We start from the raw sequence: 115,343 nt of genomic DNA, 5'->3' as shown, positions 1-115,343 counted from the left end.
CAAGAGCAAAACCATTTACAGCAGCAATTACTGGTTTTTTAAAATTCGCTATAAAATCGAATACTTCTTGATGACCACGAGCGGCTAAATTTTTTCCTTCTTCTACAGTATAATTGGCAAATTCTGAAATATCTGCTCCCGCTACGAACGCTTTTTCTCCGCTTCCGGTGATGATGATTACTTTTGTTTTTTCATCACTTTCTAATTCTACAAAAGCATCGTGAATTTCACCTAAGGTCTCACGATTTAATGCATTTAGCTTTTTAGGACGGTTAATCGTAACCGTAGTCATAAAATTTTCTGTTTCAACTAAAATATTTTGATAACTCATAATTCTATTTTTTTGGGAATTTAACAATAAATGTAGTGCCTTTTCCTTCTTCTGAAGTAAAATTTATACTTCCTTGAAAAGCCTCGATAATCGTTTTTATAATACCTAAGCCTAGGCCCATTCCGCTAGATTTAGTGGTAAACTTAGGCTCAAATATTTGTTCTTTATTTTCTTCTGAAATTCCATGACCGTTATCGTTCACCAAGATAACTACATTTTGTTCTTCGGTTTTTACTGCGACTTCAATTAAAGGCTGCTCTGTTTCTTCTAAAGCTTGAATGGCATTTTTTACCAAATTGGTAACTACCCTAATTAACTGCGTACGGTCAAATTTTGCCAGAATTTCTTCAGCTTCAGTTTCAAAATAAATATAATCTTCGTTGAAAATATCTAAACCGAGTTTTACAATTTTTGGCACGTTAAGTTCTTCATTTTGTTGTGCTGGCATTTTTGCAAAATTTGAAAATGCTGAAGCAATAGAACTCATCGTATCTATTTGCTGAATTAAGGTTGAACTATATTCTCTTAATTTTTCTTTACTATCTGGATCTTGAGGATCAAATCTTCGCTCAAAGCTTTGTACACTTAAACGCATTGGCGTTAATGGGTTTTTAATCTCGTGAGCTACCTGCTTAGCCATTTCTCGCCAAGCTTGTTCACGTTCGCTTCTCGCTAGTTTCACCGCACTTTCTTCTAATTCATCAATCATAGAATTGTAAGCTTTTACCAGCGATCTAATTTCTTCTGAGGCATCTTTTAATTTAATTTTTTTATTTTTTTTGTCTAATCGAGTAGCGAGAATTTTTTCACTCACCGCTTTTAAGGAAGAAGTAATGTATTTAGATAAAAAATAAGAAAGCAAGATGGCCGCAATAATCATTACAATATAAACCTGAGCCAAAATAGAAAGAAAACTTTTTAGCTGCGTATCTACAAAACCATCGTCTTCAATTTTTGGTAGATTTAAGATTGCTAAAGGTTTAAAATACTGATCGGTGATATAACTGTAAGAAGATTGATAATCTCCTTTTACACCGCCAGAATGATGTTGCACAAAACGATTGCTTTGAGATTCTTCTAAACCTTTTAAAGCCTTAGCAGACATTTTTGTACTCAAACTGTCTCTGAAAAAAGTAGCTTTAGAAGATTTTAATAACTTCCCCTTTAAATTATAAATATTAATTTCTGTACCGTGAATGTTTTGAAGCTCGTAGATTTTGTCTTTAAAAATCCAAGGGATATTTTTTGTGTTTACCTCGTAAGTAGTATGTTTTATTTCATAATTGATACTTGCCCGAATAGAAGCTTCCTTTCGCTTTAACTTATCTTTCTGGTAAGCTATTGCTTCATCTTTATATTGAATTATAGTAACCCCAGCAATGAGAATAGAAGCGCCCAATACCAAAAAGATCATACTAAAGAAGATACGAGTGCGTAAAGAGCGTTTAAAAATTTTCATAGTTATTTTAAAAATAAATCTATCTTATTAATACGCTACCAACTACAAGATTAACGCCAATTTATTTTTTAGGCTCGCGAGTTCTGTAACGTTTATAGATTTTAAAGCCTAACATGAGTATTATTGCCAAAACAAAAATTCCCAATACGCCAAAAATCCAATTGATAGAATTCTTTAAAATTACTAAAAATACTACCGAAAACAGAATTATAGTTGCTCCTTCATTCCATAAACGCATCTGGTTGGATGTCCATTTTACCACATCCTGTTGAAGTTGCTTAAATATATGGTGAGTTTTTAAATGATAAGCAAAAAGTAGAACCACAAATGTTAGTTTTACGTGCATCCAACCTTGCTGCAACCAAACTGGTTGAATAATTAGAAGCAATACCGCAAAAATGGTTGCTAAAATGGCAGACGGCCAAGTAATAATAAGCCAAAGACGTTTGGCCATAATTTTTAATTGTTCTCCCAAAATTTCTTTATCAGGCGAAGGCTTCGCAAAAGCTTCTATCTGGTAAACAAATAAACGCGGAATGTAAAACAAACCCGCAAACCAAGTCACCACGAAAATAAGATGAAGTGATTTTATATAATTATAATATTCAGCCATAATAAGAGCTAAAGTAATTAATATTTAATAGATGTTGTTTGCATTTCACTAGGTTTTAAATGAAGTCGAACTTCCCGATTCAGGAAAAACCCAGTAACGATAGTTGAAATCACATCTGCTAACGGAAAGGAAATCCAAACGCCTAATTCACCAAAATAATTAGGCAATATGAGTATTAACGGAATAAAGAAAAAGCCCTGCCTAGTTAATGTAAGTAGAAGTGCGGGTACAGCTTTCCCTATCGCCTGAAAATATGCTGAACCTATTAATTGTAATGCAATAATTGGAATAGCTGCAAAAACCCATCGCATAGCACTTGGAGTTTCTTTTAAAATGTATTCATCTTTAGTAAATACCGATACAATTTCTTTCGGAAAAATCATAATCACCGTAAAAACTACCAAGGCTAAAACACTTGCATACATTATTGCTTTATTAATGCTTTCTCTTACTCGTTTAGGATTTTGAGCTCCATAGTTGTAGCCTGCAATTGGCAAAAACCCTTGCGTAACTCCCAATACAGGAAATAAAGCAAACATGAGCATTCTCCCTATAATGGCATAAATCGCTACCGAGGATTCACCGCCAAGTTTAAAGAGAATATTATTCATTAATAAATAAGTAATACTTACCACGGCTTGACGCGCAAGAGTAACAAAGCCTAAAGCACCTATTTCTTTTAAGATTTTTTTATTTAAGCCAAAATGATGGAATGTAATTTTTAATTCAGAATTTTTAGAAAGAAAAAACCAAAGTACATAAAGAAAACATACCGCATAAGAACCTGTTGTAGCCCAAGCTGCGCCTGCCATTCCTAAATCAAAAACATTTATTAAAAAATAATCTGCAATTAAATTTCCTACGGAAGGAATTATCATCGCAATCATCGCAAACTTTGGCTTGCCTTCTGCTCTAATTACATTATTTCCCATCATATTGAGCGCCAAAATAGGAACCCCGTACAATACGATTTTGTAATAAATTTTTGCAGGTTCAAAAATATCTCCTTTTCCACCAAAAGCCGGAATCAGATCGTTAACAAATAACAATCCTGCCACCACAAAACTGGTGGTTAGCAAGATGGTTAAGGTGATTTGGTTTCCAAAAGTTTTTAGCGCTTTCTTTTGATCGTTAGCGCCTAAAGCACGAGAAATCATAGAAGAGCCTCCAATACCTATTGCCATCCCTAAAGCTGCAATAAAGAAGGAAATAGGTAAAACTACATTAATTGCAGCTATCGCTATAGAGCCAATCCAGTTTCCTACAAAAATAGTATCTACTAGAATGTTTAACGACATCACTAGAATACCAATAGAAGCGGGAGCAGACTGTTTGATTAACAATTTGCTAATGGGTTCTTTGCCTAGGGCGGAAGAATCTACTTTTGGCATTAAGCTTTTTGAGTTTCAGGTTGTGTAGCCCACTCGTCTATCCAACGGCTTAAGGTTTTCACCCAATCTTCGCGATCGTTTAAACAAGGAATGAGTGTAAATTCTTCGCCTCCATTTTCTTCAAATATCTCTTTTCCTTCCATGCCTAATTCTTCCAAAGTTTCTAAACAATCAGAAACAAAAGCAGGAGAAACAATGGCCATTTTTTTCATTCCGTTTAGTCCAAATTTTTCGATGGTTCTATCAGTATAAGGTTGTAACCATGGATCGAAACCTAATCTAGATTGAAACGAAGTACTAAAAGTTCCTTCTTTTAACTGTAGCGCTTCTGCTACTTGCTTGGTGGTTTCTTTACATTGATGGCGATAACAAAACTGATGTGCAGGTGAAGCGGTTTGACAACAGCTACCATCTATTTGGCAGTGAGATTTAGTAATATCACTTTTCTTTATATGCCGCTCTGGTACGCCATGATAACTAAACAATAAATGCTCGTAATCTACGCCTTCTAGTTTCTCTGCAATACTTCTAGAAAGTACATTAATATAATCTGGATGATTATAAAATGGAGGAAGCGTGGTGAATTTTACCTGCGGAAAAAATTCTTTTTGTAATTCTTCTGCTAATACCAAGATCGTTTCCGTAGTTGCCATTGCAAATTGCGGGTAAAGTGGCATTAATAAAATTTCATCTACACCTTTATCGACCAATTCTTGCAATCCTTGTTTAATGGAAGGTTCGCCATAACGCATCGCTAAAGCAATGGGTACACCAGTATAATTATCTACTTTTTCTTGCAAACGCTCTGAAAGTACAATTAATGGTGAACCCTCATCCCACCAAATGCGTTGATAAGCAGCAGCAGATTTTTTAGGTCTTGTATTAAGTACAATACCTTTAACGATAAAAGCTCTTAATAAATAAGGAACGTCTATTACGCGTTCATCCATTAAAAACTCGTCAAGGTAATTTTTTACGTCTTTAGGATTGGTACTTTTAGGAGAGCCTAAATTTACCATTAAAACTCCTTTGCTCATATTTTTTCTTTTTCAGTTACAAAAATACAACTATATCTTCAGCGTAAAGCTGATAAACTATTATAGTTTTCTATATTTCTATTTAATTTTATGAATTAGAAATAGGTAAAGCCATAATGTACTTTTTTGGGGTTGTCCCAAACTTCTTTTTAAATGCGGCAATAAAATGGCTTGCCGTACTGTAACCCACACGCAGTCCTACTTCATTCACATTATGTTGTCCAGTTTCTAGCAACTTTCTAGCATAATCCATTTTGTAGTCAAAAAGAAAACCAAAAACAGTTTCACCATAAATTTCTTTAAAACCTTCTTTTAGTTTTTTTAAACTTAAACCTATTTCATCAGAAAGCTCTTGCAAAGAAGGCGGTTCTGCCATACGGTTAATCACAATTTCTTTGGCTTTTCTAATTTTTCGTACGTTCTCTTCATCTACCAAAAATGGACATTGTTCTATATCTGCTTCTTCAGGACGGTTAAAGTATAAGCCTATTAACTCGTAAGCTTTTCCTTTTAAATAAATTTTCTTGACAGAAGGGTGCAAATTAAAATTTAAAATCTGACTTAAAACAACAGCCATTGAAGGACTTACATTTAATTCTTGATAATACTTTTTACCCATATTTTCTTCGGTAAGAAAATGAATATAATCTGCTTCTTCAGAAAACAAAGAGTGTAATTTTTGAATAGAGACCAATACACTTACCATCCAAGATTTTGGAGCAACTTCTAAATGCAAAGGCAAATCTTTAATTGGGTTATACAACAATAAAGCTTTCTCATCTCCTAAATCTAATGCGTAGTTTCCTTCATTAAATTTAAATTTTGCATTGCCTTTTAAACAAAAATGAAATTGAATAAAATCACGATGGGTTTCTTCTGTTAAAACTTTAAAAGAATCTGTATTATTTTGATAGGTTAGAATCTTAAAACTATCTTCTATAGTAACCTTACGAAAAGTACTTTTAGCGTTATTTTTATCTATATCTCCCATCTCTTTTAACTCTCTTTTTATTTAGACTCGTTCTAAAATAAGCGTTTTCAAACTTCTGTCATTGCTACAAAAGTATGTCAAACTCAACAAATATAGACCTTTATACTCAAAAATAACTTCTATCGACAATAAAAGTACTTCTGTCGTTGTTTTTGCAATTCTTTAACGATTAAATTTGCAAACGAATCACGGCTTTTTTCATTAATGCTTACTAGACATATCAATAAACATACTACTTTTTACGCAATTGGTTTAAGCTACCAAAAAGCAGATGCAGAAATTAGAGGTCATTTTAGTTTAGATGAAGATCAAAAACATGCTCTTATTCAAGACGCTAAAAAAGAAGGGATTACCGGAATTTTAGTTACCTCTACCTGTAACAGAACCGAAATTTATGGTTTTGCACAGCATCCTTTTCAGCTTATTAAACTACTTTGCCAGCATACACGTGGCACAGTAGAAGAATTTGAAAAAGTAGCTTACGTATACAAATCACAAGAAGCAATCGCTCATATTTTTAAAGTGGGCACTGGGTTGGATAGTCAGATTTTAGGAGACTTTGAGATTATAAGTCAGTTAAAATATGCCTTTACCATTTCTAAAAATTCAGGAATGACAACGCCTCTTTTAGAACGATTGTTAAATTCTGTAATTCAAGCGAGTAAACGCATTAAGAATGAAACGGAAATTTCTTCTGGCGCCACTTCGGTTTCTTTTGCCTCGGTTCAATATATTTTAAATGAAGTTGAAAACGTTTCAGAAAAAAATATCTTACTTTTTGGAACGGGAAAAATAGGCAGAAATACCTGTGAAAACTTAATTAAGCATACTCAAAATGATCACATCACGCTTATTAACCGTACCAAAGATAAAGCTGAAAAGGTAGCGGGGAAATTCAATTTAATCGTTAAAGATCATGCAGAACTTCAGGCAGAAATTAGAAATACAGATATTTTAATTGTTGCTACAGGAGCACAAAATCCAACGATTTCTAAAGAATTAATTTACTGCAAGAAAGAGTTATTAATTTTAGACCTTTCTATTCCTAAAAATGTTGCCGCCGATGTAGCCAATTTAGAGAATGTAACTCTTGTTCATTTAGATGATCTTTCTAAAATGACAGATCAAACCTTAGAGAATCGTAAAAAACACATTCCACAAGCAAAAAAAATTATAGAAGAAGTAAAAGCAGATTTTAATGCTTGGTTAGAAACCAGAAAATTTGCTCCTACCATAAAAGCTTTAAAGCTTAAACTTGGCGAAATGAAAGATGCTGAGTTAGACTTTCAGCGAAAAAAAATAAACGATTTTAATAATGAACATGCAGAAATTGTAAGCAATCGCATTATTCAAAAAATCATGAATCAATTTGCCAGCCATTTAAAAAATGGTTCCGATTCTACCGATGAAAGCCTCGAGCTTATCAAAAAAGTTTTTCAGTTAGACGAAGTTTCCAAATAAGATGAATAAAACAATACGAATAGGTACCCGCGATAGTGAACTGGCATTATGGCAAGCCAATACCGTAAAATCTAAATTAGAGGCTTTAGGCTATAAAACCGAATTGCTCCCCGTAAAGTCTACTGGAGATTTAAATTTAGATCAACCACTTTACGAAATGGGAATCACTGGGATTTTTACCAAAACTTTAGATGTGGCTATGGTAAAAAATCAAATTGATATTGCCGTACATTCTATGAAAGATGTGCCTACTAAATTGCCTCGAGGGATAGTTCAGGGAGCTGTTTTGCCAAGAGCAAATGTAAAAGATATTCTTATTCATAAAGGTTTAGATTTTCTTGCTACAGAAGGAACTATTGCTACCGGAAGCTTACGTAGAAAAGCCCAATGGCTTAATCGCTACCCTACCCACCAAGTAGAAAATTTGCGCGGTAATGTAAACACACGACTTCAAAAATTACAAGATAACAATTGGAACGGAGCAATTTTTGCCGCTGCCGGTTTAGAGCGTATTAATTTAAAGCCTGAAAACTTTATTAATCTTGACTGGATGATCCCTGCTCCCGCTCAAGGCGCAATGCTTATTGTAGCTAAAGAAAATGATGCATTTTGTAAAGAGGCAGTTGCGCTGTTAAATGACACACCAACCGAAATTTGTGTAGAGATTGAACGAGAATTTCTTAGCGTGCTAGAAGGTGGTTGTACCGCCCCTATTGGAGCTTTAGCAACCATCACAAATGATACTGTTGAATTTACAGGTGCTCTATTTAGCTTAGACGGAAAAATAAAACTGAAAGAAAAAGTTTCTTTTCCCTTAAATAATTACAAAAATCAGGGAGAAAAAGCAGCAAATTCTATACTTTCAAATGGTGGAAAAGAATTGATGATCGACATCAAGTCTAAATTAAATGCTTAATGCTAAAAAAAATTACCCGATCTAATATCATTGTCTGGTTTTTAGACCTGTTTTTAATTGCTTTTTTAGTTATTGATTTCGGGTTTCAGAGTTTTAAAGACTTTAGAACATATAAGCTAATTGCACTCCCAGTATTACTGCTTTCCCTTATTGCTTTTAATATTCATAAATACAAGAATTTTAAAAGTTCACTTAAAATAAAAAAAACAGCTAAGGTGAATTTAATTTTACTTTTACTGTTAGTCGCATTAGAAGTCTTTTCTATTGTTAGTCATTACGAAGGCTCTCTTCTAGATACATTTTTTAAAGAAAGATATGTTATAGAATATGGCTTACTTTTCTATTTCTTCATTAGATTAAGCTTCTTAATGCGCCGTATTTATAGTATTTACTTTAATCCGGCAATTTTATTTGTAGGAAGTTTTGCGCTTATTGCCTTGGCAGGAACATTTTTACTTATGCTGCCCGCTGCTACAACTCACGGAATTAATTTTACAGATGCTTTATTTACAGCGACTAGCGCTACAGCAGTTACTGGACTTATTGTCTTAGATACCGCTAAAGATTTTACCCCATTTGGGCAGACCATTATTATGGTGCTTTTTCAAATTGGAGGTTTAGGCATGTTAACATTTACTTCTTTCTTTGCTTATTTTTTTAAGAGCGGTGCTTCTTTTAAAGAAAGCTTGTATATGAAAGATATTCTAGGTCAAGGAAACCTTAATAGTATTATGCAGGTAGCTATGAGTATTGTGTTGTTCTCATTAGTATTAGAAGCTGCAGGAGCTTTGTTTATCTACTCATCACTTCAGGGAATTGATAGCTTTAAAGATAGGGGGTTTTTTGCTGTTTTTCATGCCATTTCAGCCTATTGTAACGCAGGTTTTTCGCTTTCTTCTGCAGGACTTTTTGAAGAATCATTACGTTATAATTATTACATGCAATGGGTGGTGATGGCCTTAATTGTTTTTGGAGGATTGGGTTATAATATTGCGTCAAATTTTATTCAATATGTAAAGCAATTTATCTATAATTTATTCAATAGAAATCGTAAAAAATTTATCTCTCGAGTAATTACCCTCAATACAAAAATTGTAATTTATACTACGCTTATTTTAATTGTTGCAGGAACAGCTTTTTTCCTCTTTTCAGAACAAAACACCTTTTTAAGCGAACATAAAACTGTATTCGGAAAATTTACTACGGCTATGTTTTCTTCGGTAACTTCTAGGACGGCTGGTTTCAACACGGTTGATATGAGAAATTTCACCGTTCCCGGTATTTTATTTATGATCTTTTTAATGTGGATCGGGGCTTCACCCGCATCTACTGGAGGTGGTATTAAAACAACAACTTTTGCTATTGCAACCATGAATATTTTTTCTATTGCAAGAGACAAATCGAATATAGAAATTGGCACACGAAGAATAGCTAAAGAATCGGTATTAAGAGCTTTCGCCATTATGTCTATTTCATTAGCATCTATAGGTTTAGGTATTTTGCTATTACTTATTTTTAATCCTGAATTCACACTTTTAGAAATTGCGTTTGAAGTGTTTTCGGCATTTAGCACCGTAGGATTATCACTGGGTATCACTTCAGAATTAAGCGATCCTAGTAAATATGTAGTCGTTTTTCTGATGTTTTTTGGAAGAATAGGTCTAATAAACTTAATGATAGGTATTCTTAAAAATGTAAATACAAAAGAATATACTTACCCTAAAGAAAATATTTTAATTAACTAAAAGTTAGCAACGATGAAGGTAGTAGTGATTGGTTTAGGAAATTTTGGAATGTCACTGGCAATACATTTAGCAGATTCTGGTAATGAAGTAATCGTTGCAGACAGAGATATCGAAAAAATAGAACTTATTAAAGATAAGGTTTCTCATGCGGTAGCCATAGACGCTACTAACGAAAACGCTTACCATTCGCTACCTTTAAAAAGCACAGATTTGGCCATTGTTGCTATTGGTGAAAAAGATGGTGCTGCTCTAATGAGCACTGCAATTATTAAAAAAATCACAGAAGCACGCATAGTGGCAAGGTCTTCTTCTCCTATACAAGATACAATTCTAGAAGCAATGGGAGTAGATCAAATTATTCACCCAGAACAAGAGTTTGCAGAACGATTAACTAAAAAAATAAATTTAAAAGGAAGTATAGATAATTTTGAAATTGATGATGATTATTTAGTTTCTGAAGTCTCAGTTTGTGATGAATTGGTCAATAAAGATTTAATCGAATCTAACTTTAGAAGTAAATACAACCTCAACATCATTACCATTTTACGCAAAAAAGAATACAGTAATATTATTGGCAGAAAATCGAGCAAGAAAGAAGTAATTGGTATGCCCAAACCAGAAACCGTATTTCAAAGTAACGATGTATTAGTGGTTTTTGGTAAAAACAGTGACATTCAAAAATACTTAGAGAGAGATGCGAACCGTTCTGATAACTAAAAAACTAACCCAAAGTCAAGCATCACTATTATTTAATGCAGACATTGCTTGGGTAAATTATAGTGCAATTGAAGTTAAATTCAATAAAAAAACAGAACTTCCTAAGTATATTGAAAATGCCATTATTACCAGTAAAAATGCTTGGTTGGCAATAAAAGAAAAAACAACTATTAATCAGGCTTTTGTAGTAGGCAGTAAAACTGAAAATATAGTAGAAGAGGCAAATATTTCTATTATAGAAAAAGCCAATAACGCAAAAGAATTAGCAGATCAAATTATAAAAAAACATGCCGAGAAATCATTTACTTTTCTCTGCGGAAATAAACGAAGAGATGAATTACCAATACTACTTCAACAACATCAAATTCAATTTAATGAAATTGAAGTGTATCAGACTAAACTAAACCCAAAAGAATTTCAACAAGAATTTGATGGAGTTTTGTTTTTTAGTCCAAGTGCGGTAAAAAGTTTTTTTAAATTGAATAAAAGCAGAAATGAAATCGCTTTTTGTATTGGCAATACAACCGCACAAGAAGCAAAAAAATATACCTCAACGATTAGAGTTGCCAACCAACCAACTATTGAAAACGTGATCGTTCAGGTAGTAAAAGAATTTAAAATTAACAAATAAGATAAAGCTGAATACTAATCAGCTGTTTCATAAAAGATAAACTAAAGATGATTAAAAACGATTTATTTTTAAAAGCTTTAAAAGGAGAAACGGTAGAACGCCCACCAGTTTGGATGATGCGTCAAGCGGGTCGTTACTTACCAGACTTTATGAAGCTCAAAGAAAAATACGATTTCTTTACACGATGCAGAACTCCTGAGTTGGCAACGGAAATTACCGTGATGCCTATTCATCAAGTAGGGACAGATGCTGCCATTTTATTTAGTGACATCTTGGTGGTTCCGCAAGCGATGGGAGTTGAGATTGAAATGAAATCCGGCGTTGGCCCTTGGTTACCTACTCCAATAAGAACACCTAAACAAGTTAGTGAAGTTATTGTACCTAATGTTTATGAAGAATTAGGTTACGTTTACGAAGCTATTAAAATGACCAAGCAAGAACTTAATGATGAAGTTCCGTTAATTGGTTTTGCCGGCTCTCCGTGGACTATTCTTTGTTATTTAGTACAGGGGCAAGGTTCTAAAAATTTTGATAAAGCCAAAGAGTTTTGTTTCACACAACCTATGGCTGCACATACATTATTACAAAAAATTACAGACACAACCATTGCTTATTTAAAAGGAAAAGTAGAAGCAGGGGTAGATGCGCTTCAAATTTTTGATTCTTGGGGAGGAATGCTTTCTCCAACAGATTATCAAGAATTTTCTTGGAAGTATATTCAACAAATCATCGATACTTTAAAAGATGAAGTTCCTGTCATTGCCTTTGGTAAAGGTTGTTGGTTTGCACTAAAAGAAATGAGCGAATCTGGCGCTTCTGCACTTGGTGTAGATTGGACGTGTTCACCTAGAAATGCCCGTTACTTAAGTGGCGGAGAGATTACCTTACAAGGTAATTTTGACCCTTCACGCTTATTTTCGCCGCCAAAAGAAATTAAAACAATGGTGCACAAAATGATAGACGATTTTGGTAAAGACCGTTACATTGTAAACCTTGGGCACGGTATTTTACCTAACATTCCTGTAGAAAATGCCAAAGCTTTTGTAGATGCGGTAAAAGAATACCAGCCAAAATAAATGGCAATCTGGGCTAGAATAAAACAACTAGATTTGAAGCAAAGCTTCATTTTAGGTAAAACCTTTTTATTTAAGCCTGGTTTACTTCTTCCTACCTATCGAGCGACCAAAAACACCGTTGAAATTTGCAATCAGTTATTTGGCAAAGCGCATCATCAAGACAATAAAACCAATGCTTTTCGGCATGCGCTATGGAATTTTTTAATTGCAGAAGCTTCCCTTCCGCAGTGTAAAGAGAAAAACAAGGCAATAGCGTGGGCGAAAGAAATTACAGATTTACACGAAAAACTTTCGCCTAATCCAAAACTGCCACGTGCGATGGATTTACATAACAATAAAATAGGAAGAAAACTTTTTGAGCAAGGAGTCACTTCTACAAAAATTATTGAAAAGCTTGAAGCGATGATGAATGAAGCTCAACAAATTAATTCTACTAAAGAAGTGATAGAAGGAAAATTAGTTTTTATAGAAAAATGTCTAAATAAATAATTATGCTAAGTAAAGGAATTAAAGACGAAGAGAAAGAACAAGTAGATAAAGCGTTAAATCAATTATTAACTTGGAGTTATATTCCTGAAGAATGGCAAAAACAAGATCGTGAAAAATTTAGTTTACATCTTAAACAACAATTAGACTACACACTTAATGAACTTCTTGCGGCAGAAAACGACGATTTTAAAAAGCATTTAAATAAAAAGAAGTTTGATTTTGATTTATATGAAAAATTAGCAGATCTCTTTCAGCAAATCATAGATTTAGAAACGCCAGCACATCAAGCATTGCTCGCAGAAAAAATCATCTTTATTTACGAAACTGCGCAAGAAGAGAGCAAAACATTTTCTTTTGATTTGGTTCAAAAAATTAGCGCTACACAAAAATACCTTAGTAACTCATGAAAGAACAATTTTATCAATATATAGAAACGCTTCAAGACACGATTACTCAGAAATTACAAGAGATTGACGGCAAAGCTAAATTTCATGAAGACCTTTGGGAACGTGAAGAAGGTGGCGGCGGAAGAACACGTGTGATTGAAAATGGAAATATTTTTGAAAAAGGAGGTGTAAATATTTCGGCAGTTCACGGACCGCTAGCTCCTGCGATGCAAAAATATTTTAACGTAGGTGATGTTCACTTTTTTGCCTGTGGTTTAAGTTTAGTTATTCATCCCAAAAGCCCAATGGTGCCAACCGTTCACGCTAATTGGCGTTACTTTGAAATGTACGATAAAGAAGGAAATGTAATAGATCAGTGGTTTGGCGGCGGGCAAGACCTTACTCCCTATTATTTATTTGAAGAAGATGCTAAACATTTTCATCAAGTTTCTAAAAGCGCTTGTGACCAACACGACACAAGTTTTTATGCTGAATATAAAAAGAAATGCGACGACTATTTCTGGAACTCTCATAGACATGAAGCTCGTGGTATTGGTGGTTTATTTTTTGATTACTTAAAAGCAAATGAAGAAAAAACTATTGAAGACTGGTATAATTTTGTAACCGAAGTAGGAGATAGTTTTTTAGAAGCTTATATTCCTATTGTTGAAAAAAGAAAAGAACTTACTTATAATCAAACGCATAAAGATTGGCAAGAAGTGCGAAGAGGTCGTTATGTAGAATTTAACTTGGTACACGATAAAGGAACTTTATTTGGTCTTAAAACCAACGGAAGAATAGAAAGTATTTTAATGAGTTTGCCACCACACGTGCAATGGGTGTACAACCAAACACCAGAAGCTGGCAGTGAAGAAGAAAAGCTGCTAAATGTATTAAAAAAGCCGGTGAAGTGGGTTTAATTTTTTTAGCTGTTTGCCTTCAGCTATAAGCTTTAAAAGTTTATCTATGAGAAATTATAAGAATTATTTGATTTGGGAAAAAGCACATCAATTCACTCTAAATATTTATCAAATAACCAGCGAATTTCCCAAATAAGAGCTTTATAACCTAGTTAGTCAAATGAGGAGATCAGCTAGTTCAATACCTACAAATATTGCAGAAGGCTGCGGAAGAAATTCAGATAAAGATTTTTTAAGGTTTCTTTATTTTGCTTTCGGATCTGCAAATGAAATAGAATATCAAATTATACTTAGTATCGATCTTAAATTCATTAAACAAGAAAAAGGAAAAAATATTCTTCAAGATATTGAAGAGATTAAAAAGATGCTAAATTCATTAATAAAGAAAATAACCAGCTAATTGCGAGAAGCTAACAGCTAAATTTTTTAAATAAATTATGTTCCCACTACAAAGAAATAGAAGATTACGTACCAACGAATCGATTAGAAGTTTAGTAAGAGAAACAAACGTAAGTCCACAAGATTTTATGTGCCCTATGTTTGTAACCGAAGGAAAAGGAATAAAAACAGAAGTACCTTCTATGCCGGGAGTTTACCGTCAATCTTTAGATGGTACTGTACAAGAAGTAAAAGAATTATGGTCTTTAGGCGTAAAAGCGGTTAATCTTTATGCCAAAGTAAGTGAAGATTTAAAAGACAATACAGGGAAAGAAGCTTGGAACAAAGATGGCTTAATGCAACAAACCATTAAAGCTATTAAAGATGCTGTCCCAGAAATGATTGTAATGCCAGATGTTGCCTTAGATCCTTATTCTATTTATGGTCATGACGGCATTATTGAAAATGGACAAATTGCTAACGACCCTACAAATGATGCTTTAACTAAAATGAGTATTAGCCACGCTGAAGCTGGAGCAGATTTTATTGCGCCTAGCGATATGATGGATGGTAGAATTTTATCCATAAGAAATGGCTTAGAAGAAAACGGATTTTCTAACGTGGGTATCATGAGTTACAGCGCCAAATACGCCTCTGCATTTTACGGCCCGTTTCGTGATGCCTTAGATTCTGCTCCAAAAGACAGTACTGTAAAAGTGCCAAAAGATAAAAAAACATATCAGATGGATTTTGCCAACCGTACCGAAGCCATTAAAGAAGCCATTCACGATGTAGAAGAAGGTGCAGATATTGTAATGGTTAAACCAGGATTATGTTATCTAGATGTAGTAAGAGAAGTTAAAAATGCAGTTAACGTACCAGTAGCAGTCTACCAAGTTTCTGGTGAATATGCGATGATTAAAGCAGCATCAGAAAAAGGTTGGATAGATCACGATGCTGTCTTATTAGAACAATTAACAGCCATTAAAAGAGCTGGAGCTAGCATTATTTCAACTTATTTTGCAAAACACGCTGCCAAATTATTAAATGATTAACTTTGGCACATCATTAGCTAAGTAGTTTGAGATGAAATTTTTAAATTGAAAAATTCAATTAAATATATATTAGTACTTGTTACTTGTTGTTTTGTATGGCTTCCCGCTTGGGCTGCCATACAAAATGATTTTAACCAAGCGGAACTGACAGAAGTTTCAAAAAACAAGTACGAACTCAAAAACTCACATTTTCAACAAAATGTTTTTATTGAAGATGATGTTAATTTCGTCATTGATACGGAAGATCTCTCTGACTCAGAAAATTTTTCTTTTTCAGGAAACTTAAATCATATAAGTTTTCAAGCGCGAGAAAACTCGCTATTCAATTCTTCTAGAAATCTCACCAATAAAGAAGACCGTAGAAAAAAAGTTCTCCAACACATTTACCCTTTCCATTTTTTCTTCTGAAAAAAGTATCCTACCCTAAAATTTATTCAGCTTAAATATAACAAGCTGATAATCAAATTTATTATTTAATCGCATCTAGCAGTATTGTTAGTGCAAAATATTATTTATTATGGATACATCTTCTATCATCATAGGGGTTTTCTTTTTAGTACTTTTTATGGCTCCCCTTATATTTATCATCTTAAAACAAAAAAAATTTCAGCATAAATATCAGCAAAAGCTAAAAGAGGTTGCAAAAACTAATAGCTTAAACCTTACTAGCACAGAAATTAATTACTGGTCTTTCTTAGGCTTTGATCAGGTAAAAAAAGTTTTGCTGCTTGGTGACACCTATCATCCTGAACATATAGAACAACTTTCGCTTTCAGAAATTCATCACAGTCAGCTTATTGCGCCAGGTAAAAAAACCTCTGAAATAAAAGAAATAAAGGTTAAACTATCTGGACATTTTGGAGTCAAAGAAATTGTATTTTATAAAGACGAAGACAATATTTCTGCAGATGCTGCAGTTTATTTAAATACGGCTAAAAAATGGTTAGGCACAATTCAAAAAGCTTAACCTAGAAAGACTCCCCGATTACCCCACTCGGGGATGTCTTTCTTATAAATTTTAGTTTCTTTTTAAGAAGAGCTTCTGCAATTAATTTATACCTTGTCGCTATAACCACTTCAAGATGACATTACTAATTGTTTACGCCTTACTTTCTATTTGTATTTCTTTTCTATGTTCTGTATTAGAAGCTACGCTTTTAAGTGTAACACCAACTTATATAAGAATTAAAAAGAAAGAAGGTAAATCTTTTGCTACCACTTTAGAAAAATTTAAAAAAGATGTAGATCAACCATTAATTGCTATTTTAACTTTAAATACTGTTGCCCATACAGTAGGTGCAATTTTAGTTGGAGTTCAAGCAGAAAAAACTTTTGGTAGCGGTAATAATTCTGTAGGTATTGTTTCTACAATTATGACCCTTCTTATTTTAATTGTTTCAGAAATTATACCTAAAACAATTGGCGCCAATTATTGGAAATCGTTAGGTAATTTCACTTCAAAAGCATTAACCGCTATTCTTTTTCCTTTAAGATACTTAGGTGTTTTATGGATTTTAATGTTGTTTACTCGACTCATCGGTAAATCTACGCATGGCAATCATATGAGTAAAGAAGAGTTTATGGCATTAACAGATGCTGCTGAAAAAGAAGGAGTTTTTGAGAAAAGTGAATCTAAGTTTATTAAAAATCTAATGCTCTATAAATCTATTTTAGCCAAAGATGTAATGACACCTTTCTCTGTGGTTATCTCTGCAGATGAAAAAATGGCTATTGAAGATTTCCACAAGCAACATAAAAAATTAAAATTTTCTAGAATACCAATCTACAAAAATCGTCCTAACAACATCACCGGTTTTATTTTAAGAGATGATTTTTTAGAAGAAATTATAAATAGTAATGGTAATCAACCTTTATCATCTATTAAACGTGAATTATTGATAACCCAAGCACAAACTCCTATTCAACATTTATTTGATATCCTTATAGAAAAAAGAGCTCATATTGCCGTGGTTACCGATGAATTTGGAAATACCGTAGGAGTGATTACCATGGAAGATGTGATTGAAACTTTGCTCGGGCTTGAAATTATGGATGAAAACGACAACATTGCAGATATGCAGCATCTAGCACGGCAAAACTGGGAAAAACGCTCTAAAAACCTCGGAATCATTTCTCACCCTAAAGAAAACAAAAAAGAAAAAGTTTCAGAAGATTCAAATGAAAAAAGCGATAATTAAAACTCCACTAGGCATTGCTAAAATTGAAGGAAATGAACATGGAGTTTCTAAAGTTTATATCGCTAACGATACTGATTTTATTACTACAGAAATCCCTACTGAATTAAAAAAAGCTACCCTTCAATTACAAGAATATTTTAAAGGAATACGAAAAGAATTTACTTTTAAAACAAATTTAAAGGGAACTGAATTTCAACAAAAAGTTTGGAAAGCATTAGTAGAAATTCCTCACGGAAAAACCGTTTCATACCTCGAGATTTCTAAAAAAATAGGTGACGTAAAAGCGATTCGGGCAGTGGCTGCGGCTAATGGTAAAAATCCATTATGGATTGTAGTTCCTTGTCATCGGGTAATTGGAAGCGATGGTTCACTAACTGGTTATGCTGGCGGACTTTGGCGGAAAAAATGGTTATTAGATCATGAAAGCCCCTCACCACAACAATCTCTTTTTTGAAAACTAGAGTTTAATATATTGAAATCTTCCATTATCGATCGAAATGCTTATTTTAGAAGAACTAAAAGATTTCGATGAAAATTATAAAAAGAATTAGTATTGGCCTACTCACAATTTTAATCATTGCAGTTGGTTTATTGTTTGCTTTTGATAAAGCATACTTATTAAAAGGCATACGCATTACTTATTTAAAAGGGCATAAAACCGCCTATATTGACGATTATCCAAATTTTGATAACAGAACTATCGCTGCTGAAACGCCAAAAACTTGGCCGTTACATGTTAATTATAACGCTGTAGAAGCAACTCCAAAACTTCAGCAAACAAATAAAGAATTAGGTACAATTGCTTTTCTTATTATCAAAAATGATAGCATTTGGTATGAAGATTATGCCGAAAATTATTCGGAAGATTCTAAAACCAATTCTTTTTCAATGGCAAAAAGTATTACATCTGCACTTTTAGGAAAAGCCATTAGAGATGGTTATATTAAAAATTTAGAACAATCGGTTTCAGATTTTTATCCGCAATTTGACACTCGCTTAACCGTTGGCGATCTTTCTTCTATGGCAAGCGGACTTAATTGGAAAGAAGATTATTACAATCCGCTAGGGATGACAGCACGATCTTATTTAGATAGTGATATTCGAGAATTAATACTTAATTTAAAAGTAAGTGAAAAACCGGGGCAAGCATTTAAATACCTTAGTGGAAACATTGAGTTATTAGGTATGGTAATTGAAAAAGCTACCAGTAAAAACCTATCTCAATACCTTTCAGAAAGTTTTTGGAAACCTTTGGGAATGCATAAAAATGCACTTTGGCAATTAGATAGTGAAGAAAGTGGTATGGAAAAAGCCTTTTGTTGTATTGCCAGCAATGCCAGAGATTTTGCTAAAATTGGTCAGCTTTATGCCCACCAAGGAAATTTTAAAGGTAAACAATTACTAGACTCTAGTTTTGTACAAAAATCTATAGAACCTAGATTTGAAGAAGCGCCGTTTTACGGTTACGGTTTTTGGTTGAGCAATTTTATGGATAAGAAAATTTTTGCGATGCGCGGTATTTTGGGACAATATGTGATTAGCATTCCTGAAGATGATTTAATTATCGTTAGATTAGGTCACCAACGTGGTAAGAAATTAGAAGCTAAAAATTTTACAGAAGATTTTTATATGTATATCGAAGAGAGTTATAATATGCTGAAAGAAAACTTATGAGTTATTTTAAAGAACTGCCTTCAAAAATGAACTTGGCTTTTAAGCGCTTTCCTATAACTTTATTATGGGCAGTTGCTGGGAGCCTTTTGATTATAGCGCTTATTCAATTAGAGGTTAACATATTTAGGTCTGCATATAAAGAAATGCTTATACTTTCATTAGGCGTAAGCTGGTTAATTGCCAGTCAATTTTTAAAAGAAAGTATTTACAACAAAAAAACAGGGTGGACCATCAAGCTTGTAATTATATTATTGTTAATCACTTACTATTTTACACTTCCCTCCTACGATAATGCAAACGTCATCACTTTTACAAGATGGTTTATCTTGCTTTTGGCCGGACATATTTTTATATTTTTTGCCCCATTTATTTTTTATTGGAATATAGTTGATTACTGGAATTACTTGCAAAGAATTATTATTGCTATTGCGAGAAGTATTCTATTTACAACAATAATTTATTTGGGATTATCGTTAGCTTTATTGGCTGTTGAAAATCTTTTTTCAATTGATATTGAATGGAAAGTTTATACTGAATTATTTGTTTTTTGTATTGGTATTATCAATACGTTTATCTACTTATCAGACTTTCCTAAAGATATTCATCACACTAAAGAACTGCACTATTCTAAAGCGCTAGATGTTCTTATTAAATATATTTTGATTCCTATTATCATTTTGTATTTGGTTATTGTCTATGCATATTCTTTAAAAATATTATTCATCTGGGAACTCCCGAAAGGATGGGTTTCATATTTAATTAGTATTCTCTCTATTGTTGGTTTTATAATTCATATAATTATTGAACCCATTCGCAAGCAACATAAAAACCTAATAATTAATAAGTTCTATCCGGTATTATATTTTTCATTATTTCCTTTATTCATCTTATTATTTATAGCCATTTTTACCAGAATTGAAGCGTATAATTTTACTGAAAACAGGTATTTTCTTTTATTATTAGCCATCTGGGTGCTTGGGGTAAGCTTATTTGCACTTATTAGCAAAGAAAAAAAATTATCCGTTTTACCTATAAGCCTATTTTTACTTTGCTTGTTTAGTATTTTTGGTCCATGGAGCGCTTTTCAGGTTTCACTAAATGCACAAGCAAATGAGGTTTCAACCTTAATACAAAAAACCAAAAATGGAAAACAGCAATTATCTGTAGAAGAAGTAAGTAGATTCACTAGCATTGCAAGCTATCTTAAACAAAGAGAAAAACTTCATTTGATTGATAAAAATATTGGTTTTGAAACTAGTTACATTAATAATTCATTTGATGCAGGTAATTATTTATTAGATTCTATTTATGGAAGAGGAAATTATAAAAAAGGTAGTCATAGTAGTTATTACCATAATAACTTTTATTATCATAATTACGATAAAGGCAGTGAAATTAATATAAGTGGGTATGATAAATTTCTAGATATTTCTTCAAAAACGTATACAAAATCAAAGAGTAAATCTAAATATGAGCTAAATATCAATCACCATGATATTATACTTAGATTCGAAGGGAATGAACTTTTCAAGAAAAATATTGGTGATGATATTAAAAAGAAACTTAAAAAATATCAATCGTTAAACAACATCCCAAAAGATAACTTTAAATATGAAATCACGAACGATATTGGGAAATTTAAGGTAATTATCATCAGTCTTGGAGGTACAAATAAAAACAATAAAGTAAAAATAGAAAATATTAGCGTTTACGTGATTATTGCCTATAAAAAAATCTAAAATTTCAGAACCATGCTTAAAAAACTGAAAATAGAAAATATCCTTTTTTTAGATATTGAAACGATACCAGAATTCGAAAGTTTTGAAGAATTAAGCAATGAAAAAAAACTGCTTTGGGAAGATAAAACACAATACCAGCGCAAAGATGAATTTACAGCAAAAGAATTTTATGATCGTGCAGGCATATGGGCAGAATTTGGAAAGATTGTTTGCATCTCTGTAGGTTATTTTACTTTTAAAAATGAGGAAAGAACGTTTAGAATCACTTCTTTTCAGGGCGAAGAGCAGCAACTTTTAAAAGAATTTAAAAAACTGCTTAATAACTATTTCAACAAATCCAATCACCTGCTTTGTGCGCACAATGGCAAAGAGTTCGATTTTCCTTTTATTGCTCGCCGTATGCTCATTCACGAGATTGAGTTACCAATAAAACTCAATCTTTTTGGTAAAAAACCTTGGGAAGTTCCTCATTTAGATACCTTAGAATTATGGAAATTTGGCGATTATAAACATTATACTTCATTAAAACTCTTAACCCATATATTAGGTATTCCTTCTCCAAAAGAAGACATTGATGGTGCCCAAGTTAGAGACGTTTATTACAACGAAAAAAGCCTGAGCAGAATTGTAGCTTATTGTGAAAGAGACGTAGTGGCCATAGCTCAAATTATATTAAAATTTAGACAAGAAAATTTATTGAATGAAGATGAAATCGTTTCTGTAAATTAAAACATTTATGTTTATTCTTTGAATTAACAAATAAGAACTTTTTTGCATTCACCGATAGACTTCAATGAAAACCTATATTATTACTTATGGATTTAACACCGCTTCTTCAACTAAAAAATCTATCGCTTGGTTTCAACACAGAAACTGGGTTTAGAGATACGTTATATCAACTAAATTTTCAACTTCAAAAAAATGAAATTTTAGGAATTGTTGGAGAATCAGGATCTGGAAAATCGCTTACCTCACTTGCTGTATTAGGTTTGCTACCCACAACAGCAAAAATTACGGAAGGAGAAATTTTATACAATCAAAAAGACCTTTCCAAACTTTCTGCAAATGAGTTTCGAAATATTAGAGGTAAAGAAATTTCAATGATTTTTCAAGAACCAATGAGTTCGTTAAATCCTTCGATGAAATGCGGACCTCAAGTCACCGAAATATTATTACAACATACGCAGCTTTCTAAAAATGGAGCTAAAGCGGAAACCCTTCGTCTATTTGAAAAAGTAAAACTTCCTCGTCCAGAAAGTATTTATAATGTTTATCCGCATCAGATAAGTGGCGGACAAAAACAGCGAGTGATGATCGCCATGGCAATTGCTTGCAAACCCAAAATTCTTATCGCAGACGAGCCTACTACGGCTCTTGATGTTACCGTGCAAAAAGAAATTCTCTTATTGTTAAAGTCACTTCAGCAAGAAAATGAAATGAGTATAATTTTTATCTCTCACGATTTGGCGTTAGTTTCAGAAATTTCAGACCGTGTGGTAGTAATGTATCGAGGAAAAATTGTAGAACAAAATACCGCTGAAAAATTATTTCTTCATCCTCAAGAAACCTATACTAAAGCGCTTTTAGCCTCTAAACCATCTACTACAGAGCGTTTAAAGAAACTACCTACGGTTAAAAACTTTTTAGAAAACAGCATTTCTACAGAAACCGAAACTAAAGAAGAACGAGAAGCGCGTCATCAAAAAATTTACGCACAAGAGCCTTTATTAGAAGTGATTAATGTAGAGAAAGAATTTTTGAGTAATCCAAGTTTATTTCAACAGAAAAGCTCGGTAAAAGCAGTAAACAATGTGAGTTTTAAAATTTATGAAGGAGAAACTTTAGGTTTGGTAGGTGAATCTGGTTGCGGAAAATCGACTTTAGGGAATGTGATTTTGCAACTTGACAAAGCAAGCAGCGGAAAGGTTTATTATCGAGGAAATGACATTACGAAAATTTCTAAAACAGCATTACGAAAGCTGCGGAAAGAAATTCAGTTAATCTTTCAAGATCCGTTTTCATCTTTAAATCCTAGAATTCCTGTAGGCAAAGCCATTATGGAACCTATGGAAGTGCATAACCTTCATAAAAACAGCAAAGAGCGAAAACAAAAAACATTAGAATTGTTGAATCGTGTTGGTTTAGATGAAAGTCATTTTTACCGTTATCCGCACGAATTTAGTGGCGGCCAACGCCAACGTATTGGTATTGCCAGAACTATTGCGGTAGAACCTAAATTAATTGTTTGTGACGAATCTGTTTCGGCTTTAGACATTTCTGTTCAAGCACAAGTACTAAATTTATTAAATGAACTGAAAGAAAATTTTGGCTTTACCTATGTTTTTATTTCACACGATTTGGCGGTAGTTAAATATATGTCAGATCAATTATTAGTGATGAATCAAGGTGAAATTGTAGAAAGTGGCGATGCCGATCAAATTTATGCGCATCCTAAAAAAGAATATACTCAAAAATTAATTGACGCCATCCCCAAAGGGATTTAAATTGTGAAGATTAATAGTTTTAAAATTTGTTCAAACCAATATATATATATATATTAGCGTTATTAACTTATAAATATAAATTTATGAAATTTAACCATTTATTTATTTTTATTGCAATATCATTTTTATTTTTCTCTTGCAGTGAAGAAGAAATTTCAACCAATGAAAACTTGGAATCTAACTCAATTAAAACTGAACAATTAAACCTTTCTAATTTAAGTCTTAATCTTTCGAAAATGTCCATTAAATTTGATGGAATTTTACTAGAAAATTTTGCTTCAGTAGAAAATAACGATAGAATTAGGGCTATCAATTCATTTTTTGAAGAATTGGAATCAATTAAAGAAACTTATAATGGTGATACCGTAAATGCTAACATTGGTGTACTTAATAATACACTTGTAGTATCCTCAGTCGGTATATATCAAGATAAAAAATTAGTTTACGATTTTTCAAATCCAGAATATACACCACATATAGGAGGGCCAGCTCCCCCAGCTCTAATAGCTAGTTGTCCTAAAGGAAGTAGTGAATTAGATACTTGTGTAAAATCAAGTTGCGTCGCTGAAGCGGCAAATGAGTTTTTGAGTGAAAATGTACAATCAAATGGCGATTGTGCTGGAATTTTCGTGGTAAGAGGATTTCTTAGCGCTAGTGTTTGCGGAACAACTGATTGTTAGTTTTAAATTTTTTCAATAATTAAAAAGGATTGAAATATTTCAATCCTTTTTTTATTCCTAATAAGATTATTTTCGATTTGTTTATAACCAATTTGAAGATCTAAACTTCTCGATAAATTAAACACCCGTTCTTGCGGACCATTTATCGTGGTTTTGAGTCGAATGGTGGGCAAAATTTAGCTTTTAATAGATTGTAATCATTTAAAATTAATACCTCATAAATTTTCTATGTGATTAAATTTTGTTATAATGATTACTTATGAAACAAAAGATCACCTTAGACGACGTATTATCTAATGCTCCAGATTTAATTTTGTATGCGGCACCTATTATGATAGGTTTAGCATTACTCGAATTTTATTTTAGTTGGAGACAAAAAAAAGAACTTTATGAAAAGAAAGATTTTTTTGCTTCTTTAAGTATCGGATTGGTTTCGGTATTTCAAAATTTATTAATTAAATCTCTTCTCTTTGGTTCTGTAATTTGGTTTTATAATATTGTCCCATGGAGTATTCCTGTAAATTGGTGGACTTCTATTTTATGCTTTATTGCCTTAGATTTTTGTAGGTATTGGGCGCACCGTTATGGTCACGAAACTAGTTTGTTTTGGGCAACTCACGTAACTCACCATAACTCTGAAAAATACAATTTATCTACTTCGTTTAGACTTTCTTGGACACAGCAAATTAAAGTGATATTCTTTTTACCAATTAGCTTATTGGGCTTTCATCCGGTAATATTTTTTATTTGTCACCAGATTGCGGTATTGTATCAATTCTGGATTCATACCGAATACATCAGAAAAATGCCTAAATGGTTTAGTTATATATTTGTTACCCCTTCTCATCACCGTGTTCACCACGGAAAAAATGCGCATTACCTTGATAAAAATTATGGTTCTACATTTATTTTTTGGGATCGAATGTTTGGGACATTTCAACCGGAAGACGAACAGGCGATTTACGGAATTTTAGACCAACCGAAACATTACAATCCTGTGAAGTTGGTTTTTCACGTGTGGGGAGATATTTTTAAAAGTATGCGGAAATCGAAAAATCCAATTAAGGCGATTAAATTATTATTTCAGCCGCCCGATGCTTTATATGGAGAAAAAAAAAGTTGATTAGGTTGCTGTTAAGCATAAAAAAATTAAAAATTATCGCTTCACCAAAGTAAATTTATTTAACACTGTTGAATCTTCGATTTCAGATTCTTCTACAGAGTTGTAAGCTGAATAATATTCTGAAAAAAATTCAGAATGGCGCATTTAAGAACGTTTATTTTAATTTAAAATTTTAGTTGAAAATGCGTTAGCGATAGGAGTGGCATCCTTTTTTTGCTTTGATAAGTGGCAAAAAAAGATATAACGAATAGCGCGATCCCGATTTTTCTATCGGGCAACGCCATTAATATTTTATAAAACCATCTCTGGGATTTCACCCTCTATAATTAATTTGCCTTCGGTAGCTTTCTCTATTTCTTCTACACTTACACCAGGAGCGCGCTCAAGAAGTTTAAATCCGTTTTGGGTAACTTCTATAACGGCAAGGTTAGTTACAATTTTAGTCACACAACCAACGCCTGTTAAAGGTAAACTGCATTTTTTTAGCAACTTAGAATCTCCCGCTTTATTGGTGTGCATCATCGCAACGATAATATTTTCTGCCGAAGCCACCAGATCCATGGCGCCGCCCATTCCTTTTACCATTTTACCGGGTATCTTCCAATTGGCGATATCTCCGTTTTCAGCTACTTCCATCGCACCGAGTATGGTAAGATCTACGTGTTTGCCACGAATCATCCCAAAACTGGTTGCTGAATCAAAAAAACTAGCGCCTGGTAAAGCGGTAATGGTTTGCTTACCAGCGTTAATTAAATCGGCATCTTCTTCGCCTTCAAAAGGGAAAGGTCCCATTCCTAAAATACCGTTTTCACTCTGAAATTCTACAGCAATATCGTCGCGCACAAAGTTGGCTACTAGGGTAGGAATCCCGATGCCCAAATTTACATAAAAGCCGTCTTTTACTTCTTTGGCAATACGTTGTGCTATTCCGTTTTTATCTAACATAGTTTTAATTTGAAAATTTAAAATGTGTTAATTTTATAATTAATTTAATTTACTAGAAGAAACAATTTTAGATATTATTTTGATGATCACTTCTATTTCTTCAAGTAAGTAATTAGATGGATTAGGATAAAATTTTGAGGCTTTACAAAGCTTCAACCAGTATAAAGTCTCGTCTGCTTCTTTTGCTGAAATTTTAACTTTATGAACAAAATCTCTTTTGCTTTCAGCATTTTGAGCCTCCCAAATATTTGCTCCTATCGAAGTTCCACTTCTAAAAAGCTGTGAAGAAAGTTCGTGTTTGTGAGCTTTTCTTAAATCTTCGGTAAACTCCATTATCGCTAAAGAAAAATGAAAAGTTTTCTGAACAATTATATTTTGTCGATCGTTTCTCATTTTCAAATTAGCTAAATATCAAATTAACTACTTAGCTCTTCACTGTTCGTTGTTCTATTCTTTTCTCGTAAGATTTTCCTTGAAAAATTCGCTGTACAAAAATTCCAGGAACATGAATTTGGTTAGGATCTAGCGCTCCTGCAGGCACAAGTTCTTCTACCTCTACAACGGTAATTTTTGCGGCTCCACACATACAAGGATTGAAGTTTCTGGCGGTACCTTTAAAAATTAAATTTCCGGCTTCGTCACCTTTCCAAGCTTTGATGAATGCGAAATCTGCTTTATAAGCTTCTTCTAACACATACATTTTACCATCAAACTCGCGGGTTTCTTTGCCCATAGCGACTTCGGTACCGTAACCTGCAGGGGTGTAAATTGCGGGAAAGCCCTGTTGTGCTGCTTGGCATTTAGCGGCTAATGTACCTTGCGGAGTAAGCTCTACTTCTAATTCTTCGCTTAGCATTTGACGCTCAAACTCTGCATTTTCGCCTACATAAGAAGAGATCATTTTTTTGATTTGTTTTTTCTGAAGTAAAAGTCCGAGTCCAAAATCATCTACACCAGCATTATTAGAAATACAGGTAATGTTTCTTATGTTTTTTTGAACCAAAGCTTTGATAGCGTTTTCTGGGATTCCGCATAGTCCGAAACCACCTAGCATAAACGTCATTCCATCTTCAACTCCTTTTAAGGCTTCTTGAATTGTATTAACCGTTTTATTAATCATTCGATAAATATTTTGTTTAAAAATAGGAAATTTACAAGATTACTACAATAAAAGAACCCATTATCAATAATTTAATAATGGGTTCTTTTAACGGAAGTATAACTTTAATTTAGAAATCTAAATTATTGCTGAGTTCTTCTTCTTCTTTTTCTTCTTCAGTTTGATTTTCACTTTCTTCATCAGTACCATTACAATCTACGTTGATTGATAAGTTTTCAGGACGTTCAAATTCACCTTTAGAAATATCTAAATCTTTGTCGGCATAAACATCTTTCATGTATAAGCCCCAAATGGGTAATGCCATCGTAGCTCCTTGCCCATAACGAATACCTGGAAAATGAACCGAGCGATCTTCTGCCCCTACCCAAACTCCGGTAACTAAGTTAGGGACAATACCCATAAACCAACCGTCACTTTGATTTTGTGTGGTACCTGTTTTACCAGCAATTGCATTTTTAAATTCATAAGGATGCCCTGTAACTACATCTTTATAATAAGCTGGGGACCAAGTGGTTCTTAATCTAGTACCTGAACCGCCTTGTGTTACTCCTTCCATTAAGTTTAAGGTTACGTATGCAGCCTCTTCGCTCATTACATCACGACTTTCTGGAACGTGCTGGTAAAGGATAGTTCCATTTTTATCTTCAATACGAGTAACAATTACAGGCTTTACATAAACACCTTTATTGGCAAAAGTGCTATAGGCAGAAACCATTTCAAAAACACTTAAATCTACAGATCCTAAGGCGATGGCTGCTACTGGAGGTATATTCTCTGTATCTACTCCTAATTTGGCTAATAAATCGATTACAGGCTCTGGCCCTACTTTATCCATTAAACGTGCGCTAATCGTATTTAAAGAGTTAGCTAATGCACTCTTAAGGGTAACCATACCACCGTATTTATTATTAGAGTTTTTAGGAGACCAATCTTTAGTTACACCGTGTTTTCCTGCAGGAATAGTATGAACAGTATTAGGCAATTGGTAACAAGGAGATAGATGCAATTGATCGATAGCAGTAGCATATAAAAATGGCTTAAAGGTGGAGCCTATTTGTCTTCTTGCTTGTTTTACGTGCTCGTATTTAAAATGTTTAAAGTTTATACCCCCCACCCAAGCTTTTACTTCTCCGGTTTGTGGTGTCATAGACATCATTCCTGCATTAAGGAAAGACTTATAATATAGAATAGAATCTCTTGGCGTCATTAAGGTGTCTATATCATTTTCACTTTTCCAAGAGAAAATTCTCATATCTGTTTTCTTATTAAACGAGGCAATTATTTTATCTTCATCTATGTGCTTCGCCTTCATTTGATGCCAACGATCGCTATTTTTCATAGCTCGTTTAATAATCTTATCGATATCTTCTTTTCCGATATCTCGAAATGGCATCCCGTCATTATTCTTATTTTTTTCATCAAACTTTGCCTGTAGGTTTTTCATATGTCGCTCTACCGCTGATTCTGCATATTTTTGCATACGAGAATCTATACTGGTGTACACTTTTAAACCGTCTTGATAAATATTGTAAGTATCACCGTCTGGGGCTGGGTCCTCTTTAGCCCAATCTTTTAAAAAGTCTCTAAGGTACATTCTAAAATAAGTAGCCAAACCAGACTGGTGACTTTCTGGGTGGTAATCTATTTTTAATGGTAATTGTTGTAAAGAATCTTTTTCTTGTTGCGAAATATAATTAGCCTTAGCCATTTGCAATAAGACTACATTTCTTCTATTAGTTACCCCTTTTGGGTTTCTTCTAGGATTGTATAAAGATGAGTTTTTAAACATTCCTGCTAAAACTGCCGCTTCCTCAATTTTTAATTTTTCTGGCTCTTTACCAAAGTAAATTCTAGAAGCAGATCTTACACCTACTGCATTATTATTAAAATCATAGACATTAAAATACATCGCTAGAATCTCTTCTTTTGTATAACTTCTTTCTAGCCTTACCGCAATAATCCATTCTTTCATTTTCTGGCTTATTCTCGCTATAATATTTTGAGAACCTTCACCATGAAACAATTGTTTGGCTAGCTGTTGAGATAAAGTACTTGCCCCCCCTCTCGATCCTAAATAAGCTACCGCTCTAAGAGTTCCGAAGGCATCAATACCTGAATGATCGTAATACCTAACATCTTCTGTTGCTACTAATGCATTGATAAGATTGTCTGGTAAGTCTTCATATTTAATAGGTGTTCTATTTTCATTGTAGTACTTACCCAATGTTTTTCCGTCGGAAGAAAATACCTCAGTGGCTAAATTTGTTTCTGGATTTTCTAACTGGTCTATCGCTGGCATTTTTCCAAAAACGCCCCATCCTGCTAGTAAAAATAATAAAATAAGAATTGAAATTCCTCCTAGGAATAATCCCCAAAACCAAAGAATATATTTTGTGTATGAAGTTTTCTTGGGTTGCTTTGCTGCTTTCTTTTTTGTCACGCTATTTTTAATTAAAATTATGGTCTTTCAATTCTAAAACCAACATCGGTTATTCCTTCTAAATTTGAAATACCGTCTACTTTTCCGTTTTTTCTCATGGCTTGCCTAATGGTAAACTGATAGGTGCCTTTTTCTGGAAACTGAACTCCAGATTTATACCAAAGTTTACTTTCTTTTATTTCTCCAAAACCAAGTCCCATCCAATCTCCATTGGGATAAGCCATTTCATATTCTAAAGTATCTGAAATCACTTTTCCGTTAGGGAAATTCATTTCTGTAATTAGAAAAATATTATTGTAATTGTACTTACTGTTATTTCTTAAATTTATAAATAAGTTATAAGTATTAATAGTATCAATATCTTTCACATTAAAACTTACTATATCATCTTTGCGCCACCCTTTTTCTGGTAGTGATTTGTATTGGTCATACTCTCTTTTAGAATCGCAAGACGCTAAACAAAAAATGAATAGCAAAGAATATACCAGAGTCTTATGCATTATTATTAGGCTTTTTACCTCTTGGTTTGTTATTTCTTTTTTTTCGTTTTCTCTTTTTATTTGCTTGCTGAGCTTTCTTAGGTTGATCAAATCTAGTAAGGCTATCTTGCCCTACTACATCACCAAAGTCTGTACTTTCTGTTTTTTGTAATTCTACAGAAAATTCTTCTAAGCTTGCCACTGGTTTTTTCGCTTTTGCTGCTTGAATTATTTGGTGCACTTGTGCAGTGGTAAGTTCATGCCAATTCATCCATTCTCCTTCATAGGCATACCAAAGACTACCTTTAAAAATATCTATTTTCTGACAAACCGCGGTGCCTTTTTGAGTTTGAAGCTTTATATCTTGTCTAGGAAATTCTTTTAGTGCATCTAAATATGCGTCTAATTCATAGTTTAAACAGCATTTAAGTTTACCACATTGCCCAGCAAGCTTTTGAGGGTTTAGAGATAATTGCTGATATCTAGCCGCAGAAGTGGTCACCGATCTAAAATCTGTTAGCCAAGTAGAACAACACAATTCTCGACCACAAGAACCAATGCCACCCAATCTTGCGGCTTCTTGACGGAAACCAATTTGGCGCATTTCTATTCTTGTTTTAAACTCTCTAGCAAATTCTTTGATTAATTGTCTAAAATCTACGCGATCTTCCGCTGTATAATAAAAAGTAGCTTTAGATCCATCTCCCTGAAATTCGATATCACTAATTTTCATTTTTAAATTAAGCTTTATCGCAATTTGACGGGCAGCAACCTTCATAGGCTCTTCTCGTTCTCGACAAGATTGCCAAACATCAATGTCTTTTTGACTGGCTTTTCTGTAAATTTTCTTTACTTCTTCACTATCTTTTTTTACCTTTTTTTTCTTCATTTGAACTTTTACAAGTTCACCGGTTAACGTAACCACCCCTACATCATGACCTGGGGAAGCTTCTGTGGCTACCACATCACCCATGCTTAGTGTTAAGTCTTCAGCATTCTTAAAAAAATGTTTTCTGCCATTTTTAAACCTTACCTCTACACAGCCATAAGGCTCCACCCCGCCAGGTAACGACATATTTGATAACCAATCAAAAACACTTAATTTGTTGCAGCTATCAGTGCCACAATTACCATTACTCTTACATCCTTTTGGCTGACCGTCTTTCCCGGTCGAGCAACTTCCACACGCCATAAAATTATATATATTGAAATACTAGAAGCTTTTTTACTTCTGTATTGATAAATTACTATTTATATTTAAAGGGTAAATATACCAATTTATTGTGAGGAGACAGAAAAATGATGTATAGAGAAAAATTATTGATACTTCTTAGCTATTTAAATTATAAATGTATAAATTGATTTTGAGTATCTTATTTTTCTAAATTAACTTGAAAAATTTTATAGTTAGAAAAGATCACATAAAAAAATAGAGTAACTTTTTTCAAGTTACTCTACAAAATAAAGAGTTTGATTTTTATGAACTTTTAAATTTTAAAACTTCAGACCTTCCTTTTTTAAAAATTTTATTACTATTTTTCTTACCTCTTCTTAAGGCTTTTTGTTCTTCGTAAGGTAAAGCATTCACTTCTTTACATTCATCTGAACAACAACTATCCATTTTTTCGGCACATTCTTCACACTGAATAAACAATAAGTGACATGCCTCATTTGCACAATTTACATGTGTATCACAAGGCTTACCACATTGATGACATTGAGCAATGACATCTTCTGAAATTTTTTCGGCACGACGGTGATCGAATACAAAATTCTTTCCAATAAATTTATTTTCTAATTCATTTTCTCTTACTTGTCTCGTGTACTCAATAATACCTCCTTCAAGCTGAAAAACATTTTTAAACCCTTTATGTTTATAGTAAGCACTCGCTTTTTCACAACGTATTCCGCCAGTACAATACATCACAAGGTTTTTATCTTCTTTATGTTCTTTAATGTCTTCTTCTATAAGATCTAAAGAATCTCTAAACGTATCTACGTCTGGAGTCATCGCACCCTGAAAATGACCAATTTCACTTTCATAATGGTTACGCATATCTACCAAAATGGTATTAGGATCGCTAATTAGGTCATTAAACTTTTCTGCATTTACGTGCTCTCCTTTTTTGGTTACATCAAAGGTGTTATCATTAAGACCGTCGGCTAATATTTTAGACCTTACTTTCACTTTCAGTTTCAAAAACGATTTTAAATCTTGCTCGATGGCAATATTTAAACGAATGTCTTTTAGAAAATAAATTCCGTCTAAAAATTCTTTAAAAGCATTAAATTTTTTTGCCGGAACAGAAAGTTGGGCATTAATACCTTCATTGGCTACATAAATTCTACCTAAGACCTCTAATTTATCCCAAGCGACAAATAAATGGTTTCTAAAAAGTTCTGGATTACCGATTTTGGCATATTGGTAGAAAGAGATGGTGAGTCTATCTTCACCTGCTTCTTCTAATAAAGCTTCTCTTTCTTTTGCACTTAGCTTATTGTACAGTTGCATGCTATACTAATTATTAAGTTAAACTGCAAAGGTAAAATTTTATCTATAAAAAATGCCCGAAATATTATTCTTTCGAGCATTTTTTTGAATGGCTAATTCGTTGTTAATTTTATTAAATTTAGATTTTAATAACCCTACAACGCTAGCCACCATCAACCTTGCAATTACAGATGTAACACACTGTAAATGCGCAGCTAATGAAATTCATAATAAATCTTTTTTTGAGAAATCTCATAGAATATTCTCTTCTTTTTTTAATAGATGTAAAAAATAAAAAAGGTTGCGTGACCAATTGAAATCACAAAAACTTATAGTACTTTAGCAGTTCTTCAAAAAAATGAAAGCCTTTTAATCAAGAATATGAGTAAAGAAAACGAAAAAGAAGCAAAATTAAAGGCGTTAAAGTTAACGCTAGATAAATTAGATAAAACCTACGGAAAAGGTACAGTCATGAAAATGAGTGACCAAGCGGTACAAGATGTAGATGCAATTCCATCTGGATCTTTAGGGTTAGATTTGGCTCTTGGTGTAGGTGGTTACCCTAGAGGTAGAGTGATTGAAATTTACGGTCCAGAATCTTCTGGTAAAACCACTTTGACTTTACACGCAATTGCTGAAGCTCAAAAAGCTGGAGGTATTGCTGCTTTTATAGATGCAGAACATGCTTTTGACCGTTCTTATGCAGAAAAACTTGGTATAGATATAGAGAATTTAATTATTTCTCAACCAGATCACGGTGAGCAAGCTTTAGAAATTGCAGACAACTTAATTAGATCTGGTGCAATAGATATTATTGTAATAGATTCTGTAGCGGCCTTAACACCAAAAAGTGAGATTGAAGGTGAAATGGGAGACTCTAAAATGGGACTCCATGCTCGTTTAATGTCTCAGGCTTTAAGAAAACTTACGGCCTCTATTAGCAAAACCAATTGTACAGTAATCTTCATTAACCAGTTACGTGAAAAAATTGGAGTAATGTTTGGTAACCCAGAAACCACTACTGGTGGTAATGCACTTAAATTTTACGCTTCTGTACGATTAGATATTAGAAGATCTACTCAAATTAAGAATAGTAATAGTGATGTAATGGGTAACAAAACCCGTGTTAAAGTGGTTAAAAATAAAGTTGCCCCTCCATTTAAAACTGCCGAATTTGATATTATGTACGGCGAAGGAGTTTCTAAAGTAGGAGAAATTATAGATATAGGTGTAGACTATGAAATCGTAAAGAAAAGCGGTTCTTGGTTTAGTTACGAAGACACTAAATTAGGTCAGGGTCGTGATGCTGTAAAAACATTACTTAAAGACAACCCAGAATTAATGGAAGAGCTTGAAATTAAAATTACAGAAGCTATAAAGATTGCTAAATCTTAAAAAAGTTTATTATTTATAAAATTTAAAATCCTGCTTTCAGCAGGATTTTTTTGTTTACAACGCAACCCTTCACTATACTTTGCATCTCTTAATTAAGAAACAAGTTTATCATTAAAAGAATATGAAGAAGGTCAATAAAGTAATATTATATGTATTTTTAATATTAACTGCAGCAAGCTGTAGTATGGATGATAATAGTAATTTATATACAGCACAAGAATTAGTATCAATAGATAGCGTTAATCTACCAGATACATTGAATTTCAGAGAAATTCATGATTTCGAAATTACCTATAAACGTCCAACTGATTGTCATTTTTTCGATGGTTTTAGCAACGAAAAGAATGAAAATGAGAGAATTATTTGGGTTGTAAATAGAGTTTATTATGATAATAACACCAACTGCCAAGAGCTAGAAAATGAATTAATTACTAAGAAACTTTCTTTTGAAGTGATCAGAAGAGATTACTACATATTTAAGTTTTGGCAAGGAGTAGATGAAGAAGGAGAAAATATATATTTAACAAAAGAAGTACCTGTAAAGGTAGAATAACAAATTATATATTGAGTATTGAACAACTCATAGCAAAATGCAAAAAGCAAGATTTAAAATCGCAAGAGCAGCTATACAAGTTATATGCGAATAAGCTCTTTGCGGTAAGCCTGAAGTATTCCCGAAATTATCAAGAAGCTGAAGACAACTTACAGGATGCTTTTTTAACCATTTTCAATAAAATTTTTCAATATAAAAATAAAGGTTCTTTTGAAGGTTGGATGAAACGTATTGTGGTAAATACAGCATTGCAACGCTATCGAAAACAAGATGTATTTCAGATTATAGATGAAGAATCTTTAAAACAACCCGAAATAGAAATAGACGAAGAGCAAATTTCTTTAACGTTTCTGCTCAAAATTATACAAGAATTACCAGATCGCTATAGAATGGTTTTTAATCTCTATGTATTAGATGGTTTTTCTCATAAAGAAATTGCTGCCATGATGAATATTTCTGTAGGAACTTCAAAATCTAATCTGGCACGAGCTAGGCAGATTTTGAAAATAAAAGTTGAAGAGCAATCAACCCATAATAGCGCAAGCTCGGCACCATGAAAGAAAAAAAAGATATAGATAGACTATTTCAAGAGAGTTTTAAAGAATTTGAAGCGACTCCCAAAGATCATGTTTGGGAAAATATAGCTAACAAATTGCAACATAAAAAAAAGAGAAAAATAATACCACTATGGTATAAACTTACGGGTGTTGCAGCAATTTTAATTGCAGGACTTTTTATTGGAAATTTCTTGATAAATACTCCACAACAAAAAGTTGTGCATACAGATTCCAAAAAAATTACTGAACCCAAAACAGATGAAAAAGATAAAACTTTTAACAAAGAAAAAACTATTCATCAGACATCTACAGAAACATTAACCGTTATTTCTATAGATAATTCTAGTGATACCGTTACAAAACTTGATCGTAAAAATTCAAAAAATCATACTAATGATTCTAAGGTAAACATCAATTCAAATCTTGTTTTAAATAATACTTCTTCTATTGAAAATAATTACTCTGTTAAAAATCAGAAGCTTTCTTCGACCTCAACCCAAAAAATTAATTCTTCCGCTAATTCTGAAGAGGAAAAGAACCATGCTGACTTCAATAGCGGTCAAAATAATTCAACAAAAACTTTAGTTCATCAAGAAAATTTAAGCTCTGAAGAGCAATCGCTTAAAAGCAACTTAACCCACAATTTAGATGAACATAATAAGGAGAATAAATTTATAGAAAACACTAATCCACTTAATAAAGAAAGAATCATTATTCATGAAAAACCTATTAATGAAAATACATCAATTGTAGAAGAAAATAGCGCCGATAAAACAAAGAATTTAGTCGAAGTTGCCAAAGAATTAAACAAAGAAGGTGATAATGAGAAAGAAAAAGATAACGTACAACAATTATCTAAGTGGCTTATAAAAGCTAACATTTCTCCTATTTACTACGGCAGTCTAAATGGCAGCAATAATTTAGATAAAACTTTAGCTGGCAATAATACTAAGGGTGAGGTGACCATGGCTTATGGAATTAATTTTGCTTATGCTATTTCAGAAAAAATAAAAGTAAGATCTGGAATTAGTAAAGTAAACATGAGTTACAATATTAATGATATAGCTTATTCTACCAATGTAAACGCTACACGATTAGAAGGAATAACTTCAAGCCCTAATTATAGTAGCATTGAGGTTTTAAGTATTAAAAACCAATCTAAACCAGCAACTTCTGTAGATACACAAGAATTTAGCAGCGCACCCATAGCTCCTGATACAAAAGGGGTGATTAATCAACAACTGGGTTATTTAGAAATTCCTGTAGAAGTTGAGTATGCATTATTAAATAAACGTTTTGGAATAAATTTAATTGGCGGGGCAAGTACATTACTCTTAAACGATAATAGTATTTCTATCAACTCTAATAACGGTCAATTATCTTTAGGAGAAGCAAATAATTTAAACAAGGTTAGTTTTACAACTAACTTAGGTTTAGGCTTTGGCTATAATTTAAGTGAAAAATTTGAAGTTAATTTAGAGCCTACTTTTAAATATCAGCTCAATACCTATAATAACACTATTAACGATTTTAAACCCTACTATTTTGGGGTTTATACCGGATTCAGTTTTAAATTTTAATTAAGTTCGTTTTTAAGCAATGATAAACAAAGGGAGTCAAGTGGTTTTGGCTCCTTTTCTTTTTTAATTGTTACTAATTAATTCTTTATAAATCTTTTCTCTTACTTGTTCCCGTAAATCTCTTTTATCTTTTTGTTCTAAGTTTTCAGTTGAAAAAAAAAGTAAAATTTTAGCTCTCATTCTTCCCAAAGATCCACTCATAAACGTATATGAAAAACGTTTTTTATTATCGTAAAACACCAAAGGAACAATGGGTATTTGGTGATCTATAGCCAACCTAAAAGCGCCATCTTTAAAAGTATCTAGTAAAATAGATTCATCATCAGGAACGCCTCCTTCTGGAAAAATACAAATACTAATACCCTGATTTAATCTTCGCTGGGCTTGCTGAAAAACTTCATTTCTACTTTTTACGTTTCTACGATCTACCAAAATACAAGTGCGTTTATAGAAAAAACCAAAAAGAGGAATTTTAACCAACTCTTTCTTTCCTACAAACACAAACGGATTTTTTACAATACTCAACATCAACATAATATCAGTCATCGAAGTATGATTGGCTACAAACATATAACTCTTGCCTTTTTCTGGAGATTGAAGTTTTTTAACGATAGGATAAAAACCCATGCCGTACAAAATAATATTTGCCCAAATTTTAGCTAAAAAGAAAAATTGCGGATAGTACTTTTCTTTTGCCGTAAATAACAATAAAAAAGGAAACATAACTAGAATGGGCACCGTAAGCAGTACGTAAAACCAAATACGCCACAAGACGATTAGAATTTTTCTAAAAATGTTCATAGATTTTCAAAAGTACTAAAATGTATGCATTGAAAATGATAAAACATTTACCTTTACAAAAAAAATATTTACAATGTCTAGAATACTAACCGGAGTACAAAGTACAGGAACTCCTCATTTAGGAAATTTACTAGGAGCAATTATTCCTGCCATCGAAATGGCAAACGATAGCAACAACGATTCTTTTTTATTTATTGCAAATTTGCATACACTTACACAAATAAAAGATGCTCCCACTTTACGAGAAAACACCTATTCTGTGGCGGCAGCCTGGCTTGCTTTTGGATTAGATATTGAAAAAACGGTTTTTTACAGACAAAGTGACATTCCAGAAACTACAGAGCTTTCTTGGTATTTAAGTTGTTTTTTTCCGTATCAGCGTTTAACCTTAGCCCATTCATTTAAAGATAAAGCAGATCGTTTAGCCGATGTAAACTCAGGTTTGTTTACCTACCCCATGTTAATGGCTGCAGATATACTTTTATACGATGCCGAATATATTCCTGTAGGGAAAGATCAGCTCCAACATATAGAAATGACACGGGATGTTGCGACAAGGTTTCACGCACAAATGGGAGAAACTTTTGTTTTACCAGAAGCTAAAATTCAAGAAGAGAGCAAATACATACCAGGAATTGATGGTAAAAAAATGAGCAAATCCGCAGATAATTATATCAATTTATTTTTACCTGATAAAAAACTTAGAAAACAAGTAATGGCTATTCAAACCGATAGTACACCGCTTGAAGAACCTAAAGATCCTGACACGTGTAATGTTTTCAACCTTTATAAAATTATCGCTACCGAAACACAAACCGCAGGGATGCGTAAAAACTACTTAGGCGGGAATTACGGCTACGGTCACGCCAAACAAGCTTTATATGAGCTTTTAGTTGAAAAATACAGCAAAGAAAGAGAAGCTTACCATTATTATATGAATAACTTAGAAGAAGTAGACGCCGCTTTAGAAAAAGGAGCTGAAAAAGCCAGAAAAGTAGCAAAAGAAGTTCTTGGTCGTGTAAGAACGAAGTTAGGATATTAAAATATATAAAAAAGTGCAGCACCTTCAAAAAACGTGCTGCACTTTTTTATATACTTAAATCACTTCAAACATTTTACCGGGCAATGGCCTCACCAATCCGTTTAATTCTAAACTAAGTAAATAGGTGGTGATTTCAAATGTTGGCATTTGGCAAGCTAAGGCAAGTACATCTAATTCTGTTTTACCTAATTTTTTTAATTCATTTAAGACTTTTTCTTCTTCCCCAGAAAGATCAACAAAAAGTTGGGTTTGCTTAGGCTTATTTTCTTCAATTTCCCAACCTAAATAATAAACTAAATCTGCTGCAGAAGTGATTAATTGTGCTTTTTGAGTTTTTATTAATTCATTACAACCTTTACTAAAACTATCGGTGGTTCTACCAGGAACGGCAAAAACCTCTCGGTTATAAGAATGCGCAATATCTGCAGTTACTAAAGAACCTCCTTTTTCTGCGCTTTCAATCACGATTGTAGCTTCACTTATTCCGGCAATAACACGGTTTCGCTTTAAAAAATTTTTTCTATCAAACGTTTTATCACTCCAAAAATCTGAAATAAATCCACCATTTTTCAACACTTCATTTTTATATTTTTGATGTGACTTCGGATAAATTTGATTTAACCCATGTGCTAAGCATGCTACAGTTTGTAAATTATTTGCTAATGCAGCTTTATGCGCACAAATATCAATTCCGTAGGCGAAACCAGAAACAATAACCGGATTTAAAGGTGCTAATTCTGAGATAAGCTGTTCGCAAAAAGCAATACCATGATTTGTAGCTTTTCGTGTACCCACAATACTTATAATTTTTTTGTGCTGCAGGTCGATATTTCCTTTTTCGAAAAGTAGTATGGGCGCATCTATACAATGCTTTAAATGCTCAGGATAAGTAGACTCTTCAAAATAAGTAACCTTTATACCATTTTCTTGTATAAAATTTATTTCTTGTAAAACCTCTCGTTCATAAGCAGAAAAATCTAAGAGTTTAGCTACTTTATGACCAACGCCATCAATAGCAAGAATACGATCTTTTTTTGCTTTAAAAATGGCTTCAGCAGAGCCAAAATGATGTACTAATTTTTTTGCAGTAATATCCCCTACATAAGGAATACGTTGCAAAGCCAATAAATAAATTAACTCTGATTCACTCATTTTAATAAAATATAGTACTAAAAATAGTTAAAAAGATTTGTTAATAAAATTCAGTCACGCTATTTTATAAAATGTGAAAATATACTAACTTTGAATTTATGAGAGTAGAGCAATATTTACAAGAATTATTATATCGTTACGAATGTGTAGTCATACCTGAGTTTGGTGCCTTTTTAGCACAACGTAAATCTGCACAAATTCATGAATCTACACAGGCTTTTTATCCTCCTAAAAAAGTAATCTCTTTTAATAAGCAACTAGCTGAAAATGATGGGATTTTAACCAACTACATCGCTAAAACAGAAGGTATTTCTTATAGTGAGGCAAGTGAAAAAATGATGCTTTTTGTTCAAAATTTACAAGCTACTCTTAAATCTCATAAAGAAGTAGTTTTAAAAGAAATAGGTACTTTTACCTTAGAAGAAGAGAAAGTAATCTTTCAGCCTTTTTACCATAATAATTATTTAGCTGAATCTTTTGGACTTTCAACATTTACAGTTAATACCATTGAAAGAGAAAACGAAGTTATTCCAGAAGAAAATTTAACTTTAGAAACTGCTACTGTTTCTGAAAAAGTTTTAGCTTCAGAAAAAACTCAAACGTCTAAAACACCAATTTGGCGTTATGCGGCAGTAGGAGCTATTGCTATAGGCTTGTCTGGTTTCTTAGGAGCTAATTATTACAGTAATGACATTAAAGCTCATAATATTGCTGAGCAACAAAAAGCTGAAAAGCAAATTGAATCACAAATTCAAGAAGCTACTTTTGTAATTAGCAATCCGTTGCCTGAGGTTACTTTTGAAGTAACTAGAGAAAATGGAAGCTATCATATTGTTGCTGGTGCGTTTAGAGAAAAAGAAAATGCCGCCAAAAAAGTAAATCAGTTAAGAAACAAAGGTTTTCATGCTCGTGAAATTGGGGCTAATAAATATGGCTTACATCAAGTAATTTACAGTAGTTACGAAAAAAGAACTGATGCACTAAAAGCTTTAAGAAATATTAAAACAACTGAAAATCAGGAGGCTTGGTTATTGGTACAAGACCTTTAATAGATTTTACGATTATAAAAACATTTAAAATTGGTGCTTTTCTTAAGCATCAATTTTTGTTTTAAATCAAAAGATTACCTTTGCAAGAAAAAAATGCAGCCAAAACATCCTAGCGAATCTCGCACTATTTTAACAGACCTTGTTTTACCGAGTGAAACCAATCCACTAAACAACCTTTTTGGTGGTGAATTACTCGCTCGTATGGATCGTGCTGCTAGTATTGCTGCCCGAAGACATAGCCGCAGAATTGTAGTTACGGCTTCTGTAAATCATGTGGCCTTTAAAAAAATGATTCCTTTAGGCAGTGTAGTAACGGTAGAAGCTAAACTTTCTCGTGCTTTTAAAAGTTCTATGGAAGTTGTGATTGATGTTTGGATTGAAGACCGAGAAAGCGGTATGCGCTCTAAAGCAAACGATGCTATTTATACTTTTGTTGCCGTAGATGATGCTGGTAACCCTGTGCCTGTTCCTGCTATTGAGCCCGAAACAGAAGTTGAAAAAGAGCGTTTTGATGCAGCTTTACGTAGAAAACAATTAAGTTTAGTGCTAGCAGGAAAAATGAAGCCTAGCGAAGCTACAGAACTTAAAGCTATATTTGAAGACTAAAAAGCCATTGCTTATAGCCAATACTCCCAAAGTTTCTTTTCGAGAAATTAATAAAATTGCAATCCCAGCGATTATTGCAGGCATTGCCGAACCGCTAATTTCTCTTACTGATATTGCCGTAATTGGTAATGTAAAAGAACATTCTATAGAATCTTTAGCCGCCGCAGGAATCGTAGGTTCATTTCTTTCTGCTATTATTTGGATTGTAGCACAAACCAAAACAGCTATTTCTGCAATTGTTTCTCAGCATTTAGGAGCCAAGCGAATTCATGCGGTAAAAACTTTAATTCCACAGGCAATTGTTTTTAATCTTTTTCTGAGTTTACTCATTTATGCAATCACCGCATATTTTGCTGAAAGCATTTTTAGCGCTTATAATGCTGATGGTTTAATTTTAAAATATACAGAAGACTATTATACGATTAGAGCTTTGGGCTATCCGCTAACGCTTGTCACATTTGCTATCTTCGGAGTTTTTAGAGGTCTACAAAATACACTTTGGGCAATGAAGTGTAGTTTGGCCGGAGCTATCGTGAATATTAGTTTAGATTACGTATTGGTCTATGGTGTTGAAGGACTAATCCCTGCGCTTCATCTAAAAGGTGCGGCATATGCTAGTCTTGCAGCACAAGCGACGATGTTAATAATGGCTTTTTATTTCTTTTTCAAAAAAACGCCTTTTCACTTAAAATTGAGTTTTAATATTAATCCGCAGATGAAACCGCTAATCGTTATGGCGGCCAACCTTTTTATAAGAACAGCAGCATTAAACTTCGCCATTTATTTAGCTAATGCTTATGCCACAGACTACGGAAAAAATTATATCGCAGCACAAAGTATTTTGATGAATATTTGGCTATTCTTTTCATTTTTTATTGACGGTTATGCCAATGCAGGAAATGCAATTGGTGGTCGGTTATTGGGATCTAAAGATTATGTTAGTTTATGGAATTTAAGTAAAGACATCTGCAAATATGCCGTATTTATTGCCTTGATTTTAATGGGAATTTGCGGACTGTTTTACGACGAAATTGGGCTACTATTTAACAAAGAAACTACGGTACTTACTTTGTTTTCTTCTGTATTTTGGGTGGTTTTATTAATGCAGCCCATAAATGCCATTGCTTTTATGTTTGATGGTATTTTTAAAGGTTTAGGGGAAGCAAAATACTTACGGAATGTCTTATTAGCCGCCACCTTCTTAGGTTTTACACCAACACTACTACTTGCAGATTACTTCGGTTTAAAACTTTATGCAATTTGGCTAGGTTTCTTTGTTTGGATGTTAATTAGAAGCTCTACGCTGGTTATTAAATTTAGAAGAAAATATTTAAAGGAAACTTTATAAGTAATAATTTAATTAGTATTCTTATTGATCTCTAAAATATTACATAGGGTTTCTAGGGAAAATCTCAAAATGACTGGTGTTTCCTTCAAAAACCTCCAATTTACTGGGACGGTGATGTATTGCTTCTTTTAAAGCTTTTTCATAATTTTCGAAGTTCTTTATTTTCTTTCGGCGTTCTTTAGATAATTTCCAACAGTCTTCTTCAGCATCATACCAAAGCTGAAAATGCTTTTGTTTTATTAAACGATGATTCTTTTTTAGCAAATAATAAATTATTTTTCCATCGCTGTAATTTCCATCAGGGTAACTCATAGGGAGTAATGAGAAAAACACATAATACAATGAAAAATATAAAAACTGATACGTAAATATAGTTTCTTCTAAATATTCATTAGCTATTAAATAAATAGCTAAGTAAGAAGAAATAATATTCCCTAATAAACCACCACTATAGATAAATAAATTTCTCCAACGGCTTTCATCATCTATGTTTTCAAAATAGCAAAAACCATAATAGAAATAGTACTTTCTAATTTCAAAAAATTTAGTAGTTACCAGCTTTTTACCAGAACCAATAATAATTTTTACATTTTTTGCTCCTAACAATTTAGAAATGATCACATGGCCAAACTCATGGAAAAGAGAAACCAAGGGCAGAATTATAAAGAAAGCCAAAAAGAGCTTTGGAATATCTAAAAAATCAATCATAAGCGACTAGGTTAAAACTTCAAAACTAAGTGAAGAAAGTAAAATTTTTCTATTATTAACTTCATTTAGTATTCTTGTTAACAAAGATTTATAGCTCCAAAATTTAATCTTCAGTTATTATATAAAATTCAAGATCACCTTATTTTATTCATTTTATAAATACTAACGAGCTTAAATATAAAACTAAAGTTTTTTCATTTTAAACCTCATAAATTAAAACCAGTTTAACACCTGTGTACTTATAATTACTTTAAAAATGTTGTAATTTTAAGTTATGAAGAGAAAAGAAGTTAGCAACGGATTTATTTTTAAAACCTACGAAGCACCCCATCAAACTCCTTTTGATAAGCTTTTTGAAATTTTTAAAGAGCTAATCACTTATACTTCGGGAGATTTTGATGAAGCTATAGATTGGCTACGCCAGTTAGACAAAGAATACGAACTTACTACGCCAGATTACACCATAGACGATTTTATTGAAGACCTGAAAGCAAAAGGCTACATTCAAGAACGTGTAAAACCTGATGGCAAAGGCGAAATGGAAATTACTTCGAAAACCGAAAAAGCGATTAGACAGCGCGCGCTTAACCAAATTTTCGGAAAAATGCGTAAAGGGAATTCAGGAAACCACAAAACTAAACATAGCGGTAGCAGCGATGAGAATACAGGTGAATTTAGAAACTATCAATATGGCGATGGTTTAGAACGAATATCGATGACTGAAAGTTTAAAAAACGCTCAAATCAATCATGGTATGGGCGATTTCAGCTTGTCAGAAAACGATTTGGTGGTAGAAGACAGTCAGTTTAAATCTCAAATGAGCACGGTGTTAATGATTGATATTAGCCACAGTATGATTCTGTATGGTGAAGATAGAATTACACCCGCCAAAAGAGTAGCCATGGCGCTTTCAGAATTAATTTTAACGCGCTATCCAAAAGATACGCTCGATATTATTGTGTTTGGAAATGATGCTTGGCCCATCCAAATTAAAGATTTACCTTATTTACAGGTAGGTCCATTTCATACCAATACTGTTGCAGGAATGCAATTAGCGATGGATATTTTACGTCGAAAAAGAAATGCCAACAAGCAAATTTTTATGATTACCGATGGTAAGCCCAGTTGCCTGAGAATGCCCGATGGGACTTATTATAAAAACTCGATGGGACTCGATCCGTACATTACCAGCAAATGCTATAATATGGCGGCTCAAGCAAGAAAATTAAATATCCCCATTACCACATTTATGATTACCTCAGATCCTTATTTACAGCAATTTGTAGATAAATTTACAGAGTCTAATCAAGGAAAAGCATATTACACTGGTTTGGGTGGTTTAGGTGAAATGATTTTTAAAGATTACGAATCGAATAGAAAGAAGAAGATAAGGTAAATACTAAAAATTAGGCTTTTAAAATATTCTAATTTTTATACGACGGCTGTCACCTCGAGCGTAGTCGAGAGTTTTTTTTAAAATAAATCATTGTTTATGAAAACCTATTATGTTTACATACTTGAATGCTCTGACGTTTTATTTTATATAGGAGTTACAAACAATATCACTAGAAGGTTAGAAGAACATAGCAAAGGTTTAAACCCCGACTGTTTCACATTTAAACGAAGACCTTTAGAATTAGTTTTTCAACAAGATTTTAATGATATACAGCAAGCTATATATTTTGAAACGAAAATTAAAAAATGGAGTGCACATAAAAAGAAGGCTTTAGTTAAAGGTGATTTTGATACGTTAAAAGTCTTATCTGAATGCAAAATTAAAACTCACTCAAAATATAACACAAAAGATTAAGGTCTCGACTCCGCTCGACCTGACAAAAATTGTCACCTTGTGCAACGAAAAAAATGAAAATAAAAAATACTATGAATTTAACTAAAATAAAAACTTTTGGCGAACTCAAAAAAGCAGGCTACGAGAGTAAAAGCATTAAAGAAGAGTTACGTCAAAATCTGATTGAAAAAATAAAAAATAACCAAACGGTTTTTGAAGGCGTTCACGGTTATGAAGATACCGTAATTCCAGAACTAGAACGTGCTATTCTTTCTAAACATAACATCAATTTACTCGGTTTACGCGGACAAGCAAAAACGCGCTTAGCACGTTTAATGGTGAAGCTTTTAGATGAATATATTCCCATAGTGGAAGGCTCAGAAATTAACGACGATCCTTTCAACCCTATTTCAAGATATGCGCAAGAAACCTTAAAAGAAAAAGGAGAAAAAACTCCTATTTCTTGGTTGCATCGCGACGAGCGTTTTTCAGAAAAATTAGCAACACCAGATGTTACGGTAGCCGATCTAATTGGTGACGTAGATCCTATTAAAGCCGCAAATTTAAAACTGAGTTATGCCGATGATCGTGTGATTCACTTTGGGATGATTCCGCGAGCCAACCGTTGTATATTCGTAATTAACGAGTTACCAGATTTACAGGCGAGAATACAAGTGGCGCTTTTTAATATCTTACAAGAAGGTGATATTCAGATTCGAGGTTTTAAACTAAGAATGGCGCTAGACCTTCAGTTTATATTTACGGCAAATCCTGAAGACTACACCAACCGTGGTAGTATTGTTACTCCGCTAAAAGATAGAATTGGTTCTCAAATTCTAACCCACTACCCTAAAACAGTAGAAATTGCCAAAACCATTACCGAGCAAGAAGCCAATTTAGAAAGCAACCAAAAAGAACACGTAAAAGTTCCCGATTTAGCGCGCGAAATTTTAGAGCAAATTAGTTTTGAAGCGCGAGAAAGCGAATATGTAGACGAAAAAAGCGGAATTAGTGCTCGAATGAGCATCACCGCTTTTCAAAATTTATTAAGCACCGCAGAACGTCGTGCGCTAAAAAATGGAGATAAAGAAACGACCCTTCGCTTGGGTGATTTTATGGGCGTAATTCCGTCTATCACGGGAAAGGTGGAGTTGGTTTACGAGGGTGAACAAGAAGGTGCTGCTTTTGTTGCCCAACACCTCATTGAAAATTCAATAAAAACCATTTTCCCAGAATTATTTCCAAAAATTGAAAAGCTCGAAAAACAAGATGCCGAAAACCCCTATGATGAAATTACACATTGGTTTTTTGAATCTAGCGGAATAGAATTACCTGACGATTTAAGTGAAAGCGAATATCAAAAAGCGTTAAAAGACATTCAACCTATTCAAGAGCTAATCAATAAATATCAACCAGAAATCCCCGAAAAAGATCGTTATTTCTTAACTGAATTTATATTGTGGGGATTAACCTCCTATAATAAATTAAGCAAGCATCGATTCTCAAAAGGAATACAGTTTCAAGATTTATATGGAAACTATATCAACAATTTATAAGGAGTTTAATCTAGATATACGAGAACTTAAATTAAATTCAGCTTCTCTTGAAATTAAATATAAAAGCCTGAAGAAAACTACTTCAGGCTTTATACTATCTGGTTTTTAGCCAACCAGTAATGCTCAATCGTTTGGAGTGTTGTACGCGTTGCACTTCGTGTTCCAATTCTTGACTCTCAAAAATCACCATTCTACCAGGAAGCGGATATAAATCTACAGCCTGCTCATTGGCATTTTCATTTACATAAATTGTTAACTCACCTCCATTTTCCTCTAGCCAAGTATCATCATTTAAATAACAAACTATAGATAATTTTCTGCGTCCATCATTTTGAAAGGTGTCTAAGTGGCGCTTATAGAAGGTACCTTCTGGGTAAACTGCATAGTGGAATTCTTTATGTAAAATTCCCATAAAACAAGTACGGTTCAAATAATCGATTAAATTATTTAAACGATTAAAAAACACCTCTTCGGCTTTGCCAGCATCTGCTTCATTCAACCATAAAATAAAATCGCCACGAACTTCTTTTTCAATTAATTCGTTGGTTTTATTACCTATTGCTGATTTTTTAAACTGATCTTCTTCATATTTCATCAGCAACGCATTTCGCAATACTTCTACCTCTTCCGCAGTAAAAAAATTATCGATAACACTATATTTTCGCTGCAATAAATCATCAATAATACTTTCGTATAATGGGTTTTCTACAAACTCTAGCTGATCAAAAATTTTGTTCATTTCAATAGTTAAAAGCCTTGCAAATATAGATTCTTATTGGAAGCGAAATACAAAATAATTCATTCCCGCCTTAGAAACTTTTATTCCTTAACTTTGCAGCCTATTTTAAAACTCAATTGAAGTGGATATTTTACAATTTTTAAGCGGTAACGGGTTGTTTCTCTTGCTAGCAATCGTATTAGTCGTAGTGGTTTTAATCAATAAATTTAGAAACCGATGAGCAATATTCGAATTACCAAGCAATTTAATTTTGAAACCGGTCACGCGCTTTACGGCTATGACGGCAAATGTAAAAATGTACACGGTCACAGTTATAAACTTAGCGTAACCGTTATCGGTGAACCTATCGACGACAACCAAAACGTAAAGTTTGGAATGGTCATCGATTTTGGCGACCTCAAAAAAATTGTGAAAGAAGAAATCGTAGACAAGTACGATCATGCTACCGTTTTTAATAAAAACACACCACATTTAGAGTTAGCCAACGAATTAAAAAAGCGTGATCACAATGTCATTTTAGTAGATTACCAACCTACATCAGAAATGATGGTGATTGATTTTGCTGAAAAAATTAAAAATAGATTACCAAAAAACATTCAACTATTTTCTTTAAAACTTCAAGAAACCGAGACCAGTTTTGCCGAGTGGTTTGCTAGTGATAATTAGGGCGTTTCCCTATCGGGTCGGGCTTTCATTACTCGCTTTTTATTTTTTTATTCGGGTAAAAAATAAAAGAGCTTAAACACGCCCTTCAATCCCTAACGCAAAACCATTTTTATAGAAATAAGTATATTTGATTTTATAATTCATCTTATGCAACTTCCCATCGGAAAAAAAGTTTACTTCTCTAGCGATAATCACTTAGGAGCGCCAACGCCAGAACTCAGCAAACCTCGAGAACTAAAGTTTATAGCTTGGTTAGAAGAAGTAAAACAAGATGCTGCGGCTATATTCTTGCTGGGAGATTTGTTCGATTTTTGGTTTGAATACAAACACGTTGTCCCAAAAGGTTTTGTTCGTGTTTTAGGGAAATTAGCAGAAATTAGAGACAGTGGCATTCCCATTTATTTTTTTGTTGGTAATCACGATCTTTGGATGGATGATTATTTTGAAAAAGAGCTGAATATCCCAGTTTATCATAAACCACAAGAATTCACTTTTAATAAAAAGAAATTTTTAATAGGTCACGGCGATGGTTTAGGTCCTGGTGACAAAGGTTATAAACGCATGAAAAAAGTGTTTACCAATCCGTTTTCAAAATGGCTTTACCGTTGGTTGCATCCAGATATTGGTGTGGCTTTAGCACAACACCTTTCGGTAAAAAACAAACTAATTTCTGGTGATGATGATGCTAAATTTTTAGGCGAAGAAAACGAATGGTTAGCGCAATATGCCAAACGAAAATTAGAAACCACGCATTACGATTTCTTTATTTTTGGACACCGGCATTTACCCATGAATATTAAAGTTGGTGAAAACTCTACCTATTTTAATTTAGGCGATTGGATAAATTATTATACCTATGGAGTTTTTGATGGTGAAAATTTTGAGGTAAAAAAGTTTAAAAATTAATTTTAATTAGCACAAAGTTCTAAATATTGCTGAAGCTCTAACTTAAAAATGGTAGCACCCAACAGCTCGTTAATAAAGTCTAATTCGTCTAGACTCACCGCCAAATCAATTTTTTCTGAAGGCGTTTTTAGTAGTAAACTCTTACAATTTCTAGACTGATGACAGTTTTCACAGCATTGTTGAGCTTCTACATTTAGAACTTTTTTTTGAAAACTTTTAATTTCTTCTAAAGTTAAAAGAAACCCTGTTTCTCTAAAAATGACTTGAATTTTCCCTTTTTTACCTTTCCAATGAAATGAAATTCCGAATTCATTTTTAAATAAAATACTTATGTCTTCTCCCATAATTAAAATCTGTTATTCAAAGATATTAATTATTTAGATTAATTCTAAACAAAAACAAGCTTTCTTTCTTTGTTCATTTGCAATAGGGATAGCAACGGAAATCCTTTTTCATTTGTCGCTTCGAGGCTTTCGACTCCGCTCAAGACTAGCTTAGTCGAGAAATATTGACAAATAAAAAAGATTGAAGTGAATAGCCCGACCTGAGCTTTTTTTAGCGAAGGGATTGCCCATATTAATTACCTAATATCTCTTAGTTTTAGTTGAAGAGAAACATTACCATTCCATTCGTTTTCATCGATAGAATAAACAGCATCGAAAGGTTTTTTATGCTGAATTAAAGGGAATTTATCGCCTAAGTTAAAGCCTATACCGCCTATAACATGTGGTTTTGGCAATTGCTGTACGCTACATTTTAAATGTGCTTGAGTTTGCCCTACTGCTTTTCCGTAGCCTGTATCGGTTAGGTTTTTTGTTAAAAAAATAGGACTCATATTTCCGGGACCGTAAGGAGCAAATTGTTTTAAAATTCTATAAAACTTGGGAGAGATTTCGTTTAAATTAAGTTCAAGATCGACATTAATTTCTGGCGTTAACAACTGTTTATCGATACTTTGACTTACTACTTCTTCAAATTTATTTTTAAATCCTTCATATTGTTCTTCAAGCAAGGTTAATCCGGCTGCATATTTATGTCCGCCAAACTGCTCGATATGATCTTGACAGGCTTCGAGTGCGTTGTAAACATCAAAACCTTTTACAGATCTTGCTGATGCTGCTAGTTTATCTCCGCTTTTGGTAAATACTAAGGTTGGTCGGTAATAGGTTTCGGTAAGTCTAGAAGCCACAATCCCAATTACGCCTTTATGCCAATGTTCGCCATAAACGACGGTCGTGAAGCGTTCTTGCTCTTTTAATTCTTCTATGAGTTGTAGTGCTTCTTCGGTAATGGTTCTATCGGCATCTTTACGTTCTGCATTGTAATTTTCTATTTCTCCTGCATATTTTTCAGCCAACTTTTCATCTTCTTCAACTAATAATTGCACGGCGTGTAGACCGTGTTTCATTCTTCCCGCAGCGTTGATTCTTGGAGCGATGATAAAAACCACATCGGTAATGGTAAGCGTTTCTTTTTTAACTTGATTTAAAATAGCTTTAAAACCAATGCGAGGTAAGGTGTTAATAATGTGCAAACCGTGATAAGCCAGTACTCGATTTTCACCTGTAATAGGAACAATATCTGCACCTATGGCCGTAGCGACTAAATCTAAATACGGTAATAATGTTTTTATGGTATTGCCTTGTTTTTCTTCTAAAGCTTGTATTAATTTAAAACCAACTCCGCAGCCACAGAGCTCTTTATAAGGATAATTGCAATCTTCCTGTTTTGGATCTAAAACAGCAATGGCATCTGGAATTTTTGCTCCTGGACGGTGATGATCGCAAATCACAAAATCTACTCCTTTTTCTTTAGCGTAAGCTACTTTTTCAACGGCTTTAATTCCGCAGTCTAAAGCGATAATTAATGAAATATCATTATCGGCGGCAAAGTCAATTCCTTGGTAAGAAACGCCATAACCTTCTGCATAGCGATCTGGAATATAGGTGGCAATTTGTGGTGTTCTTGTTTTTAGGTATGAGCTCATTAATGCCACACTCGTGGTTCCGTCTACATCATAATCGCCATAAACCATTATATTTTCTCCTTCTGCTAAAGCTTCTTCAATTCTTACTACGGCTTTCTCCATATCTTTCATCAGAAATGGATCATGCAAGTCTTCTAAACTGGGACGAAAAAACTTTTTAGCGGCTTCAAAAGTTTCTATACCTCGCTGAACTAACAAGGTAGCAATAGCTTTTTCTACACCTAAAGCTTGCTGAAGTTGTGCTACTTTTTCTTGATTTGGTAATGGTTTTAAAGTCCAGCGCATGGTTTTTTCTACAAATATAATGGGGTTTTTAAAGAGATAACTTAATCTTCGTTTAAAATCTCTTTTACTTTTTCTCGTAATTGAGGCACCACTTCTTCTTCAAACCACGGGTTCTTCATTCGCCAAAAACGATTTACAGGAGAAGGATGCGGCAACGGAAAATAAGTAGGTAGGTAATCTTGATATTCGCTAACGACTTCGGTTAGTTTTTTATCTTTAGAAAGATAATACTTATTTGCATAAGCCCCTATCAAAACAAACAACTTTGCATTTTTAAATTTTTCGATGACGGTTTTGTGCCATAATGGAGCACATTCTTTTCGGGGTGGTAAATCACCTGTTTTTGCTTTACCTGGATAACAAAAACCCATAGGGAAAACCGCAAAATTATCTTCATTATAAAAGGTTGTAGAATCGACATCTAACCATTCTCTTAATTTTTTTCCGCTCTGGTCATTCCACGCAATGCCAGATTCGTGCACCACTCTACCTGGTGCCTGACTTATTAATATAATTTTTGATCTTTCGTTTCCGCTAATAATAGGACGAGCTCCTAAAGGTAAATGTGGTTCACAAAAAGTGCAATCTCTAACTTCTTTTAGTAATTTTTTCAAAAAATAAATTTAATTATTAAGATAAGGAATTTTCTTGAAATTATATAGCAGAGTACGCTGGTAATAGTTGCTTTTATGTAATTTCGTGAGATAAATTATTTAAATATGAAGCAAGAGCTCGATATAAAATATAGAAATACATTACAAAACCTTATTATACTCTTAGTAGGTATTTTATTACTCGTGATTGGGTTTATTGCTTATTATTGGACGGAAGAGTTCTCTTACTTTTACCTCATCGTTCTTGCAAACATTCTAGTTCTATATGTATTAATTACGAGTCAGGTTAAGAAAGACCAAGTAGTTTACGATGCTGTTTTTATAAAATATAAACTGAATTCTACTCCAACCAAACGATTAAAAGTTGAAGAAATTAAAGGAGTTAAAAAAGAAGAAAACAATTTAATTATTCAACTTATCCAAGAGCGTGAATCTCAAATTGAGTTAGAAAACTATAGTGAAAATGCGATTGAAGAATTTAAAGATTTAATACAACAAATGGCCAACTACAATTCTAAAAAACTTAATTCTTAAAATTCAAAAAACAGTCCTCACTATCTTTTCTTGATAGTTTTTAAAAATTTTGAATGATTTTATGTAACAAATTTAAGTTACAATAGTCTATTATAATAGAGCAAGTTGCTTAAAACTAATTCATTAATCAAAAATCATTCATCATGAAAAAAACAATCATCACCGTAGCCTTAGCGTTCATCAGCTGTGTTACATTCGCAAACAACACTTATGAAGTTAATCCTGAAAAAACTACTTCTGAAGTTAGTTGGGAACAAAGTGCAGACCTTAGTTCTTTTTGTAAAGCTATTATGAAAGGCAACTTAGAAATGGTAAAACAATTAATTGAGTTTGGAGAAGATGTGAACGAAAAATCTCTAGGAAAAACTCCTGCCATGTATGCGGCACGTTACAACAAAGTTGATATTTTAAGACTTTTGATAGCCCACGGAGCAGATTTATCTACAAAGTCTGACGGAGAAAAATATACGGCAAAGAAATTTGCTGAACTTTCTAAAGCTACAGAAACGCTAGCTTTCCTAAATTCTGTAGAAAAATAAATTTTCTACTATAAAATTTAAAAAGTGGTTTACCTTTTATAAGGCAAACCACTTTTTTCTTTTAGTTTCTACCCTCTACAATGACCACAATTTCTCCTTTAGGAGCTTTTTGTTCGTAATGTTGTAAAACTTCAGTAACACTTCCGCGAACAGTTTCTTCATGAAGTTTGGTGATTTCTCGTGATACTGAAACTTTACGTTCAGCACCAAAATATTCTACAAAATGACCGAGAGTTTTTAGCAGTTTATGAGGAGACTCATAAAAAATCATGGTTCGAGTTTCTTCTGCTAAAATTTTTAATCGTGTTTGTCTTCCTTTTTTTGGCGGTAAAAAACCCTCAAATATAAATTTATCGTTGGGTAAACCGCTATTTACCAAAGCTGGGACAAAAGCAGTCGCGCCCGGTAAGCAATCGACTTCAATCTTATTTTCTACACAAGCTCTGGTCAATAAAAAACCAGGGTCAGAAATGGCCGGCGTTCCTGCATCGCTTATCAAAGCTGCGGTCTCTCCGTTTTGTATGCGCTTCAAAATTAAATCGACTGTTTTATGCTCGTTATGCATATGGTGACTATGCATGGGCGTGTTCACTTCAAAATGCTTGAGCAACTTTCCGCTATTGCGAGTATCTTCAGCAAGAATAAAGTCTACTTCTTTTAAAACTTTTACCGCTCTAAAAGTCATATCTTCTAAATTACCGATAGGTGTGGGAACTAAAAAAAGTTTAGCCATTAGTCGTATTTATTTTCGATGGCTTGTAAAAAGCGAGCTTCGTAAACTTCTTTATTTTCCCAATTGTTATAATCGGGTTTAATTTGTTGCTGAATAAACTGCTGTGCTTCTTCAAAATTTCCAATAGTATTTAATTGAGAAAGTACACGATTATAATCTGTTGCATTTCCATCAAAAAGATGTTTGATGTAAGCCAACCTATCGTTTAGACCAATATTGATGCCTTTTTTAAGTCGGTCATTTAATGATTTTCGTTCACCACCAAAATTCTTTTTGGTAGAATTTTCTTTAGGTTCAAATGCTGGGGTTTCATAGCTATCAAATAAATTTTGAAAGCCTAACGCTTCTTTTTCCTGCGGAAGATCTTCTGGTTTTGCCTCAGCTTGGGGTTGACTTGTATTTTTTTCTGAAGCTTGTTTAAGTTTTTCTTCTATTTCTTTTTTAGCTGCTAATCGCTCTTCATCTGGCGTTGGCTTAGAAGAATCTTTTTTTTGTACTGGTTCAAATTGCGGTAAATCGTCATAATGAACACCAAAATTTTGTTCAGACTTATTATTTTCAACTGGTTTTTCTTCTGGTGTTGGATTAATTTCTTTCATCACCTCATCGAGTTCATCTGCTTCTGGAAGCATTTGTGCCACCATATCTTTAATCATTTCGGTATGAGGTTCTGTAATGGTTTCTTTGTTATATTGCAAACCATCTGGACGTGCACTATCTTTAATGGCTTGTATTTTATCCATAGGCATTTCTGCCAAGATACTTTTTAGAATATCGGTATTCAACTCGATAATTCCTTCAGTATTGTGTTCTAATCCGTTTGGTGAGATGACTTCTTCCGAAGAAAGGCTTTCTTCAACAACCTTATTTTTTTCTTCTTGAGTTTCTGCTATTTTATCTTTTACATTTTGTAAACCAATGCTTGATTGTGCCCCATCAAAATGTTTTTCTGCGAAAGACAACACTGTTAGTTTCTCAAATAACACAGCGGTAATCGCTTTAAGCTCATGAATATCTTCTTTATTTTTCAGCTGTAATATTCTATGCGCTATGCTAATTAATTCGGCATGTAGGGACTTCTTCATAACTTTATGATTAACTTTTTTTATGCGGATGTATTTTTAGTAAATTTACCTTGCTTAAATGTAAACAGGATATTTCTGTTTTTAATGCTGAAAATTACAAAATGTTTCTTGAAAATACCGTAAATCACGAAGAGCAATTTGGATGGATTGAAGTAATTTGTGGAAGTATGTTCTCTGGAAAAACCGAAGAGCTGATTCGCCGATTAAAACGAGCCCAATTTGCCAAACAAAAAGTTGAAATTTTTAAACCTGCGTTAGATAAACGCTACGATGAAGAAATGGTAGTTTCCCACGATGAGAATGAAATCAGGTCTTCTCCCGTTCCTGCCGCTGCAAACATTAGAATACTAGCTGACGATTGTGATGTGGTTGGTATTGACGAGGCTCAGTTTTTTGATGAAGAAATTGTAAGTGTTTGTAACGATTTAGCCAATAAAGGGATTCGGGTTATTGTAGCTGGTTTAGATATGGATTTTAAGGGCAACCCCTTTGGGCCCATGCCAAACTTAATGGCTACCGCAGAGTATGTAACCAAGGTTCACGCGGTTTGTACAAGAACTGGTAATTTAGCGCAATATAGTTTCAGAAAATCGGCAAGTAAAGATCTTGTTTTACTTGGAGAAACCGAAGAGTATGAACCATTGAGTCGAGCTGCTTATTACAAAGCTATGTTGAATGAAAAAGTAAAAAAAATACAAGTTGATGGGATTGAAGAAATTACCAACAACAAAGAATAACTATGTCACAAACTTCAGAAACAGTTCTTGAGATTAATTTATCTGCCTTAGAACACAATTACAAATATTTACGTTCTCAAATAGCTCCAACTACCAAAATGTTAGGCGTGGTAAAAGCCTTTGCTTACGGAAGTGATGCCGTAGCAATTGCCAAACGTTTAGAAAAATTAGGGATTAATTATTTTGCAGTCGCTTACACTCAAGAAGGTGTTAGTTTAAGAAAAGGAGGCATCGAGAAGCCTATTTTAGTATTGCACCCACAATCTACTAATTTTGAAGAAGTCATCGAACATAATTTGTTCCCTAACATTTATAGTAAATATACACTTGGTGCTTTTATAAAAACCGCAGAAAAACTTCAGCTTAAAAAATATCCTATTCATTTAAAAATAAATACGGGATTAAATCGCTTAGGTTTTGATCCTGAAGAAGCGAATTGGATTACTGATAGAATAGCACAAACAGAAAGCGTAAAAATAGAAGGTATTTTCTCTCATTTAGCCGCTAGTGAAGATAAAGCCGAACGTGATTTTACAAAATATCAAATTGAAAACTACAAAAGCGCTTTAGATCAAATTTTACCAAAACTTGATTACAAACCTATTCGCCATCTATGTAACACTTCAGGAATTTTAAATTACCCAGAAGCGCATTACGATATGGTAAGAACTGGTATTGGGCTTTACGGTTTCGGAAATTCTGCAGAAGAAGATCAAAAACTTCAACCCGTTGCCACTTTAAAAACGATCATTTCTCAAATTCATCATATAAAAAAAGGTGAAAGTGTAGGTTATAACCGAGGTTTTAAAGCTGAAAAAGACACAAAAACAGCAACGCTTCCACTCGGTCATGCAGATGGTATCAATCGTATTTATGGCAAACAAAAAACTAAAGTTTTAATTAATGGACAACTAGCATCAATTATTGGGAATGTTTGTATGGATATGTTAATGATAGATATTAGCGAAATTGATTGCGAAGAAGGAGATGAAGTTATTCTCTTCGGAAAAGAAAAAAGCGCTGAAGAATTTGCGCATAATGCTGGTACCATTTCTTACGAACTTATTACATCGATTTCTCAGCGTGTTAAACGAAAAATAATAAATTAGAAATAAATCTATTTTTTGATTAATATAGTAGAATATTAATCAACTATTAAAAAAATTATGAGCTTTTTTTCTGATTTTAAAAAATTCTTAATGAAGGGTGACATTGTTGCTCTTGCGACAGCCGTTGTTATTGGTGCTGCTTTTAAAACAATTGTAGACTCTGTAGTAAAAGATGTCATTACACCCATTATTGGTTTACTAACTGGTGGAATAGATTTTACTAAAAAATTTATTGCTTTAGATGGTAACACTTATGAGTCTTTAGAAGTTGCTCGTGAAGCTAAAGCTGCTGTTATTACTTATGGTAATCTTATTCAAGCCTTCATTAACTTTATTATTGTAGGTTTATTTATATTTTTATTTTTAAAAGCTTACGAGAAAACGAAGCAAAAAGAAGATCCTAAACCTGTTGCTGCGCCTAAAGGGCCTACCCAAGAAGAGTTATTGGCAGAAATTAGAGACGAATTAAAGCGACAAAATACAGCCTCATAAACATACGTAGTAACCGCTACACTATTCATTTTTAAATCTAAACTCCGCTCGAAAGGCGGAGTCTTTTTTAGTTTTCAATCTATTAATACTAGGTTCTTCAATATTTTTTTGCCTAATATTACTTCCCGAAATAAGAGTCAAAAAAAGTCACTTTAGTATAATAAGTTAAATTAAAAATATGAATAAATTAATGTTTTTTTTGCTTACAAGCATTGTATTATGCTCATGCGATAGCGCTGAACATACACAAGTAATTCCAACAAAAAATAAGGCTATTGCTATTTATAATCAAGCCTATCAAGAAAACTTCGAAAAAGATAAAATCGAAGATATTATAGTAGAGGCACATAACGCTTATGTTTTAATAGATCCATTTCAAGAAAATGTAGCAGCTTCCATTTCTGCCCTTAAAGCCAACGGAAACGAAATTGGTGCCTATATAAGTATTGGTACTGGAGAAAATTATCGAGAAGATTTTTCTGCTTTGCAGCCTTACTTGGTAAATACTTCTTGGGGCGAATGGCCAGATGAATATTTTGTGAATTCAACCACTTCAGGCATTGTAGATATTATGAAATTACGCATAGATAAAATTGCCAATTGGGGTTGCGATTGGGTCGAATTTGACAATATGGATTGGTTTTATGATGATGATTTAAGAGCTACTTACGGCTTTGAAGTTACAGAAGCTTATTATCAAGAACTGTGTAATTACGTTCATCAAAAAGGAATGAAATGTATGGCAAAAAATACGGTCGAAAATGCTAATAATTTTGATGGTGTTTTGTATGAATCGTATAAAAATGAAAAAAACTGGTGGGATCAATCTGGGGCTCAAAACTTCTTAGATCATGGCAAATTAGTTATTATTAATCATTATAATGAAACTCATTGCCAACAAGTCTATGCAGAATATAAAGGAATATATAATGATAACCTATCATTTATATGTGAAGATGCCGCTTTGCAAAAATATGTTCATTTTAATGAGTAAACTAAAAAAAAAACTCACTTTTATGATTCCGCTTATCTAAAAAAAGCTCTGCTCTTTAGTGATTTTTAGCGATTACCCTAATAATTAAATCAAAAAAAGTTGTTTTACCGTGGTAGTTAAAACTGAATATAGCTATGGTCTTTTTATGTTTTTTAAGCAACTATTTTAAAACCGAATAATATCTTTGTAGTTAGTCAGAAAGACTTTAAAAAATATAAATTTTAGATCTCAGTACAAATGAAAGTAGCTGTTGTTGGAGCCACCGGAATGGTTGGCCAAGTGATGCTAAAAGTCTTAGCAGAAAGAAATTTTCCTTTAACCGAATTAATTCCTGTAGCCTCAGAAAAATCTGTAGGAAAAGAAATTGAGTTCAACGGAAAGAAATTTAAAGTCGTAAGCTTAGAAACCGCAGTACAACGAAAACCTGAGATCGCATTGTTTTCTGCCGGTGGAAATACTTCGTTAGAATGGGCGCCAAAATTTGCGGAAGCAGGAACTACCGTGATTGATAATTCTTCAGCTTGGCGAATGGATCCTACTAAAAAATTAGTAGTCCCAGAAATAAATGCTAGCAGCTTAACTAAAGAAGATAAAATTATTGCAAACCCTAACTGCTCTACAATTCAGTTGGTTTTGGCTTTAAAACCGCTTCACGATAAATTCAAAATAAAAAGAGCTATTGTCTCTACTTATCAATCTATTACCGGGACTGGAGTGAAAGCAGTACAGCAATTAGAAAATGAATATAAAGGTGAAAAAGGAGAAATGGCTTACCCTTATCCTATTCATAAAAACGCAATTCCGCACTGTGATGTTTTCTTAGAAAATGATTATACCAAAGAAGAAATGAAGCTAACGCACGAAACTAAGAAAATCTTAGATGATGATGCAGTTTTAGTTTCAGCAACTGCAGTTAGAATTCCTGTTGTTGGTGGCCATAGCGAATCTGTTAATATTGAATTTGAAAACGATTTTGATATTGCTGAAGTGAAAGCAACTTTAAAAGATTATCCTGGGATTACTCTACAAGATAATCCTGCTGTAAATACCTACCCAATGCCAATTTACGCTGAAGGAAAAAATGATGTGTTTGTAGGTAGAATACGTAAAGATCATTCGCACCCGCGTGCCATTAATATGTGGATTGTTGCTGATAATTTAAGAAAAGGAGCAGCTACCAATGCTGTGCAAATCGCAGAATATTTAATTACTCAAAATGTATAATTTAAATAGGGTAGCTAAATAAAAGCTATTCATTTTAATATTGTATGATAACATAATATAATTTACCTTCTCTAAGTTTTAAGAATTTTAACACTTAGGGGAGGTTTTCTTTTATAGTTTTGCATCATGCGATTATCTACTCATGTAAAACATATCCTTTCTTGGGTGTTTCTTGTTACTTTTATACTTATAAAAGTTTCAGGCTTACATGGTATTACCCATACTAATGATAAAGACGATGCTAAAGATTGCGTTTGGTGTCATTTAGCGGGTACAGATCAAAATACACCTTTAATTGCTGCAGATACAATTTTTGATTTTCAAGAAATTCTTGTTCAAGAAACCACTTTAGTAATTAATAATTACAAATCTATATCGACAGAAAAAACTCCTTTCTGTCTTATTTTCAACAAACCACCCCCTTTTTACAAGGCCTCATAAATTTAGACTGAAAAAATAAGCTTTACTTTAGCTTCAATTTTCGGTTATGGTAAATTTCTCTTTAAAGCTTTAAATACAATTAACTATCAAACTGCATAAGTTTTGAGTTTAATTGCATTTCACAATTATCGTTCATCATTCAATATATTATTATTCTGAATGTGTTAGAAAATTACCACCTCACTAATCTTTATAAAATTAAATTCAAAATGAAAACTGTACTATCAGTGATCATCACTTTGGTGGTAGGTTTATCCCTACAAGCCCAAAACTGCGATTATACACTTACTGGAAAATTAATAGACGAACATAATGGCGAGCCGCTAATAGATGCTGTCATTCAAGTGATCGATACTGAAATTGAAGTCTATGCTGATTTTGATGGAAATTTTAAAATTGAAAAATTATGTATAGGAAAAATTGAGTTGAAGGTTACTCACCCCGAGTGTCAAGATTTAATTTACCCTATACTTATTGAAGGTGATACTTTTGAAACTATTAAACTTGAACACCATTGGAAAGAATTAGAAAAGATATTATTACAAGGAAGTTCCGTAGAAAGAAGTAACCTTAATCGAGAAATTGTTAATAAAGATTACATTACACAAGAATATACAGGATCACTCTCTACGAGTATAGAAAAGCTACCTGGAGTAAACGCTATGGAGGTAGGCGCTGGTATTTCTAAACCTATTATTAGAGGCTTAGGTCTTAACCGAGTTGCAGTAAGCGAAAACGGAATTAATCAAGCCGGACAACAATGGGGAGCAGATCACGGCTTAGAATTAGATGCGCTTGCCGTAGAAAACTTAGAAGTAATTAAAGGCGTTGCAGCTATTGAATATGGAAGCGATGCTATTGGCGGAGTTTTAAAAATAGACAATAATAAAGCTCCAATCGATGATGGAATTTCAGGTAGTGCTTCTTCCATCGCAAAATCTGTAAACCAAACTATAGGAGGCTCTTTTAACCTTAATTATAAGGCTAAACGGTTTTTTGTAAAAACTAGAGTTACAGGATTATCCTATGCAGATTATAAATTACCGGCAGATACCATTAATTACCTCAATTTTAAACTTCCAGTATTTGATGAGGAGTTGAAAAACACCGCAGGTAAAGAATTAGACTGGAATATACAAACTGGTTATTTAGGTGATAATTTTAAAAGCACCTTAAGTATGAGTAATGTGTATCAAAAATCTGGTTTTTTTCCTGGAGCACACGGTATTCCTTCTATCGAACGCGTTCAGCCTGATGGGGATCGCAGAAATATTGGCTACCCTTATCAGCGAGTAAATCATTTTAAACTCATAAATAACAATACATTTTCTATAAATAAAGAAGCTAAATTGATTGTAAATTTGGGGTATCAAAAAAATCACCGACAGGAGTGGAGTTTATTTCATACTCACTACGGCAACCAACCACCCCCAGAAAATAACCCTAATTTAGAGTTAGATTTTAATTTAGAAACCTACGATGCTAAAGTAAAATGGGAACAGAAATTTTCTGAACAACACACTACTAACTTAGGAATAGAAGGGAGATGGCAAGACAATAGCATTTCCGGATTCAATTTTTTACTTCCCAAATACGATGCGCAAAATTATGCTGCCTTTTTAACCCACGAGTATAAAGTATCTAACTCTACCTTATGGAGTCTAGGAGTTCGTTATGATTTTGGAAAAGTACATTTAAACGAATACTACGATAATTATTTGTATGATTATATTATCCAAAATGGAGAATCTCAAGAACGCGCCAGTTCTTATGCAGAAAGAAGTCCTAATTTAGATCGAAATTTTGGTAATTTCAATGTGATGTTAGGAGGATTATTTTCTTGGAATAAATTTTCTTTAAACGCTAATATTGGTACAAACTTTAGACTACCAACACCTATAGAATTGGGTGCTAACGGTATACATCACGGGTCGTTTAGACATGAACAAGGAGATCCAGATTTAGACCCCGAAGAAGGCTATGTCGGCGATATAGAAATAACTTATAAAGATGCCGATTTCTTGGTAAGTGTAAATCCTTATGTTTATTATTTTGACAATTATATTTTTCTTCAACCTACCAAAACTTTTTCATTATTGCCACACTCTGGTCAGTTGTATAAATATAGCCAGTCAAGAGCTTTACTTAGTGGGGTTGAAGTTAGCTTACAGAAAACATTTTTTAATCAATTAAAAACTCAGGTGGTTGGTGAATACTTATACAACCAGCAACTTACATCAGATAGTTCTAGAGATTACCCACTACCATTTACGCCAGCTAATAACCTTTATGCAGAAGTAGGGTATTCTTTTAATAATCAAGGGTCGATTCTTCAAGATTCAGAAGTCTATGCCAATACTAGAATGACGATGGAACAAGATAGAATAGCACAGGGAGAATTGGTAACTCCGGGTTATGCGCTCTTTGGTTTAGGTGTTAAAAAGAGCTTTAATTTATTTGAAAAACAAAGCTCCGTACACCTACAAGTATCTAATTTATTTAATAAAAAATATTTTAAACATACTAGCTTCTATAGGCGTTTACAAATTCCTGAGCTTTCAAGAAATATTCAACTAACGCTACAAGTTCCTTTTTAATTGAAGAGGTTTAAACAACATATTAATTTATTATTAATAGCGGTTTTTATAAGCGCTCAGCTTTTTGTGCCTTTACATTTCTTTGTCATTAAACACGAAGTTAATTTTTCACAAAATTCTTCAGACAATGTAAACGTAGAGCAGTTTAAAAAAACTAACTTAAGAAACCACGAGTGCAGTATTTTTCATTTATGGAAAAACAATTGGTTTCTATTAAGTTCAGAAATAAAACAGCAACATCAATTTACCCCACAAAGAAACCTCTTATCATTTATAAGAGTTAGCCACACACAAAGCCCTTTTGTTTATTATTATTTAAGAGGTCCGCCTAGTTTAGCTTGATTAACAACACATAAAATAGAAACAGATTACCCATAATTTAAAATAAATAAAATGAAACTTAATAAAAATATATATTACCTATTTACCCTCATTACGATACTAGGACTAGCTTCTTGTAGCAGTGATGATGATTCTAGTAACGGACTTGACAATCTACCTCCAGTAATTTCTATTAATGAACCTACACAAGATGAAGCTGTAGCTGTTGGTGGCGAAGTTCACCTTGATGTAGATTTAGAAGATGATGTAGAATTAGCTTCTTACAAAATTGATGTACATAATGATTTTGACGGTCATACTCACACGAGCAGACCTAGTTCTATTCAGCAAACTCTACCTTGGGCTTTATCGCAAACGGAAGAACTAGAAGCTGGACAAACAGCACACCATATTCACAAACATTTAGAAGTTCCTGCAAATGCGGCAGAAGGCGCTTACCACGTTGGGATTATTGCTTTAGATCAAGCAGGAAACCAATCTGAAGCTTACGTGAAAATTATTGTAGGTGAAGACCATAGTGGTGAAGATCACGGTATCACCATTACTTCTATTGAAACAGAAGATGCTCCAAAAGGTGGTGAATTACACTTAGAAGCTGCTATTACAGCAGAACACGGTATTCAAACTGTTTCTGTAAACATTCACGATCACGGTTTACAACCATCAGGAGATGAAGAAAACTGGGCATTTAATGTTGATTTCACTGATTATAGTGGTGCTAGTGCTTCTTTTTATGAACATATTGATGTACCTGCAAATGCAACTCCAGGAGAATATCATATGACAATTACTGTAATTGATGCTGAAGGACATACTCATGCCGAAAGTGCTCACATTCATGTTACTGAAACTGGTAACGATGCAACTGCTATACAATTTTCAGGATTAGACATTCCTGCAACTATTGCTGCAGGAACAGAAATGCATGCAGAAGCAACAATTACCGCAGATCACGGTGTTCATCTTGTTCATGTACATATTCACTCAGAAGCTGGAAACGGTTGGTCTTTTGAAGAAGATTACACTAATTATGACGGACAAACTACCGCTAACTTCCATGAGCATATTGATATTCCTGCAAGTGCAGCTGCTGGAGAATATCATTTTGAGCTAGAAGTAAAAGATGAAGAAGGAAACACAAATTCTACATCTACACATTTCGATATTAATTAATAAACCCTAAGTATCAAGTTAAAAACCAAGATTGGGAAACCAATCTTGGTTTTAATTTATAAGCCTATGAGAAAGTATTTTTTATTATTATTTATCATTAGTTTTTTTTCTATTTCAGCTCAAAATAGTTTTGAGTTTGAAGGAAAAAAATTAACTCCCGGAAGTAAAGAAAGGTTTTTAATTCCAGTTCAATATCAAGAGAACCTAACAACACATATTCCTGTTACGGTAATTAATGGACGAAATTCTGGTCCTGTTTTAGGGATTACAGCTGGTGTTCATGGTTCTGAATATGTACCCATTATGGCAGCTCGAGCGTTTGCCAATGAAGTTGATCCTAAAGAAATTTCTGGTACAATTATTTTAGTTAACATTACCAATCTAGCTTCGTTTTTAGAACGTAGTGTACGCGTAAACCCCATCGATAGAAAAAACATTAATAGAAGTTTCCCCGGAAATATGGAAGGTTCTGTTTCAGAAAAAATTGCCGCCATCATTTCTTCAAAAATTATAGCTAGATCAGATTACTTTATAGATTTACATGCAGGTGATGCTAATAATGACCTTATGGCGTATGCGGGTTATTACAATTACGATTACAAAAAAGAAGTCTCTAAAAAATCTCTTGGTCTTGCAAAAGCTTTAGGTTTTGATATTATTGTTCAGTTTGGAAACACCAATAAAATTGAAGGAAAATCTACCTATTGTTCTAGAGAAGCTTTTATGAGAGGTATTCCTGCAGCAGATATTGAATGCGGCAGAAAAGGCCTTATAGAACCTCAAAATGTAGAGCGCATAAAATCTGGTTTGTCTAATGTTCTAAAGCATTTAGAAATAAGTACAGGAGAAGCTTTTTACCCTAAAGAAAACCTCATAGTAAGCAAGCGCGAAAGTGTAAACAGTAATTATGATGGTTTTTTTCAGAGTAAAATTAAATCTGGGCAATACCTTAAAAAAGGAATGAAAATTGGCGAAGTAACCGATTTTTTTGGTGAAACTTTAGAAGAAATTTACGCTCCTTGTGATGGCTTTGTACTCTATAAAAGTTACAACCCGCCCATAAAAAAAGATCAAATACTTTTTAGTATTGCTGTTACCGATTAAATCTAAAACCTCATTCACCAATGAGGTTTTTATATTTTAAATGTCTAGTTAACTTATATTTTAATTAAATTTGAATCTCTCTCATACAATTTATATGAAAAAAATAATAATTCCATTTATGGTTTTAGCCTTAGTGGCTTGCCATGATTCGAAAGAAAAAGAAGAAAATTCAACAAAAGAAATTGCTTTGAAATATCCTGAAACAAAAAAAGTAGATACGGTCACCAATTATTTTGATACCGAAGTAAAAGATCCTTACCGTTGGTTAGAAGATGACCGTAGTGAAGAAACTGAGGCTTGGGTAAAAAAAGAGAATAAAGTTACTTTTAATTACCTCAGTCAAATTCCTTATCGCGATTCTTTAAAAGAACGCCTTTCAACGTTATGGAATTATGAAAAAATAGGAGCTCCTTCTAAAGAAGGTGATTATACTTATTTCAGCAAAAATGATGGTTTACAAAACCAATATGTAATTTATCGCTATAAAACTGGAGAAGATCCATCTACCGCAGAAGTATTTTTAAACCCTAATAAATTTAGTGAAGACGGTACAACTTCATTAGGCGGAATGAGTTTTTCTGAAAACGGAAATTTACTAGCTTATTCAATTTCTGAAGGCGGTAGCGATTGGCGAAAAGTAATGATCATGAATGCTGAAACAAAAGAAATAACAGAAGATACGCTCGTCGATATTAAATTTAGCGGAATGTCTTGGAAGGGCGACGAAGGTTTTTTCTATTCTAGCTACGACAAACCTAAAGGAAGTGAACTTTCAGCAAAAACAGATCAACATAAATTATATTATCACAAATTAGGAACTCCACAAAAAGAAGACAAATTGATTTTTGGCGGTACCGAAGCTGAAAAACACCGCTACGTAGGCGGAAGTGTGACTGAAGATAACAAATACTTAATTATTAGAGCCAGTACTTCTACCTCTGGAAACAAGTTGTTTCTAAAAGATTTATCAAAACAAAACTCTCCACTTAAAACCATTATCGGAAACACCGACACCGATACGTATGTCATCGAAAATAAAGACAATAAGCTCTTTTTGGTAACCAACTATAATGCACCAAATAAAAAAATTGTCACGGTAGATGCGGCAAATCCAAGTTCAGATAATTGGACAGATTTTATAGCAGAAACAGAAAATGTTTTGAGTCCTTCAACAGGTGGTGGTTACTTTTTTGCTGAATATATGAAAGATGCCGTATCTGTAATTAAGCAGTACGATTACGAGGGTAAATTGGTTAGAGATGTTGAACTTCCAGGTATTGGTAGCGTTGGCGGTTTTGGCACTAAAAAAGAAGAAAAAGAATTATATTATTCTTTTACCAATTACATTACACCAGGAAGTATTTACAAATACAATATTGAAAAAGGAACTTCTGAATTATACAGAAAACCTAAAATCGATTTTCAATCAGAAAAATACGAAAGTAAGCAAGTCTTTTTCACTTCTAAAGATGGCACAAAAGTTCCCATGATTATTACTTATAAAAAAGGAATAGAACTTAATGGTAAAAACCCAACCATTCTTTATGGTTACGGCGGTTTCAACATTAGCTTAACGCCCTCTTTCAGTATCGCAAATGCCGTTTGGATGGAACAAGGTGGTATTTATGCTGTACCTAATCTTCGTGGTGGAGGCGAATACGGGAAAAAATGGCACGATGCCGGTATTAAAACCAAAAAGCAAAATGTGTTTGATGATTTTATTGCTGCTGCAGAATATTTAATTGAAAACGACTACACGTCTAGCGATTATTTAGCCATTCGCGGTGGTTCTAACGGAGGTTTACTTGTTGGCGCTACAATGACGCAACGACCACAATTAATGAAAGTCGCATTACCAGCAGTAGGTGTTTTAGATATGTTGCGCTACCATACGTTTACTGCCGGAGCAGGTTGGGCTTACGATTACGGAACTGCAGAAGATTCTAAAGAAATGTTTGATTATTTATATAAATACTCTCCCGTACATAATGTAAAAGAAGGTACAGCATATCCAGCAACTTTAGTGACAACAGGAGATCATGACGATCGTGTTGTCCCAGCGCATAGTTTTAAATTTGCTGCAGAATTACAAGCCAAACAAACTGGTAATAATCCCGTATTAATTAGAATTGAAACCAACGCTGGTCACGGTGCAGGAACTCCGGTAAGTAAAACCATCGAGCAATATGCAGATATTTTTGGCTTTACTCTATGGAATATGGGCTTTGAAAATTTACCTAAGGAATAAAAATCAATAGTACTCCAAAAAACTTCATCTTGAAATTATTTCAAGATGAAGTTTTTTGTTTTTTAAATATCTTTACTGAAGTATAATTAAAATTAAAAGTTAGTTCGAATAATTCAATGAAGCTAAAAGGAGGCAAATCGTATCAAGAACTATTACAAAAAACAACTTCTCAATACTATTATTTTTCGCTATCGCTAAAACAATCACTCGAAGTGACTAAAACCAATAAATGTAGAGCCATAACTAACATACTAATCCTGCTGAATAAACTTTAATTCTTTTCTAGTAGTCGCAACCTCCATCAAAGCTTGATAAATATAATTAGCCACTTTCACTTCACCTGAAATATTAAGAGTGTCAATCGTATCGGTAGGTTGGTGGTAATTTTCGTTTCCGCCAGTATGAATTCCGAGCACAGAAATTCCTTTTTTATAAAAAGAAACGTGATCTGAACCACCTACACTACCAGCGTGGACTACAGGGCTTAATTCATTAGGTTCTCCTAGACTTTTCATCAATTCGACTCCGCCGAGAAAAGTTCCGGCGCCACCCATATACACTTGGGATTTTTCATTTAAACTTCCCAACATATCCATATTAATCATCAATTTGATGTTATTTAGCGGAACTATAGGATTTTCAACAAAAAACTGACTCCCCAACAATCCTTGCTCTTCGGCTCCAAAGGCAATAAAAATGATACTCCGTTTAAGCTCTTTCTCGTGAGCTTTCACTTTTTCAGCAATTTCTAATAAAGCTGCAACTCCGCTCGCATTATCGTCTGCACCATGATAGATGCTATCGCCTTTTATTCCTAAATGATCGTAATGAGCGCCCAAGATAATCACTTCGCTTTTTAAACTAGAATCGTTTCCTTCAATTAAACCTAAAACATTATACGTGGAAACTATAGTATTATCTTTTCTCTTTTTCGCCTCAAATTCTTGTACTAAAACAGAAATTTGATGCTTGCTAAAATCATTTACTAGATAATTAACGACAGTATCATTTTCAGAAGTTCCTGGATAGCGGCCTTTTAATTCATCTGAACTTAAAAATTCAATATGATTTTTTAATTCTAACTCAGTTATTTCTTCTTGAGCAATAGCTAGAACACTTTCTAATAATAAAAATAGAAATAGAAAAGACTTCATCTGTAATTTTTGAAGTAAAGATACACACTTTCAAAATTCAAGTTTCTAACACTTATCTTTGCCTAAAATTGCTTAATCATGTTAAACGTAAACGAAGTTACTTTTGCTTACCAAAATAAAAATACTTTAAAAAGCATCAATTTTTCGGTTGAAAAAGGTGCACATACCTGTATTATTGGAGAAAGTGGTTGCGGAAAAAGCACCTTACTTAAAACGATTTACGGTTTACTCGATTTAGATGAAGGAAACATTTATTGGAATAATGAGCAAGTTTTAGGACCGGCCTATAATTTAGTGCCAGGTCATGAAAAAATGAGGTACTTAGCACAAGAAGATCATTTAATGCCTTATACTACGGTATCAGAAAATATTCAAAAACATTTAAGCAGACAGCAAGCCGAATTTAGTGAACAACGTACACAAGAGCTTTTAGAAGTGATTGATATGACCGCTTTTGCAAAGAGTAAAGTGAAAAATTTAAGTGGCGGACAAAAACAGCGTGTAGCATTAGCACAAGTATTGGCCAAAGAACCAGAGTTGCTTTTATTGGATGAACCTTTTAATTTTATAGATAATTTTAGAAAAAATAAGCTTCGTCGAGATTTTTTCAACTACCTTAAAAAACAGGAAATCACCTGTATTTTTGCTACCCACGATAGTACCGATATGTTAGGCTTTGCAGACCAAGCCTTGGTGATGAAAGAAGGTGAGTTACTGGCTAATGATTCTTCTGAAAATCTCTTTAATTTTCCGCCTAGCAAATACATTGCTTCGTTGTTTACAGAAGTAAATGAATTAGATCTACAGCTTTTTGAAGGGTTTAAAGAAGATGGAAAAGTTTTAATTTATCCTAGAGAGCTAACGGTTGCTGCTCATGGTAATTTGAAAGTTAACGTCATCAAATCTTATTTTAACGGAAGTGATTATTTTGTGGAGGCCAATTGTAAAAATTCAGCTTTAGTATATTTTAATTCCGATAAATTATTAGATGAATTTTCTACGGTAACAATTTATTGTAAGGAAGAGTTATTGATTAAACGTTTGCAAAAAGATTAAACAACTTCCTTAATGCTAATTTTTTTATCTTGAAAAACAATACTTTCTCCGATTTGCTTGCCTAACAATAGTTTACCGATAGGTGAATTTAGCCCGATGGCATAAAACTTTTCATTTTCTAAGGCTATTTCACCTGCTGGAATGGCGATAAAGTAATTGGCTTGATTGGTTTTCACAATACTACCCAATTGAATACTTGCTGAAGGTTTTCTATTAGCGATTAAATTTAATACTTCGTTTAATTTTTTAAACTCCTGCAATTGATTTTGAAGTTTATTAATCTCTGTATTAATCATTTCTCGAGAAGTTTCATACTTATCGCCTGCACTACTTTTAATTTCATTCCCTAAATCATGTTCCAATTCTCTAATTGATTTCTCTAAACGCTCTGTTCGCTGTTTTACATACTCTGTACATAACCTTAAAAGTTGTTCTTTTAATTTCATTTCTTCTTCTATTGCTTATTCAGTTGTAAAGGCCCATAATAACGCATTTGCTTAGCGATCCAGTTTTTTCTAGACTGTATGTAGACCGAAGCAGGATTTGCATTATAACGCATCGGATTTGGTAAAATAGCAGCGATAGCAGCTGCTTCTTGAATTTTAAGTAGTGAAGCCTTTCTTTTAAACCAGTATTGTGAAGCTGCTTCTGCACCATAAACTCCGTTACCCATTTCTATACTATTTAGATATACTTCTAAAATACGCTCTTTATCCCAAATGGTTTCAATAAGAAAAGTAAAATAAACTTCAAAACCTTTTCTTACCCAAGTTCTGCTAGGCCATAAAAAAACGTTCTTTGCGGTTTGCTGACTAATTGTACTGGCCCCGCGAACGCGGTTTCCTTTTTTATTATTTTCGATAGCTTTTTCAATCGCCTGCATATCAAAACCATGGTGTTTTACAAAATTTTGATCTTCACTGCAAATCACCGCCTTTTGTAAGTTAACCGAAATGTTTTCTAAAGGTTCCCAATCGTGTTGCCATAATTCTCTTTTTTCTGAAGGAGTTTCAAAATAACGAATTACCATTAAAGGCGTTATAGGAACTGGAACCCATTTAAAAACTAATACAGAAAGTATAGATATTACGAAAAACCAAATGAGAAATTTAAATATAAGTTTAAATAATTTTTTAATCAATGCTCTATTTTTATTCTAATGTAATTATAATCTTAGATTATTAGTTGGTTCGTTAGTTTTTATTTGCGTTAGGGATGGGAGCGGCATCCTTTTTTAGATTTTGTGACAAGCAAAAATCTAAAAAAGATATAGCGTACAGCCCGACCCGCAGGGAAACGCCCAAACTAAAAAAACCCTCGAAAAATTCGAGGGTTTTAGGTGATATAAAATATATAATTTACTCTTCGTCTTTATATTTATCATCCATCACAAAATCTTCCATAAACTTTGTGGTATAGTTTCCTGAAATATAAGCAGGATCTTCCATTAATTGTCTGTGGAAAGGGATGGTTGTTTTAATACCTTCAATCACAAACTCATTTAAAGCACGTTTCATTTTATTGATGGCTTCTTCTCTAGTTTGCGCTGTGGTAATTAATTTTGCAATCATCGAATCATAGTTTGGCGGAATAGCATAACCACTATAAACGTGAGTATCTATACGAACTCCGTGACCTCCTGGTGCGTGTAAATTAGTAATTACACCTGGTGATGGTCTAAACCCATTGTAAGGATCTTCTGCATTAATACGACATTCGATAGAGTGTAATTTTGGATAGTAATTTTTACCAGAAATTGGCACTCCTGCTGCTACTAAAATTTGCTCTCTAATTAAATCGTAATCAATTACTTGCTCCGTAATAGGATGTTCTACCTGAATACGGGTATTCATCTCCATAAAATAGAAATTACGATGCTTGTCTACTAAGAACTCTACTGTTCCTGCTCCTTCATATTTAATATATTCTGCAGCTTTAACTGCAGCATTTCCCATTTTTTCACGAAGGTCATCGGTCATAAATGGTGAAGGTGTTTCTTCGGTTAATTTTTGATGACGTCGTTGTACAGAACAATCTCTTTCTGATAAATGACAAGCTTTACCTCTGCTGTCTCCAACAATTTGTATTTCAATATGGCGAGGCTCTTCGATAAGCTTTTCCATATACATCCCATCGTTTCCAAAGGCTGCTGCCGATTCTTGTCTTGCAGAGTTCCAAGCATCTTCTAAGTTTTCTTCTTTCCAAACGGCGCGCATTCCTTTACCACCACCACCAGCAGTAGCTTTTAGCATCACTGGAAAGCCCATATCTTTGGCTACTTTTAAACAGTCTGCATAATCTGAAAGAATACCTTCAGAACCTGGAACACAAGGAACTCCTGCAGCTTTCATAGTTGCTTTTGCAGTAGCCTTATCTCCCATTTTTTCAATCATTTCTGCACTTGCACCAATAAATTTAATATCGTGCTCTTCACAAATCTTAGAGAATTTTGCGTTTTCTGATAAAAACCCATATCCTGGATGAATTGCATCTGCATTGGTGATTTCTGCAGCTGAAATAATATTTGGTATTTTTAAATAAGACTCATTACTGGGTGCTGGACCAATACAAACCGCCTCATCAGCAAAACGAACATGTAAACTATCTACATCTGCTTTAGAGTATACGGCAACAGTTCTGATGCCCATCTCTTTACAGGTTCTAATTACTCGTAAAGCAATTTCTCCTCTATTAGCAATTAATATTTTTTTAAACATCGCTTGAAGTTTTAATTTTTAGATCTAAATTTTAAATTCTTTTAAGTTAGCAGGGCTACATTTAAAATTGAAACTTAAAATTTATTATGATGGATCTACTAAGAAAAGTGGCTGATCAAATTCTACCGGAGAAGAATCATCGACCAATACTTTTACAATTTTACCACTAACTTCACTTTCAATTTCATTAAAAAGTTTCATGGCTTCAATCACACAAACAACGTCACCTTCTTTAATGCTATCTCCTACTTCTGCAAAAACAGGTTTGTCTGGAGAAGGCTTACGGTAAAAAGTACCAATAATTGGAGACTTTACTGTGATGTATTTAGCATCGTCTTCTTCTTTGGTAGGAGCTGCTTGCTCTGAAGGTGCAGCTTCTGTTTGAGGGGCTGCTTGTTGCATAGGTTGTGCTTGCATTTGCGGCGCCTGTTGCATACCTCCCATAGGAATTTGCTGTACGATGGTTGTTTCTTTTTCTTCTGAAGAAGTTTTAATGGTAATTTTTATATCATCCATTTCTAACTTAACTTCACTTGCTCCAGATTTGGCAACAAATTTTATTAAATTTTGAATTTCCTTTAATTCCATAATTATAAGGTGTTTGTCATTTTAATAGTTAAGAGTTATAAGCCCATTTTAAGTAGATAGATCCCCACGTGAATCCGCCTCCAAATGAAGCAAAAACTAAATTATCTCCTTTCTTAAATTTACTTTCAAAATCGCTCAATAGTAAAGGTAATGTTGCTGAAGTGGTATTTCCATAGCGTTGAATATTCATCAACACTTTTTCGTCAGGTAGCCCCATTCTATTGGCGGTTGCGTCTATAATTCTTTTATTGGCTTGATGCGCTACTAACCAGTTAACATCGCTTTCAGTGAGCTGGTTTCTTTCCATAATTTTAGCACTTACCTCCGCCATATTAGAAACAGCATATTTAAATACACTCTTGCCATCTTGATGTACAAAATGTTGTCTATTAGCAACGGTTTCTTCACTCGCTGGAAGTAAAGAACCTCCTGCGTCAATCTTTAAAAAATTTCTGCCAATTCCATCACTTCTAAGGTATTCATCTTGTAAACCTAAACCTTCTTCATTAGGCTCAAAAAGACAAGCACCTGCACCATCACCAAAGATAATGCAGGTTGCCCTGTCTGTATAATCTATAATTGATGACATTTTATCTGCCCCAATCACTAATATTTTTTTATAGCGTCCAGATTCTATATAGCTCGCTGCGGTAGACATACCGTATAAGAAGCTAGAACAGGCTGCTTGTAAATCGTATGAAAATGCATTCACAGCGCCAATTGCAGATGCGGTATAAGCTCCTGTTGAAGCGACCATTAAATCTGGTGTTGCTGTTGCAAATATTACAAGATCAATCTCTTCTGGATTAATATTATTTTTTTCTATAAGGTTTTGGGCTGCTTGAATTCCTAAATATGAAGTCCCTTTAGTAGGGTCTTTAAGAATTCTTCTTTCTTTGATACCTGTTCTGGACATAATCCATTCATCATTGGTATCTACCATTTCTTCCAACATTTTATTAGTTAGAATATGGTCTGGAACATAAGATCCAACAGCGGTTATTGCCGCGCTAATTTTGTTCATATAATAGGGTTTATACCACAAAAATAAATGTAAACCTACAAATTACGTTTGATATATCATAAGTTTTTAGACGAATTGACTTTCATAATATGAAAAATTCGCTTTAAAACTCAGATTTATTGCAATTTCTGTGCTTATTTTAATACAAAAAACAAAACCCACTACCAGCTTACCGGTGTGGGAATGTTATCTTTTTAAGCAGCAAACATTTAAGCTTCTACTTCTTCTACATTATCTATTAAAACTTGACCTCTATAGTAAAGTTTTCCTTCATGCCAGTGAGCTCTGTGGTATAAATGAGCTTCTCCTGTAGTAGGATCTTTAGCGATTTGAGGCGCTGTAGCTTTATAATGAGTTCTTCTTTTATCTCTTCTAGTCTTGGATATTTTTCTCTTTGGATGTGCCATAGCGCAAAATATTATTTATTATCGTTCAGTAAATTTTTTAATTTATTCCAGCGAGGATCAATATCCTCTTCTTCTTTCTTTGTTTCTTTTTCTTTAGGTTGAAGTTCTTCTAACTTATCTAGCACTTCAGACTCTAAGGTCCCGTCTTCTACTCCTGGATGGACTCTTTTATAAGGTATTGCCAAAACAATGGCCTCATAAATGTATTGTTGTATCTCTAATTGGTATTCACCGTGAGGTAGAATTAATAACTCTTCATTTTCATCGTTATATTCTTCTCCAAATTTTACAACCAATTCTAATGTATTTTTGACTGGCTGTTCAAAAGGTTCATTAGTGACATCACAATTAACGTTCACGCTGCCATTAATAGTAAAGCGTAAATCTAACATATTAGGTTTTTTTTCTAATTCTAGATTTGCTTTTACAGCTACGTGATTAAAATCTTCGTACTCAAAATGCTCAAAGAACGCATCACCAATTTGAAAATCATATTGGTGCCTCCCTGTTTTTAATCCTACAAATTGGATTGTAAACTCTTTTAACTTCTTCATCACCTCATCCTTTTCGGGCGTGCAAATATATAAAATATAATTAATTAGCTATGTTTATCAACAAAAAAATGTTTATAATTTTTTAGATTGCTTTTGCAGCTGATTTTTTGTGAGCTCTAAATATTCATTTCTACACTTGTAAATATCTATCGCAGCAAAGACTGCTTCTGTAAATGAAGTGTAATCTGCCTCTCCTTTTCCTGCTATTTCGTAAGCTGTACCGTGATCTGGCGATGTTCTAATTCCAGAAAGCCCTGCTGTAAAATTAACTCCTTTGCCAAATGCTAAAGTTTTAAATGGTATTAATCCTTGATCATGATAAGCAGCAATAATAGCATCGAAATTTTTATAATTTTTAGTACCAAAGAAACTATCGGCAGCATAAGGACCATACACTAAGGTTCCTTTTGCGTTAATTTTTTCTATAGTAGGCTTTAATACCTCTTCATCTTCTTTGCCTATTACTCCATTATCTCCACTATGCGGATTTATCCCTAAAACGGCTATCTTAGGTTTTTGTATTCTAAAATCTTTCTTTAGCGTATCGCGAATAATGTCTATTTTTTTCTGAATTAATTGCGGCGTAATTTTTTCTGCAATATCTTTTACTGCTACATGATCTGTAAGTAAACCTATTCTTAAGTCTTTACAAACCATAAGCATTAAACTATCGCCTTTCATCGCTTTAGCAAGAAAATCGGTATGACCAGGAAAATTAAATTCTTCAGATTGAATAACATTCTTATTAATAGGTGCGGTCACTAAAGCATCTATTTCATTATTTATTAAAGCTTGTGTAGCTGTTTCTAAAGATTTTACGGTAAATTTTCCTAAAAATTTATCTTCTTGCCCAAAATTAATTTTAGTGTTCTCTTTCCAAACATTGACCACATTAATTTTTCCGTCAATAATTTTTGTAGCATCTTCTATTCCTTGAAAATTTATATTTACTTTAAAATACTTTTTATAAAAAGAAAGTAATTTAGTGTTGGCAAAGATAACTGGCGTACAAAATTCTAACATTCTAGCATCTTGAAAAGTTTTTAGAATAATCTCACTTCCTATTCCATTTAAATCTCCTATACTTATTCCTATTCTTACTATTTCTGCTTTTTTCATATAAATAATGACTACTTTTGCGTTGCACAAAGGTAACTAAAATAATCTTCAAATATGTTTACCGGAATTATAGAAGAAGTAGCCACTATACATCATTTAGAAAAAGAGAATGAAAATTTGCACCTTACGATTAAGGCAAGTTTTACTTCAGAATTAAAAATAGATCAAAGCGTTGCTCATAACGGAGTTTGCTTAACGGTGGTTGAAATTCAAGACGATTTATTTAAGGTCACTGCCATTAAAGAAACCTTGCTTAAAACTAATTTAGCTCATTTTAAAGTTGGCGATACTGTTAACTTAGAAAGAGGTATGATTTTGGGCGAAAGATTAGATGGTCATTTGGTACAAGGTCATGTAGATCAAGTGGGTACTTGTATAGAAAAAACTTCTCAAGATGGAAGTCACTTATTTACTTTTGAGTATGATGACGATCTTGGTAATATTACTATTGAAAAGGGATCTATTACTATAAACGGCGTAAGTTTAACCGTAGTGAATAGTAAAAAAAATAGTTTTAGCGTTGCTATTATTCCTTATACTTTAGCACATACTACATTTAACACCCTAAGTGTTGGAGACCAAGTAAATTTAGAGTTTGATGTAATTGGGAAATATGCTAAAAAGCTATATCAAAAATAACTTTTCGTGTTTTTAATTGAATAAAACAATTTGTCACTAATTGAAGGTGAACGAATTATATATTCAATTATCAGTAATAAATTATTTTTTTGTTGAAATCGAGCAGTAGAAAAAAAGTGGACCCAGATGGGCTCGAACCATCGACCCCCTGATTATGAGTCAGGTGCTCTAACCAGCTGAGCTATGGGTCCTGAACAGGGCGCAAAAATATACAATACAACTATACCAAACAAATTTTATTTTAATTAATTATAGATTTTCACATAATTCTATTAAAACTCCTGTAGTAGATTTTGGATGAAGAAAAACCACTTTCTTTTGATCTGCACCTTTTTTAGGAGTTGTATTTAATATTTTAAAACCTTCAGCCTGAAGCCTAGTAACCTCACTTTCAATATCATCTACATAAAAAGCAATGTGATGAATACCTTCTCCGCGCTTTTCTATATATTTTGAAATTGTACTTTCTTCACTTGTTGCCGCTAATAATTCTATTTTAGTTTCTCCAATTTTAAAGAATGAAGTAATCACACCTTCACTTTCTACAGCTTCTTCTTTGTAAGGTTCTGTTCCTAATAGTTTAGAATAAAGCGCATTGGCTTCGCTTAAATTTTTTACGGCAATCCCAATATGTTCTATTTTTTTCATTTTTTTAATTTTTGTACTACCAAAATAACAATTACTATTAAATAAACTATTTTTGTACCATGGAAGAAACAAATAGACAGAAAAAAATAGGAGGCGTTTTACAACGCGATCTTGCAGACGTAATTCAGCAAGAACTGAAAAAAAACAATGTAACCGGAATTATCGTATCGGTTTCAAAAGTGAAAGTGACCACAGATTTATCTATAGCAAAAGCGTATGTTAGTATTTTTCCTGCAAAAGATGCTAACGGACTTTTAGAAGAGTTAAGAGGTATAAAATCTAAATTGAAGCACGAATTGGCTCAACGAACCAAAAATCAACTTCGAAAAATGCCAGAGTTAAGTTTTTACCTTGACGATTCTTTAGAATACATAGAGAATATTGAAAAAGCTGTGAAAGGAGAAGAAAATCCTATTGAAAACCCAGATTTACTAGATAAGCGCAAAAAATCATAATTTGAATTTTTCCTATTATATCGCTAAGCGCTACTTATTTACAAAAAGTAAAAATAACGCCATTAACATTATTACTATCATAGCTAGTATTGGTGTTTTCGCTGGCGCGATGGCCTTATTTATAGTATTATCGGGGTTTGCTGGACTTAAAGAATTTAGTCTTTCGTTTTCTAATAAATTTGATCCAGATTTAAAAGTTTTACCTAAAACAGGAAAATATTTCACCTATACCCCTGAACAGCAAAAGCAACTAAAAAACATCACCGATATTCAAGTAGCCTCTAAAACTATTGAAGAACGGGTACTTTTAAATTTTAGAGATAAAAATGTACCCTCTTCTTACCTTAAAGGTGTAGATGAAAACTATTTAAAAGTAAATGCGGTAGATAGTGCTTTGTTGGCAGGTACGTGGCTTCATCAAAAAGAAAAACAAGTAGTTATAGGAAATGGTATTTCTAGAAAACTCTCTATTGGAGTAGCCGGATATGGTGATGTTTTAAAAATTTTTGTGCCCAGACCAGGTAAAGGTCAGGTTTCTAATCCTTCAGAAGCTTTTAATACAATATCTTCTATGGCGATAGGTATTTATAGTATTAATGAAGAATTAGATCAAAAATATGTATACGCACCTTTTTCTTTGGCTCAAAACCTATTAGAACTAAAACCTAATGAGGTTTCTGCTATTGAATTGAGCTTAACTCCAAATGCTTCTGAAAGTAGCACTCGTAAAGCTATTCAAGAAATTTTTAATCATGAAGTTATTATTAAAGATCGTGTACAGTTAAACGATAAACTTTATAAAATGCTCAATACCGAAAATTTAGCAGTTTATCTTATTTTTACCCTTATTTTAATTATAGCCTTATTTAATGTTGGTGGTGCTATCGTGATGTCTATTTTAGACAAACAAAACAATATAAAAACCTTATCTAATTTAGGAGCAAATCTACACCAAATAAGAAGGGTTTTCTTTTTACAAGGAACATTACTTACCTTTACAGGAGGTGTATTCGGCTTAATTGTGGCTTGCCTAATTATTCTTTTACAGCAACAATTTAGCTTGGTCATGATCACCCCAAGTTTGGCTTATCCTGTTTTATTTGAAGCTAAAAACTTAATTATTGTTTTTGCTACTATTATGACTTTAGGTATTATCGCTTCTTATATTGGCTCGACAAGAATTAAAAAAGTAATCGAAATGAAGGCTTAACTAAATTGAAAGTCTCCAAATTCTTTTTCAGCTTCATCAAATGCTTTAAAAACATCAACCGCTTCGTCACTAGTCACCATTTTCATACGGTGTTCTTTAAAATGCGGAATTCCCTTGAAATAATTGGTATAATGGCGTCTGGTTTCAAAAACGCCTAAACGATCACCTTTCCAATCTATAGCCATTTGTAAATGCCTTCTTGCGGCATCTAAACGCTCGCCCATTGTTGGCGGTGCTAAATGTTTACCTGTCTCAAAATAATGTTTCACTTCTCTAAAAAACCAAGGGTAACCAATACTCGCACGACCAATCATCGCTCCGTCTAGACCAAACTCATCACGCATTTTCGCTGCTTTTTCTGGAGAATCTACATCGCCATTTCCAAAAACAGGAATATGCATTCGTGGGTTATTTTTCACTTCAGCAATAGGTTTCCAATCGGCTTCGCCTTTATACATTTGAGCACGCGTTCTTCCGTGAATAGAAATTGCTTTGCAGCCCACATCTTGTAAACGCTCGGCAACTTCAACAATTTTAATGGAATCGTGATCCCAACCTAAACGTGTTTTTACCGTTACCGGAAGTTTGGTATGTTTCACCATTGCCTCGGTAAGAGAAACCATAAGATCGATATCTTTTAAAATTCCGGCGCCGGCGCCTTTAGAAACTACTTTTTTTACCGGGCAACCAAAATTAATATCAATAATATCTGGACCAGATTTCTCTACAATTTCTACCGATTCTAACATCGATTCTAGATTTGCACCGAAAATCTGAATACCAACCGGGCGCTCTTTCTCATAAATATCGAGTTTCATGACGCTTTTTGCAGCGTCACGAATAAGTCCTTCTGAAGAAATAAATTCAGTATACACCACATCGGCGCCTTGCTCTTTACACAACGCTCTGAATGGTGGGTCGCTCACATCTTCCATTGGGGCTAACAACAACGGAAATTCTCCTACATCTATATCTCCTATCTTTGCCAAAACTGAATTTTATTTAGTTGTTTTAATCTGCAAAATTAAGAAATAAGTATGAACTGCTGTTTTTTTAATCTGAAGATTGAATTAAAATTTTCGCAAAAGGGATAGTAATGAAAATCCTTTTTTTGCTTTGATAAGTGGCAAAAAAAGATGGTAATGGATAGCCTGGGCCGCAGGCTTTGCCCTGATCTTTACAATTTATAGGAAAGCTTGAACAAAATAGTTCTAGGTTGCAAATAAATATTTCTATCGGTGACTATAAATTGATTAAATGAGTATTCGTTTTTATACTGAATATCGAACACATTATCTACATCGATCTCGAAACCCCAGGGGCTATCTTCTTTGTTATAATATAATGATAAATTCCCTACATCAAATCGGTTGATTTGGCTGGTATTTTTGTTTTCGTAATAGTTATAGGTGTAATCGGCTTTAAAAATAAAATCGTTTAGAAAATCCCACTCTAAATAGGCATACGGATTAATTTGAGTGAAGTTATTTTTAAAAGTTTCAGATTCAAAATTGCTAAAGCGTTGCTCCCAACCTAAAGTTAAATTTGGCCATTCTTTAAAACGTGTTTGAGCTTTGAGCGTGTAGCGGTAATTTTGTGATTGGTAATCGTTTACATTGTCGTTAATAATTCTAGAATAGTCGGATAAGTTGATATTTCCGCGAAGAGTAAAACTGTATTTGGATATTTTTTTGGTTAAAGAACCGGTTAACGCATAAGTGTTTTCTGGTAAGCTTGTATAAATTGAAGTACTTACTTGATCGATCCCTTCGATTTGCGTCGTGTTTCTAATCGATTGTTCTCTTTTAGTATAATTTAGATTGGCGTTTAAAAAAATGCCTTTATACATATTAAATTGTCGGTAACGCAAAGATGCCGAATGAAAAAGCTGATTTTCTAAATTTTCGTTACCGCGATATAATTGATTAAAACTTACCAATCGCAATCGATTAGCATATTGCGAGGCATTGGCGAAACTGGTTTTTAATTGGTAATCGAGTTCTAGTTTTTCTGCGGAAGAAATTTCGTATTCAATATTTAACTCCGGTAACCAGACACTTTTTTGCTGATTGGCGATTTCTTCTGAAAATTGATTCACTTTCCAGAAATAAGAATGGTACATCACTCCCGGTTTAAAAATAAAATCGCCGGCTTTGGCTTTGTATTGAAACCCAATGTAATTATCGACCAAGCGAAAATTTAAATCGTTATTAAAACCATTTTGCTGAAAGCTATTGAAGTTTCCGTTTGGTAAGATTTGTTGGTCTAAGGTAGAAAACGATTCGTCTAAAAATGTGAAACCCACTCGCGGATAAATATGATTGAAGTTATTAAGCACCCAATAATGTTTTAAGTCTAACGTAGCTTGGTGCTTTTGCGTAGCGGTTTGTTGTAATAAATTAAAAAAATTACCGTCTTGCTGAAAGGGGATTAAATTAGTAAAAATTGGTTGGTTAAATAACCAATCGTTATCGGTTTCTTGATCGCTGTACTTATAATTGGCAATTAAGGTAGAGGTATGCTCGTAAGAAAACTGTTTGTTATAGCGTACTTCTTGATTTACTGAAACATTTTTTGGTTGCTGATTTATTTGCGTAAGCGTGGTATCGATCGTCGTCAATGAATTTAGGTTTTGGTAAGCATCTCCATTAGAGGTTTTTATAAAGGCCTCGTACGCCAAATCGTTTTCATCGTCGGGTTGGTAGCGCAACTTGAGTTTATTTAAACTGAACAACATTGTGTTTTCTTGGGTGGTTTCTCTAAACTCATCGAGATTATCTTCTGCTACATACGTAAGGCTGTTGGTGGTTCTGGTTTGGGTTTTCCCTTTATTAACAATAGAAAATGCTTCTAAGCGAAGTTTAGGGTTAATTTGTTGTGAAACACTCCCGGCTCCAAAATCGTTTTTTTGATATACAAAATCTTGCTGATTTAAAAACTGAGCGAAATCGCTACTATAAACATCGCCAAAACTGGTAGAACCATCTAGCATAGCGGCATAACCACCTTCAAAATTAATGTAATCTTGCATGGTAAAACTCTTTTTACCAATGTTATTAAAATCTGCAATTACATTAACTGCCGTTTTGGGACTATAATAAAATAAGGTAGGATGAATGAGGTAACGATCTTCGATACCGCCACCGGCTTCGAGATCGCCAAATAAAAATTTCTTTTTGCCTTCTTTTAATTTAATGTTGAGTGCCATTTGGTCGCTATCGCTTAGGCCTTTTAAAAAACCGACTTCGTTATAATTATCGAGCGCTTCGACCTCATCGACCGCATCTGCCGGAATATTATTGACACCCAATTTGGTATCGCCGGTAAAAAAGGTTTTACCTTCGACCATGAGTTTAGTCACTTTTTTACCGTTTACGGTAACATTACCTTCCCGGTCTACTTCTACGCCGGGCAGTTTTTTTAAGACTTCTCGCAACTTACGCTCTTCACCCGTTTTAAACTGATCTGTACGGTAGGTAATGGTATCTTCTTTTACAATGACCGCCATTTCTTGTTTAATAATCACCTCTTCTAAACTCTCGGTGCTTTTTTGTAAGAAATAATCTTTTTGACTGTTTGCAGTGAATTTTACCGTATCGGTTACTTTAGAAAAGCCCATATGGGTAATTTCTAATTGGTAACTTACGGCTTCTACCAACTTTAGTTTGTATCGTCCTTGAACATCGGTAATGGCAAAAGTGATATCTTGTCTCTCAGTTAATGGCGTTGCGATAAGATTGGTGTACGGGATTGGGTTTTGCGTACTATCGAGCACCTTGCCTTCTAACTTTATTTCTTGGGCAGATAGAGAAGAAAATCCTGTTAGGAAGAACAGGATTAGGAGAAATGTTTTATGGTGTTGAGTTATTGTGATATTAGAAATTTTATTTAAAAACCTATTTGAGTCTGATCATCATATTCATCTGGAGTTACCAGCTTGCCCTTTTGAGGTTTATCAATATTTAATTTGGAATCGTGAAATTTTATTTTTTCAGCGTAAAAGTAAAAACCTCTTTCATTTAGAGCTATAATTAATCCGGGTAAGCCTCCGTAGCCTTTCGGACCAAATGAATAAGGAACTTCTGGAGTAAACCAAGCAATTACCTCTATAGGTAATTTGTTATTTAATAAAATTTTATTTGTAGCTTTATAACAAATGTACTTTCCTATTTTTTTTGACTGCTTAGTAATTTTCCATCCTTCTATTTTATCAGTATTTAATATTCTATAGTATTTACTACCATTGTTCACCTGCCAAAAATAAAGTTGGTCTAGTTTATTACTGTAAAACTTACCATCTGCTGAAGAAGCTAAAATGGCATTTTCTAAACTTTTATTGCCGTCGTTTTCCATAAAATTAAATACTTCAAACAAACATTCGGTCTGATTGGCCTTTAATGAATAAGATACATTTTTTACTGCATTCTTAACTTTTTCCATTTCTTTAAACATGACCATTTTATAATCCCCTGGATCTATATTAGAAGTATCAATTGGATTTTTTACCATCGTTTCTTTATAAGTAACAGATATGTTTTGGGCATTAATAAAAGAGCTTATTAATAGAAACAAGCAAACAAAAATTTTAATTTTCTTCATTATTATCTCATTTATATAATATAGCCTGATTTAGATCTAAACCAGGCTATAAATTACATATTTAAAAATTTATGGTTGTAATACAAGTTCTGGTGTCTGAGGTGTAGTTGCGTGATTTACACAATCATTGTAAGCATCATCAGCCTTTCCGCTTGCATAACGATCACTAAATCCCTGTGATGTCCAAGAATCATGAACATCCATTGCTAATCGAACGCAATCTGTTGATAATTCTTCTTTGGAATTATTTGCAATACTATTTGTAAACGAAAACCCAGTAAATAACACGGTTAAGATTAATAATTTTTTCATCATTTTAAAAGTTATGACCTTATCTTAATAAGGTCGGTTGTACAAAATTATGCACACTTATAAGTTTAGGTTGTGCAGCCTATAAACATCGTTTCTTCGGCATAAAAGTTGTACATTTGTTATGCAAGTTAAACCTACGGTGTTATGCCATGTGGTTATAGAGGGCTTCAAATTTTTTGGAGCTTCTCTTTTTTTAGTAGCTAGAACATCATTTATTTAAAAGTTGTTTTCCGAAAGTAAAAAAAAAAAAACGGTTTAGCCTAATAAAAATATATTTTATCGGTTATTATTGATTTTGGTCGGTTTGTTGTTTTAACGATATTTATTTAAACTATAAGTATATAGACTTTTGTATTAACTATTAAATCCAATATGGTTTTCGATTTAATAGTTAACTTGTACCGCCCCCTGAATGTCGATAATCGCAAAAGCGATGTTTTGCATTCTGTTAGTGGTGTAGCTATTAGATTGGTATTTAATATTAGGTTTTGCTTACTGTCTAACACCTTACCTTCTAACTTTATTTCTTGGGCAGAAAGAGAAGAAAATCCTGTTAAAAATATAAATAGAATAAAAACTTTTATTTTTTTAATCATTAAAATAATTATTCATTCCATTATTAAATATTTCTGTTATTTGCTTTTTTGTAATAGAGTTTTGCATTCTTTTATATTTGAAACTTAAACTCTTATCATATATATTTTTAACATAAAATATTATATTTCCCTTTTGTGCTCGTATTACCAATCCTGGTAACCCTACAAAATCTGCTGGTCCAAATCCACTTGGTAATTCTGTTGTAAACCAACAGGTAATCTTATTTTCAAATTTTCCTCTAAAATCATTAGTTACCTCAATAGCTTCCGCTTTAATGCAATTATATCCATTGATAATTTTTTTCTCATCAATAATTTTCCATTCATACCTTTTTTGGATATCTAACTGTGTAGATTTCACCAAATAATTCATTCATTTGATGATATAAAGAATCTTTATTTTTTTCAGTAAAATATATACTCTCACCTCCACCTGCGCTTATAGCACGCTTATTGATGTTTATACCTTCATTATCCATAAATGGAATTAAAGAAAATTGAGATATATCATCTTTAATAATTAATTCGTATTCTAGATATTCAAAGGATTTTTTGATTGAATTTATAGAATATCTAACACGCTGATCTTTTATATTTTTTTTATTATTAGTTACTATCTTCTTTCCATAAACTATCAAAATATTTTTATGAATAGGTTTTTCTTGGGAAGAACAGACAGTAAAAATCGCAAAAAATAATATGCTTAAAATTATCCTCATTTATAAACTTTAAAGTTCTTAAATATTAAAAAAGATCTTCATTTACTAAAAGTCTTTATTAGTAAATGAAGATCTTTTTTAATTTAATATTATAATATGCTTAAGGGGTAAGTACAAATATTGGATCATTAATACTACCACCAGAATCAACACAGCCATTATAATAAAAAGCATATGCTTGTTGATATTCGCTAAAAGACATTTGATATCCCAAAGCTTGGGATTCTTCAACACATGCATTTTGGGCATACGAATGACAATCAGTTTGTAAGGTCTTAGCATCTAAACTGCTAAAAGAAAATCCAGCAAAAAAAACGGTTAAGATTAATAATTTTTTCATTATTTTAAAAATTATGAGCAACTATAATTTTAAGCGAAGATGATATTGAATAAATTCAGTCTTGAAAAAACCCCATTTGTTTTTTAATAATTTCTTCAAACTTTTTTGCTGTAATTAACTTTCCCTCTTGAGGTTTTACTATTTTCTGATATTTACTTTTAATAATAATTTTATTTGCATAAAATCTAAATCGATTAAGATAATTTAATTCCAAAATTAACCCAGGTAGACCTTCAAAACCTTTCGGACCAAACTGGTAACCTAGAGTTGGACAGAACCAAGCAGTCGTTATCAAATTTTCATTATTAATTATGGTACTCGTAGTTGCTTTTAAACATTTATACCCTTTTATTATTTTACTTTCATTGGTGATCTTCCAATCTCTGCAAGCATTCATTTGCACCCTATATTCTTTTCCTGAAAGCTGTCGCTGCCAAAAAATCATTTCATCATACTTGTTGCTATAAAATGTGCCATCTGCACTAAAGGCACCATATGCCATATTTAAATCGACACCATTATCATTTAACATGACTTGCTTACCGGTAAAAAGTGATTCTTGCTCATTAAAATTTAATGTAAAATTTAGATAAGGTGCGCTTTTTTTTAGATTGCTTATAAATTTTTGACTATAGCTTTTGCGTATTGGGTCTGTAATATCATTTACAAATTTTTCTATATTATTATCTATCTCCGCTTTGTACGTAATAGTCCCTGATTGAGAATAGGTATTCATTAACGTTACAGAAATGATAGTAATTAAAGTGAAAATTTTTTTCATCGAAAAATAGATAAAAGCTGGAAAATTTTTCCAGCTTAAAAATTCTACAAATTATTATGGTTGCAAACTATTATCTAACTCTCGTACTACACCACCTTCTGAACCGCCATCATCAATACAAGAATTATAAGTATTATCTGCAGCCTGAAATGCTACTGCCATGTTGCCAGTCAAAGCAAATATAACATCATAAGCTACAATTGCTTCATTTGAGCAATTTCTTTGAGTAATTATATTAGTAGCTTGACTAGAAAAAAACACTGCTATAAAAGCAAATGACATGAATAATTTTTTCATCATTTTAAAATTTATGACCTTATTTTAATAAGGTCGGTTGTATAAAATTATGCACACTTATAAATCTAGGTTGTGCAGCCTATTCGTGTCGTTTTTTCGGCATAAAAGTTGTACGTTTGTAGTGCAAACTAATCATACGGTTTTATACCATTTGGTTATAGAGGGCTCCAAGTTTTTTGGAGCTTCTCTTTTTTAGTAGCTAGAACATCATATATTTAAAAGTTGTTTCTCCGAAAGTAAAAAAAAAAAAAACGGTTTAGCCTAATAAAAATAGATTTTATCGGGTTTGGTCTATTTATTATTTTAGCGATATTTATTTAAACTATTGATATATAAACCTTTGTATTAACTATTAAATCGAATAAGTTTTGGTCTTAAAATTTAACTTGTATCGCCCTTTAATGTCGATAATGGCAAAAGTGATATCTTGGCTTTCCATTAGTGGTGTAGCTATTAGATTGGTATTTAATATTAGGTTTTGCTTACTGTCTAACACCTTTCTTTCTAACTTTATTTCTTGGGCTGAAAGAGAAGAAAATCCTGTTAGGAAAAACAGGATTAGCAATAACTTTCTATTTAAAATATTCTATAATTAATGTGGATTAAAATTCGAATTCATTTTAGCAAAAATTTCATTTAATTCTCTTTCAGAAATAATTTTATAGGTTTCCTTTGGAGCTTTTTCAACAGCTTTACTAGTTTTTTTGATAGATTCCATTGAAAAGGTATATTTTAAACTATTCTTGGATTTCTCCTCAATAGTAACCTGCACTATCAACCCAGGTAAACCATTAAACATAACAGGGCCATAACTGTATGGTAAATCTTTACAATACCAAGCTTCAATTAAGATTACTCTATTATTTCTATTTAATTCGGTATTAGCTTTGAAAATCTTTAAACCATTTAAAACTTTATTTTGGTTTGTCAACTTCCAATTAAAATTTTTAAATGGGTATAGAACCAAAGCTTTGACACCTCCTGCATCAATTTTTTTGTAGTATTCATTGCATTCAGTTGAAGTGAAAATTTTAGCTTCCGCATCAATTGTTGTCAAAATACCCGATCCAAAATTTAATCCTTTATTTTTTTTGACTGTTAGAGTCTCGGTAGGTTCAAAAACAGCATTAGATGAATTGAATAAAATTTTGTAATCCAAACTTTCAGCACTTTTTATCATAGTTTTAAAGAGCATATTATATTGCATAGCATCTCTACTACTTTCTTCTTTGTATAAATTCTTCAACTTTTCATTATCAAATTTAATTTGATAAGTAGCCTCAAAATTAGTTTGTGCAAAAGAATGGCTTATTACAAAACTGAAAAAGATTAAAATTAAATATCTCATTTTTAAAATGCTTTGTTATGGCGTTAAAGATGGATTTAACTTTAAACTTGAACATATTCTATAAGCAGTATCAGTCATAGCCCAATATTCATAATCAGTACAACCTTGATCTCTTTTAGCACAAAAATCCGAAGCAGCATTCCAAGCATAGTTTGCACAATTGTTATTTTGGATTTGTAATCTATACGTATTCGCATTTAAACTGCTAAAAGAAAACCCGGAAAACAAAAAGGTTAATAATAATAATTTTTTCATCATTTTAAAATTTATGACCTTATCGTTATAAGGTCATTTGTACAAAATATATGCACATTTATAAGTTTAGGTTGTGCAGCCTATAAACATCGTTTCTTCGGCATAAAAGTTGTTTCTCCGAAAGTAAAAAAAAAACGGTTTAGCCTAATAAAAATATGCTTCATTGATTTTGACTTATTAATTATCACAACCGTTCTCTTTCTTCTGCATCCATAGATCGGTTATTCTCTTTTAAACCTATGTTCCCGAAATTATATTTAAAACCAAATCGTATAAATCTATTTTCAGGTAAGGCATAAAAACCATTGTCTTGATTAAGGTAAGTTGAAGTTAATTTGGTTGAATATTCATTAAATAAGTCTGCAACAAAAAGAGAAAACTCTGCTCTTTCTTTCCAAATTTTTTTTCTTATTCCAAAAGATAGGTTTAATTGATCTCCTACTTGATAGGAGCCTAGAATAAAATCTGAAATGTATAGAAAATTTACATGCCCCGTTAATGCTTTTTCTTTAGAAAGTGTAAGCGAATTATATATTGAAGCGTAAAAACCTCTAACCTTATTAGTTACATGAACCATATTACTCTCTTCAGCTAAAAAAGTCTCTTCTTCATGAAACCCAGAAAGTATGGCTTGCGCATACCACCAAGGTTTTATTGAGCGACCATGAAAAAAATCTATCCCGTAAGATTTACTTGCTAATACATTTACTTTTCTATTTCTTAAATAAAGATAATCATTGTTTTGAAAAATTATGCTTGCCATGTTTTTTCCATTATCGCGATAATAGAAATCAAAAGAATATTTATCTTTAAACGTATAATTTAAATTGAATTCATTACTAATGGATGCTCTTAAATTGGAATTGCCCGTTTGAAAACTATTTTCGGTAATAAAATATATAAATGGATTTAAGCTTTCATATTTTGGTCGGTTAATTTTTCGACCGTAATTAAATGAAAAGTTATGATTTTCTGAAAGTTGATAGCCTACATTTAAACTAGGAAAAGGTTCTGTATACTTTCTGCTGTTAGAAAGATTTAAACCTAAAGATTTTCCTATTCTATTAGTGTGTTCTACTCGTAAACCAACTTTTGCGGTTAATTTTTGCCATGCTCTAGTTAAAGAAATGTAACCCGCGTATATTGCTTCATCATAATGAAAAACATTTAATAAGTTAGTATTTGCTATAGCTGCAACATCACTTTCTAATTCATAGAAATACGTAGAACTTGAAGAATTGATGTTAGAATGCTTTAGACCTGATAAAAATTGGTATGCTCCTAAAGTAGTTTCAAAATCTAGCTGACCCGCATAAATATTTATTTTCTGTGAAGATTGGCTCGCTAAATTATGCTCATCTAATAGCTGATTTTGATTTGTGTAATAATCGGTAAATATAAATTGGTCTACATCATTATCATAATAAGTAGAGTGTAGATTTAAAGCTAACTTTGTATTTTTATTGTATTGATAGATATATCCTAAATCATAACCTATATTGGTTAAGTTATTAGTTAATTTACTATTGGTAGTAAATATAGAATCTAACTTAAATTTTGTTGAATATGCATTAGATTTAGCATTGATTTGACTTCTTTTTCTAGGGGAATAAATACCATTTGCATTCAAACTAATTTTTTGTTTCTCATTCAAATCAAAATCTATAATGATATTACTTTGGTGACTATTTTCTCGAGTAACCTTATTAAAATTTGTACGCCAACGATTAAAAACTTCATCATTACGAATAAAATTTACATAACTTTTATCTTGCTTAAGTCTTTTTGCAGGAGCATAGTTATAGTTAAATAAAATATGAAATTTATCGTTTTTGTAATAATGACTAGAACCTATATTGTATTTGGCATATATACCTTGTGTATAGTTGGTATTAATATTAGCTTTATAACCAGGTACTAACATTTTTGTAGTCATAATATTTATAATAGCTCCATCTCCTGCATCATATTTAGCAGAAGGATTTCTTAATATTTCAATTTGTTTGACATTTTCTGCTGAAAAACTCGCTAACAATTGTTTCAGCTCTGATGAAGTTAGATTTACTTTTTTCTCATTAATATAAATGGATGCTGTCGTGTTTCTTATTTTTAATTCGTCTTGAATAATAATTACCCCCGGAGCCATTTTTAAAGCATCCCAAGTACTACCACTAGAAATACTAGTGTTTTCAATATCAAAAATAATTCTATCAGCAGCTCTTCTAATTTTAGGTAGCTTAGTAGTAAGAGTTACTTCATCTAAATTTTCAGTCTCTGGTAGTAGCACTATTTTAGGCAAAACCATATCCTTAGCTAAATTAAACTTTTGAAAGCTGCTTTTATAGCCTACAAAAGATACTTTCAAAAAATAATAATCTGGAGGAACCGCTTCAAATATAAAATATCCCTTTTCTTCTGAAATTCTTGCATCTACTACCGTAGAATCTTTTTGCTTTAATAATAACACATTTGCATATGAAATACCAACGTCATTCTTATCTAACACTTTACCAGAAACAGTGTATTGACTAAAAATAAGGCAAGGGAAAATTAATGAAACAAATGTAAGTAAGCCTAATTTCAAATGATTTAAACTTTATAAGATTCAACAATTTTGTACTTAATAATCATATAGCTTTTAGATACTTCTTGTTTAGATTTCAAAAAAACTATATTTGCAGAAATGTATTGATATTCAAAGCTAATAAAATTATTATTTATAAAAGCTCTAAATTGTTTAATATCAGTACAAAATACTGAAAATGATATATGAAGCACATTAGAAATTTTTGCATCATCGCCCATATTGATCATGGTAAAAGTACCTTGGCAGATAGACTTTTAGATTTTACAGGATCTGTAACCGAAAGAGAAAAGCAAGAGCAACTACTAGATAGTATGGATTTGGAGCGTGAACGTGGGATCACCATTAAAAGTCACGCCATTCAAATGAATTATATTCATAAAGGAGAAGAATATGTTTTAAACTTAATTGACACTCCCGGTCACGTAGATTTTTCTTATGAAGTTTCTAGATCTATTGCTGCCTGTGAAGGAGCTTTATTGGTCGTCGATGCCGCTCAAAGCATACAAGCTCAAACCATTTCTAATTTATATTTAGCTTTAGAGAACGATCTAGAAATTATTCCTGTGCTTAATAAAGTAGATTTGCCAAGCGCAAGTCCTGAAGAAGTTACAGACGATATTGTAGATTTGTTAGGATGTGATGCTTCTGAAGTAATTCCTGCTAGTGCAAAAACTGGGCTTGGAATAGAAGAAATTCTAACCGCAATTATCGATAAAGTTCCTGCCCCAAGTGGTAAAATTGATGCGCCACTAAGAGCCTTAATTTTTGACTCAGTCTATAACCCTTTTAGAGGAGTAGAAACATTCTTTCGTGTTATTAACGGGAGTATTAAAAAAGGACAAAAAATTAAATTCGTAAATACGGGTAAGAGTTATTCTGCAGACGAAGTTGGAACTTTAAAACTGAAACAATTTCCGCAGAAAGAAATTAAAACCGGAGATGTAGGTTATCTTATCACTGGTATTAAAGATGCTCGTGAAGTAAAAGTGGGTGATACGATAACCGATTTTGAAAACCCAACTACCGAGGCCGTAGCAGGTTTTGAAGATGTAAAACCAATGGTTTTTGCTGGTATTTACCCGGTAGATACAGAAGATTACGAAGAGCTAAGATCTTGTATGGAAAAACTTCAACTAAATGATGCTTCTTTAGTATTTCAGCCAGAAAGTTCTGCTGCTTTAGGTTTTGGATTTCGTTGTGGTTTCTTAGGGATGCTTCACTTAGAAATTATTCAAGAACGATTAGAACGTGAATTTGATATGACGGTAATTACTACGGTGCCTAACGTATCTTACCACGCATTTAGCAATAAAGAACCTAATGAGGTAATTTTGGTAAACAACCCATCAGATTTACCTGAACCTTCCAAATTAGACCGCGTAGAAGAGCCTTTTATTAAAGCAACCATTATCACAAAATCAGATTTTGTTGGGCCAGTGATGTCACTTTGTATTGAGAAAAGAGGAGAGATTATAAATCAAACTTACTTAACTCCAGAACGAGTTGAATTAACCTTTAATATGCCTTTAGCTGAAATTGTATTCGATTTTTATGATCGTTTAAAAACAGTTTCTAAAGGTTACGCCTCTTTCGATTATTCACCAATCGGCCTGCAAGAATCGAAATTAGTAAAAGTAGATGTTTTACTTAACGGAAGTAACGTAGATGCACTTTCAGCCTTATTACACGTAGACAATGCTTACGATATTGGTAAGAAAATGTGTGAAAAGTTAAAAGAACTTATTCCACGTCAGCAGTTTGATATTCCTATTCAAGCAGCGATTGGCGCCAAAATTATAGCGCGTGAAACCGTAAAAGCTTTACGTAAAGATGTAACCGCAAAATGTTATGGTGGTGATATATCTCGTAAACGTAAATTGCTAGAGAAACAGAAAAAAGGAAAGAAAAGAATGCGTGCCGTAGGTAACGTAGAAATACCACAAGAAGCCTTTATGGCGGTATTAAAACTTAACGATTAAAAACAAAAAGCCTCTGAAAATTCAGAGGCTTTTTTAATGAGTTACTTTTTCAATTTTGAGGTTTCAAATAAATTTTTTAAGTTTTTGTTGAACTAAATGAAATTGACAAATGGCTGGACACAGTAAGTGGGCAAATATAAAACATCGCAAAGGAGCCCAAGACAAAAAAAGAGCAAAACAATTTACTCGTGCAATTAAAGATATTACAATTGCGGTGAAAGAGGGCGGAGGTTCAGATGCAGAAACTAACCCTAGTTTAAGAAACGCCATCGCCAATGCAAAAGGTGTAAATATGCCTAAAGACACAATCGAGCGAGCCATTAAAAAAGCAAGTGGTGACGATGCTGACAACTATGAAACCGTCACTTTTGAAGGTTATGGTCCCTGCGGAATTGCTATTTTTGTAGAATGTAAGACAGATAATTCTAATAGAACCGTCGCTGCTGTACGTTCTATTTTTTCTAAAAATGGAGGAAGCCTAGGCACCAATGGCTCGTTAGAATTTTTATTTGATAAAAAAGGAGTGTTTACAATTGAGAGGGGTAAATTTAAAATTCCTCTAGAAGAATTAGAATTGCAATTAATAGAAGGTGGGGCTGAAGATTTTGAAGAAAGTGATAACTACGTGACCATTTATACCAATTTTACTAATTATGGAAAAATGGGAGAAAACCTCGAAAACCTAAATATTCAAGTTAAAAATTCTGAAATCCAACGCGTTCCTACTTCAACCAATGAGCTGGAGTTAGATGAAGCTAAAAAAATCATGAACCTTATAGATAAGTTTGAAGATGATGATGATGTACAAAACGTATTTCACACCTTAGCCATGACAGATGAACTTGCAGATGCTTTAGATGAAAAAGATTAACTCTTATCTTCTTCATCGTCAGATACTGTTTCTTCTAAATCTGTACTTTCATTAATTTTATCTGTCTCAATAGTTTTTCCTAAATAAACTAATAAATAACCTTCTTCAATTTCTACTTCTTGACTGTTAGAAGGAATAATACTTAAATCTCCCTCATTATCTTTTACAAATAAAGGAATAATTTCATCATCTGTTTTGGTAATCTCTATTAAACCGCTATAATGTTCTTGAGAATTAAGCTGAATTTCTTGAATGGTTGGATGTTTTCTTGCCACTTCTGTAAGCTTTATAAAATCATCGGTATGAGAAAATAAACCTTCTTGTGGATTGTTTTCAGGGTCAGACATCTCATCAGCAGAAACCACTCTAAAAGATCCGTTTTCACCAAAATGCTTTTGCAGCTTAGAAATTGCCATTTTATTAATCTCGGAGTTTCCAGTTAAAGCCATTAAATAACCTACATCATTTAATTCTATATTATTCCCTAAATCATCAGAATAAACACTGCCTTCAATTGCTTCTAAGCCTAATTCTTTTGCTTTTCTAATATTAGTTCGGTTATTATCAACCAAAACTACATGTCGGTTATTTTTATTTAGATAAGTACCTATTAAACGTGAGATTGAAGAAGCTCCTATAATTAAAATTCCTTCAGAACTGGTTAAAAATACTCCTACCAATTTTGCAAAACCTCTAGCGGTAGTAGCATTCAATAATACAGTACCTAATACAATCATAAACACTAAAGGTGTAATATATTCTGCGCCAGGAATTCCTTGACTAGCCAGTTTTAACCCAAAAAGTGAAGCAATACCTGCAGCAACAATACCACGCGGTCCTACCCAACTAATAAATAGTTTCTCTCTAAATTTTAAAGAAGAATTAATACTACTCACGAACACGCCCAAAGGTCTAACCAAAAATACCACTGCTGCAAATAAGAGTAAAGCATTCCAATTATAGATAAGTAATAAATCTTCTATATTAATATTTGCCGAAAGCAAAATGAATAGAATTGAGATTAACAAAACACTCAACGATTCTTTGAAGTAAAGCAGTTCTTTAATATTAGGAAGATTAATATTTCCTAACACCATTCCCATCACCACAACAGCTAATAATCCGCTTTCGTGTGCAAATAAATCTGCCAATACAAAAACACCCAATACGGTAGCGAGTGTAAAGACATTTAATAAATAATGTGGTATAATATTTTTCTTAATACAAAATCCTAAAGCGTGAGCAAAAGTAAAACCAAAGGTAAAACCAAATAAAACAATTTTACCAAACTCAGCCATGGCAGTTTGCGTAAACTCATGACCTTCACCGGCACTAATAAATTCAAAAACCAATACCGCTACCAAAGCCCCAATAGGATCTATAAGAATTCCTTCCCATTTTAAAATTGCAGATACATCTTTCTTCAGAGGAATATTTCTCAAAATTGGTGTAATTACCGTAGGTCCAGTTACGATAATTAAAGCAGCGAAAAGAAATGAAATTTGCCAAGAAAGATCAAAAATAAAGTGTGCAGCAACACCAGCACCAAAAAAGGTAACAACAACCGCAATGGTTATTAATTTTACAATTACGGGTCCTACATTTAAAACTTCCCCTCTGCGTAGCGTTAGTCCGCCCTCAAAAAGAATAATACTAATGGCTAACGACACGAAATAAAACAAACTCTCTCCAGGGAATAAACCCGTATCGCCATTCCATATAGGTTCAATTAATTTTGAACCATCTTCGGTATAAAACGTAGCCAATGGCCCTACAGCTAAGCCAATTAAGATTAAAGGTAAAATTGCAGGAATTTTAAATTTCCAAGCAACCCATTGAGCTAAAATTCCTAATATAATTATTCCTGCTAATTCTAACATAAGGACAGTTTTTTCTGCAAAATAAGATTTTTAACGATAAAAAACACTTGTTGCAAAATTAGTTTGCAACTAAATATCACTCTGCTAATCGTTAAATCATAGGTAATACTTAGCATAGAAACTTGTAATTTCTTATTTTCGAAGCAATTTTTCAATTAAATTACTAATTATGACTTTATATCCCATTGAAGCCGGAAATTTTAAATTAGATGGCGGAGCAATGTTTGGGGTGGTGCCTAAGAGCTTATGGAGCAGAACTAACCCTGCAGATAGCAATAATATGATTGATATTGGTGCACGTTGTCTGCTTATTGAAGATGGAAATCAGCTTACTTTAATTGATAATGGTTTAGGTGATAAACAAAGTGAAAAGTTTTTTAGTTACTACCATCGTTGGGGAGATTTTAGTTTAGATTCATCCCTAAAAAAATTAGGATTTCATAAAGATGATATTACCGATGTCTTTTTAACCCATTTACATTTTGATCATTGCGGAGGAAGCATTCAATGGAATAAAAACAAAACAGGTTATGAACCTGCTTTTAAAAATGCAAAATTCTGGACCAATAAAGAACATTGGGATTGGGCCATTCACCCTAATGCTAGAGAAAAAGCTTCCTTCTTAAAAGAAAATCTACTTCCTATGGAAGAAAGTGGGCAACTTCACTTTTTAGATCGTGATAAAGGTTCTCATTTTTACACACATCTTAACTTTGGTGTATTATTTGTAGACGGTCATACCGATAAACAAATGATTCCGCATATCACTTATCAAGAAAAAACCTTAGTTTTTATGGCAGATTTATTACCTACTGTAGGTCATATTCCATTACCCTATGTCATGGGTTTTGACACTAGACCTTTATTAACCTTAGGTGAAAAAGAGGCCTTTTTAGAAAAAGCTGCAGACGAAGGCTTCTATTTGTTTTTAGAGCATGATGCACATCACGAAATTATTACTGTAAAAAGAACTGAAAAAGGAGTTCGATTAGACAAAACCTTTACTTTTAACGAATTATTTAATTCATAATTTATCCTAAATGAAAAGAGCATTTATTAAACCTACTTTAGCAGCGGCTCTAGCTGCAGTATTTGCCGTAAGTTGTGGCACCACTGGTCCTGCAATTACTTCAACCCCAATAGAAAATATAGATCAGCAACCCTTAAAAAATGCTGCCCTTACAGAAACTCAATTAGAAGGTTGGGGAGCAACAGATTTAGTTACCGATACTATTCCTGGCATGAGCGTAAAGAAAGCTTATGATGAAATTATTAAAGATTTTAAAGGCGAAACAGTTATTGTTGCTGTCTTAGATAGTGGTGTAGATATTGATCATGAAGACCTAAAAAATATCATCTGGACTAATGAAGATGAAATTCCAGGAAACGGAATTGATGATGATGATAATGGTTACATCGATGATGTTCACGGGTGGAACTTCTTAGGAAATACAGTTGCAGAAAACTTAGAGTACGTTAGAATCTTAAGAAAATTAAAGCCTAAATACGAAGGTAAATCTGCTTCAGAAATTAGTGCAGAAAACAAAGAAGAATTTGCTCTTTACGAAAAAGCAAATGAAGAGTATAACAAAGAGTATAGCGATATTTCAAGAAACTTAAATCGCTATAAGCAATTAATTGAGCAAATTAATACAGCTAAAAATGCTATAGCTGAAAAATTAGGAAAAGAAGACTTTTCTCTAGAAGAATTACAAGCGATGGAAGCTGAAGAAACTACACTTCAACAATACAAAGCGCTTCTTTTAAACATCATGAGTAATGGTGGTGAAGATCTAAATGCAGTAGCTTCTCAAATTGAAGGAGCGGTAGATTATTACCAAGGAAGATTAGATTCTCACCTTAATATGCAATTAGACGGTAGAAAAACTGGAGACGATCCAGATGATATAACCGATACTAATTATGGTAACAATCAAGTTAGTGGTCCAGATCCCAAAAAAGAAGATGTTAAACACGGTACGCACGTAGCTGGTATTATTGCTGCAGAACGCAATAATGGTATCGGAATGAATGGAGTAGCCAATAATGTAGAAATTATGGCTATAAGAGCGGTACCTGATGGTGATGAATATGATAAAGATATTGCTTTAGGTATACGATATGCCGTAGATAATGGTGCCAAAGTAATTAACACGAGTTTTGGTAAGTATTACTCTCCACATCCAGAATGGGTAATCGATGCTATTAAATATGCAGCTAAAAAAGATGTACTTATCGTTAATGCTGCTGGTAACGATGCCTTAGATATGGATGCTACTCGTATTTATCCTAACGATCAAACTCCAGATAACGATGAAGAAATTGCAGATAACTTCTTAACCGTTGGCGCTTCAAATTTTGATTATGGTTCAGACTTAGTAGCTAGATTTTCTAACTACGGTCAAACTAATGTAGATGTTTTTGCACCAGGTACTCAAATTTGGTCTACCACTCCAAACGATGAATATGAGTTTTTACAGGGAACTTCTATGGCCTCTCCAGCAGTAGCAGGTGTTGCGGCTATGATTCGTTCTTTATATCCAAAATTAAGTGCAGCAGAAGTGAAGCAAGTACTTATGAAAAGTGGATTAGCTTCTCCTCAAAAAGTAATGGTTGGAGGTAGCTCTGATGACATTAGACCTTTTGCTGAACTTTCTGTTTCAGGAAGAATGGTAAACATGTATAACGCCTTAATTATGGCGAGTAAAATGTAATCTTCTTTTTTAGAAGTATTTTTTTAAGGGCGTGAACTGGCTTATCTTAGCAAAGTGAACGCCCTTTATTTTTAATTAAAATTTTGAAAACACTATGAAATTTAAACTTCAAAGTATATTATTTTCTCTATTGGTAACAGGAACTTTAACTGCGCAGCGTCAATCTGGTTATTGGCAGCAAGAAGTAGATTATAAGATGGATGTAGAAATGAATGTAAAAAACTACCAATATGACGGAACGCAAGAACTTAACTACACCAATAATTCGCCAGATACCTTAACTAAAGTATTCTATCATTTGTTTTTTAATGCTTTTCAACCAGGAAGTCAAATGGATGCTCGTTTACAAAACATTCAAGATCCAGATGGTAGAATGGTAAATAATTTAGGAACACGCGAAAACCCTGAATACGAAAGTAGAATTAGTATTCTTAAAGAAGACGAAATTGGCTATTTAAATGTAAAATCCCTTAAACAAGACGGTAAAAAATTAGGTTACCAAATGGTAGGAACGGTTTTAGAAGTTGAATTAAATCAACCCTTACTTCCTGGGAAATCTACCAAATTTGAAATGGATTTTGAAGGACAAGTGCCTGTACAAATTAGACGTTCAGGTAGAAATAATGCTGAAGGAGTAGCGCTTTCAATGACGCAATGGTACCCAAAATTAGCCGAATATGATTTTGAAGGTTGGCACGCCGATCCTTACATAGGGAGAGAATTTCACGGTGTGTGGGGAGATTTTGATGTAAAAATTACCATCGATAAAGATTATATTTTAGGAGGTACCGGTTACTTACAAAACCCTAAAGAAATTGGTTATGGGTACCAAGAAGAAGGTGAAAAAGTAAACCGCAAGGGAAGAAAGCTAACTTGGCATTTTAACGCACCTAATGTTCATGATTTTACTTGGGCTGCAGATCCAGAATTTATTCATGATAAATTAAAGGCTGAAGATGGCACGATGCTTCATTTCTTATACAAAGACAACGAAGAAATTAAAGACGCTTGGAAAAAATTTCAGCCAAAAACAGCCGAATTATTAGCATATTATAATGAACATATTGGCCAATATCCTTACGATCAATATTCTGTAATTCAAGGTGGTGATGGTGGTATGGAATACGGGATGTGTACGTTAATTACGGGCGAGAGAAGCTATGAAAGCTTAGTTGGTGTAACCGCTCACGAATTTGCTCACTCTTGGTTTCAGTTTGTTTTAGCCACCAACGAATCTGAAAATGAATGGATGGACGAAGGTTTTACCACCTACATTTCTACAATGGCTGAAAACGAAATCTTAAATAAAAATAACGATAATCCCTTAAGCAATTCTTACCGTGGTTATAACTATTTAGCTAACTCAGGGCAGGAGCAACCACTTTCTACTCACGCCGATCGTTACCAAACCAATATGGGTTATGGGATTGGTGCTTATAGTAAAGGTTCTGTTTTCTTAGCACAATTAGGTTATGTAATTGGTGAAGAAAACTTGTCAAAAACATTAAAACGTTACTTTCAAGAATGGAAATTTAAACATCCAACACCAAACGATTTTATTCGTGTAGCCGAAAAAGTAAGCGGTGCACAACTAGGTTGGTATTTAAACGACTGGACCAGAACCACGAATACTGTAGATTACAGTATTAAATCTGTTGAAGAAGATGGGAAGGGTACAAAATTAGTTTTAGAAAGAATTGGACAAATGCCAATGCCTATTGAAGTTGAAGTTACTTTAAATGACAATTCTACCAAAAAATATTACATCCCATTAGAGATGATGCGTTGGGAAAAATCAAACAACGGTAAACAACTTAAAGATTGGAACTGGGGTCATCCTACCTATAGTTTTGACATTGAAAAAACTGGCGTAAAGAAAATAGAAATCGATGCTAGTGAGCTTATGGCAGATATAGATCGTAGCAATAACATTTGGGAAAAATAAATTTTGTGTTAAGGATAGCAGTGAAAATCCCGCAGTGAAGCAAAGCGAAACAAGGAATTGAAACGAATAGCCTGACCCGAAGGGAAACACCCAAAAAACATCATAAAAACCTTTCACTTTTAAGTTGAAAGGTTTTTTTTTGACTATTATTTAATTTCAATATTATTTTACGACCGTTATGCTGAACTCATTTTAGCATCACATAAAGCTACGAAGTCAAATACTAAGAAATAAAAAAACTTCGACTAGCCTTGGTAAGAATTATTGTAAATTTCGAAGATTGAATTTTATCACATGAACCAAACCTTAGGAAAAGCTGAAAAATTAAAGAGCAAAATTGTAATTTCAAAATTGTTTGAAGAGGGAAGGAGTGTAAAAAATTTTCCTATTAAATTGGTATATTTACCCTTAACCAACGACGCGAAACATCATTTGGCTGCCTTTTCGGTTCCTAAACGCAGCTTTAAATTAGCAGTAGATCGCAATCGTTTAAAACGTTTATTACGCGAAGCCTACCGTACCAATAAACATTTACTAGCAGAAGAAAAAACTCCGTACGCGTTAATGTTTATTTATTTGGGGCGTAAAAAATTTAGTCTGCCAGAGTTAGAAAAATCTATTCAAAAAATATTGATTAAATTTAGAGAGCAAGAATAAACCGAATGAAGATGAAGAAACGCATTATTTTACCCATTGCCGCTGTGGTTATTTTTTTAACTACGACTTCTTATAAATCAGATTTTTTTGAAATCGCCAAACAGATTGAGATTTTCACCACGCTGTTTAAAGAAATCAATATGAATTATGTAGATGAAACTACACCGGCAGATTTAATGAATACCGCCATCACGGCAATGTTGGCAGATCTAGATCCTTACACGGTTTATTGGAATGAGCAAGAAGTAGAACAGGCAAGAATTCAAAATTCGGGTGAATATACCGGTATCGGCGCTTCGGTAGAAACTAAAAATCATAAGATAACCATTGTAGAACCTTACAAAGATTATCCTGCAGATAAAGCTGGATTAAAGGCCGGAGACGAAATTATTAAGATTGGTGATGTAGATTTATCTAATTTTGAAAATGACGCAGGAGAATTGCTAAAAGGAGCGGCAGGAACATCGGTTCAACTTACATTTAAGCGACAAGGAAAAACCCAAACGACAAACTTAGAACGTGAAGCTGTCGAGCTTAACGCTGTTCCGTATTCAAAAGTGATCGATGGTGATATTGGCTATATTGTACTTTCTAAATTTACCCGTAAAGCCTCTTCTGAAGTGGCTACCGCTCTCAAAAAATTAAAAGAGCAAGGAGCTCAAAAAATAATTTTAGACCTGCGTGGTAATCCTGGTGGTTTGTTAACCGAAGCGGTAAACACCACCAATATTTTTGTAGATAAAGAGGAAGTAATTACCACTACAAAATCGATTATAGAAAAGTATAATAAAACTTACAAAACTCAGCGTGACCCAATGGATAAAGAAATTCCGTTGGCGGTATTGATTAACGGTAGAAGTGCTTCTGCTAGTGAAATTGTTTCTGGCGGTTTACAAGATTTAGACCGTGCCGTAGTTATTGGTGCTAGAAGTTTTGGAAAAGGATTGGTACAACGACCTAAAAAATTGACCTACAATACCCAAATGAAAGTTACCATTTCTCGCTATTACACGCCTAGCGGAAGATGTATACAAGCCTTAGATTACTGGAATCGTGATGAAGAAGGAAAAGCGGTAAGAACCAAAGCAGAAGATTATAACGAATTTTCTACCCGTAACGGAAGAAAAGTTTACGACGGTGGCGGTATTTTACCAGATATTCAATTAGAAACTTCTAAATACAGCGGCGTTACGCAGGCGCTAATGGAGAAAAATGCCATTTTCGATTATGCGACCAACTATTATTACAATCATCAGTTAAGCAACCCAAAAGAATTTAAATTTACAGATAGTGATTACGAAGATTTTAAAAAATTCTTAAATTCATCAGATTTTGATTACACCACCAAAACTGAAAAAGAATTAAAAGAAGCTTTTAAAACCGCTGAGGAGGAAGGTTTTAATAACGAAATAAAAACTCAATACGAGCGACTTTTAAAAGAAATTGAAAAGGCTAAAACGCAAGATTTAGAAGATAAAAAACCAGAAATCGTAAGTTTACTAACCGATGAGATTATTAAACGTTATTTCTATCAAGAAGGATTATATGATTACTACATTCAGGAAAATCCTGAAATTATAAAGGCAAAAGAAATACTGAATAACTCAAATGAATACAACAAAGTTTTAGGACGTTCATAATTCGAGAATCGAATCGTGATGCTGAACTTGATTCAGCACCTCATTATCAAGATTCATTTACTTAGCAAGATGAGATTCCGTGTCAAACACGGAATGACGATAACGGTAGATGCCACCTCGAGCCAAGTCGAGAAATCTTATAAACCACAAAAACTTAAAATTCTATTTCAGCACTTGAACTTCAATATCAAGGTTTTTTAACGACTTTTCCGTTGTGGAAAGACAAAAAATTATTCGGTTTAACACAATTTCAACTCCCTAAAAATACTTCTTCACTTCAGCAAAATATAGAAATTCCACCAAATTTAGTCTTAGGAAAACGTGCTGAACTTTTTTTTGCGGAAGCCATTCGGCAATCTTCTAATTACGATTTAATCGCTCAGAACCTCCAGCTCATTCATGACAAACAAACGCTAGGAGAATTTGATTTTTTCTTAAATGAAATAAATACCAATCAAACGATTCACGTCGAATTGGTCTATAAATTTTATGTGTACGATCTTAATTTTGAAAATGAACTTGACCGGTGGATTGGTCCCAACCGAAAAGATACGTTGCTTAAAAAAATTGACCGTTTAAAATCGCATCAGCTACAGTTATTGTATAAAAAAGAAAGTAAATCTTTACTGAAAGAACACAAAATTGAATTAGATAAAACCGAGCAGCAAGTTTGTTTTTTAGCCAATTTATTTGTGCCAAAATCATTATTAAACCATCAATTTAAACAGATAAACAACAGCTGCATTTTAGGCTATTGGTTACACGAAAACGAATTTAGCCAAGAAGAATATGGCTCTTTTGAATTTTATTCGCCCAAAAAACCAGATTGGCCAGTTGAACCACAACACCATCAAAACTGGAAATCATATGCTGAAATTTTACATGAAGTGAAGTATTTACTTCAGCATCAAAAAGCCGCATTGATGTGGATGAAAAAAGACGAGCAAACCTATGAACGTTTCTTTATTGTTTGGTGGTAAAAAACTGATTAGCATAATTTTCGTATATTATATAAAAATTGAAAATGAATTTTTTAATCAACTATTTTAGAAAATTATTGCTTTTACTGGCTTTGTCAATAGTTTTTACGGCTTATGCGAACGACAAAAAAAGTCAACAAATTTTAACTTCTTCCGAAGTAGAAAAAGTAGATTTATTTCAGCTTTCAAAAAATTTTTACGATGCTGTAAAAAATGATAGTTCAGCAGAAAAATATATTCAACAATTAGAAAAAATTGCTAAGAATAATTTAGAAAAAGAACTAACTAACGATACGAAAAAGAAAGCTTTTTGGTTGAATATTTACAATACTTACATTCAATATTTACTGAAGAAAAATCCAGATTTATACCAAGATCGTTCTGCTTTTTTTAAGGACGAACGTTTTACAATTGCTGGTGAAAAGATGAGTTTAGATGATGTAGAACACGGCATGATTAGAGATTCTCGCGTCAAACTTTCTTACGGTCATTTAAAAGATCCTTTTGCTTCTAAGTTTGAAAAGAAATTTAGAGTATCTGAGGTAGATTGGCGTATTCATTTCGCGCTTAATTGCGGAGCGAAAAGTTGCCCTCCTGTTACTTTTTATAAGGTAGAAAGTTTAGATACACAATTAGAAAAATCTGCAAAAGCTTATTTAAAGCGTGAGGTAAAATTTAATAAAAATAAGGTTTACGTACCTCGATTAATGAATTGGTTTAGGGCAGATTTTGGCGGAAAAGATGGTGTTATTAAAATTTTAAAATCTTATGAGCTCATTCCAAAAAACTCAGATCCAGGTGTAGAATTTTTAGATTATAACTGGGAGTTAGATTTAGAGAATTACAGTTAAAAAAAAATTGACTTCAGTAGTAATGATTAGTATTATAATTCCTGTAATTAATGAAGAAGAAAATCTACAACGTCTTCTACCTTACTTAAAAGAAAATGGTGCAGAAGAAATTATCATTGTTGACGGCGGAAGCAGCGATAAGAGTAGGAAAGTAGCGGAAAATTTTCTGGTAAAAGTAATTTCTTCAGCTAAAGGAAGAGCCAAACAAATGAATGCTGGTGTTGATGCTGCCAAAGGAGAAATCCTCTATTTTGTTCACGCCGATAGTTTACCTCCCAAAAGTTTTTCAGCAGATATTTTAGCCCATCTAAGTGAAAAAATTCAATTTGGATGTTTTCGATCGCTTTTTGATACAAAGAATAAATTTCTATTATTAAACAGTTATTTTTCTCGTTTTAAAGGAATGATGTTTCGTGGTGGCGGTCAAACATTATGGATTACGCGCGATTTGTACCAACGCTTAAATGGTTATAATGAATCGCTAAAACTAATGGAAGAATATGACTTTATTAAACGCGCTACAAAACTTTCTGATTACCACGTAATTCAAAAAGATGTTTTGGTAAGTACCAGAACCTACGACGAGCACGGTAATTTTAGAACTCAGTTGGTGTATGGATTTGTGATGTTTGGTTTTTTTAGAGGAATACACCAAGATAGATTGCTCAAATTTGCTAAATATTTGCTTAAATGATTGATTTTTCTAACCTGCTACAACTAATAAAAAAAGCCTTTTTCTAGTTAAGAAAAAGGCTTTTTATAATCTATAATTTTGTTTATTAATCGGCTACTACACGATAGGTTGGATCTTCAATAATATTTACATCGATCACGGCTTCCGCATTGCTTAATAGCTTTCTACAATCGCCACTCAAGTGTTTTAAATGTACTTTCTTACCGTGTTTTGAATATAGCTCGGTAAGCTTATTTAAAGTTTCGATAGCTGACATATCTACGATTCTACTTTCGGTAAAATCGACAATAATTTCTTCAGAATCTTTATGAACATTAAACTTACTCATAAAGGTAGCTGTAGAACCAAAAAATAAAGGCCCGTAAATTTCATAATGTTTTATTCCGTTTTCATCGACGCTTTTTCTAGCTCGAATTCTTTTGGCGTTATCCCAAGCAAAAACCAAAGCAGAAATAATGACTCCAATTAATACCGCTAACGCTAAGTTGTGTAAAAATACAGTGATTAAAGTTACCAATAGCATCACAAATATATCGTGTTTTGGCATTCTGGTAAAGACTCTAAAACTTGCCCACTCAAAAGTACCGAAGGCCACCATAATCATTACCCCAACTAACGCTGCCATCGGTAATAATTCGATCACCGGAGCGCCAACAAGAATAATCGTTAAAATGGTAATTGCAGCAATAATTCCAGAAAGTCGAGCACGAGAACCTGAAGATAAATTCACTAAAGTTTGTGCGATCATTGGGCAACCACCCATTCCGAAGAAAAAACCGTTTGCAATATTTGCTGTTCCTTGTGCTACGCACTCCCGATTACTTTGGCCCTTGGTTCCTGTAATTTCATCTACTAAATTCAACGTTAATAAACCTTCAGTTAAGCCAACTGCTGCCATAATTAAACCATAAGGAAGTACGGTTTTAAAAGCTTCGAATGTGAAAGGAATATCAGGAATATTAAATGGAGGTAAACTACCACTTACTGATGCAATATCTATTACTTGTTTAGTATCAATTCCGAAGAAATAAACGATTGCAAAAACGACTATAATAGCGACTAAAGAGGCAGGTATTGCTTTGGTAAGTTTTGGTAAAAGCACAATAATACCAATGGTTAGTGCCACTAAACCGGCCATAATTAAAAATGGTGAACCTGTCATCCATTCAATATTGCCTCCAACATTTACTTTAAATTGTTCAATTTGAGACATAAAAATAATAATAGCCAGTCCGTTAACAAAACCAAACATAACAGGTTGTGGTACAAGTCGAATAAATTTACCAAGTTTAAATAAACCTACGATCACCTGAATAATACCAGCAATGATCACCGCACCAAAAACATATTCGAGTCCGTGAGAATTCATTAACGCAATTAACACAACCGTTGTGGCTCCAGCACCACCAGAAATTAACCCTGGACGACCTCCAAAAATGGCTGTAATTAATCCCATGATGAAAGAAGCATATAAACCAACCAATGGAGGAAAACCAGCTAAGATTGCAAACGATAGTGATTCTGGAATCATCGTCATCGCTACGGTTAATCCGGCTAAGATTTCAGTTTTATAATTTACTTTCTGTTTAAAGTCGAAAAGATTGAGAACTTTCTTCATTGATATTGTTAAATTTTAAGCGTGCAAAAGTAACTATAAAAGCCAGTTAAACCAATAGCAATCTTTTTAACTTTTTGTAAATTAATTTTTTAGCATCGCAATATGTGGAATACCGTCTTCTAAATATCCTTCACCAATTTGTATAAATTGATGAGACTCATAGAAATGCGTAAGGTATTGTTGTGCAGAAATTTTAATGGTAAAAGTTTGGTAGCGTTTTTCTATTTCTGCTATAGAAGCTTTTAAAATATCATGCCCGTAGCCAAATTTTCGTTTACTAGATTTTACTACAACGCGCCCAATAGCAGCTTCTTCAAAATAAATTTGAGGAGCAAAACAGCGGGCGTAGGCTACAATTTTTCCTTCTTTTTTTCCTAAGATATGTAAAGCTGTTTCATCTTTACCATCTATATCTTGATAAACACAATTTTGTTCTACTACAAAAACTTCAGAACGAAGTTGAAGTATTTCATACAATTCAGTAATCGTTAATTCGTCGAAAGTTTTTGCTTCGAGTTGCAACATATTTTTTAATCTTGAACGATAATCGCTTTGTTATCGGGTTTATTAAATTCTGGTTGAATATTGATATGATTGATACCGAAATGATTAATTTCATGTTCAATTTTTACTAGAATTTCATCAAATTCTGAAAGCGTAATATTCTTTTTAAAATCGATATGTGCTTCTAAATGAACTTCATTTTCATTTAATTGCCATACATGAATATGGTGCATATTTTTTACTTCTTCAATTTCACAAACTTTAGTTGCAATGTTTTTTAAAGGAATTTGATGTGGAGTAAATAACATTAAAATTTTAAAACTATCACGCAACAAATCCCAACCTACATAAATTAGATAGATCGCAATAGCGGCAGTTAATAAACTATCTATCCAGTAAATCTGATAGAATTTCATTAATAAACCTCCTATCAATACTGCTACCGATGCTAACATATCTGTTAAGAGGTGCAGATATGCAGAGCGCATATTCATATTGGTTTTACTATCTTTTTTCATTAATAAAACGCTCAAACCGTTACCAGCAATGGCTAAAATGGCCAACCAAATGACCATATTAGACTGAATGGGTTGCGGATCGAAAAAGCGAAAAATGGCTTCTTTAATTAAAATAATTGCAATCACAATTAAGGAAAGTGCATTAACAAATGCCGCAATTATTTCTGCTCTTTTGTAACCAAAAGTCTTATTAAAAGAAGCTTCTTTACCAGCAATCTTATTAGCGATATAACTAATAATTAAAGAGATTACATCACTAAAATTATGCAAAGCATCAGATAATAAAGATAGACTACCACTTAGTAAACCACCAACAATTTGAGCAATCGTAATTCCTATATTTAATAGTATAGAAAACCAAAGATTTTTCCCTTTTACGGGCTGGTGTGTATGTCCTGAATGTTGATGCATGAATTTATTGGCAAGCTATTTTATCTACACGACGTTGGTGTCTTCCGCCTTCAAAAGAAGTATCTAAAAATGTTTTTACCATTTCTACCGCTTGCGGTAAAGAAGTATATCTGGCAGGAATACTTAATATATTAGCATCATTATGTTCTCTTGCGAGTTCTACGAGCTCTTTCGTCCAACATAAAGCAGCTCTAACTTCTTGGTGTTTGTTAGCTGTCATTGCCGCACCATTACCGCTTCCGCAAATAATAATACCTAAATCTACTTTTTTACTTTCTACATCGCTAGCAACAGGATGAACAAAATCTGGATAATCAACGCTATCTTCTGCGTTAGTTCCATAATTAACAACTTCAATTTTTTTAGTTTGAAGATATTCTATAATGGCATTTTTGTAATCTGTACCAGCGTGATCATTACCGATAGCTATTTTCATAAAAATAGGGTTTAAGTTCGTCTGCAAAGGTAAATAATCGGTTATTAACCAAAAGAAATATGCTTGTTAATTAAATTTTTTAAAGTCTTTATTTCTATTGGTTTAGCTTTCAACAAAAATTGTGAATAACTAAAAATGAAATCTGATAAAGTTTTTTTGATTATCTCAGAAAAAAATCAATCAGTAAAATTTTACCAGTTAACCAAATAAGTTTTTCCTTTTCTAATAAAAAGTTATTAAGAGCTAATCACAGGTTATTAACAACAAAATGTAAAAAAATCAATTAACTTTTCTAAATTATACACTCAACATGAAAATTGTTAATAACCAAAATAAGCAATTTGATTATCAGTTTATTACTATTAACAATACTTGTTAATAGCTGTTTAATCATGTTAGATAAGAACAAAACAAAATATAATTTAAACTAATTATACCGCTATTCACAAACAATCATATAACATCATTTATATTTAAAATTTTACAAAAAAGATTAATAATAATATATGTTGTTGATAACAACTAAACTCAGGTAATTTTTAAATGAGAATTGTATTTAAATTCTTCAAACAGTATCTTTGCTTCTTGAAAGTCTTCTTGATGAATTTTTAAATGGATACCTCCTGAGGGAGAAGAATAAAAAGGAAGCAAGCCAATAATAGTTTCGTTTTGAAAAAAGAAACGAATACCTTCACGTTCTAAAATTGATTTTAATACAGCGTATTCAAAAGGATTATTGAAAGTAGCTAAAGGGAGATAATTTTTCATAGCAAGTAATATATAGCAAAAATACTATTTAATTACTTAACTAATAGTTCTTTACAAGTGTGTAAGAATCTCTTTTAACAATCTTTTGATAATTACTTTTTTCAAATAAACTATTGATTATCAATACAATAGTAGTGATACCTATAAGTAAAATGATAAAAAAGAAAAGATATATGTTCTTTTGCTTATACATTGGCAATATTTATACCTACAATTTATAAAAAATTAAGATAACATTAACTTATCTAAGTTATCTTAATTTTAAGCTACTATGATTTTTTTGTAAGTGGTACTTAACAAAATTTTAATCCTAAAAAAAGCTATTCTAAATATTTAAATGTATTTTTAGAATCAATAGAGAAAATAATAAATGGCAAAACGAAGAAGTAAAAAAAATAATACTAAAAGCATTGCAGGTCTTTCTAAAAAGATCTTAGATATATTAAGAAAAAATCCAAGCCAAAACTTTAATTACAAGCAAATCGCTGCTAAACTTGATGTAAACGATGCAAATAGCAGAAATCAAATTATTAAAGAATTAGCGAAACTCACCAAAGGCAAACAAATTTTACAAGCAGATCCTGGTAAATTTCAAATTAACGAACGCGTTAATTATTTTACCGGTAAGTTAGACATGACTACTCGTAAAGATGGTTATGTGATTGTAGAAGAATTAGAAGATGATATTTATATACCTAGTAAAAATTTAAACAGAGCGTTAGATGGCGACGAGGTAAAAGTATACGTTTATCGCCAACGAAAAGGAAGAAAAAGTGAAGGAGAAGTCGTAGAAGTTATCACCCGAAAGAAAGAAAATTTTGTAGGAATATTACGACTTAATGACAATTTTGGATTTGTAGAAGTGCAAAATCCTAAAATGTATACCGATATATTTATTCCGAAAGAAAACATTACTGAAGAAGCTAAAGACGGTTTAGTAGTTTTAGTGAAAATGGAAAGTTGGTCAGAAAAGAAAGACTCTCCAAATGGTAAAATAATTGAAGTTTTAGGAGAAGCAGGAAGTCATGAAACCGAAATGCAATCTATTTTAGCAGAAAACGGTTTACCGACAGATTTCCCGAAAGAAGTAGAAGAATTTGCAAATAATTTAGATACTTCAATACAAGAAAGTGAAATCAAAAAGCGTCGCGATATGCGCGATAGACTTACCTTTACGATAGATCCCAAAGATGCCAAAGATTTTGATGATGCGCTAAGTTTTAAAATCTTAGAAAATGGTAATTACGAAGTTGGTATTCACATTGCAGATGTTTCACATTACCTGCAACCAGGTACTATTTTAGATGAAGAAGCTTACGAACGTGGCACCTCTATTTATTTGGTAGATCGCGTAGTGCCAATGCTTCCAGAAGTTTTATCAAATAATGCGTGTTCCTTACGACCGCACGAAGAAAAATATACCTTTTCAGCAGTTTTTGAAATCAATAAAAATGCGCAAGTAGTCAATAATTGGTTCGGTAGAACGGTTACTTACAGTGATGCTCGTTTTGCTTATGAAGAAGCACAACAAATTATTGAAACAAAAAGAGGAAAAATACCAGCTGAAATTTCAATTACAGATGAGGCTTACGAAGCACAACCAGAAATTGTAGATGCAGTGTTGACCTTAGACCGTTTAGCAAAAAAAATGAGAAGCAAACGAATGGCAAGTGGAGCTATTTCTTTTGATAAAGTTGAAGTGAAATTCAATTTAGATGAAGACAATGAACCAATTGGTGTTTATTTTAAAACCTCTAAAGATGCCAATAAACTTATTGAAGAATTTATGTTGTTGGCTAACAAAAAAGTTTCAGAATTTATTGGCAAGCAAGAGCCACAAAAAACATTTGTTTACCGTTGTCACGACGAACCCAATGACGATAAATTAGCGGCATTAGAAAGCCTCGTAGGTAAGTTTGGTTACAAGCTTAACCTGAAAGATAGAAAATCGGTGAGCAGCTCTTTAAACGGACTTTTAAAAGATGTTCAAGGTAAAAAAGAACAGAACATGGTCGATACCTTGACTATTCGTACCATGAGTAAAGCCTATTACAGTACTCAAAATATTGGTCATTACGGTTTAGCCTTCGATTATTATTCACATTTTACTTCTCCTATTAGGCGTTATCCAGATGTCATGGCGCATCGTTTATTGCAACATTACCTTGACGGAGAAAAATCTGCTAACGAAGAAGAATATGAAGGTCGTTGTAACCATTGTAGCGATATGGAAATGTTTGCTACCAGTGCCGAGCGAGATTCTATTAAATATATGCAGGTGAAGTTTATGCAAGATCACCAAAATGAACAATTTCTTGGTGTTATTTCTGGAGTGACCGAATGGGGAATCTACGTAGAAATCGAGCAAAATAAATGTGAAGGTATGGTACGTTTACGCGATATTAAAGAAGATCATTTTGAGTTCGATCAAGATAACTTTGCCATTGTTGGTAGAGATTCAGATAAAGTATATCAACTAGGTGACGAGGTTTACGTAACGGTAAAAAATGCCGATTTAGTAAAACGTCATTTAGATTTTAATTTAATAGGTGCTCGTAAAGAAATAGAAGCTTAGAATAATATTTATTGATAGCGCTTTTATTTTGAGAATTAGCATTCTTCTTAATATAAAAGTGCTTTATATTTTTTTAAAATAAAGTTATATATATAGTAGTTATTCATTTTAATTGATTACTTTAGTTGTATAAACTTAATAAAACCAATTATTTATGAAAAATTCTATTCAGCTATTCAGCTAGGTTATTTTTATTTCTAATCTTATCTACTTTTTTCATAAGTTGTGAGAAAGAAGATATTCAAGAAGTAACTTCTCAATCAGAAAAAAGTGAAAATTTAAATACTAACAATTTAAATTTTAATAGAAATCAAAATTTTGATACTCAAAATGACCAACCACTAACTCATGTATATTATGGGCCTAGTATAACCAAAGAAAATGAATACGGAAAATCTATCACTTCTGGAATAATTTCAGTAAATCCCAAAGATTATTCAAATAAGCTGAAAGATTATTATGAAAACTATGTGGTTATTATTCCAAAAGAGGGAGAAGAAAATAGTTTTATAATGCGGTATGACAGTAAAACAGATAAACCCATAACCTGGATTCCAGTATCTGGTAATAGTGTGCTATCTTTTCCTTGTGGTTATGTAACAGTTTCTAGTAATGTACCTTGTAGCTGTGCAGGTCATGCACCAGGAGATCCTATTTGTACTTGTAGTGTAAAAGGCTATACTCAGCACGATTTTATATTTGATTATTTGCTACCAGCCTTGGCAGATAATCTTGCCTTACTAAAATATGATCTTATACCTCAAAATCAGCAGAATTATTATGATGGTGTTGAAATAAACGATCCAAATAATCCAAATTTCTCGGAAACTTATTTTAATTGGAACGATTTTTTTACCAATATTTCCATGGCAGGCTTGCACGATACCCAAGCCTTTCAAGATGAAATAGAAAGTGATCCTGTGAAATATTTTATTTGGAACCAATATATAATTTATGCAGGGACTTTTGATTAAAATAGAACTATGAATAAAAGATTTTTTTTTATTATTTTTTTTCTCTTTTTTAAATGTGGTTATGCACAAAACAACTTGAAGGAGTTAAGAGGAAAGTACAGTCAAGACACGCTTTATATTTATACAGCTGGGGTACAGAGCCAAACGAATATAACTCAATCTAAAGGCAGAAAAGTATTGGGAGAATATGATTATTGGGTTACATTCCATTTTAAAGAAAATGTTTTTTTTGATAAAGATTTTATAGCCTTTATAAAAAGTAGATACCAAGATGCTTCATTAAAAATACCCGATAGAAAACTTATAGATCCAGACTGGATAGCAAAAAATCAAGATAAGATCTTGGTACCCAGAGCTTTTCCAAAAATTTAATGTGATCGAGATTTATAATGTACTGGTCTATAAAGTAATATACTTAATAGAAGAAGAGAATTTTTTTGGGGATAAAGTTTATGCACGGGAGGTAAAGATGTTTTCAAATTATTCGTTAGGCGAATAAGAATATAATGTTATTTAAAAAAAGGAACCAATTTAAAAAGGTTCCTTTTTTCATTTAAAAACCTTCCATTAACACCTTTTTAGAACAAAACCATCATTAAGATTGTATTTTTGTAGTAAAAATTATTCAATTCAAATCCTTATGAAAAAGTTATTGTTTTTATTCTTGGTAAGCGTTAGCTGTGCATCTTTTGCACAAAAGACAGAAATCGAAATTGCAGACGAGTTTTCAGAAATTAAAATTTATGATAAAATACAGGCAACGTTAATTCCTTCTACAGAAAATAAACTAGTCGCTACTGGTTTTGATCAAGATGAAATTACTGTCCAAGTAAAAGATAACACGCTAAAAATTAAAATGGGTTTAGGTAATCTTTGGAGTGAAACCGATACGAAAGTAAAAGTCTATTATAAAACAGCAGAGGTTGTCGATGCTAATGAAGGTGCTTATGTAGAGATTGCAGAAAATGTAAAGCAAACCTTGTTAACTTTAAATGCACAAGAAGGAGCACAAATTATTGCAGGATATTTAGAGGTAGAAAATTTAGCAATTAAAAGCGTTACTGGTGGTTATATTCAAACTTCAGGTACAGCTAACAACCAAACCGTGGATGTAAAAACGGGCGGGCAATATGATGGTGAAGATTTAAAAACTAACACTACCGAGGTAAAAGTACAAGCGGGGGGAGAAGCAGATGTAAATACCAGTAAATATTGTAAGGCTAAAGTCCAAGCAGGAGGAACTATAGCTATTTACGGTGATCCTGAAAAAGTAGATAAAAAAACTACCTTTGGCGGAAAAATAAAGCTGAAGTAAATTTCAATTTTGTATTGCTTACCTTTGCATTACTAATTTTAGAAATTAACTTATATGTTACAAGACATTTTAACCGGAATTCCTTTAGGCCTTTTTTTAGCCTTTCTGTTGGGTCCCGTATTTTTTGTTTTGTTAGAAACCGCTGCAATTAAAGGTTTTAAGGCAGCTGTTTTTTTTGATATCGGTGTTATCTTAGCTGATATTTTTTTTCTTTCTATAGCTTATTTAGGAACAAATAAACTTTTAAATAGCATTAAAGACGATCCCGCACTTTTTATATTTGGCGGTTGTGTAATGGCTACTTACGGTGTCATTACGTTCGTAAAAGAAAAAAAAGCGATACCGCATCCAGATGATGAAGAAGGCATTAGAAAGCTTAAAAAAGGGGCGTTATTTCAATTAACCATAAAAGGCTTCCTTATAAATTTTGTAAATATTGGCGTTTTAGGTTTTTGGTTGGGATTAATTATTGTGTTTGGACCGCAATTAGAAATGGATCCTAACCGGTTGTTTGTTTTTTTCTCTACCGTTATTATCACTTATTTTGTAATAGATTTACTAAAAATTTTACTTGCAAAACGTTTAAACCATAAGTTAACACCAAATAGAATTTATAGATTAAAACGAGGCATAAGCCTACTCATTGTTATTTTTGGATTGGTACTGGTCTGTAGAGGAATTTTCCCTTCAGAAATGGGACAGCTTGAAAATAGCGTAGAAAATGTAATGCCAACTAGTAATGAATCATAAAAAAAGCCTTTCTAAATTTAGAAAGGCTTTTTTTGAGGTGCCGAGCGGATTCGAACCGCTGTAGATGGTTTTGCAGACCACTGCCTAGCCACTCGGCCACGGCACCCTTTATGTTAAGGACTGCAAATGTAATAATTTTTAGCTAAAAGAAAACAATTATCTTGCTTTAGATAGTATAATTGTC

Annotated in this window: 116 protein-coding genes and 2 tRNA genes (2 of these 118 cut by a window edge); 65 read left to right on the top strand and 53 right to left on the bottom strand. The window is 33.0% G+C overall.

Going from position 1 to position 115,343, the window contains the following annotated elements; translation table 11 throughout:
- From KW502_RS07680 to KW502_RS07655, 6 genes are all read right to left on the bottom strand, one after another.
- Nucleotides 1-331, bottom strand: partial view of an enoyl-CoA hydratase/isomerase family protein gene (locus KW502_RS07680; RefSeq protein WP_219039964.1) — the 5' end (the start) only. The gene continues 452 nt to the left of window position 1, outside the view; only the first 331 of its 783 coding nucleotides appear in the window; the start codon lies at nucleotides 329-331; its stop codon lies beyond the left edge, outside the window.
- A 4-nt stretch (nucleotides 332-335) separates the two neighbouring features.
- Nucleotides 336-1,790 (bottom strand): sensor histidine kinase, encoded by a 1,455-nt coding sequence (locus tag KW502_RS07675; RefSeq protein WP_219039963.1) that lies wholly within the window; start codon nucleotides 1,788-1,790, stop codon nucleotides 336-338.
- Nucleotides 1,791-1,851: 61 nt separating this feature from the next.
- Nucleotides 1,852-2,403 (bottom strand): CopD family protein, encoded by a 552-nt coding sequence (locus KW502_RS07670; RefSeq protein ID WP_219039962.1) that lies wholly within the window; start codon nucleotides 2,401-2,403, stop codon nucleotides 1,852-1,854.
- Between the two features lie 17 nt (nucleotides 2,404-2,420).
- Nucleotides 2,421-3,794, bottom strand: coding sequence for an MATE family efflux transporter (locus tag KW502_RS07665; RefSeq protein ID WP_219039961.1), 1,374 nt, complete (start codon nucleotides 3,792-3,794; stop codon nucleotides 2,421-2,423).
- Nucleotides 3,794-4,831 (bottom strand): ferrochelatase, encoded by a 1,038-nt coding sequence (gene hemH / locus KW502_RS07660; RefSeq protein ID WP_219039960.1) that lies wholly within the window; start codon nucleotides 4,829-4,831, stop codon nucleotides 3,794-3,796. The genes KW502_RS07665 and hemH overlap by 1 nt, the downstream gene beginning before the upstream one ends.
- A gap of 88 nt (nucleotides 4,832-4,919) precedes the next feature.
- On the bottom strand, nucleotides 4,920-5,822 hold the full coding sequence (locus tag KW502_RS07655; protein WP_219039959.1) for an AraC family transcriptional regulator: 903 nt from the start codon (nucleotides 5,820-5,822) through the stop codon (nucleotides 4,920-4,922).
- 204 nt (nucleotides 5,823-6,026) lie between these two features.
- On the opposite strand from KW502_RS07655, the gene hemA reads away from it, so the two are divergent.
- From hemA to KW502_RS07550, 21 genes are all read left to right on the top strand, one after another.
- Entirely contained in the window at nucleotides 6,027-7,283 is a 1,257-nt protein-coding gene (gene hemA / locus KW502_RS07650; RefSeq protein WP_219039958.1) for a glutamyl-tRNA reductase, read from the top strand.
- A gap of 1 nt (nucleotide 7,284) precedes the next feature.
- Nucleotides 7,285-8,199: a hydroxymethylbilane synthase gene (gene hemC / locus KW502_RS07645; RefSeq protein WP_219039957.1), complete on the top strand. Its 915-nt coding sequence runs from the start codon at nucleotides 7,285-7,287 to the stop codon at nucleotides 8,197-8,199.
- 215 nt (nucleotides 8,200-8,414) lie between these two features.
- On the top strand, nucleotides 8,415-9,944 hold the full coding sequence (locus KW502_RS07640; RefSeq protein WP_369412518.1) for a TrkH family potassium uptake protein: 1,530 nt from the start codon (nucleotides 8,415-8,417) through the stop codon (nucleotides 9,942-9,944).
- A gap of 12 nt (nucleotides 9,945-9,956) precedes the next feature.
- Entirely contained in the window at nucleotides 9,957-10,661 is a 705-nt protein-coding gene (locus KW502_RS07635) for a potassium channel family protein (protein ID WP_219039955.1), read from the top strand.
- Nucleotides 10,639-11,292: a uroporphyrinogen-III synthase gene (locus KW502_RS07630; RefSeq protein ID WP_219039954.1), complete on the top strand. Its 654-nt coding sequence runs from the start codon at nucleotides 10,639-10,641 to the stop codon at nucleotides 11,290-11,292. Before KW502_RS07635 ends, KW502_RS07630 begins: the two co-directional genes overlap by 23 nt.
- A gap of 47 nt (nucleotides 11,293-11,339) precedes the next feature.
- Nucleotides 11,340-12,368: a uroporphyrinogen decarboxylase gene (gene hemE, locus KW502_RS07625; RefSeq protein ID WP_219039953.1), complete on the top strand. Its 1,029-nt coding sequence runs from the start codon at nucleotides 11,340-11,342 to the stop codon at nucleotides 12,366-12,368.
- Nucleotides 12,369-12,857 carry a DUF6973 domain-containing protein gene (locus KW502_RS07620; protein ID WP_219039952.1) on the top strand — a complete coding sequence of 163 codons (489 nt, stop codon included), beginning with the start codon at nucleotides 12,369-12,371 and terminating at the stop codon, nucleotides 12,855-12,857.
- Nucleotides 12,858-12,859: 2 nt separating this feature from the next.
- Complete coding sequence (locus KW502_RS07615; RefSeq protein ID WP_219039951.1) at nucleotides 12,860-13,264, top strand: hypothetical protein; 405 nt, start codon at nucleotides 12,860-12,862, stop codon at nucleotides 13,262-13,264.
- Complete coding sequence (gene hemF / locus KW502_RS07610) at nucleotides 13,261-14,163, top strand: oxygen-dependent coproporphyrinogen oxidase (protein WP_219039950.1); 903 nt, start codon at nucleotides 13,261-13,263, stop codon at nucleotides 14,161-14,163. Before KW502_RS07615 ends, hemF begins: the two co-directional genes overlap by 4 nt.
- Nucleotides 14,164-14,323: 160 nt before the next feature.
- Nucleotides 14,324-14,563, top strand: coding sequence for a four helix bundle protein (locus KW502_RS07605; protein WP_439651392.1), 240 nt, complete (start codon nucleotides 14,324-14,326; stop codon nucleotides 14,561-14,563).
- A gap of 37 nt (nucleotides 14,564-14,600) precedes the next feature.
- Entirely contained in the window at nucleotides 14,601-15,596 is a 996-nt protein-coding gene (gene hemB, locus KW502_RS07600) for a porphobilinogen synthase (RefSeq protein ID WP_219039949.1), read from the top strand.
- A gap of 45 nt (nucleotides 15,597-15,641) precedes the next feature.
- Nucleotides 15,642-16,004, top strand: a complete 363-nt coding sequence (locus KW502_RS07595; RefSeq protein WP_219039948.1) for a hypothetical protein — start codon at nucleotides 15,642-15,644, stop codon at nucleotides 16,002-16,004.
- Nucleotides 16,005-16,113: 109 nt separating this feature from the next.
- Complete coding sequence (locus tag KW502_RS07590) at nucleotides 16,114-16,563, top strand: hypothetical protein (RefSeq protein WP_219039947.1); 450 nt, start codon at nucleotides 16,114-16,116, stop codon at nucleotides 16,561-16,563.
- 115 nt (nucleotides 16,564-16,678) lie between these two features.
- Entirely contained in the window at nucleotides 16,679-17,794 is a 1,116-nt protein-coding gene (locus KW502_RS07585) for a CNNM domain-containing protein (RefSeq protein ID WP_219039946.1), read from the top strand.
- Entirely contained in the window at nucleotides 17,775-18,248 is a 474-nt protein-coding gene (locus KW502_RS07580; protein ID WP_219039945.1) for a methylated-DNA--[protein]-cysteine S-methyltransferase, read from the top strand. Before KW502_RS07585 ends, KW502_RS07580 begins: the two co-directional genes overlap by 20 nt.
- A 74-nt stretch (nucleotides 18,249-18,322) precedes the next feature.
- Nucleotides 18,323-19,468: a serine hydrolase domain-containing protein gene (locus KW502_RS07575; protein WP_219039944.1), complete on the top strand. Its 1,146-nt coding sequence runs from the start codon at nucleotides 18,323-18,325 to the stop codon at nucleotides 19,466-19,468.
- Nucleotides 19,465-21,207: a DUF4153 domain-containing protein gene (locus KW502_RS07570; RefSeq protein ID WP_219039943.1), complete on the top strand. Its 1,743-nt coding sequence runs from the start codon at nucleotides 19,465-19,467 to the stop codon at nucleotides 21,205-21,207. Before KW502_RS07575 ends, KW502_RS07570 begins: the two co-directional genes overlap by 4 nt.
- A gap of 12 nt (nucleotides 21,208-21,219) precedes the next feature.
- On the top strand, nucleotides 21,220-21,936 hold the full coding sequence (locus tag KW502_RS07565; RefSeq protein ID WP_219039942.1) for a 3'-5' exonuclease: 717 nt from the start codon (nucleotides 21,220-21,222) through the stop codon (nucleotides 21,934-21,936).
- 86 nt (nucleotides 21,937-22,022) lie between these two features.
- Entirely contained in the window at nucleotides 22,023-23,711 is a 1,689-nt protein-coding gene (locus KW502_RS07560) for an ABC transporter ATP-binding protein (protein WP_219039941.1), read from the top strand.
- An 83-nt stretch (nucleotides 23,712-23,794) separates the two neighbouring features.
- Nucleotides 23,795-24,391, top strand: a complete 597-nt coding sequence (locus tag KW502_RS07555; RefSeq protein WP_219039940.1) for a hypothetical protein — start codon at nucleotides 23,795-23,797, stop codon at nucleotides 24,389-24,391.
- 259 nt (nucleotides 24,392-24,650) lie between these two features.
- Nucleotides 24,651-25,514: a sterol desaturase family protein gene (locus tag KW502_RS07550; protein WP_219039939.1), complete on the top strand. Its 864-nt coding sequence runs from the start codon at nucleotides 24,651-24,653 to the stop codon at nucleotides 25,512-25,514.
- Between the two features lie 291 nt (nucleotides 25,515-25,805).
- Here KW502_RS07550 and KW502_RS07545 read toward each other — a convergent pair whose 3' ends face one another.
- From KW502_RS07545 to trhO, 7 genes are all read right to left on the bottom strand, one after another.
- On the bottom strand, nucleotides 25,806-26,459 hold the full coding sequence (locus tag KW502_RS07545; RefSeq protein WP_219039938.1) for a CoA transferase subunit B: 654 nt from the start codon (nucleotides 26,457-26,459) through the stop codon (nucleotides 25,806-25,808).
- A gap of 39 nt (nucleotides 26,460-26,498) precedes the next feature.
- Nucleotides 26,499-26,852 carry a four helix bundle protein gene (locus KW502_RS07540; RefSeq protein ID WP_219039937.1) on the bottom strand — a complete coding sequence of 118 codons (354 nt, stop codon included), beginning with the start codon at nucleotides 26,850-26,852 and terminating at the stop codon, nucleotides 26,499-26,501.
- 31 nt (nucleotides 26,853-26,883) lie between these two features.
- On the bottom strand, nucleotides 26,884-27,579 hold the full coding sequence (locus tag KW502_RS07535) for a CoA transferase subunit A (RefSeq protein ID WP_219039936.1): 696 nt from the start codon (nucleotides 27,577-27,579) through the stop codon (nucleotides 26,884-26,886).
- A 109-nt stretch (nucleotides 27,580-27,688) separates the two neighbouring features.
- A complete protein-coding gene (locus KW502_RS07530; protein WP_219039935.1) occupies nucleotides 27,689-30,019 on the bottom strand; it encodes a penicillin-binding protein 1A in 2,331 nt (776 codons plus the stop codon).
- Between the two features lie 17 nt (nucleotides 30,020-30,036).
- A complete protein-coding gene (locus KW502_RS07525) occupies nucleotides 30,037-30,519 on the bottom strand; it encodes a gliding motility lipoprotein GldH (protein ID WP_219039934.1) in 483 nt (160 codons plus the stop codon).
- Complete coding sequence (locus tag KW502_RS07520) at nucleotides 30,512-31,690, bottom strand: PSP1 domain-containing protein (RefSeq protein WP_219039933.1); 1,179 nt, start codon at nucleotides 31,688-31,690, stop codon at nucleotides 30,512-30,514. The genes KW502_RS07525 and KW502_RS07520 overlap by 8 nt, the downstream gene beginning before the upstream one ends.
- Before the next feature lie 285 nt (nucleotides 31,691-31,975).
- On the bottom strand, nucleotides 31,976-33,010 hold the full coding sequence (gene trhO, locus KW502_RS07515) for an oxygen-dependent tRNA uridine(34) hydroxylase TrhO (RefSeq protein ID WP_219039932.1): 1,035 nt from the start codon (nucleotides 33,008-33,010) through the stop codon (nucleotides 31,976-31,978).
- Nucleotides 33,011-33,370: 360 nt separating this feature from the next.
- Between trhO and recA the strand changes: the two genes are divergently transcribed.
- The 4 genes from recA to KW502_RS07495 all read left to right on the top strand — a co-directional run bounded on the left by recA (nucleotide 33,371) and on the right by KW502_RS07495 (nucleotide 37,074).
- Entirely contained in the window at nucleotides 33,371-34,384 is a 1,014-nt protein-coding gene (recA, locus tag KW502_RS07510; protein ID WP_219039931.1) for a recombinase RecA, read from the top strand.
- Between the two features lie 121 nt (nucleotides 34,385-34,505).
- A complete protein-coding gene (locus KW502_RS07505; RefSeq protein WP_219039930.1) occupies nucleotides 34,506-34,937 on the top strand; it encodes a hypothetical protein in 432 nt (143 codons plus the stop codon).
- An 11-nt stretch (nucleotides 34,938-34,948) separates the two neighbouring features.
- Complete coding sequence (locus KW502_RS07500) at nucleotides 34,949-35,494, top strand: RNA polymerase sigma factor (protein WP_219039929.1); 546 nt, start codon at nucleotides 34,949-34,951, stop codon at nucleotides 35,492-35,494.
- On the top strand, nucleotides 35,491-37,074 hold the full coding sequence (locus KW502_RS07495; RefSeq protein WP_219039928.1) for a putative outer membrane beta-barrel protein: 1,584 nt from the start codon (nucleotides 35,491-35,493) through the stop codon (nucleotides 37,072-37,074). The genes KW502_RS07500 and KW502_RS07495 overlap by 4 nt, the downstream gene beginning before the upstream one ends.
- A gap of 63 nt (nucleotides 37,075-37,137) precedes the next feature.
- Here KW502_RS07495 and KW502_RS07490 read toward each other — a convergent pair whose 3' ends face one another.
- Nucleotides 37,138-37,875, bottom strand: a complete 738-nt coding sequence (locus KW502_RS07490) for a lysophospholipid acyltransferase family protein (RefSeq protein WP_219039927.1) — start codon at nucleotides 37,873-37,875, stop codon at nucleotides 37,138-37,140.
- 73 nt (nucleotides 37,876-37,948) lie between these two features.
- Here KW502_RS07490 and trpS point away from each other — a divergent pair, with 73 nt between their 5' ends.
- Entirely contained in the window at nucleotides 37,949-38,917 is a 969-nt protein-coding gene (gene trpS / locus KW502_RS07485) for a tryptophan--tRNA ligase (protein ID WP_219039926.1), read from the top strand.
- A gap of 54 nt (nucleotides 38,918-38,971) precedes the next feature.
- Here trpS and dprA read toward each other — a convergent pair whose 3' ends face one another.
- Nucleotides 38,972-40,069, bottom strand: a complete 1,098-nt coding sequence (gene dprA / locus KW502_RS07480; protein WP_219039925.1) for a DNA-processing protein DprA — start codon at nucleotides 40,067-40,069, stop codon at nucleotides 38,972-38,974.
- Between the two features lie 98 nt (nucleotides 40,070-40,167).
- Here dprA and KW502_RS07475 point away from each other — a divergent pair, with 98 nt between their 5' ends.
- From KW502_RS07475 to KW502_RS07465, 3 genes are all read left to right on the top strand, one after another.
- On the top strand, nucleotides 40,168-41,118 hold the full coding sequence (locus KW502_RS07475; protein WP_219039924.1) for an HU domain-containing protein: 951 nt from the start codon (nucleotides 40,168-40,170) through the stop codon (nucleotides 41,116-41,118).
- A gap of 93 nt (nucleotides 41,119-41,211) precedes the next feature.
- Entirely contained in the window at nucleotides 41,212-41,724 is a 513-nt protein-coding gene (locus KW502_RS07470; protein ID WP_219039923.1) for an acyl-CoA thioesterase, read from the top strand.
- Nucleotides 41,714-43,072, top strand: a complete 1,359-nt coding sequence (locus KW502_RS07465; protein ID WP_255554168.1) for an MATE family efflux transporter — start codon at nucleotides 41,714-41,716, stop codon at nucleotides 43,070-43,072. The genes KW502_RS07470 and KW502_RS07465 overlap by 11 nt, the downstream gene beginning before the upstream one ends.
- A 39-nt stretch (nucleotides 43,073-43,111) precedes the next feature.
- Here the strand turns inward: KW502_RS07465 and KW502_RS07460 are convergent, their stop codons facing one another.
- Nucleotides 43,112-43,780 (bottom strand): site-2 protease family protein, encoded by a 669-nt coding sequence (locus tag KW502_RS07460; RefSeq protein WP_219039922.1) that lies wholly within the window; start codon nucleotides 43,778-43,780, stop codon nucleotides 43,112-43,114.
- 274 nt (nucleotides 43,781-44,054) lie between these two features.
- On the opposite strand from KW502_RS07460, the gene KW502_RS07455 reads away from it, so the two are divergent.
- The 3 genes from KW502_RS07455 (at nucleotide 44,055) to KW502_RS07445 (ending at nucleotide 47,125) form a co-directional block, all read left to right on the top strand.
- Complete coding sequence (locus KW502_RS07455) at nucleotides 44,055-45,176, top strand: vWA domain-containing protein (RefSeq protein WP_219039921.1); 1,122 nt, start codon at nucleotides 44,055-44,057, stop codon at nucleotides 45,174-45,176.
- A gap of 96 nt (nucleotides 45,177-45,272) precedes the next feature.
- On the top strand, nucleotides 45,273-45,590 hold the full coding sequence (locus KW502_RS07450) for a GIY-YIG nuclease family protein (RefSeq protein WP_219039920.1): 318 nt from the start codon (nucleotides 45,273-45,275) through the stop codon (nucleotides 45,588-45,590).
- 71 nt (nucleotides 45,591-45,661) lie between these two features.
- Nucleotides 45,662-47,125: a magnesium chelatase gene (locus tag KW502_RS07445; protein WP_219039919.1), complete on the top strand. Its 1,464-nt coding sequence runs from the start codon at nucleotides 45,662-45,664 to the stop codon at nucleotides 47,123-47,125.
- 94 nt (nucleotides 47,126-47,219) lie between these two features.
- Here KW502_RS07445 and KW502_RS07440 read toward each other — a convergent pair whose 3' ends face one another.
- On the bottom strand, nucleotides 47,220-47,864 hold the full coding sequence (locus KW502_RS07440) for a 2OG-Fe(II) oxygenase (RefSeq protein WP_219039918.1): 645 nt from the start codon (nucleotides 47,862-47,864) through the stop codon (nucleotides 47,220-47,222).
- A gap of 216 nt (nucleotides 47,865-48,080) precedes the next feature.
- On the opposite strand from KW502_RS07440, the gene KW502_RS07435 reads away from it, so the two are divergent.
- Together KW502_RS07435 and KW502_RS07430 are read left to right on the top strand one after the other, a co-directional pair.
- Nucleotides 48,081-48,530 (top strand): 6-pyruvoyl trahydropterin synthase family protein, encoded by a 450-nt coding sequence (locus KW502_RS07435; RefSeq protein ID WP_219039917.1) that lies wholly within the window; start codon nucleotides 48,081-48,083, stop codon nucleotides 48,528-48,530.
- Between the two features lie 147 nt (nucleotides 48,531-48,677).
- On the top strand, nucleotides 48,678-49,436 hold the full coding sequence (locus KW502_RS07430) for a UDP-2,3-diacylglucosamine diphosphatase (protein ID WP_219039916.1): 759 nt from the start codon (nucleotides 48,678-48,680) through the stop codon (nucleotides 49,434-49,436).
- A 2-nt stretch (nucleotides 49,437-49,438) separates the two neighbouring features.
- Here the strand turns inward: KW502_RS07430 and KW502_RS07425 are convergent, their stop codons facing one another.
- The 3 genes from KW502_RS07425 to KW502_RS07415 form a co-directional block, all read right to left on the bottom strand.
- Nucleotides 49,439-49,780 carry a hypothetical protein gene (locus KW502_RS07425; protein ID WP_219039915.1) on the bottom strand — a complete coding sequence of 114 codons (342 nt, stop codon included), beginning with the start codon at nucleotides 49,778-49,780 and terminating at the stop codon, nucleotides 49,439-49,441.
- Between the two features lie 236 nt (nucleotides 49,781-50,016).
- Complete coding sequence (gene recJ, locus KW502_RS07420; RefSeq protein ID WP_219039914.1) at nucleotides 50,017-51,708, bottom strand: single-stranded-DNA-specific exonuclease RecJ; 1,692 nt, start codon at nucleotides 51,706-51,708, stop codon at nucleotides 50,017-50,019.
- Nucleotides 51,709-51,749: 41 nt separating this feature from the next.
- Nucleotides 51,750-52,322 (bottom strand): uracil-DNA glycosylase family protein, encoded by a 573-nt coding sequence (locus tag KW502_RS07415; protein WP_219039913.1) that lies wholly within the window; start codon nucleotides 52,320-52,322, stop codon nucleotides 51,750-51,752.
- A 105-nt stretch (nucleotides 52,323-52,427) separates the two neighbouring features.
- Between KW502_RS07415 and KW502_RS07410 the strand changes: the two genes are divergently transcribed.
- Together KW502_RS07410 and KW502_RS07405 are read left to right on the top strand one after the other, a co-directional pair.
- Complete coding sequence (locus KW502_RS07410; RefSeq protein ID WP_219039912.1) at nucleotides 52,428-52,856, top strand: hypothetical protein; 429 nt, start codon at nucleotides 52,428-52,430, stop codon at nucleotides 52,854-52,856.
- A gap of 143 nt (nucleotides 52,857-52,999) precedes the next feature.
- Entirely contained in the window at nucleotides 53,000-53,395 is a 396-nt protein-coding gene (locus KW502_RS07405) for an ankyrin repeat domain-containing protein (RefSeq protein WP_219039911.1), read from the top strand.
- Nucleotides 53,396-53,456: 61 nt separating this feature from the next.
- On the opposite strand, the gene rsmI is transcribed toward KW502_RS07405, so the two are convergent.
- Both rsmI and KW502_RS07395 read right to left on the bottom strand, forming a co-directional pair.
- The gene (rsmI, locus tag KW502_RS07400; RefSeq protein WP_219039910.1) at nucleotides 53,457-54,128 is read right to left on the bottom strand and encodes a 16S rRNA (cytidine(1402)-2'-O)-methyltransferase; all 672 of its coding nucleotides are present in this window, start codon (nucleotides 54,126-54,128) and stop codon (nucleotides 53,457-53,459) included.
- Nucleotides 54,128-55,213, bottom strand: coding sequence for a DUF8457 domain-containing protein (locus KW502_RS07395; RefSeq protein WP_219039909.1), 1,086 nt, complete (start codon nucleotides 55,211-55,213; stop codon nucleotides 54,128-54,130). The genes rsmI and KW502_RS07395 overlap by 1 nt, the downstream gene beginning before the upstream one ends.
- A 101-nt stretch (nucleotides 55,214-55,314) precedes the next feature.
- Here KW502_RS07395 and KW502_RS07390 point away from each other — a divergent pair, with 101 nt between their 5' ends.
- The 10 genes from KW502_RS07390 to KW502_RS07345 all read left to right on the top strand — a co-directional run bounded on the left by KW502_RS07390 (nucleotide 55,315) and on the right by KW502_RS07345 (nucleotide 67,674).
- On the top strand, nucleotides 55,315-55,950 hold the full coding sequence (locus tag KW502_RS07390; protein WP_219039908.1) for a thymidine kinase: 636 nt from the start codon (nucleotides 55,315-55,317) through the stop codon (nucleotides 55,948-55,950).
- A 2-nt stretch (nucleotides 55,951-55,952) separates the two neighbouring features.
- Nucleotides 55,953-57,059 carry an alanine racemase gene (alr, locus tag KW502_RS07385; RefSeq protein WP_219039907.1) on the top strand — a complete coding sequence of 369 codons (1,107 nt, stop codon included), beginning with the start codon at nucleotides 55,953-55,955 and terminating at the stop codon, nucleotides 57,057-57,059.
- 57 nt (nucleotides 57,060-57,116) lie between these two features.
- Nucleotides 57,117-57,551 carry a large conductance mechanosensitive channel protein MscL gene (gene mscL / locus KW502_RS07380; protein ID WP_219039906.1) on the top strand — a complete coding sequence of 145 codons (435 nt, stop codon included), beginning with the start codon at nucleotides 57,117-57,119 and terminating at the stop codon, nucleotides 57,549-57,551.
- A 178-nt stretch (nucleotides 57,552-57,729) separates the two neighbouring features.
- On the top strand, nucleotides 57,730-58,545 hold the full coding sequence (locus KW502_RS07375) for an endo alpha-1,4 polygalactosaminidase (protein WP_219039905.1): 816 nt from the start codon (nucleotides 57,730-57,732) through the stop codon (nucleotides 58,543-58,545).
- Between the two features lie 237 nt (nucleotides 58,546-58,782).
- The gene (locus tag KW502_RS07370; RefSeq protein WP_219039904.1) at nucleotides 58,783-59,769 is read left to right on the top strand and encodes an aspartate-semialdehyde dehydrogenase; all 987 of its coding nucleotides are present in this window, start codon (nucleotides 58,783-58,785) and stop codon (nucleotides 59,767-59,769) included.
- A gap of 126 nt (nucleotides 59,770-59,895) precedes the next feature.
- The gene (locus tag KW502_RS07365; RefSeq protein ID WP_219039903.1) at nucleotides 59,896-60,210 is read left to right on the top strand and encodes a hypothetical protein; all 315 of its coding nucleotides are present in this window, start codon (nucleotides 59,896-59,898) and stop codon (nucleotides 60,208-60,210) included.
- 209 nt (nucleotides 60,211-60,419) lie between these two features.
- Nucleotides 60,420-62,807: a TonB-dependent receptor gene (locus KW502_RS07360; RefSeq protein ID WP_219039902.1), complete on the top strand. Its 2,388-nt coding sequence runs from the start codon at nucleotides 60,420-60,422 to the stop codon at nucleotides 62,805-62,807.
- Nucleotides 62,808-63,200: 393 nt separating this feature from the next.
- Nucleotides 63,201-64,322 carry a DUF4625 domain-containing protein gene (locus KW502_RS07355; protein ID WP_219039901.1) on the top strand — a complete coding sequence of 374 codons (1,122 nt, stop codon included), beginning with the start codon at nucleotides 63,201-63,203 and terminating at the stop codon, nucleotides 64,320-64,322.
- 66 nt (nucleotides 64,323-64,388) lie between these two features.
- Nucleotides 64,389-65,426, top strand: a complete 1,038-nt coding sequence (locus KW502_RS07350; RefSeq protein ID WP_219039900.1) for a succinylglutamate desuccinylase/aspartoacylase family protein — start codon at nucleotides 64,389-64,391, stop codon at nucleotides 65,424-65,426.
- Between the two features lie 94 nt (nucleotides 65,427-65,520).
- Nucleotides 65,521-67,674: a prolyl oligopeptidase family serine peptidase gene (locus KW502_RS07345; protein ID WP_219039899.1), complete on the top strand. Its 2,154-nt coding sequence runs from the start codon at nucleotides 65,521-65,523 to the stop codon at nucleotides 67,672-67,674.
- Between the two features lie 251 nt (nucleotides 67,675-67,925).
- Here KW502_RS07345 and KW502_RS07340 read toward each other — a convergent pair whose 3' ends face one another.
- On the bottom strand, nucleotides 67,926-68,828 hold the full coding sequence (locus KW502_RS07340; protein ID WP_219039898.1) for a M28 family metallopeptidase: 903 nt from the start codon (nucleotides 68,826-68,828) through the stop codon (nucleotides 67,926-67,928).
- A gap of 78 nt (nucleotides 68,829-68,906) precedes the next feature.
- Between KW502_RS07340 and KW502_RS07335 the strand changes: the two genes are divergently transcribed.
- Nucleotides 68,907-69,884 carry an ABC transporter ATP-binding protein gene (locus KW502_RS07335; protein WP_219039897.1) on the top strand — a complete coding sequence of 326 codons (978 nt, stop codon included), beginning with the start codon at nucleotides 68,907-68,909 and terminating at the stop codon, nucleotides 69,882-69,884.
- On the opposite strand, the gene KW502_RS07330 is transcribed toward KW502_RS07335, so the two are convergent.
- The 8 genes from KW502_RS07330 to pdxA form a co-directional block, all read right to left on the bottom strand.
- A complete protein-coding gene (locus KW502_RS07330) occupies nucleotides 69,881-70,330 on the bottom strand; it encodes a transcription elongation factor (RefSeq protein WP_219039896.1) in 450 nt (149 codons plus the stop codon). The two genes, KW502_RS07335 and KW502_RS07330, sit on opposite strands and share 4 nt — an antisense overlap.
- Nucleotides 70,331-70,338: 8 nt before the next feature.
- Nucleotides 70,339-71,025, bottom strand: coding sequence for a monofunctional biosynthetic peptidoglycan transglycosylase (gene mtgA, locus KW502_RS07325; RefSeq protein ID WP_219039895.1), 687 nt, complete (start codon nucleotides 71,023-71,025; stop codon nucleotides 70,339-70,341).
- Between the two features lie 217 nt (nucleotides 71,026-71,242).
- Nucleotides 71,243-72,601 carry an acetyl-CoA carboxylase biotin carboxylase subunit gene (accC, locus tag KW502_RS07320; protein WP_219039894.1) on the bottom strand — a complete coding sequence of 453 codons (1,359 nt, stop codon included), beginning with the start codon at nucleotides 72,599-72,601 and terminating at the stop codon, nucleotides 71,243-71,245.
- 84 nt (nucleotides 72,602-72,685) lie between these two features.
- Complete coding sequence (accB, locus tag KW502_RS07315) at nucleotides 72,686-73,189, bottom strand: acetyl-CoA carboxylase biotin carboxyl carrier protein (RefSeq protein ID WP_219039893.1); 504 nt, start codon at nucleotides 73,187-73,189, stop codon at nucleotides 72,686-72,688.
- A gap of 28 nt (nucleotides 73,190-73,217) precedes the next feature.
- Nucleotides 73,218-74,213, bottom strand: coding sequence for a beta-ketoacyl-ACP synthase III (locus tag KW502_RS07310; protein WP_219039892.1), 996 nt, complete (start codon nucleotides 74,211-74,213; stop codon nucleotides 73,218-73,220).
- Nucleotides 74,214-74,422: 209 nt separating this feature from the next.
- Nucleotides 74,423-74,620, bottom strand: a complete 198-nt coding sequence (gene rpmF, locus KW502_RS07305; protein ID WP_219039891.1) for a 50S ribosomal protein L32 — start codon at nucleotides 74,618-74,620, stop codon at nucleotides 74,423-74,425.
- 11 nt (nucleotides 74,621-74,631) lie between these two features.
- Entirely contained in the window at nucleotides 74,632-75,174 is a 543-nt protein-coding gene (locus KW502_RS07300) for a YceD family protein (protein WP_219039890.1), read from the bottom strand.
- Between the two features lie 72 nt (nucleotides 75,175-75,246).
- The gene (pdxA, locus tag KW502_RS07295) at nucleotides 75,247-76,293 is read right to left on the bottom strand and encodes a 4-hydroxythreonine-4-phosphate dehydrogenase PdxA (protein ID WP_219039889.1); all 1,047 of its coding nucleotides are present in this window, start codon (nucleotides 76,291-76,293) and stop codon (nucleotides 75,247-75,249) included.
- A 54-nt stretch (nucleotides 76,294-76,347) separates the two neighbouring features.
- Here pdxA and KW502_RS07290 point away from each other — a divergent pair, with 54 nt between their 5' ends.
- A complete protein-coding gene (locus KW502_RS07290) occupies nucleotides 76,348-76,932 on the top strand; it encodes a riboflavin synthase (protein WP_219039888.1) in 585 nt (194 codons plus the stop codon).
- Between the two features lie 117 nt (nucleotides 76,933-77,049).
- Here the strand turns inward: KW502_RS07290 and KW502_RS07285 are convergent.
- Nucleotides 77,050-77,123: transfer RNA gene (locus KW502_RS07285), tRNA-Ile, on the bottom strand.
- Nucleotides 77,124-77,181: 58 nt separating this feature from the next.
- Nucleotides 77,182-77,580: a methylmalonyl-CoA epimerase gene (gene mce / locus KW502_RS07280; protein ID WP_219039887.1), complete on the bottom strand. Its 399-nt coding sequence runs from the start codon at nucleotides 77,578-77,580 to the stop codon at nucleotides 77,182-77,184.
- Between the two features lie 59 nt (nucleotides 77,581-77,639).
- Here mce and rbfA point away from each other — a divergent pair, with 59 nt between their 5' ends.
- Both rbfA and KW502_RS07270 read left to right on the top strand, forming a co-directional pair.
- Nucleotides 77,640-78,035, top strand: a complete 396-nt coding sequence (gene rbfA / locus KW502_RS07275) for a 30S ribosome-binding factor RbfA (RefSeq protein ID WP_219039886.1) — start codon at nucleotides 77,640-77,642, stop codon at nucleotides 78,033-78,035.
- Between the two features lies 1 nt (nucleotide 78,036).
- Nucleotides 78,037-79,245 (top strand): ABC transporter permease, encoded by a 1,209-nt coding sequence (locus KW502_RS07270; RefSeq protein WP_219039885.1) that lies wholly within the window; start codon nucleotides 78,037-78,039, stop codon nucleotides 79,243-79,245.
- On the opposite strand, the gene dusB is transcribed toward KW502_RS07270, so the two are convergent.
- From dusB to KW502_RS07210, 12 genes are all read right to left on the bottom strand, one after another.
- On the bottom strand, nucleotides 79,242-80,234 hold the full coding sequence (gene dusB, locus KW502_RS07265; protein WP_219039884.1) for a tRNA dihydrouridine synthase DusB: 993 nt from the start codon (nucleotides 80,232-80,234) through the stop codon (nucleotides 79,242-79,244). The genes KW502_RS07270 and dusB overlap by 4 nt on opposite strands.
- A gap of 188 nt (nucleotides 80,235-80,422) precedes the next feature.
- A complete protein-coding gene (locus tag KW502_RS07260) occupies nucleotides 80,423-83,020 on the bottom strand; it encodes a carboxypeptidase-like regulatory domain-containing protein (RefSeq protein WP_369412517.1) in 2,598 nt (865 codons plus the stop codon).
- 113 nt (nucleotides 83,021-83,133) lie between these two features.
- A complete protein-coding gene (locus KW502_RS07255; RefSeq protein WP_219039883.1) occupies nucleotides 83,134-83,844 on the bottom strand; it encodes a GLPGLI family protein in 711 nt (236 codons plus the stop codon).
- 69 nt (nucleotides 83,845-83,913) lie between these two features.
- Nucleotides 83,914-84,132: a hypothetical protein gene (locus KW502_RS07250; RefSeq protein ID WP_219039882.1), complete on the bottom strand. Its 219-nt coding sequence runs from the start codon at nucleotides 84,130-84,132 to the stop codon at nucleotides 83,914-83,916.
- 612 nt (nucleotides 84,133-84,744) lie between these two features.
- A complete protein-coding gene (locus tag KW502_RS07245) occupies nucleotides 84,745-85,113 on the bottom strand; it encodes a GLPGLI family protein (protein WP_219039881.1) in 369 nt (122 codons plus the stop codon).
- Nucleotides 85,076-85,471, bottom strand: a complete 396-nt coding sequence (locus KW502_RS07240) for a hypothetical protein (protein ID WP_219039880.1) — start codon at nucleotides 85,469-85,471, stop codon at nucleotides 85,076-85,078. Before KW502_RS07240 ends, KW502_RS07245 begins: the two co-directional genes overlap by 38 nt.
- 100 nt (nucleotides 85,472-85,571) lie before the next feature.
- Nucleotides 85,572-85,811: a hypothetical protein gene (locus KW502_RS07235; protein WP_219039879.1), complete on the bottom strand. Its 240-nt coding sequence runs from the start codon at nucleotides 85,809-85,811 to the stop codon at nucleotides 85,572-85,574.
- Nucleotides 85,812-85,866: 55 nt separating this feature from the next.
- Nucleotides 85,867-86,592: a GLPGLI family protein gene (locus tag KW502_RS07230; protein WP_219039878.1), complete on the bottom strand. Its 726-nt coding sequence runs from the start codon at nucleotides 86,590-86,592 to the stop codon at nucleotides 85,867-85,869.
- A 54-nt stretch (nucleotides 86,593-86,646) separates the two neighbouring features.
- The gene (locus KW502_RS07225; protein ID WP_219039877.1) at nucleotides 86,647-86,892 is read right to left on the bottom strand and encodes a hypothetical protein; all 246 of its coding nucleotides are present in this window, start codon (nucleotides 86,890-86,892) and stop codon (nucleotides 86,647-86,649) included.
- 589 nt (nucleotides 86,893-87,481) lie between these two features.
- Nucleotides 87,482-88,237, bottom strand: coding sequence for a GLPGLI family protein (locus tag KW502_RS07220; RefSeq protein WP_219039876.1), 756 nt, complete (start codon nucleotides 88,235-88,237; stop codon nucleotides 87,482-87,484).
- A 15-nt stretch (nucleotides 88,238-88,252) separates the two neighbouring features.
- Nucleotides 88,253-88,492, bottom strand: coding sequence for a hypothetical protein (locus KW502_RS07215; protein ID WP_219039875.1), 240 nt, complete (start codon nucleotides 88,490-88,492; stop codon nucleotides 88,253-88,255).
- Between the two features lie 184 nt (nucleotides 88,493-88,676).
- Nucleotides 88,677-91,076: an outer membrane beta-barrel family protein gene (locus KW502_RS07210; protein ID WP_219039874.1), complete on the bottom strand. Its 2,400-nt coding sequence runs from the start codon at nucleotides 91,074-91,076 to the stop codon at nucleotides 88,677-88,679.
- Between the two features lie 185 nt (nucleotides 91,077-91,261).
- Here KW502_RS07210 and lepA point away from each other — a divergent pair, with 185 nt between their 5' ends.
- Nucleotides 91,262-93,058 (top strand): translation elongation factor 4, encoded by a 1,797-nt coding sequence (gene lepA, locus KW502_RS07205; protein WP_219039873.1) that lies wholly within the window; start codon nucleotides 91,262-91,264, stop codon nucleotides 93,056-93,058.
- Nucleotides 93,059-93,167: 109 nt separating this feature from the next.
- On the top strand, nucleotides 93,168-93,929 hold the full coding sequence (locus KW502_RS07200; protein ID WP_219039872.1) for a YebC/PmpR family DNA-binding transcriptional regulator: 762 nt from the start codon (nucleotides 93,168-93,170) through the stop codon (nucleotides 93,927-93,929).
- On the opposite strand, the gene KW502_RS07195 is transcribed toward KW502_RS07200, so the two are convergent.
- A complete protein-coding gene (locus tag KW502_RS07195; RefSeq protein WP_219039871.1) occupies nucleotides 93,926-95,809 on the bottom strand; it encodes a cation:proton antiporter in 1,884 nt (627 codons plus the stop codon). The genes KW502_RS07200 and KW502_RS07195 overlap by 4 nt on opposite strands.
- Nucleotides 95,810-95,978: 169 nt before the next feature.
- Between KW502_RS07195 and KW502_RS07190 the strand changes: the two genes are divergently transcribed.
- From KW502_RS07190 to KW502_RS07155, 8 genes are all read left to right on the top strand, one after another.
- Nucleotides 95,979-96,839, top strand: a complete 861-nt coding sequence (locus tag KW502_RS07190; protein ID WP_219039870.1) for an MBL fold metallo-hydrolase — start codon at nucleotides 95,979-95,981, stop codon at nucleotides 96,837-96,839.
- A gap of 10 nt (nucleotides 96,840-96,849) precedes the next feature.
- The gene (locus tag KW502_RS07185; RefSeq protein WP_219039869.1) at nucleotides 96,850-98,523 is read left to right on the top strand and encodes a S8 family peptidase; all 1,674 of its coding nucleotides are present in this window, start codon (nucleotides 96,850-96,852) and stop codon (nucleotides 98,521-98,523) included.
- 94 nt (nucleotides 98,524-98,617) lie between these two features.
- Nucleotides 98,618-100,468 (top strand): M1 family metallopeptidase, encoded by a 1,851-nt coding sequence (locus KW502_RS07180; protein WP_219039868.1) that lies wholly within the window; start codon nucleotides 98,618-98,620, stop codon nucleotides 100,466-100,468.
- Nucleotides 100,469-100,762: 294 nt separating this feature from the next.
- A complete protein-coding gene (gene rnpA / locus KW502_RS07175; protein WP_219039867.1) occupies nucleotides 100,763-101,125 on the top strand; it encodes a ribonuclease P protein component in 363 nt (120 codons plus the stop codon).
- Between the two features lie 11 nt (nucleotides 101,126-101,136).
- A complete protein-coding gene (locus KW502_RS07170; RefSeq protein WP_219039866.1) occupies nucleotides 101,137-102,765 on the top strand; it encodes a S41 family peptidase in 1,629 nt (542 codons plus the stop codon).
- A 212-nt stretch (nucleotides 102,766-102,977) separates the two neighbouring features.
- Nucleotides 102,978-103,745, top strand: a complete 768-nt coding sequence (locus KW502_RS07165) for a DUF1853 family protein (RefSeq protein WP_219039865.1) — start codon at nucleotides 102,978-102,980, stop codon at nucleotides 103,743-103,745.
- Between the two features lie 44 nt (nucleotides 103,746-103,789).
- Nucleotides 103,790-104,596 (top strand): DUF547 domain-containing protein, encoded by an 807-nt coding sequence (locus KW502_RS07160; RefSeq protein WP_219039864.1) that lies wholly within the window; start codon nucleotides 103,790-103,792, stop codon nucleotides 104,594-104,596.
- A gap of 22 nt (nucleotides 104,597-104,618) precedes the next feature.
- Nucleotides 104,619-105,290 (top strand): TIGR04283 family arsenosugar biosynthesis glycosyltransferase, encoded by a 672-nt coding sequence (locus tag KW502_RS07155; protein ID WP_219039863.1) that lies wholly within the window; start codon nucleotides 104,619-104,621, stop codon nucleotides 105,288-105,290.
- An 85-nt stretch (nucleotides 105,291-105,375) separates the two neighbouring features.
- On the opposite strand, the gene KW502_RS07150 is transcribed toward KW502_RS07155, so the two are convergent.
- From KW502_RS07150 to KW502_RS07130, 5 genes are all read right to left on the bottom strand, one after another.
- On the bottom strand, nucleotides 105,376-106,908 hold the full coding sequence (locus tag KW502_RS07150) for a SulP family inorganic anion transporter (protein WP_219039862.1): 1,533 nt from the start codon (nucleotides 106,906-106,908) through the stop codon (nucleotides 105,376-105,378).
- A gap of 81 nt (nucleotides 106,909-106,989) precedes the next feature.
- Entirely contained in the window at nucleotides 106,990-107,433 is a 444-nt protein-coding gene (locus tag KW502_RS07145; protein WP_219039861.1) for a GNAT family N-acetyltransferase, read from the bottom strand.
- 5 nt (nucleotides 107,434-107,438) lie between these two features.
- Entirely contained in the window at nucleotides 107,439-108,341 is a 903-nt protein-coding gene (locus tag KW502_RS07140; protein ID WP_219039860.1) for a cation diffusion facilitator family transporter, read from the bottom strand.
- A gap of 4 nt (nucleotides 108,342-108,345) precedes the next feature.
- The gene (gene rpiB / locus KW502_RS07135; protein ID WP_219039859.1) at nucleotides 108,346-108,777 is read right to left on the bottom strand and encodes a ribose 5-phosphate isomerase B; all 432 of its coding nucleotides are present in this window, start codon (nucleotides 108,775-108,777) and stop codon (nucleotides 108,346-108,348) included.
- 528 nt (nucleotides 108,778-109,305) lie between these two features.
- A complete protein-coding gene (locus KW502_RS07130; RefSeq protein ID WP_219039858.1) occupies nucleotides 109,306-109,545 on the bottom strand; it encodes a putative signal transducing protein in 240 nt (79 codons plus the stop codon).
- A 370-nt stretch (nucleotides 109,546-109,915) separates the two neighbouring features.
- Here KW502_RS07130 and rnr point away from each other — a divergent pair, with 370 nt between their 5' ends.
- The 5 genes from rnr to KW502_RS07105 all read left to right on the top strand — a co-directional run bounded on the left by rnr (nucleotide 109,916) and on the right by KW502_RS07105 (nucleotide 115,159).
- Nucleotides 109,916-112,120 carry a ribonuclease R gene (gene rnr / locus KW502_RS07125; RefSeq protein WP_219039857.1) on the top strand — a complete coding sequence of 735 codons (2,205 nt, stop codon included), beginning with the start codon at nucleotides 109,916-109,918 and terminating at the stop codon, nucleotides 112,118-112,120.
- A 512-nt stretch (nucleotides 112,121-112,632) separates the two neighbouring features.
- Nucleotides 112,633-113,094, top strand: coding sequence for a hypothetical protein (locus tag KW502_RS07120; RefSeq protein WP_219039856.1), 462 nt, complete (start codon nucleotides 112,633-112,635; stop codon nucleotides 113,092-113,094).
- Between the two features lie 9 nt (nucleotides 113,095-113,103).
- Nucleotides 113,104-113,466, top strand: a complete 363-nt coding sequence (locus tag KW502_RS07115) for a hypothetical protein (RefSeq protein WP_219039855.1) — start codon at nucleotides 113,104-113,106, stop codon at nucleotides 113,464-113,466.
- Nucleotides 113,467-113,734: 268 nt separating this feature from the next.
- Nucleotides 113,735-114,409 carry a head GIN domain-containing protein gene (locus KW502_RS07110; RefSeq protein WP_219039854.1) on the top strand — a complete coding sequence of 225 codons (675 nt, stop codon included), beginning with the start codon at nucleotides 113,735-113,737 and terminating at the stop codon, nucleotides 114,407-114,409.
- A 54-nt stretch (nucleotides 114,410-114,463) separates the two neighbouring features.
- Nucleotides 114,464-115,159, top strand: coding sequence for a LysE family translocator (locus tag KW502_RS07105; RefSeq protein WP_219039853.1), 696 nt, complete (start codon nucleotides 114,464-114,466; stop codon nucleotides 115,157-115,159).
- A 35-nt stretch (nucleotides 115,160-115,194) separates the two neighbouring features.
- Here KW502_RS07105 and KW502_RS07100 read toward each other — a convergent pair.
- Together KW502_RS07100 and folB are read right to left on the bottom strand one after the other, a co-directional pair.
- A tRNA-Cys gene (locus tag KW502_RS07100) sits at nucleotides 115,195-115,265 on the bottom strand.
- A 50-nt stretch (nucleotides 115,266-115,315) separates the two neighbouring features.
- Nucleotides 115,316-115,343 carry the 3' portion of a dihydroneopterin aldolase gene (gene folB, locus KW502_RS07095; RefSeq protein ID WP_219039852.1) on the bottom strand. The gene runs 329 nt beyond the window's last position, so 28 of the gene's 357 nt are visible here — the last part of the coding sequence; its start codon lies beyond the right edge, outside the window; the stop codon is at nucleotides 115,316-115,318.

The sequence above is a fragment of the Mesonia aestuariivivens genome (assembly GCF_019311235.1).
Classification (GTDB): domain Bacteria; phylum Bacteroidota; class Bacteroidia; order Flavobacteriales; family Flavobacteriaceae; genus Mesonia; species Mesonia aestuariivivens.
The sequence above is the reverse complement of the archived record's forward strand: the minus strand, read 5'-3'. Positions and strand labels throughout refer to the sequence as shown.

Excerpts from the sequence above, each read along its gene's own strand:
- KW502_RS07675 (WP_219039963.1), bottom strand. The coding sequence starts at position 1,790 with ATGAAAATTTTTAAACGCTCTTTACGCACTCGTATCTTCTTTAGTATG.
- KW502_RS07670 (WP_219039962.1), bottom strand. The coding sequence starts at position 2,403 with ATGGCTGAATATTATAATTATATAAAATCACTTCATCTTATTTTCGTG.
- KW502_RS07665 (WP_219039961.1), bottom strand. The coding sequence starts at position 3,794 with ATGCCAAAAGTAGATTCTTCCGCCCTAGGCAAAGAACCCATTAGCAAA.
- hemH (WP_219039960.1), bottom strand. The coding sequence starts at position 4,831 with ATGAGCAAAGGAGTTTTAATGGTAAATTTAGGCTCTCCTAAAAGTACC.
- KW502_RS07655 (WP_219039959.1), bottom strand. The coding sequence starts at position 5,822 with ATGGGAGATATAGATAAAAATAACGCTAAAAGTACTTTTCGTAAGGTT.
- hemA (WP_219039958.1), top strand. The coding sequence starts at position 6,027 with ATGCTTACTAGACATATCAATAAACATACTACTTTTTACGCAATTGGT.
- hemC (WP_219039957.1), top strand. The coding sequence starts at position 7,285 with ATGAATAAAACAATACGAATAGGTACCCGCGATAGTGAACTGGCATTA.
- KW502_RS07635 (WP_219039955.1), top strand. The coding sequence starts at position 9,957 with ATGAAGGTAGTAGTGATTGGTTTAGGAAATTTTGGAATGTCACTGGCA.
- KW502_RS07630 (WP_219039954.1), top strand. The coding sequence starts at position 10,639 with ATGCGAACCGTTCTGATAACTAAAAAACTAACCCAAAGTCAAGCATCA.
- hemE (WP_219039953.1), top strand. The coding sequence starts at position 11,340 with ATGATTAAAAACGATTTATTTTTAAAAGCTTTAAAAGGAGAAACGGTA.
- KW502_RS07620 (WP_219039952.1), top strand. The coding sequence starts at position 12,369 with ATGGCAATCTGGGCTAGAATAAAACAACTAGATTTGAAGCAAAGCTTC.
- KW502_RS07615 (WP_219039951.1), top strand. The coding sequence starts at position 12,860 with ATGCTAAGTAAAGGAATTAAAGACGAAGAGAAAGAACAAGTAGATAAA.
- hemF (WP_219039950.1), top strand. The coding sequence starts at position 13,261 with ATGAAAGAACAATTTTATCAATATATAGAAACGCTTCAAGACACGATT.
- KW502_RS07605 (WP_439651392.1), top strand. The coding sequence starts at position 14,324 with ATGAGGAGATCAGCTAGTTCAATACCTACAAATATTGCAGAAGGCTGC.
- hemB (WP_219039949.1), top strand. The coding sequence starts at position 14,601 with ATGTTCCCACTACAAAGAAATAGAAGATTACGTACCAACGAATCGATT.
- KW502_RS07590 (WP_219039947.1), top strand. The coding sequence starts at position 16,114 with ATGGATACATCTTCTATCATCATAGGGGTTTTCTTTTTAGTACTTTTT.
- KW502_RS07585 (WP_219039946.1), top strand. The coding sequence starts at position 16,679 with ATGACATTACTAATTGTTTACGCCTTACTTTCTATTTGTATTTCTTTT.
- KW502_RS07580 (WP_219039945.1), top strand. The coding sequence starts at position 17,775 with ATGAAAAAAGCGATAATTAAAACTCCACTAGGCATTGCTAAAATTGAA.
- KW502_RS07575 (WP_219039944.1), top strand. The coding sequence starts at position 18,323 with ATGAAAATTATAAAAAGAATTAGTATTGGCCTACTCACAATTTTAATC.
- KW502_RS07570 (WP_219039943.1), top strand. The coding sequence starts at position 19,465 with ATGAGTTATTTTAAAGAACTGCCTTCAAAAATGAACTTGGCTTTTAAG.
- KW502_RS07565 (WP_219039942.1), top strand. The coding sequence starts at position 21,220 with ATGCTTAAAAAACTGAAAATAGAAAATATCCTTTTTTTAGATATTGAA.
- KW502_RS07560 (WP_219039941.1), top strand. The coding sequence starts at position 22,023 with ATGGATTTAACACCGCTTCTTCAACTAAAAAATCTATCGCTTGGTTTC.
- KW502_RS07555 (WP_219039940.1), top strand. The coding sequence starts at position 23,795 with ATGAAATTTAACCATTTATTTATTTTTATTGCAATATCATTTTTATTT.
- KW502_RS07550 (WP_219039939.1), top strand. The coding sequence starts at position 24,651 with ATGAAACAAAAGATCACCTTAGACGACGTATTATCTAATGCTCCAGAT.
- KW502_RS07545 (WP_219039938.1), bottom strand. The coding sequence starts at position 26,459 with ATGTTAGATAAAAACGGAATAGCACAACGTATTGCCAAAGAAGTAAAA.
- KW502_RS07540 (WP_219039937.1), bottom strand. The coding sequence starts at position 26,852 with ATGAGAAACGATCGACAAAATATAATTGTTCAGAAAACTTTTCATTTT.
- KW502_RS07535 (WP_219039936.1), bottom strand. The coding sequence starts at position 27,579 with ATGATTAATAAAACGGTTAATACAATTCAAGAAGCCTTAAAAGGAGTT.
- KW502_RS07525 (WP_219039934.1), bottom strand. The coding sequence starts at position 30,519 with ATGCATAAGACTCTGGTATATTCTTTGCTATTCATTTTTTGTTTAGCG.
- KW502_RS07520 (WP_219039933.1), bottom strand. The coding sequence starts at position 31,690 with ATGGCGTGTGGAAGTTGCTCGACCGGGAAAGACGGTCAGCCAAAAGGA.
- trhO (WP_219039932.1), bottom strand. The coding sequence starts at position 33,010 with ATGCAACTGTACAATAAGCTAAGTGCAAAAGAAAGAGAAGCTTTATTA.
- recA (WP_219039931.1), top strand. The coding sequence starts at position 33,371 with ATGAGTAAAGAAAACGAAAAAGAAGCAAAATTAAAGGCGTTAAAGTTA.
- KW502_RS07505 (WP_219039930.1), top strand. The coding sequence starts at position 34,506 with ATGAAGAAGGTCAATAAAGTAATATTATATGTATTTTTAATATTAACT.
- KW502_RS07495 (WP_219039928.1), top strand. The coding sequence starts at position 35,491 with ATGAAAGAAAAAAAAGATATAGATAGACTATTTCAAGAGAGTTTTAAA.
- KW502_RS07490 (WP_219039927.1), bottom strand. The coding sequence starts at position 37,875 with ATGAACATTTTTAGAAAAATTCTAATCGTCTTGTGGCGTATTTGGTTT.
- trpS (WP_219039926.1), top strand. The coding sequence starts at position 37,949 with ATGTCTAGAATACTAACCGGAGTACAAAGTACAGGAACTCCTCATTTA.
- dprA (WP_219039925.1), bottom strand. The coding sequence starts at position 40,069 with ATGAGTGAATCAGAGTTAATTTATTTATTGGCTTTGCAACGTATTCCT.
- KW502_RS07475 (WP_219039924.1), top strand. The coding sequence starts at position 40,168 with ATGAGAGTAGAGCAATATTTACAAGAATTATTATATCGTTACGAATGT.
- KW502_RS07470 (WP_219039923.1), top strand. The coding sequence starts at position 41,212 with ATGCAGCCAAAACATCCTAGCGAATCTCGCACTATTTTAACAGACCTT.
- KW502_RS07460 (WP_219039922.1), bottom strand. The coding sequence starts at position 43,780 with ATGATTGATTTTTTAGATATTCCAAAGCTCTTTTTGGCTTTCTTTATA.
- KW502_RS07455 (WP_219039921.1), top strand. The coding sequence starts at position 44,055 with ATGAAGAGAAAAGAAGTTAGCAACGGATTTATTTTTAAAACCTACGAA.
- KW502_RS07450 (WP_219039920.1), top strand. The coding sequence starts at position 45,273 with ATGAAAACCTATTATGTTTACATACTTGAATGCTCTGACGTTTTATTT.
- KW502_RS07445 (WP_219039919.1), top strand. The coding sequence starts at position 45,662 with ATGAATTTAACTAAAATAAAAACTTTTGGCGAACTCAAAAAAGCAGGC.
- KW502_RS07440 (WP_219039918.1), bottom strand. The coding sequence starts at position 47,864 with ATGAACAAAATTTTTGATCAGCTAGAGTTTGTAGAAAACCCATTATAC.
- KW502_RS07435 (WP_219039917.1), top strand. The coding sequence starts at position 48,081 with ATGAGCAATATTCGAATTACCAAGCAATTTAATTTTGAAACCGGTCAC.
- KW502_RS07430 (WP_219039916.1), top strand. The coding sequence starts at position 48,678 with ATGCAACTTCCCATCGGAAAAAAAGTTTACTTCTCTAGCGATAATCAC.
- KW502_RS07425 (WP_219039915.1), bottom strand. The coding sequence starts at position 49,780 with ATGGGAGAAGACATAAGTATTTTATTTAAAAATGAATTCGGAATTTCA.
- recJ (WP_219039914.1), bottom strand. The coding sequence starts at position 51,708 with ATGCGCTGGACTTTAAAACCATTACCAAATCAAGAAAAAGTAGCACAA.
- KW502_RS07410 (WP_219039912.1), top strand. The coding sequence starts at position 52,428 with ATGAAGCAAGAGCTCGATATAAAATATAGAAATACATTACAAAACCTT.
- KW502_RS07405 (WP_219039911.1), top strand. The coding sequence starts at position 53,000 with ATGAAAAAAACAATCATCACCGTAGCCTTAGCGTTCATCAGCTGTGTT.
- rsmI (WP_219039910.1), bottom strand. The coding sequence starts at position 54,128 with ATGGCTAAACTTTTTTTAGTTCCCACACCTATCGGTAATTTAGAAGAT.
- KW502_RS07395 (WP_219039909.1), bottom strand. The coding sequence starts at position 55,213 with ATGAAGAAGTCCCTACATGCCGAATTAATTAGCATAGCGCATAGAATA.
- KW502_RS07390 (WP_219039908.1), top strand. The coding sequence starts at position 55,315 with ATGTTTCTTGAAAATACCGTAAATCACGAAGAGCAATTTGGATGGATT.
- alr (WP_219039907.1), top strand. The coding sequence starts at position 55,953 with ATGTCACAAACTTCAGAAACAGTTCTTGAGATTAATTTATCTGCCTTA.
- mscL (WP_219039906.1), top strand. The coding sequence starts at position 57,117 with ATGAGCTTTTTTTCTGATTTTAAAAAATTCTTAATGAAGGGTGACATT.
- KW502_RS07375 (WP_219039905.1), top strand. The coding sequence starts at position 57,730 with ATGAATAAATTAATGTTTTTTTTGCTTACAAGCATTGTATTATGCTCA.
- KW502_RS07370 (WP_219039904.1), top strand. The coding sequence starts at position 58,783 with ATGAAAGTAGCTGTTGTTGGAGCCACCGGAATGGTTGGCCAAGTGATG.
- KW502_RS07365 (WP_219039903.1), top strand. The coding sequence starts at position 59,896 with ATGCGATTATCTACTCATGTAAAACATATCCTTTCTTGGGTGTTTCTT.
- KW502_RS07360 (WP_219039902.1), top strand. The coding sequence starts at position 60,420 with ATGAAAACTGTACTATCAGTGATCATCACTTTGGTGGTAGGTTTATCC.
- KW502_RS07355 (WP_219039901.1), top strand. The coding sequence starts at position 63,201 with ATGAAACTTAATAAAAATATATATTACCTATTTACCCTCATTACGATA.
- KW502_RS07350 (WP_219039900.1), top strand. The coding sequence starts at position 64,389 with ATGAGAAAGTATTTTTTATTATTATTTATCATTAGTTTTTTTTCTATT.
- KW502_RS07345 (WP_219039899.1), top strand. The coding sequence starts at position 65,521 with ATGAAAAAAATAATAATTCCATTTATGGTTTTAGCCTTAGTGGCTTGC.
- KW502_RS07340 (WP_219039898.1), bottom strand. The coding sequence starts at position 68,828 with ATGAAGTCTTTTCTATTTCTATTTTTATTATTAGAAAGTGTTCTAGCT.
- KW502_RS07335 (WP_219039897.1), top strand. The coding sequence starts at position 68,907 with ATGTTAAACGTAAACGAAGTTACTTTTGCTTACCAAAATAAAAATACT.
- KW502_RS07330 (WP_219039896.1), bottom strand. The coding sequence starts at position 70,330 with ATGAAATTAAAAGAACAACTTTTAAGGTTATGTACAGAGTATGTAAAA.
- accC (WP_219039894.1), bottom strand. The coding sequence starts at position 72,601 with ATGTTTAAAAAAATATTAATTGCTAATAGAGGAGAAATTGCTTTACGA.
- accB (WP_219039893.1), bottom strand. The coding sequence starts at position 73,189 with ATGGAATTAAAGGAAATTCAAAATTTAATAAAATTTGTTGCCAAATCT.
- KW502_RS07310 (WP_219039892.1), bottom strand. The coding sequence starts at position 74,213 with ATGAACAAAATTAGCGCGGCAATAACCGCTGTTGGATCTTATGTTCCA.
- rpmF (WP_219039891.1), bottom strand. The coding sequence starts at position 74,620 with ATGGCACATCCAAAGAGAAAAATATCCAAGACTAGAAGAGATAAAAGA.
- KW502_RS07300 (WP_219039890.1), bottom strand. The coding sequence starts at position 75,174 with ATGAAGAAGTTAAAAGAGTTTACAATCCAATTTGTAGGATTAAAAACA.
- pdxA (WP_219039889.1), bottom strand. The coding sequence starts at position 76,293 with ATGAAAAAAGCAGAAATAGTAAGAATAGGAATAAGTATAGGAGATTTA.
- KW502_RS07290 (WP_219039888.1), top strand. The coding sequence starts at position 76,348 with ATGTTTACCGGAATTATAGAAGAAGTAGCCACTATACATCATTTAGAA.
- mce (WP_219039887.1), bottom strand. The coding sequence starts at position 77,580 with ATGAAAAAAATAGAACATATTGGGATTGCCGTAAAAAATTTAAGCGAA.
- rbfA (WP_219039886.1), top strand. The coding sequence starts at position 77,640 with ATGGAAGAAACAAATAGACAGAAAAAAATAGGAGGCGTTTTACAACGC.
- KW502_RS07255 (WP_219039883.1), bottom strand. The coding sequence starts at position 83,844 with ATGAAGAAAATTAAAATTTTTGTTTGCTTGTTTCTATTAATAAGCTCT.
- KW502_RS07240 (WP_219039880.1), bottom strand. The coding sequence starts at position 85,471 with ATGAGGATAATTTTAAGCATATTATTTTTTGCGATTTTTACTGTCTGT.
- KW502_RS07235 (WP_219039879.1), bottom strand. The coding sequence starts at position 85,811 with ATGAAAAAATTATTAATCTTAACCGTTTTTTTTGCTGGATTTTCTTTT.
- KW502_RS07230 (WP_219039878.1), bottom strand. The coding sequence starts at position 86,592 with ATGAAAAAAATTTTCACTTTAATTACTATCATTTCTGTAACGTTAATG.
- KW502_RS07225 (WP_219039877.1), bottom strand. The coding sequence starts at position 86,892 with ATGATGAAAAAATTATTCATGTCATTTGCTTTTATAGCAGTGTTTTTT.
- KW502_RS07220 (WP_219039876.1), bottom strand. The coding sequence starts at position 88,237 with ATGAGATATTTAATTTTAATCTTTTTCAGTTTTGTAATAAGCCATTCT.
- KW502_RS07215 (WP_219039875.1), bottom strand. The coding sequence starts at position 88,492 with ATGAAAAAATTATTATTATTAACCTTTTTGTTTTCCGGGTTTTCTTTT.
- lepA (WP_219039873.1), top strand. The coding sequence starts at position 91,262 with ATGAAGCACATTAGAAATTTTTGCATCATCGCCCATATTGATCATGGT.
- KW502_RS07200 (WP_219039872.1), top strand. The coding sequence starts at position 93,168 with ATGGCTGGACACAGTAAGTGGGCAAATATAAAACATCGCAAAGGAGCC.
- KW502_RS07195 (WP_219039871.1), bottom strand. The coding sequence starts at position 95,809 with ATGTTAGAATTAGCAGGAATAATTATATTAGGAATTTTAGCTCAATGG.
- KW502_RS07190 (WP_219039870.1), top strand. The coding sequence starts at position 95,979 with ATGACTTTATATCCCATTGAAGCCGGAAATTTTAAATTAGATGGCGGA.
- KW502_RS07185 (WP_219039869.1), top strand. The coding sequence starts at position 96,850 with ATGAAAAGAGCATTTATTAAACCTACTTTAGCAGCGGCTCTAGCTGCA.
- KW502_RS07180 (WP_219039868.1), top strand. The coding sequence starts at position 98,618 with ATGAAATTTAAACTTCAAAGTATATTATTTTCTCTATTGGTAACAGGA.
- rnpA (WP_219039867.1), top strand. The coding sequence starts at position 100,763 with ATGAACCAAACCTTAGGAAAAGCTGAAAAATTAAAGAGCAAAATTGTA.
- KW502_RS07170 (WP_219039866.1), top strand. The coding sequence starts at position 101,137 with ATGAAGAAACGCATTATTTTACCCATTGCCGCTGTGGTTATTTTTTTA.
- KW502_RS07160 (WP_219039864.1), top strand. The coding sequence starts at position 103,790 with ATGAATTTTTTAATCAACTATTTTAGAAAATTATTGCTTTTACTGGCT.
- KW502_RS07155 (WP_219039863.1), top strand. The coding sequence starts at position 104,619 with ATGATTAGTATTATAATTCCTGTAATTAATGAAGAAGAAAATCTACAA.
- KW502_RS07150 (WP_219039862.1), bottom strand. The coding sequence starts at position 106,908 with ATGAAGAAAGTTCTCAATCTTTTCGACTTTAAACAGAAAGTAAATTAT.
- KW502_RS07145 (WP_219039861.1), bottom strand. The coding sequence starts at position 107,433 with ATGTTGCAACTCGAAGCAAAAACTTTCGACGAATTAACGATTACTGAA.
- KW502_RS07140 (WP_219039860.1), bottom strand. The coding sequence starts at position 108,341 with ATGCATCAACATTCAGGACATACACACCAGCCCGTAAAAGGGAAAAAT.
- rpiB (WP_219039859.1), bottom strand. The coding sequence starts at position 108,777 with ATGAAAATAGCTATCGGTAATGATCACGCTGGTACAGATTACAAAAAT.
- KW502_RS07130 (WP_219039858.1), bottom strand. The coding sequence starts at position 109,545 with ATGAAAAATTATCTCCCTTTAGCTACTTTCAATAATCCTTTTGAATAC.
- rnr (WP_219039857.1), top strand. The coding sequence starts at position 109,916 with ATGGCAAAACGAAGAAGTAAAAAAAATAATACTAAAAGCATTGCAGGT.
- KW502_RS07120 (WP_219039856.1), top strand. The coding sequence starts at position 112,633 with ATGCGGTATGACAGTAAAACAGATAAACCCATAACCTGGATTCCAGTA.
- KW502_RS07115 (WP_219039855.1), top strand. The coding sequence starts at position 113,104 with ATGAATAAAAGATTTTTTTTTATTATTTTTTTTCTCTTTTTTAAATGT.
- KW502_RS07110 (WP_219039854.1), top strand. The coding sequence starts at position 113,735 with ATGAAAAAGTTATTGTTTTTATTCTTGGTAAGCGTTAGCTGTGCATCT.
- KW502_RS07105 (WP_219039853.1), top strand. The coding sequence starts at position 114,464 with ATGTTACAAGACATTTTAACCGGAATTCCTTTAGGCCTTTTTTTAGCC.